The sequence below is a fragment of the Flavobacterium poyangense genome (assembly GCF_011751075.1).
In the GTDB taxonomy this organism is placed as follows: domain Bacteria; phylum Bacteroidota; class Bacteroidia; order Flavobacteriales; family Flavobacteriaceae; genus Flavobacterium; species Flavobacterium poyangense.
In genome coordinates this window covers 403,699-519,041 of record NZ_JAALLN010000002.1, presented here as the reverse complement: position 1 = coordinate 519,041, position 115,343 = coordinate 403,699, and the positions used below count along the sequence as shown (strand labels likewise).

General features: G+C 33.6%; 103 protein-coding genes and 1 tRNA gene (2 of these 104 only partly in view). 51 read left to right on the top strand and 53 right to left on the bottom strand.

The window, feature by feature from the left end; translation table 11 throughout:
• From G3A47_RS07080 to dusB, 20 genes are all read left to right on the top strand, one after another.
• On the top strand, positions 1 to 376 hold the 3' portion of the coding sequence (locus G3A47_RS07080) for a pyridoxamine 5'-phosphate oxidase family protein (protein WP_166921481.1). The gene continues 83 nt to the left of window position 1, outside the view; 376 of the gene's 459 nt are visible here — the last part of the coding sequence; the start codon falls outside the window, past its left edge; the stop codon is at positions 374 to 376.
• Between the two features lie 33 nt (positions 377 to 409).
• Complete coding sequence (locus G3A47_RS07075; protein ID WP_166921480.1) at positions 410 to 1,579, top strand: beta-ketoacyl-[acyl-carrier-protein] synthase family protein; 1,170 nt, start codon at positions 410 to 412, stop codon at positions 1,577 to 1,579.
• 168 nt (positions 1,580 to 1,747) lie between these two features.
• On the top strand, positions 1,748 to 2,365 hold the full coding sequence (locus tag G3A47_RS07070; protein ID WP_166921479.1) for a beta-ketoacyl-[acyl-carrier-protein] synthase family protein: 618 nt from the start codon (positions 1,748 to 1,750) through the stop codon (positions 2,363 to 2,365).
• A gap of 2 nt (positions 2,366 to 2,367) precedes the next feature.
• Positions 2,368 to 2,625, top strand: coding sequence for a phosphopantetheine-binding protein (locus G3A47_RS07065; RefSeq protein ID WP_166921478.1), 258 nt, complete (start codon positions 2,368 to 2,370; stop codon positions 2,623 to 2,625).
• A gap of 50 nt (positions 2,626 to 2,675) precedes the next feature.
• A complete protein-coding gene (locus tag G3A47_RS07060) occupies positions 2,676 to 3,878 on the top strand; it encodes a beta-ketoacyl-[acyl-carrier-protein] synthase family protein (protein ID WP_166921477.1) in 1,203 nt (400 codons plus the stop codon).
• Positions 3,875 to 4,939: a beta-ketoacyl synthase N-terminal-like domain-containing protein gene (locus G3A47_RS07055; RefSeq protein WP_166921476.1), complete on the top strand. Its 1,065-nt coding sequence runs from the start codon at positions 3,875 to 3,877 to the stop codon at positions 4,937 to 4,939. The genes G3A47_RS07060 and G3A47_RS07055 overlap by 4 nt, the downstream gene beginning before the upstream one ends.
• Entirely contained in the window at positions 4,936 to 5,712 is a 777-nt protein-coding gene (locus tag G3A47_RS07050) for a polysaccharide deacetylase family protein (protein WP_166921475.1), read from the top strand. Before G3A47_RS07055 ends, G3A47_RS07050 begins: the two co-directional genes overlap by 4 nt.
• Complete coding sequence (locus tag G3A47_RS07045; RefSeq protein ID WP_166921474.1) at positions 5,702 to 6,334, top strand: outer membrane lipoprotein carrier protein LolA; 633 nt, start codon at positions 5,702 to 5,704, stop codon at positions 6,332 to 6,334. The genes G3A47_RS07050 and G3A47_RS07045 overlap by 11 nt, the downstream gene beginning before the upstream one ends.
• A complete protein-coding gene (locus G3A47_RS07040) occupies positions 6,300 to 6,935 on the top strand; it encodes a hypothetical protein (RefSeq protein WP_166921473.1) in 636 nt (211 codons plus the stop codon). The genes G3A47_RS07045 and G3A47_RS07040 overlap by 35 nt, the downstream gene beginning before the upstream one ends.
• A 5-nt stretch (positions 6,936 to 6,940) precedes the next feature.
• The gene (locus G3A47_RS07035) at positions 6,941 to 7,555 is read left to right on the top strand and encodes a porin family protein (RefSeq protein WP_166921472.1); all 615 of its coding nucleotides are present in this window, start codon (positions 6,941 to 6,943) and stop codon (positions 7,553 to 7,555) included.
• Between the two features lie 25 nt (positions 7,556 to 7,580).
• Entirely contained in the window at positions 7,581 to 8,228 is a 648-nt protein-coding gene (locus G3A47_RS07030; RefSeq protein WP_166921471.1) for an outer membrane beta-barrel protein, read from the top strand.
• 6 nt (positions 8,229 to 8,234) lie between these two features.
• Positions 8,235 to 8,849, top strand: a complete 615-nt coding sequence (locus G3A47_RS07025) for an outer membrane beta-barrel protein (RefSeq protein ID WP_166921639.1) — start codon at positions 8,235 to 8,237, stop codon at positions 8,847 to 8,849.
• Positions 8,850 to 8,853: 4 nt separating this feature from the next.
• The gene (locus G3A47_RS07020; protein ID WP_166921470.1) at positions 8,854 to 9,225 is read left to right on the top strand and encodes a 3-hydroxyacyl-ACP dehydratase; all 372 of its coding nucleotides are present in this window, start codon (positions 8,854 to 8,856) and stop codon (positions 9,223 to 9,225) included.
• A gap of 2 nt (positions 9,226 to 9,227) precedes the next feature.
• The gene (locus tag G3A47_RS07015) at positions 9,228 to 9,713 is read left to right on the top strand and encodes a hypothetical protein (RefSeq protein ID WP_166921469.1); all 486 of its coding nucleotides are present in this window, start codon (positions 9,228 to 9,230) and stop codon (positions 9,711 to 9,713) included.
• Positions 9,714 to 9,731: 18 nt separating this feature from the next.
• Positions 9,732 to 10,910, top strand: coding sequence for a DUF2062 domain-containing protein (locus G3A47_RS07010; RefSeq protein ID WP_166921468.1), 1,179 nt, complete (start codon positions 9,732 to 9,734; stop codon positions 10,908 to 10,910).
• 167 nt (positions 10,911 to 11,077) lie between these two features.
• Positions 11,078 to 14,758: a 1-acyl-sn-glycerol-3-phosphate acyltransferase gene (locus G3A47_RS07005; protein ID WP_166921467.1), complete on the top strand. Its 3,681-nt coding sequence runs from the start codon at positions 11,078 to 11,080 to the stop codon at positions 14,756 to 14,758.
• Position 14,759: 1 nt separating this feature from the next.
• Positions 14,760 to 16,277, top strand: coding sequence for a phytoene desaturase family protein (locus G3A47_RS07000; RefSeq protein WP_166921466.1), 1,518 nt, complete (start codon positions 14,760 to 14,762; stop codon positions 16,275 to 16,277).
• Positions 16,278 to 16,286: 9 nt separating this feature from the next.
• On the top strand, positions 16,287 to 17,948 hold the full coding sequence (locus tag G3A47_RS06995; protein ID WP_166921465.1) for a C45 family autoproteolytic acyltransferase/hydolase: 1,662 nt from the start codon (positions 16,287 to 16,289) through the stop codon (positions 17,946 to 17,948).
• 2 nt (positions 17,949 to 17,950) lie between these two features.
• Positions 17,951 to 19,240 carry a phenylacetate--CoA ligase family protein gene (locus G3A47_RS06990; RefSeq protein ID WP_208328342.1) on the top strand — a complete coding sequence of 430 codons (1,290 nt, stop codon included), beginning with the start codon at positions 17,951 to 17,953 and terminating at the stop codon, positions 19,238 to 19,240.
• 265 nt (positions 19,241 to 19,505) lie between these two features.
• On the top strand, positions 19,506 to 20,498 hold the full coding sequence (gene dusB, locus G3A47_RS06985) for a tRNA dihydrouridine synthase DusB (protein ID WP_166921463.1): 993 nt from the start codon (positions 19,506 to 19,508) through the stop codon (positions 20,496 to 20,498).
• Between the two features lie 245 nt (positions 20,499 to 20,743).
• Here the strand turns inward: dusB and G3A47_RS06980 are convergent, their stop codons facing one another.
• The 22 genes from G3A47_RS06980 to G3A47_RS06875 form a co-directional block, all read right to left on the bottom strand.
• Positions 20,744 to 22,171 (bottom strand): MATE family efflux transporter, encoded by a 1,428-nt coding sequence (locus G3A47_RS06980; RefSeq protein ID WP_166921462.1) that lies wholly within the window; start codon positions 22,169 to 22,171, stop codon positions 20,744 to 20,746.
• A gap of 338 nt (positions 22,172 to 22,509) precedes the next feature.
• Positions 22,510 to 23,709 (bottom strand): ABC transporter permease, encoded by a 1,200-nt coding sequence (locus G3A47_RS06975; RefSeq protein WP_166921461.1) that lies wholly within the window; start codon positions 23,707 to 23,709, stop codon positions 22,510 to 22,512.
• A gap of 1 nt (position 23,710) precedes the next feature.
• On the bottom strand, positions 23,711 to 24,103 hold the full coding sequence (gene rbfA, locus G3A47_RS06970; protein ID WP_166921460.1) for a 30S ribosome-binding factor RbfA: 393 nt from the start codon (positions 24,101 to 24,103) through the stop codon (positions 23,711 to 23,713).
• Between the two features lie 294 nt (positions 24,104 to 24,397).
• Positions 24,398 to 25,651: a murein hydrolase activator EnvC family protein gene (locus tag G3A47_RS06965; protein ID WP_166921459.1), complete on the bottom strand. Its 1,254-nt coding sequence runs from the start codon at positions 25,649 to 25,651 to the stop codon at positions 24,398 to 24,400.
• 23 nt (positions 25,652 to 25,674) lie between these two features.
• Positions 25,675 to 26,454, bottom strand: a complete 780-nt coding sequence (locus G3A47_RS06960; RefSeq protein WP_166921458.1) for a DUF4292 domain-containing protein — start codon at positions 26,452 to 26,454, stop codon at positions 25,675 to 25,677.
• 6 nt (positions 26,455 to 26,460) lie between these two features.
• Entirely contained in the window at positions 26,461 to 27,810 is a 1,350-nt protein-coding gene (locus G3A47_RS06955) for a tetratricopeptide repeat protein (RefSeq protein WP_166921457.1), read from the bottom strand.
• 43 nt (positions 27,811 to 27,853) lie between these two features.
• A complete protein-coding gene (locus G3A47_RS06950) occupies positions 27,854 to 28,870 on the bottom strand; it encodes a sugar phosphate nucleotidyltransferase (protein ID WP_166921456.1) in 1,017 nt (338 codons plus the stop codon).
• Positions 28,871 to 28,959: 89 nt separating this feature from the next.
• A complete protein-coding gene (gene dut / locus G3A47_RS06945) occupies positions 28,960 to 29,394 on the bottom strand; it encodes a dUTP diphosphatase (protein ID WP_166921455.1) in 435 nt (144 codons plus the stop codon).
• Positions 29,395 to 29,439: 45 nt separating this feature from the next.
• Positions 29,440 to 30,900 (bottom strand): lipopolysaccharide biosynthesis protein, encoded by a 1,461-nt coding sequence (locus tag G3A47_RS06940; RefSeq protein ID WP_166921454.1) that lies wholly within the window; start codon positions 30,898 to 30,900, stop codon positions 29,440 to 29,442.
• Between the two features lie 93 nt (positions 30,901 to 30,993).
• A complete protein-coding gene (locus tag G3A47_RS06935) occupies positions 30,994 to 31,440 on the bottom strand; it encodes a GNAT family N-acetyltransferase (protein WP_166921453.1) in 447 nt (148 codons plus the stop codon).
• A gap of 549 nt (positions 31,441 to 31,989) precedes the next feature.
• A complete protein-coding gene (gene atpG / locus G3A47_RS06930) occupies positions 31,990 to 32,850 on the bottom strand; it encodes an ATP synthase F1 subunit gamma (protein WP_166921452.1) in 861 nt (286 codons plus the stop codon).
• Positions 32,851 to 32,939: 89 nt separating this feature from the next.
• Entirely contained in the window at positions 32,940 to 34,517 is a 1,578-nt protein-coding gene (atpA, locus tag G3A47_RS06925) for a F0F1 ATP synthase subunit alpha (protein WP_166921451.1), read from the bottom strand.
• 38 nt (positions 34,518 to 34,555) lie between these two features.
• On the bottom strand, positions 34,556 to 35,089 hold the full coding sequence (atpH, locus tag G3A47_RS06920) for an ATP synthase F1 subunit delta (protein ID WP_166921450.1): 534 nt from the start codon (positions 35,087 to 35,089) through the stop codon (positions 34,556 to 34,558).
• A 4-nt stretch (positions 35,090 to 35,093) separates the two neighbouring features.
• Positions 35,094 to 35,594: a F0F1 ATP synthase subunit B gene (locus G3A47_RS06915; RefSeq protein WP_166921449.1), complete on the bottom strand. Its 501-nt coding sequence runs from the start codon at positions 35,592 to 35,594 to the stop codon at positions 35,094 to 35,096.
• 89 nt (positions 35,595 to 35,683) lie between these two features.
• Positions 35,684 to 35,881, bottom strand: a complete 198-nt coding sequence (gene atpE, locus G3A47_RS06910) for an ATP synthase F0 subunit C (protein ID WP_008465835.1) — start codon at positions 35,879 to 35,881, stop codon at positions 35,684 to 35,686.
• A 33-nt stretch (positions 35,882 to 35,914) separates the two neighbouring features.
• Positions 35,915 to 37,090, bottom strand: a complete 1,176-nt coding sequence (atpB, locus tag G3A47_RS06905) for a F0F1 ATP synthase subunit A (RefSeq protein ID WP_166921448.1) — start codon at positions 37,088 to 37,090, stop codon at positions 35,915 to 35,917.
• 118 nt (positions 37,091 to 37,208) lie between these two features.
• Complete coding sequence (locus tag G3A47_RS06900) at positions 37,209 to 37,601, bottom strand: hypothetical protein (protein ID WP_166921447.1); 393 nt, start codon at positions 37,599 to 37,601, stop codon at positions 37,209 to 37,211.
• A 138-nt stretch (positions 37,602 to 37,739) separates the two neighbouring features.
• The gene (locus tag G3A47_RS06895) at positions 37,740 to 37,967 is read right to left on the bottom strand and encodes an AtpZ/AtpI family protein (RefSeq protein ID WP_166921446.1); all 228 of its coding nucleotides are present in this window, start codon (positions 37,965 to 37,967) and stop codon (positions 37,740 to 37,742) included.
• On the bottom strand, positions 37,933 to 38,343 hold the full coding sequence (locus G3A47_RS06890) for a bactofilin family protein (RefSeq protein WP_166921445.1): 411 nt from the start codon (positions 38,341 to 38,343) through the stop codon (positions 37,933 to 37,935). The genes G3A47_RS06895 and G3A47_RS06890 overlap by 35 nt, the downstream gene beginning before the upstream one ends.
• Positions 38,344 to 38,347: 4 nt before the next feature.
• Positions 38,348 to 40,966 (bottom strand): type IX secretion system periplasmic lipoprotein PorW/SprE, encoded by a 2,619-nt coding sequence (porW, locus tag G3A47_RS06885; RefSeq protein WP_166921444.1) that lies wholly within the window; start codon positions 40,964 to 40,966, stop codon positions 38,348 to 38,350.
• A gap of 88 nt (positions 40,967 to 41,054) precedes the next feature.
• Positions 41,055 to 41,750 (bottom strand): ABC transporter ATP-binding protein, encoded by a 696-nt coding sequence (locus G3A47_RS06880; RefSeq protein WP_166921443.1) that lies wholly within the window; start codon positions 41,748 to 41,750, stop codon positions 41,055 to 41,057.
• 124 nt (positions 41,751 to 41,874) lie between these two features.
• Complete coding sequence (locus G3A47_RS06875; protein ID WP_166921442.1) at positions 41,875 to 43,335, bottom strand: DUF5687 family protein; 1,461 nt, start codon at positions 43,333 to 43,335, stop codon at positions 41,875 to 41,877.
• Between the two features lie 128 nt (positions 43,336 to 43,463).
• Here G3A47_RS06875 and G3A47_RS06870 point away from each other — a divergent pair, with 128 nt between their 5' ends.
• Complete coding sequence (locus tag G3A47_RS06870; RefSeq protein ID WP_166921441.1) at positions 43,464 to 44,516, top strand: ferredoxin--NADP reductase; 1,053 nt, start codon at positions 43,464 to 43,466, stop codon at positions 44,514 to 44,516.
• Positions 44,517 to 44,590: 74 nt separating this feature from the next.
• Here the strand turns inward: G3A47_RS06870 and G3A47_RS06865 are convergent, their stop codons facing one another.
• Positions 44,591 to 45,601: a glycosyltransferase family 9 protein gene (locus tag G3A47_RS06865; RefSeq protein WP_166921440.1), complete on the bottom strand. Its 1,011-nt coding sequence runs from the start codon at positions 45,599 to 45,601 to the stop codon at positions 44,591 to 44,593.
• A gap of 43 nt (positions 45,602 to 45,644) precedes the next feature.
• Positions 45,645 to 46,250, bottom strand: coding sequence for a DUF4254 domain-containing protein (locus G3A47_RS06860; RefSeq protein ID WP_166921439.1), 606 nt, complete (start codon positions 46,248 to 46,250; stop codon positions 45,645 to 45,647).
• A gap of 113 nt (positions 46,251 to 46,363) precedes the next feature.
• Here G3A47_RS06860 and upp point away from each other — a divergent pair, with 113 nt between their 5' ends.
• Positions 46,364 to 47,017 carry a uracil phosphoribosyltransferase gene (gene upp / locus G3A47_RS06855; RefSeq protein ID WP_166921438.1) on the top strand — a complete coding sequence of 218 codons (654 nt, stop codon included), beginning with the start codon at positions 46,364 to 46,366 and terminating at the stop codon, positions 47,015 to 47,017.
• On the opposite strand, the gene G3A47_RS06850 is transcribed toward upp, so the two are convergent.
• Positions 47,012 to 47,941 (bottom strand): DUF6427 family protein, encoded by a 930-nt coding sequence (locus G3A47_RS06850; RefSeq protein WP_166921437.1) that lies wholly within the window; start codon positions 47,939 to 47,941, stop codon positions 47,012 to 47,014. The two genes, upp and G3A47_RS06850, sit on opposite strands and share 6 nt — an antisense overlap.
• Positions 47,942 to 48,079: 138 nt before the next feature.
• On the opposite strand from G3A47_RS06850, the gene G3A47_RS06845 reads away from it, so the two are divergent.
• A complete protein-coding gene (locus tag G3A47_RS06845) occupies positions 48,080 to 48,310 on the top strand; it encodes a DUF6341 family protein (protein WP_047774628.1) in 231 nt (76 codons plus the stop codon).
• On the opposite strand, the gene purD is transcribed toward G3A47_RS06845, so the two are convergent.
• Positions 48,302 to 49,576, bottom strand: a complete 1,275-nt coding sequence (gene purD, locus G3A47_RS06840) for a phosphoribosylamine--glycine ligase (protein WP_166921436.1) — start codon at positions 49,574 to 49,576, stop codon at positions 48,302 to 48,304. The genes G3A47_RS06845 and purD overlap by 9 nt on opposite strands.
• A 133-nt stretch (positions 49,577 to 49,709) precedes the next feature.
• Between purD and G3A47_RS06835 the strand changes: the two genes are divergently transcribed.
• The 3 genes from G3A47_RS06835 (at position 49,710) to G3A47_RS06825 (ending at position 52,173) form a co-directional block, all read left to right on the top strand.
• Entirely contained in the window at positions 49,710 to 51,020 is a 1,311-nt protein-coding gene (locus G3A47_RS06835) for a phenylacetate--CoA ligase family protein (protein ID WP_166921435.1), read from the top strand.
• Positions 51,021 to 51,055: 35 nt separating this feature from the next.
• Positions 51,056 to 51,577 carry an ORF6N domain-containing protein gene (locus G3A47_RS06830; protein WP_166921434.1) on the top strand — a complete coding sequence of 174 codons (522 nt, stop codon included), beginning with the start codon at positions 51,056 to 51,058 and terminating at the stop codon, positions 51,575 to 51,577.
• 68 nt (positions 51,578 to 51,645) lie between these two features.
• The gene (locus G3A47_RS06825; protein WP_166921433.1) at positions 51,646 to 52,173 is read left to right on the top strand and encodes an ORF6N domain-containing protein; all 528 of its coding nucleotides are present in this window, start codon (positions 51,646 to 51,648) and stop codon (positions 52,171 to 52,173) included.
• A 77-nt stretch (positions 52,174 to 52,250) separates the two neighbouring features.
• On the opposite strand, the gene G3A47_RS06820 is transcribed toward G3A47_RS06825, so the two are convergent.
• The 14 genes from G3A47_RS06820 to G3A47_RS06755 all read right to left on the bottom strand — a co-directional run bounded on the left by G3A47_RS06820 (position 52,251) and on the right by G3A47_RS06755 (position 67,748).
• Positions 52,251 to 53,018 carry a glycosyltransferase family 2 protein gene (locus tag G3A47_RS06820; protein ID WP_166921432.1) on the bottom strand — a complete coding sequence of 256 codons (768 nt, stop codon included), beginning with the start codon at positions 53,016 to 53,018 and terminating at the stop codon, positions 52,251 to 52,253.
• Positions 53,019 to 53,255: 237 nt separating this feature from the next.
• Positions 53,256 to 54,239: a UDP-glucuronic acid decarboxylase family protein gene (locus G3A47_RS06815; RefSeq protein WP_166921431.1), complete on the bottom strand. Its 984-nt coding sequence runs from the start codon at positions 54,237 to 54,239 to the stop codon at positions 53,256 to 53,258.
• A 152-nt stretch (positions 54,240 to 54,391) separates the two neighbouring features.
• Positions 54,392 to 55,342 (bottom strand): hypothetical protein, encoded by a 951-nt coding sequence (locus G3A47_RS06810; RefSeq protein WP_166921430.1) that lies wholly within the window; start codon positions 55,340 to 55,342, stop codon positions 54,392 to 54,394.
• Positions 55,343 to 55,464: 122 nt separating this feature from the next.
• Positions 55,465 to 56,589 (bottom strand): glycosyltransferase, encoded by a 1,125-nt coding sequence (locus G3A47_RS06805; protein ID WP_166921429.1) that lies wholly within the window; start codon positions 56,587 to 56,589, stop codon positions 55,465 to 55,467.
• Positions 56,576 to 57,775 carry an O-antigen ligase family protein gene (locus tag G3A47_RS06800; protein ID WP_166921428.1) on the bottom strand — a complete coding sequence of 400 codons (1,200 nt, stop codon included), beginning with the start codon at positions 57,773 to 57,775 and terminating at the stop codon, positions 56,576 to 56,578. The genes G3A47_RS06805 and G3A47_RS06800 overlap by 14 nt, the downstream gene beginning before the upstream one ends.
• Positions 57,772 to 58,563, bottom strand: coding sequence for a glycosyltransferase (locus G3A47_RS06795; protein ID WP_166921427.1), 792 nt, complete (start codon positions 58,561 to 58,563; stop codon positions 57,772 to 57,774). The genes G3A47_RS06800 and G3A47_RS06795 overlap by 4 nt, the downstream gene beginning before the upstream one ends.
• Positions 58,556 to 59,923, bottom strand: a complete 1,368-nt coding sequence (locus tag G3A47_RS06790; RefSeq protein WP_166921426.1) for an O-antigen ligase family protein — start codon at positions 59,921 to 59,923, stop codon at positions 58,556 to 58,558. Before G3A47_RS06790 ends, G3A47_RS06795 begins: the two co-directional genes overlap by 8 nt.
• A 4-nt stretch (positions 59,924 to 59,927) precedes the next feature.
• Positions 59,928 to 61,016 (bottom strand): glycosyltransferase family 2 protein, encoded by a 1,089-nt coding sequence (locus G3A47_RS06785; protein ID WP_166921425.1) that lies wholly within the window; start codon positions 61,014 to 61,016, stop codon positions 59,928 to 59,930.
• Positions 61,003 to 62,307, bottom strand: coding sequence for a flippase (locus G3A47_RS06780; RefSeq protein ID WP_166921424.1), 1,305 nt, complete (start codon positions 62,305 to 62,307; stop codon positions 61,003 to 61,005). The genes G3A47_RS06785 and G3A47_RS06780 overlap by 14 nt, the downstream gene beginning before the upstream one ends.
• Positions 62,308 to 62,372: 65 nt before the next feature.
• Complete coding sequence (locus G3A47_RS06775; protein ID WP_166921423.1) at positions 62,373 to 62,909, bottom strand: hypothetical protein; 537 nt, start codon at positions 62,907 to 62,909, stop codon at positions 62,373 to 62,375.
• 132 nt (positions 62,910 to 63,041) lie between these two features.
• Positions 63,042 to 64,022, bottom strand: coding sequence for a hypothetical protein (locus G3A47_RS06770; protein ID WP_166921422.1), 981 nt, complete (start codon positions 64,020 to 64,022; stop codon positions 63,042 to 63,044).
• A gap of 9 nt (positions 64,023 to 64,031) precedes the next feature.
• A complete protein-coding gene (locus G3A47_RS06765; protein ID WP_166921421.1) occupies positions 64,032 to 65,711 on the bottom strand; it encodes a DUF6909 family protein in 1,680 nt (559 codons plus the stop codon).
• A 40-nt stretch (positions 65,712 to 65,751) separates the two neighbouring features.
• Positions 65,752 to 67,236, bottom strand: coding sequence for a GH3 auxin-responsive promoter family protein (locus tag G3A47_RS06760; RefSeq protein WP_166921420.1), 1,485 nt, complete (start codon positions 67,234 to 67,236; stop codon positions 65,752 to 65,754).
• An 11-nt stretch (positions 67,237 to 67,247) separates the two neighbouring features.
• Positions 67,248 to 67,748 (bottom strand): peptidase, encoded by a 501-nt coding sequence (locus tag G3A47_RS06755; RefSeq protein ID WP_166921419.1) that lies wholly within the window; start codon positions 67,746 to 67,748, stop codon positions 67,248 to 67,250.
• Between the two features lie 209 nt (positions 67,749 to 67,957).
• On the opposite strand from G3A47_RS06755, the gene G3A47_RS06750 reads away from it, so the two are divergent.
• On the top strand, positions 67,958 to 68,143 hold the full coding sequence (locus G3A47_RS06750; RefSeq protein WP_166921418.1) for a Sec-independent protein translocase subunit TatA/TatB: 186 nt from the start codon (positions 67,958 to 67,960) through the stop codon (positions 68,141 to 68,143).
• Between the two features lie 132 nt (positions 68,144 to 68,275).
• Entirely contained in the window at positions 68,276 to 70,738 is a 2,463-nt protein-coding gene (locus G3A47_RS06745; RefSeq protein ID WP_166921417.1) for a T9SS type A sorting domain-containing protein, read from the top strand.
• Between the two features lie 112 nt (positions 70,739 to 70,850).
• On the opposite strand, the gene G3A47_RS06740 is transcribed toward G3A47_RS06745, so the two are convergent.
• Positions 70,851 to 72,974, bottom strand: coding sequence for a Tex family protein (locus G3A47_RS06740; protein WP_166921416.1), 2,124 nt, complete (start codon positions 72,972 to 72,974; stop codon positions 70,851 to 70,853).
• A 116-nt stretch (positions 72,975 to 73,090) separates the two neighbouring features.
• Here G3A47_RS06740 and G3A47_RS06735 point away from each other — a divergent pair, with 116 nt between their 5' ends.
• The gene (locus G3A47_RS06735; protein ID WP_166921415.1) at positions 73,091 to 73,360 is read left to right on the top strand and encodes a DUF1294 domain-containing protein; all 270 of its coding nucleotides are present in this window, start codon (positions 73,091 to 73,093) and stop codon (positions 73,358 to 73,360) included.
• Between the two features lie 316 nt (positions 73,361 to 73,676).
• Here the strand turns inward: G3A47_RS06735 and rpiB are convergent, their stop codons facing one another.
• Together rpiB and G3A47_RS06725 are read right to left on the bottom strand one after the other, a co-directional pair.
• On the bottom strand, positions 73,677 to 74,108 hold the full coding sequence (gene rpiB / locus G3A47_RS06730) for a ribose 5-phosphate isomerase B (RefSeq protein WP_166921414.1): 432 nt from the start codon (positions 74,106 to 74,108) through the stop codon (positions 73,677 to 73,679).
• A 1,035-nt stretch (positions 74,109 to 75,143) separates the two neighbouring features.
• Positions 75,144 to 75,377, bottom strand: coding sequence for a putative signal transducing protein (locus G3A47_RS06725; protein ID WP_047774592.1), 234 nt, complete (start codon positions 75,375 to 75,377; stop codon positions 75,144 to 75,146).
• 109 nt (positions 75,378 to 75,486) lie between these two features.
• On the opposite strand from G3A47_RS06725, the gene rnr reads away from it, so the two are divergent.
• From rnr to G3A47_RS06710, 3 genes are read left to right on the top strand one after another with little or no spacing between them, the layout of a single operon-like run.
• A complete protein-coding gene (rnr, locus tag G3A47_RS06720; RefSeq protein WP_166921413.1) occupies positions 75,487 to 77,667 on the top strand; it encodes a ribonuclease R in 2,181 nt (726 codons plus the stop codon).
• A 24-nt stretch (positions 77,668 to 77,691) separates the two neighbouring features.
• Positions 77,692 to 78,360, top strand: a complete 669-nt coding sequence (locus G3A47_RS06715; RefSeq protein WP_166921412.1) for a head GIN domain-containing protein — start codon at positions 77,692 to 77,694, stop codon at positions 78,358 to 78,360.
• Between the two features lie 15 nt (positions 78,361 to 78,375).
• Positions 78,376 to 79,053 (top strand): LysE family translocator, encoded by a 678-nt coding sequence (locus G3A47_RS06710; RefSeq protein ID WP_166921411.1) that lies wholly within the window; start codon positions 78,376 to 78,378, stop codon positions 79,051 to 79,053.
• A gap of 398 nt (positions 79,054 to 79,451) precedes the next feature.
• On the opposite strand, the gene G3A47_RS06705 is transcribed toward G3A47_RS06710, so the two are convergent.
• Together G3A47_RS06705 and folB are read right to left on the bottom strand one after the other, a co-directional pair.
• A tRNA-Cys gene (locus G3A47_RS06705) sits at positions 79,452 to 79,522 on the bottom strand.
• A gap of 93 nt (positions 79,523 to 79,615) precedes the next feature.
• Positions 79,616 to 79,975 carry a dihydroneopterin aldolase gene (gene folB / locus G3A47_RS06700; RefSeq protein ID WP_166921410.1) on the bottom strand — a complete coding sequence of 120 codons (360 nt, stop codon included), beginning with the start codon at positions 79,973 to 79,975 and terminating at the stop codon, positions 79,616 to 79,618.
• Between the two features lie 109 nt (positions 79,976 to 80,084).
• Here folB and G3A47_RS06695 point away from each other — a divergent pair, with 109 nt between their 5' ends.
• The 5 genes from G3A47_RS06695 (at position 80,085) to G3A47_RS06675 (ending at position 85,151) form a co-directional block, all read left to right on the top strand.
• Positions 80,085 to 82,202 carry a glutamine--tRNA ligase/YqeY domain fusion protein gene (locus G3A47_RS06695; RefSeq protein WP_166921409.1) on the top strand — a complete coding sequence of 706 codons (2,118 nt, stop codon included), beginning with the start codon at positions 80,085 to 80,087 and terminating at the stop codon, positions 82,200 to 82,202.
• Positions 82,203 to 83,515: 1,313 nt separating this feature from the next.
• Positions 83,516 to 83,995: a hypothetical protein gene (locus tag G3A47_RS06690; protein WP_166921408.1), complete on the top strand. Its 480-nt coding sequence runs from the start codon at positions 83,516 to 83,518 to the stop codon at positions 83,993 to 83,995.
• A 91-nt stretch (positions 83,996 to 84,086) separates the two neighbouring features.
• Complete coding sequence (locus G3A47_RS06685; protein WP_166921407.1) at positions 84,087 to 84,413, top strand: YtxH domain-containing protein; 327 nt, start codon at positions 84,087 to 84,089, stop codon at positions 84,411 to 84,413.
• Between the two features lie 129 nt (positions 84,414 to 84,542).
• Positions 84,543 to 84,893: a competence protein gene (locus G3A47_RS06680; protein ID WP_166921406.1), complete on the top strand. Its 351-nt coding sequence runs from the start codon at positions 84,543 to 84,545 to the stop codon at positions 84,891 to 84,893.
• Positions 84,894 to 84,896: 3 nt separating this feature from the next.
• Positions 84,897 to 85,151 carry a DUF6327 family protein gene (locus tag G3A47_RS06675; protein WP_166921405.1) on the top strand — a complete coding sequence of 85 codons (255 nt, stop codon included), beginning with the start codon at positions 84,897 to 84,899 and terminating at the stop codon, positions 85,149 to 85,151.
• 21 nt (positions 85,152 to 85,172) lie between these two features.
• Here the strand turns inward: G3A47_RS06675 and G3A47_RS06670 are convergent, their stop codons facing one another.
• Positions 85,173 to 86,153 carry an SPFH domain-containing protein gene (locus tag G3A47_RS06670; protein WP_166921404.1) on the bottom strand — a complete coding sequence of 327 codons (981 nt, stop codon included), beginning with the start codon at positions 86,151 to 86,153 and terminating at the stop codon, positions 85,173 to 85,175.
• Positions 86,154 to 86,288: 135 nt separating this feature from the next.
• Positions 86,289 to 87,794: a glutamate--tRNA ligase gene (gene gltX / locus G3A47_RS06665; protein ID WP_166921403.1), complete on the bottom strand. Its 1,506-nt coding sequence runs from the start codon at positions 87,792 to 87,794 to the stop codon at positions 86,289 to 86,291.
• Positions 87,795 to 87,957: 163 nt separating this feature from the next.
• Between gltX and G3A47_RS06660 the strand changes: the two genes are divergently transcribed.
• The 7 genes from G3A47_RS06660 (at position 87,958) to G3A47_RS06630 (ending at position 98,901) form a co-directional block, all read left to right on the top strand.
• Complete coding sequence (locus G3A47_RS06660) at positions 87,958 to 91,347, top strand: DUF4175 family protein (RefSeq protein WP_166921402.1); 3,390 nt, start codon at positions 87,958 to 87,960, stop codon at positions 91,345 to 91,347.
• On the top strand, positions 91,344 to 91,763 hold the full coding sequence (gene ybeY, locus G3A47_RS06655) for an rRNA maturation RNase YbeY (protein ID WP_166921401.1): 420 nt from the start codon (positions 91,344 to 91,346) through the stop codon (positions 91,761 to 91,763). Before G3A47_RS06660 ends, ybeY begins: the two co-directional genes overlap by 4 nt.
• 426 nt (positions 91,764 to 92,189) lie before the next feature.
• Positions 92,190 to 94,061 carry a tRNA uridine-5-carboxymethylaminomethyl(34) synthesis enzyme MnmG gene (gene mnmG, locus G3A47_RS06650; protein WP_166921400.1) on the top strand — a complete coding sequence of 624 codons (1,872 nt, stop codon included), beginning with the start codon at positions 92,190 to 92,192 and terminating at the stop codon, positions 94,059 to 94,061.
• Positions 94,062 to 94,293: 232 nt separating this feature from the next.
• Positions 94,294 to 94,758, top strand: a complete 465-nt coding sequence (locus tag G3A47_RS06645; protein ID WP_166921399.1) for a GNAT family N-acetyltransferase — start codon at positions 94,294 to 94,296, stop codon at positions 94,756 to 94,758.
• A gap of 86 nt (positions 94,759 to 94,844) precedes the next feature.
• Complete coding sequence (locus G3A47_RS06640; RefSeq protein ID WP_166921638.1) at positions 94,845 to 95,693, top strand: class I SAM-dependent methyltransferase; 849 nt, start codon at positions 94,845 to 94,847, stop codon at positions 95,691 to 95,693.
• Between the two features lie 244 nt (positions 95,694 to 95,937).
• The gene (locus G3A47_RS06635; protein ID WP_166921398.1) at positions 95,938 to 96,519 is read left to right on the top strand and encodes an OmpH/Skp family outer membrane protein; all 582 of its coding nucleotides are present in this window, start codon (positions 95,938 to 95,940) and stop codon (positions 96,517 to 96,519) included.
• A gap of 102 nt (positions 96,520 to 96,621) precedes the next feature.
• Positions 96,622 to 98,901 carry a helix-turn-helix domain-containing protein gene (locus G3A47_RS06630; RefSeq protein ID WP_166921397.1) on the top strand — a complete coding sequence of 760 codons (2,280 nt, stop codon included), beginning with the start codon at positions 96,622 to 96,624 and terminating at the stop codon, positions 98,899 to 98,901.
• A 1,859-nt stretch (positions 98,902 to 100,760) separates the two neighbouring features.
• Here the strand turns inward: G3A47_RS06630 and G3A47_RS06625 are convergent.
• Positions 100,761 to 101,735: an HU domain-containing protein gene (locus tag G3A47_RS06625; protein ID WP_166921396.1), complete on the bottom strand. Its 975-nt coding sequence runs from the start codon at positions 101,733 to 101,735 to the stop codon at positions 100,761 to 100,763.
• Between the two features lie 238 nt (positions 101,736 to 101,973).
• Between G3A47_RS06625 and dprA the strand changes: the two genes are divergently transcribed.
• Positions 101,974 to 103,074: a DNA-processing protein DprA gene (dprA, locus tag G3A47_RS06620; RefSeq protein ID WP_166921395.1), complete on the top strand. Its 1,101-nt coding sequence runs from the start codon at positions 101,974 to 101,976 to the stop codon at positions 103,072 to 103,074.
• A gap of 50 nt (positions 103,075 to 103,124) precedes the next feature.
• Here dprA and trpS read toward each other — a convergent pair whose 3' ends face one another.
• Positions 103,125 to 104,102, bottom strand: a complete 978-nt coding sequence (trpS, locus tag G3A47_RS06615) for a tryptophan--tRNA ligase (protein WP_166921394.1) — start codon at positions 104,100 to 104,102, stop codon at positions 103,125 to 103,127.
• Positions 104,103 to 104,364: 262 nt separating this feature from the next.
• On the opposite strand from trpS, the gene G3A47_RS06610 reads away from it, so the two are divergent.
• The gene (locus G3A47_RS06610) at positions 104,365 to 105,111 is read left to right on the top strand and encodes a lysophospholipid acyltransferase family protein (RefSeq protein WP_166921393.1); all 747 of its coding nucleotides are present in this window, start codon (positions 104,365 to 104,367) and stop codon (positions 105,109 to 105,111) included.
• Positions 105,112 to 105,483: 372 nt separating this feature from the next.
• On the opposite strand, the gene recA is transcribed toward G3A47_RS06610, so the two are convergent.
• From recA to G3A47_RS06590, 4 genes are all read right to left on the bottom strand, one after another.
• Positions 105,484 to 106,491 (bottom strand): recombinase RecA, encoded by a 1,008-nt coding sequence (recA, locus tag G3A47_RS06605; protein ID WP_166921392.1) that lies wholly within the window; start codon positions 106,489 to 106,491, stop codon positions 105,484 to 105,486.
• A 143-nt stretch (positions 106,492 to 106,634) separates the two neighbouring features.
• Positions 106,635 to 107,144 carry an acyl-CoA thioesterase gene (locus tag G3A47_RS06600; protein ID WP_166921391.1) on the bottom strand — a complete coding sequence of 170 codons (510 nt, stop codon included), beginning with the start codon at positions 107,142 to 107,144 and terminating at the stop codon, positions 106,635 to 106,637.
• A gap of 143 nt (positions 107,145 to 107,287) precedes the next feature.
• A complete protein-coding gene (locus tag G3A47_RS06595; RefSeq protein WP_166921390.1) occupies positions 107,288 to 107,671 on the bottom strand; it encodes a DoxX family protein in 384 nt (127 codons plus the stop codon).
• A 7-nt stretch (positions 107,672 to 107,678) separates the two neighbouring features.
• A complete protein-coding gene (locus tag G3A47_RS06590) occupies positions 107,679 to 108,827 on the bottom strand; it encodes a DNA polymerase III subunit (protein WP_166921389.1) in 1,149 nt (382 codons plus the stop codon).
• Positions 108,828 to 109,261: 434 nt separating this feature from the next.
• Between G3A47_RS06590 and G3A47_RS06585 the strand changes: the two genes are divergently transcribed.
• The 5 genes from G3A47_RS06585 to G3A47_RS06565 form a co-directional block, all read left to right on the top strand.
• Positions 109,262 to 109,714: a hypothetical protein gene (locus G3A47_RS06585; RefSeq protein WP_166921388.1), complete on the top strand. Its 453-nt coding sequence runs from the start codon at positions 109,262 to 109,264 to the stop codon at positions 109,712 to 109,714.
• Positions 109,715 to 110,088: 374 nt separating this feature from the next.
• Positions 110,089 to 111,381 (top strand): hypothetical protein, encoded by a 1,293-nt coding sequence (locus G3A47_RS06580; protein ID WP_166921387.1) that lies wholly within the window; start codon positions 110,089 to 110,091, stop codon positions 111,379 to 111,381.
• A gap of 100 nt (positions 111,382 to 111,481) precedes the next feature.
• A complete protein-coding gene (locus G3A47_RS06575; protein ID WP_243860394.1) occupies positions 111,482 to 111,901 on the top strand; it encodes a hypothetical protein in 420 nt (139 codons plus the stop codon).
• Complete coding sequence (gene sprC, locus G3A47_RS06570) at positions 111,898 to 113,367, top strand: gliding motility protein SprC (RefSeq protein ID WP_166921386.1); 1,470 nt, start codon at positions 111,898 to 111,900, stop codon at positions 113,365 to 113,367. The genes G3A47_RS06575 and sprC overlap by 4 nt, the downstream gene beginning before the upstream one ends.
• Before the next feature lies 1 nt (position 113,368).
• A protein-coding gene (locus G3A47_RS06565) for a PorP/SprF family type IX secretion system membrane protein (RefSeq protein ID WP_166921385.1) crosses the window boundary here: on the top strand, positions 113,369 to 115,343 show its start. It continues 2,672 nt past the right edge of the window; only the first 1,975 of its 4,647 coding nucleotides appear in the window; its start codon is at positions 113,369 to 113,371; its stop codon lies beyond the right edge, outside the window.

Below are 115,343 nucleotides of genomic sequence, written 5' to 3'. Positions count from 1 at the left end.
TGTGTCTCCAAAAGAAATTTTCACATTTCAGGGTAATTCGACTTTTCTAATTGCACATCTTGCGTCACCAAACAGCATTAATAATATTAAAGAAAATCCTCAGGTTTGTGTAAGTTTTATAGATGTATTTGTTCAAAAAGGATATAAATTAAAAGGGACTGCCAAAGTAATTGAAAAAGAAAATTCAGATTTTGATCACAAATTAAAACCTTTAACGGATTTGTTTTCGGATAAATTTCCAATAAAAGCAGTTATCGAAATTGAAGTAACCAAAGTAGAAACGATTACGGCACCAAGTTATTTTCTGTATTCAGAAACTACAGAAGAAAGTCAAATAGAAAGCGCTATGCGAACTTATAATGTTTCTGCCAAGTAATACTTATTATAAAAATACCCGTAAAATCATAAAATGTTAAAAGAAATATACATCACAGAAACGAATTGTATCACGCCTTTGGGTTTTGATGTCGAGTCGAATATCGACGCCATTCTTCGTGGCGATACAGGAATACAATTGCACAATGATGTTTCTTTGATGCCCAATGCATTTTATGCTTCAATTATTAATAATGAAAAGATAAATACTGCTTTTGCAAAAATCAGTTCCGAAACCCACTATTCCCGTTTAGAAAAAATGATGATTCTGGCTTTAGAACCTATTATCAAAAACTCGGGAGTTGAACTAAATTCCAAAGCAGCCTTTATCCTTTCGACCACAAAAGGAAATATTACTGCTTTAGAAAACAATACAGCAGAAAGTTTTCAAAACGCACATTTAGATGTTCTGGCAAAAAATGTTGCCACTTTTTTCGGCTTTGAAACACAACCCATTGTAGTATCGAATGCCTGTGTATCCGGAGTTTTAGCCATTTCTGTTGCCAAAAGATTAATTCAATCAGAGCTTTATGACAGTATTTTTGTCGTAGCCGGTGACGAAGTTTCTGAATTTGTTTTATCGGGCTTTAATGCTTTTCAGGCTATGAGTGATGCACCTTGTAAACCCTATTCCAAAAACAGAACCGGAGTTAGTTTAGGGGAAGCAACCGCAGCTGTTTTGGTTTCTGCAAAGGCTGAAAATGCTAAAATAAAGGTTATTGGAGACAGTTCAATAAACGATGCCAATCATATTTCCGGACCATCAAGAACGGGAGAAGGATTGTATAGAAGTATCCAAAATGCCTTAACAGAAGCGCAAATCAATCCTGATAAATTAGATTATATCTCCGCACATGGAACCGCCACTCCGTTTAACGACGAAATGGAAGCCATTGCATTGAATCGTTTAGGCTTACAAAATGTTCCCATGAACAGTTTAAAAGGTTTCTACGGACATACATTAGGTGCTTCGGGACTTTTAGAAACCGTGATTGCCATTGAATCTGCCAACCAAAATATACTTTTTGAATCGAAAGGATATGACGAATTGGGCGTAAGCGAATCGATTAATATAATTGCAAAAAATAAAAAAGCAACCGTTGATTTCTTTCTAAAAACCGCTTCAGGTTTTGGGGGATGTAATACGGCTGTGGTATTTGAAAAAACAAAACACCAATTACACGAATTGTCACGAATCAGTTAGTGTAATTTTAAACGACAAAATTAATCTGTGCTAATTTGTGCAATTAGTGTTAAACTATAAGAATGACTCAAAACACCAATTACACGAATTGTCACGAATTAATTAGTGTAATTTTAAACGACAAAATTAATCTGTGCTAATTTGTGCAATTAGTGTTAAACCATAAGAATGACTCAAAAAAACACCTACATACACGATTACTGTACGATTGAAAACAACGAAATTGTTTTAAACGGAACTACTGTTTTCAAAACAGAGCCGACCAATTTTGGTGATTTCTCTAAACAGGCATATCGCAATTTTGACATACAGTATCCCAAGTTTTTCAAAATGGATGCTTTGAGTAAATTGGCTTTTCTGGCATCTGAATTGCTTTTAAGTCCTATTATTACTACCGAAACAGAAAACAATATCGCTTTGGTTCTGGCCAATAAATCCTCGAGTTTAGACACTGATGTAAAGTATCAGGAATCTATTTCAAACAAAGATGACTACTTTCCGAGTCCGGCAGTTTTTGTTTATACCCTGCCAAATATTTGTCTGGGCGAAATAAGTATCCGTCATCAGCTGAAAAGTGAAAATTCTTTCTTTATATTTGATGCCTTTAATCCTGAATTTATGTCCAATTATTCAAACATTCTTCTTCATTCAAACAAAGCCGATTGCGTTCTTTGTGGTTGGGTTGAATATTTTAATGAAACGTACAAAGCTTTTCTTTGTACCATAAGCACACAGGAAAACACGAAATATACAAACGAAACGATCAATACCTTATACAATAAATAATTATGGAAGCACTAAAAGCAGAATTAAAAAATAAAATCATTACTACTTTAAACCTTGAGGATATCGCAGTTGAAGATATTGCAGACAACGATCCTTTGTTTGGAGACGGTTTAGGATTAGACTCGATTGACGCTCTTGAATTAATCGTGATTTTAGACAAAGACTACGGTATTAAATTAGTGGATCCAAAAGAAGGGAAATCTATTTTTCAATCTATCGAAACTATGGCTGCTTACATTCAGGCAAACCGAACAAAATAATTTGACGTTCGAATTTGAATCTGAAATCAAAAATCTAAACGCTCCAATTAATGAGTAAAGGTGTTGCAATAACAGGAATGGGAATTATCTCTTCGATTGGAAATTCAGTTGAGGAAAATTTCAATTCATTAGTAAATCAAAAATCTGCCATTACCCGTGTCGAGCATATTACAACCGTTCATGCCGAGATTAATAAGGTAGGAGAAATCAAGAAAACCAATTCGGAATTGATTGATGCGTTAAATCTCCCTGCCGATAATAACTTTTCAAGAACTGCTATGATTGGTACTTTTGCTGCCAAACAAGCTGTTGAAAATGCCGGAATTACATCGATCAACGAATTCAGAACGGGACTTATCTCGGCTACAAGCGTTGGCGGAATGGACATGACGGAGAAGCATTATTACGATTATTTCGAAAAACCCGAACTGGTAAAATACATTAGCTGTCATGATGGTGGTGATGTAGCCGATAAAATAGCAGAAGAATTAGGTTTAAAAGGAATGGTAACCACCATAAGCACTGCCTGTTCTTCGGCCGCAAACTCAATTATGCTGGGTGCAAGACTGATTAAAAGCGGCAAACTCGATCGTGTTATCGTTGGTGGATCTGATGCTTTGGCCAAATTCACCATCAACGGATTTAAGACCTTGATGATCCTATCCGACGATTACAACAAACCTTTTGACAACAATCGCAAAGGATTAAATCTAGGGGAAGCTGCCGCCTATTTGGTATTGGAATCAGACGAAATTGTAGCAAAACAAAACAAAAAAATCCTGGCCCGGGTTTCCGGTTATGGCAATGCCAATGATGCTTTTCACCAGACTGCTTCTTCAGAAAATGGAGATGGTGCTTATCTGGCAATGAAAAAAGCATTTGAAGTTTCGGGGCTGAATCCTTCTGAAATAGATTACATCAACGTACACGGAACCGCAACCCCAAACAATGATTTGTCGGAAGGAAGAGCTATACTTCGCATTTACGAAAACGAAAATGTACCTGATTTTAGTTCAACAAAACCTTTCACCGGACACACTTTGGCAGCCGCAGCGGCTATCGAAGCAGTTTATAGTGTTCTGGCCATTCAAAATGATGTGGTTTATCCGAATCTGAATTTTGAAACGCCAATGGAAGAGTTTGATCTGAAACCACATACCGCGTTAAAAAATAAAAATATAGAGCACGTTTTATCTAATTCTTTTGGTTTTGGAGGAAATTGTTCTACTCTTATATTTTCAAAAAACAAATGAAAAAAAGAACATATATAAATGGAATAAGTTGTATTTCGACTCAAAAAACATTTGATACTGTTTTTTTAGAAGAGGCGGTGTACAATCAGAATGATACTGTTCTTACCGTTGTTGCCCCTGTTTACAAAGACTTTATTTCTCCCGCTGCTGCCCGAAGAATGGCAAAAGGGGTCAAAAACGGAATTGTAGCTTCGACTCTGGCAATGAAAGATGCACAGGTTGAAAATGTCGATGCTATTATTACCGGAACAGGATTAGGCTGTATCGAGGATTCTGAAAAATTCTTAAAAAACATTCTCGATAATAACGAAGAGTTTCTAACCCCAACTTCTTTTATTCAATCTACCCATAATACCGTTGGCGCTCAGATTGCTTTAACGATACAATGCAAAGGCTACAATTTTACATATGTAAATGGAGCTGTTTCTTTTGAATCTGCTCTTTTGGATGCCAAAATGCAGTTGGAAGAAAATGAAGCCAATTCGATTTTAACCGGTGGTGTTGATGAAAATGGCGATTATACCATGTCGCTTTTCAAACTAGCGGGGCGAGTTAAACAAGAGGGCAACGAACCTTATACGCTTTTAAACCCAACGACATCCGGCGCGGTACACGGTGAAGGAGCTTGTTTTTTTGTTCTGGAAAATGAAAAAAAAGACAACACTTATGCCGAAATTCTCGATGTTGAAATTAAAAACACCATCGCAGAAAATGAAATTGAAACTGAAATTACTGCTTTTCTACAATCCAATCATCTGGAAATTTCAGATATTGATGCTGTTGTTTTAGGTTTTAACGGTGATATCAAATTTGACTCTTATTATAAAACACTGGCCGAAAATGCTTTCGCAAATACGCCACAGTTGTATTACAAACATTTGTCCGGCGAATATGATACGGCTTCGGCATTTGGTTTGTGGATGGCATCAAAAGTTTTAAAAACACAGGAGGCACCGGAAATTATAAAAGTAAATTCAGTCGAAAAATCAGCTTACAATACAATTTTATTGTACAATCAACTAAGCGGAAAAAACCATAGTTTTACGTTACTTTCAAAATGATAACGCATAAAAACATCTCGTTTTTCTTTATCACACTCTTGCTTTTACTGGTTCTTTTGAATCTTTATACAGCAGTTAGTTTCTGGTGGTTTTTGGCGATTCTTTTAATTTGGTTAGGAATTAATGCTGTTTGTTCTTTCCGAATTTCTTCTGACTATCATGTAAAAGCATATTGTAATAATCCGCTGGAAACCGCTAAAAAAATTGCGCTTACTTTTGATGACGGACCAAGTCCTTACACATTAGAAATTTTAGCGCTTCTAAAAAAACACAATGTAAAAGCAACTTTCTTCTGCATTGGAAAAAACATCGAAACCCATCCTGAAATTCTGCAACAAATTATAACCGACGGGCATTTGGTTGGAAATCATTCTTATGGTCATTCTCCTTTTTTTGATTTTTATAATGCAAAAAAAATAAGAGAAGAGATTCAAAAAACGGATGCATTGCTGGAAAAATTCACATCCGAAAAAATAAACTTTTTCAGACCTCCTTATGGTGTCACCACTCCCTCCATTCGAAGAGCACTCCAAACAACCGGGCACAAAGTGATTGGCTGGAATATTCGCTCGCTCGATGGTGGTACAAAAAACCGCGAACTTATTTACAATCGAATTATAAAACGTGTTTCTCCCGGCGGAATTGTACTTTTGCACGATACCGCACCTCACTCTGTTTTAGTATTGGAACAGTTTTTGCAATTTCTGCAACAAAATAAATATACCGTAATTTCAACGGAAGAACTTCTGAATCTTAAAGCATATGAAAGCTAAACTATATCTTTTCCTTTTACTGTTAAACATTTGCAACACTGCCTTTGCCCAGGAACAAAAAATGACGGACTCCGAAATCGTTTCTTTCAAACAAGATGTAAATGTGGTCTCAAAAAAAATCAAAACATTAACTACGGATTTTGTTCAATACAAACACCTCGATTTTTTATCGAAAGACATTGAAACGTCGGGAAAAATGAGTTTTAAAGAACCTGCTTTATTACAATGGCAATACAAAAAACCATACAATTACAGTATTGTTTTTAAAAACGGAAAAATTCTGATCAACGACGAAGGAAAGAAAAGTGCCGTAGACATTGGAAACAGCAAAATTTTTGGCCGTATCAATAAATTAATTATCGGAAGTGTGAGCGGGAATATGTTTGATGATAAAGAATTTGCTATTTCTTATTTCAAATCAAAAGGACAAAACATCGCGAAATTTATTCCGAAAGATGCCACACTAAAAAAATACATCAAACAAATCGAACTTACTTTTGACAAGGAAGAAGCAACAGTTGTACAGGTTAAACTACTGGAATCCTCTGAAGATTATACCCGAATTGTACTTAAAAATAAAGTGATCAATGCAAAAATCGACGATTCAATTTTTACTAATTAATTGCTTACTGGCGATTGTTTTAATTTCTTGTGGTTCGGTCACAAAAAATTATACTCCTAAAAAATCAGACAAGACGTCTTATCAGGCTCCCTATTTTTCAGACTCAAAAACAGATTACGTTTACAAAACCAATATCACGGTTTATGGAAATGAACTTAGCGGAATTTTTATTGCCAAAAAAATAAACGATACGACACATCGCGTTGTTTTTACAACAGAATTTGGCAACAAACTATTGGATTTCGAAATTTCTGAAACCGATTTTAAAGTCAATTCTATTGTTTCAGAATTAGACCGTAAAATCCTGATCAATACTTTGAGAGACGATTTCAGATTACTACTCAAAAAAGAATATCTGATTCAGGAGCAATTTGAAAACGAATCAGATAATATTTACAAATCGGCAGATGGAAAACGATTTAATTATTTGTTTCTGTCTAAAAAGGACCAAAAACTGGAGAAAGTCATCCACGCCTCTAAAACAAAAGAAAAAATAACACTGACATTTAGTTCAGAAAACAATATTTTTGCTGAAAAAATTCAGATTATTCATCAGAATATTAAATTAAAAATCGAGTTAAATTACTTTAAATCAGAATAAAAAAAATGAAAAAAATTACGATTATCGCCCTATTGTTATTTATCACAGCCATCACATCACAAGCACAGGTAAAAGTTAGTCCGGGACTTCGTGGCGGTTTAAATCTTGCCACATTGACTAATATTAGCGATTCAAGCTTAAAATCTGATTTCTATGTCGGTGGATTGGTAGCCATAAAATTCAATAAATTTTTTACTCTTCAGCCGGAACTAACATACTCCAGACAAGGTTCTGAAGGCCGTTATTTCACCTATCAAAACCCATTAGGAACACCTGTCAAATACGAACTAAATTATCTTTCGCTTGGTGCTGTTGCCAAATTTCATTTTAACGGAGGTGGTTTTCATATCTTAGCCGGTCCTTCTGCAGATTTCAAAACAAGCGATAATTTCGAAAAATATGGTTTTGATCCTATTGACCTTGATCTTTCTATCGTTGGAGGAGTAGGATACACACTACCAAACGGACTAACTTTTGAAGCCAGAATAAAACAAGGTATAGTTGATATCTACGGTTATGATAACTTTGACTATGACAACAATGATAACTACCGTTATGATGATGCGATCTTAAATCAGGTTTTCCAGATTGGTGTTAGCTACACTTTTAAAATGAAATAAAAATAAATAGAACAGACAAAACCTAATGAATACCAAAAACCTAATAATTGCAATAGCCGTTTTTTTTACAGCTCTAAACCTACAAGCCCAAGTAACTTTCAGACCCGGGGTACATGCCGGACTAAACATTTCACAATTCACAAATTCGGATATGGGAAACAAAACCGATTTTTATATTGGAGCATTTGGAGCTTTAAAACTTTCCAAATTTTACACCTTACAACCGGAATTGACCTACTCCAGACAGGGTGCTAAGGGAAGTAACATTCCAATGGGAACGACCAGCATTTATAATCCGTCAACAAATAGTTACAGTTCAGTTTATACTATGGCCAGTGCAGATATCTCTTTGCAATATCTTTCTGCCATTACCATTAATAAATTCAATTTCACAGAAAATTTTTATGCCTTGGCTGGGCCATTCTTTGATATACTTATAGCTGATGACATTAAGGCTGATCCTAAAAACAGAGAAAGAAATTTCCGTAAAGGGGATGATATTGATTTAGGAATTGTTGGAGGTCTTGGATACAGTTTAAAGAACGGAATTTCCTTTGAAGGGAGAATTAAAAAAGGTCTTACCACTTCTTATACTAATGATTACGATTATCATACCGATGCGAACAATTTAGTATTTCAATTGGGAGCAACGTATACCTTTGGAAAAAAATAAAAAATGATGCGTCTAAAAAAAATAGTATCCCTCTTGTTTGTTTGTTTTGCACTAGTTCAAACACAAGCTCAGGTTAATTTTAAAACAGGTTTCAGGACAGGATTGAATCTTTCGACAATCTCTGAAATGCATGCCGATTACAGAACTGACTTTTATGCCGGTGCTTTCACAGAAATTAATCTAACGAAACGTTATGCGCTTCAACCGGAAATTACTTATAGCAGACAAGGTTCTGATAATGTTGCCCGAAATTATTTTGATGAAGTTACTAAGACCAATAAAATTGAACGCAGAGATCTAAAACTTGATTATTTATCGTTAAGTTTAATCAATAAGTTTACTTTTGGTCCCGGTATCCAGATTCAATTTGGTCCCTCATTAGATATTTTGCTGGACGATAATCTGGCGGTCAGAAAAACAAGAAATGATTTGGCTTTTATAACGGGTGTTGCTTATCGTTTGCCTTCTGGTCTGACATTTGAAGCCCGATTTAAAAAAGGTTTCTTAGATATATTAGACAGCGATTATTATACCAACAACTCCAACAATTATTATTGGCTTGGAGAATACAATACAAATGTCAATTTTCAGTTAGGTATTTCTTATGCAATCGGAAAATAAAAATATGGTTTTAAAAGATTTTTACACAATACTTTCGGAGGAAAAAATATCCGATTCGAAATACACTTTCACGATTTTGGTCAATGAAAAACACGAAATTTTCAAAGGCCATTTTCCGGGAAATCCCATTATGCCCGGTGTTTGCATGATTCAGATGATCAAAGAACTTACAGAATCAATCACTAAAAGTACTTTGATGATTCAAACGCTTGCCAATGTAAAATTCATGGCGCTTATCAACCCTGAAGCGACTCCTGAATTGCGTTTGGAACTGGATATTGCAACTACCGAAGATGATTTGGTTAAAGTAAAGAATACTACTTATTTTAATGATACTGTAGCTTTAAAACTAAGCAACACTTACAAAAAAATATAACTATGAAACTTTTACTCTCCTTATTTTTGTGGTTTAGTTTTATCGGTAATCCGGATTTGGCAGCTATCCGTAAACTTTATCCTGACGTTAATAAATCAGAAGCTAATGCTAAAAGTTTTGTAGAAAAGTTATCCGGTGTTTCAAACAATGATGACAAAATCTTAGTAGCCTACAAAGCTGCTGCAATCCTTTTGGATTCTAAATTTGAAAAAAAACTAAAAGAAAAAATGAATCGTTTTAAGGAAGGGGCAAAATTATTGGAATCAACTATTGCAAGTGAACCGAACAATATTGAAATCCGGATGATTCGATTGAGTATTCAGGAAAATGTACCGGGAATTACGGGTTACAAAAAAAACATCAAAGAGGACAAAAAATATATTACCACTCATTACAGCGAACAAAATACAGCTTTAAAAGAATACCTAAAAGATTTTGTTTTACAATCTAAAAGTTTCTCCGACAAAGAGAAGCAATTTGTAAAGTAAACAAAGAAAAATCTCCCCATGAAACCTACGTCAATACAACAAGATAACATTAATTCAACACATTTTTGTGTTCTTGTTCCCACGTACAACAACCACAAAACATTAAGAAAAGTCTTAGATTCCGTGCTGGATTTTACTCCAAATATCATCATAATCAACGACGGCTCTACCGATACAACCGCTGAAATATTAAAAGACTATTCGCAGTTAACTCAAATTCACCACGCCAAAAATTCAGGAAAAGGAATGGCTTTGAGGAATGGTTTCAAAAAAGCCATTGAAATGAATTTTGAATATGCCATCACAATCGATTCAGATGGTCAGCATTTTGCTACTGATATTCCTAATTTTCTTGCTGAAATTGAAAAAGCCCCTAATTCTTTATTGATTGGGAGCCGAAATATGACACAGGAAAATGTGCCTAAAAAAAGCAGTTTTGGTAATAAATTTTCTAATTTTTGGTTTTGGTTTGAAACCGGAATTAAACTTGACGATACCCAATCCGGTTTCCGACTGTATCCGTTACAACTAATCCCGAAGAAATACTATACAAATAAATTTGAATTTGAAATTGAAGTTATTGTTCGCTCTGCCTGGAAAGGAATTGCAGTAAAAAATATCCCAATCCAAATTTTATATGATCCTGCGGAGAGAGTTTCTCATTTTCGTCCTTTCAAAGATTTTACACGGATCAGTATTTTAAATACAGTTTTGGTTGTCAATGCCCTTTTGTATATTAAACCACGGGACTTCGTTCGAAAAGCAAAAAAAAAAGGTTTTAAAAGGTTCCTTCTAGAAGATATTTTAGAAAGCAGTGATTCTAATTTTAAAAAAGCAGCTGCCATTGCATTGGGTATTTTCATCGGAATTTCGCCTTTCTGGGGATTTCAAACCGTATTGCTTTTGTTCTTTGCCACGCTTTTCAAACTAAACAAAGTCATTGCTTATCTGTCATCCAATGTGAGTTTCCCTCCTTTTATTCCGTTTATAATTTACGGCTCTTTAAAAATGGGAAGCTATTTTGTGTCTGCAGATGCGCCATTGGTTTTAGATAGTTCAGTAACGTTTGATGATATTCAGAAAAACGCAACACAATATATCGTTGGAAGTCTTATTTTAGCAACCGTTTCAGCACTGTCAGTGGGTCTTATCAGTTATGTACTTTTGACCGTTTTCAGTTCCAAAAACAAAAATTAAATCGCATTTTGCCACAGATTAAAGGATTAAAAAGATTTTTTTTGCCACTAATTGCACGAATTAGCACGAATTGATTTGTGTCAATACGTGAAATTAGTGTTAATCAATTCTGGATTTGAAATCAATCTAATCGTTTTAATCTGTGGCAAAAAAACAAACTAATAATTATGCATCACTATTTCTACGCCATTCACTTATTTGTAAACCGAAGAAAAAAACTCTCGGTTGTATTGGCAATTGCGATGCTTATTGTGTTTGGCTTTTTTGCTTCTCAGATCAAATTTGAAGAGGACATTACCAAAATTATCCCCACTAACGACAAAGCAGATGTTACGGCAAAAGTGCTTAAACAACTTAATTTTGCCGATAAAATTACCGTCATTTTCAAACTCGAAAAAAACGGAACCGAAGAAGATTTAACAGAAATGGCGACTGCTTTTTCTGACAGTGTTGCGGTATCGTGTAAACCTTATGTAACCGGAATTCAGGGAAAAATCGACGAAGAAAACATTCAGGAAACTATCGATTTTGTTTACCACAACCTGCCCCTTTTTCTCGATACTAAAGATTATACCGCAATTCAGAACAAACTTCAAAAAGACAGTATTGCGTCGACCGTTCAGGGCAATTATAAATCGATCATTTCGCCTTCAGGATTTGTTACCAAAGATTTTATTTTGCAGGACCCTTTGGGAATTTCTTTTATTGCTTTAAAAAAATTACAGCAACTAAATGTAGGTGACGATTTTACGCTCAACAATGGTTTTGTAATGACCAAAGACAAAAAGAAATTATTACTCTTTATTACCTCAAATCTTCCGTCGAGTGAAACCGAAAAGAATACGATTTTTGCTGCTAAACTTAAATCCATTCAGGATCATCTGAATCAGAAATTTAAAACCAAAACTACTATCAGTTATTTTGGTTCGGCTTTAATTGCGGTTGCCAATGCCAAACAAATCAAAGGTGATATTATACTCACGACAACTATTGCAATGGTCACCTTAATGTTGATCCTGATTTTGTTTTACCGAAAAATACTCATTCCGTTAATCATTTTTCTGCCGACTGTTTTTGGTGGTCTGTTTGCAGTCGCTTTTTTGTATTTTATAAAAGATCAGATCTCCGCCATCTCACTCGGAATTGGTTCTATTTTATTGGGAATCACAATTGATTATTCGATTCATATTCTCACACATTACAAACACAACAGCGATGTAAAAACATTATACAAAGACATTACGATGCCGGTCATCATGAGCAGTTCAACAACCGCTGTTGCCTTTCTGTGTCTGCTTTTTGTAAAATCTGATGCCTTAAATGATCTGGGAATCTTTGCAGCCGTGATTGTAATGGCTTCTGCTTTTTTCTCGCTTTTAATTGTTCCGCATTTGTACAAACCAAAAGAGACTAATTTAGAGCATAAAAAAAATGTGATCGATAAAATGGCGCATTTCTCTTTTCACAATAATAAATTCCTAATCGGGTTTTGTGTTCTAATTACTATTATTTGCTGCTTTACTTATAATGATGTAGGCTTCAATAATGATCTGTCACAATTGAATTTTGTTCCAAAAGAAATAAAAGCCGCCGAAAAAGATCTTGAAGAAAGTACCAGCCTGACCTCAAAAACAATTTATGTTGCCTCGTACGGGAAAAATATGGAGGAAGTGCTGCAAAACAACAGTCGCTTTTTTGCTCACTTAGCGAAAGAAAAGCAACAACAGAAAATATTAAACTTCAGTTCCGTTGGTGGTATTATGCTTTCACATTCAGCACAAAAACAAAAAATAGACCAATGGAATTCATTTTGGGATACTCAGAAAAAACAACTTCTACAATCCCAATTAGTTTCAGAAGGCTCCAAATTAGGTTTTAAACCAAACACTTACGCGACATTTTTTGAGCATCTGGATTACAATTTCAAACCCATTTCGGCAGCAGATTACCTAAAAATTCAGGCATTGCAATTGCATGAATTTATAACAGAAAAAAATGGTTTTTACACCATTTCAACCTTGGTAAAAGTTGCTCCCGAACAACGCGATCCTTTTATAAAATCAGCCGAGACGCAAAATGACCTGATTGCAATAGACCGTCAGCAGATGAATGAGACATTCTTTAGCACCTTAAAGACTGATTTTAATTCGTTGATTAATTATTCATTTGTAGCTGTAATTCTGATTTTATTTTTCTTTTTCAGAAGAATCGAATTGGTGATTGTTAGCTGTATTCCGATTGTGTTAACCGGAATTGTTACTGCCGGGATTATGGGCGTTTTTGGCATTCAGCTCAACATTTTCAGTATGATTGTCTGTACCCTGATTTTTGGTCATGGAGTTGATTTCAGTATTTTTATGACAAGTGCACTTCAGAAAGAATATACAACCGGAAAAAACGAAATTGCCATTTACAGAACTTCCATTATTCTGGCTGTCATCACTACTATTTTAGGAATTGGCGCGATGATCTTTGCCCGACATCCTGCTCTTAGATCTATTTCGTCGATCTCACTAATTGGGGTTTTTGCAGCTCTGATCATCACCTTTATATTCTATCCGATTCTGTTCAAACTGTTTTTGTCGAATCGACCAAAAAAAGGAAATGCTCCCTTTGAACTGCGTACTTTTATTCATGGTGTTTTGTCATTTGCCTATTACGGACTTGGTGGGCTTTTAATGTCACTTTTCAGTTTAATCATTATGCCGATTATTCCGTTGAATGAAAAAACGAAAATGAAAGGCTTTCGATATGCGATTTCAAAATTTATGAAATCGGTATTGTACACCAATCCTTATATCCACAAAAAAGTCATCAACAACTTTAATGAAAACTTTGAAAAACCGGCCATCATCATTGCAAACCATTCTTCTTTTCTTGATATTTTGTTGGTGGGTATGCTCAGTCCAAAAATTATATTTTTAGTAAATGACTGGGTTTACAATTCTCCTATTTTTGGTGCCACCGTCAGAAAAGCTGGCTTCTACCCCGTTTCTGAAGGGCTCGAAGGCGGTGTGGAACACTTACGCCAAAAAGTAAACGAAGGTTATTCGTTAATGATTTTCCCCGAAGGAACACGTTCCGAAAGCAATCAGATCAAACGTTTTCATAAAGGTGCTTTTTATCTGGCGGAAGAATTTAATTTAGATATCCTTCCCGTTTTGATTCACGGAGCTTCAGAAGCCATTCCGAAAGGAGATTTTGTCATTCACGATACTACCCTAACTGTTTCTGTTTTAGAAAGAATTACGCCTGAAAATCTTTCGTTTGGTAAAAATTACACCGAAAGAACCAAACAAATCGGGGCTTATTTTAAAGAAGAGTTTACTAAAATTCGTCACGAATTAGAAGGCCCGAAATATTTTAAAAAGATGCTTTTGCACAGTTATGATTATAAAGAAATTGAAATCGTAAACAGCGTAAAAAGAGACCTGAAAACAAATTTAAAAACCTATCACAGCCTGAACCAACAGCTGTCGATGAAGGCCAAAATATTACATTTATCAAACGATTATGGACAATTGGACGTTTTATTGACGTTACAAGAGCCACAACGAAAAATATACTCATACAATAAAGACGAAGAAAAATTGGCTGTCGCAAAAACCAATTACATCGTTTCAAAAAGAAAAATTACGTATCCTGAGAATTTTGATTCCGCTTTAAAGAATCAATACGATACCGTTTTAATTTCTGACGAAAACTATAAAAATGATCTTGAGAAAATCGTTGCTGTAACTTCTACCGTTATTTTAGTCGCGGCTTCAGGATTAAAAGACACTTTGATTAACTTTGGCTTTAATTCTGTTTTAGACAAAGACTCCATAATTGTATTAAAGAAAAACTAAGATGAAAGAGCATTACGATGTAGTAATTGTAGGAAGCGGTTTGGGCGGTTTGGTCTCGTCTATAATTCTGGCAAAAGAAGGCTATAGCGTTTGTGTACTAGAAAAAAACAATCAATACGGTGGAAATCTGCAAACTTTTGTGCGCGATAAAACCATATTTGACACCGGAATTCACTATATCGGAGGTCTGAGTGAAGGACAAAATCTGTATAAATATTTTAAGTATCTCGGGATCATTGACCATTTGAAATTAAAAAAAATGGACGAAAATGGTTTTGATATCATCTCTTTTGAGGACGATCAAAACGAATATCCGCATGCCCAGGGCTATGATAATTTTGTAAAACAATTAGAGCATTTTTTCCCTGAAGAAAAAACAAATATCGAAAAGTATTGCCATAAGCTAAGGTCAATCTGCGATTCGTTCCCACTATATAATCTGGAATCGGAAGGCAAATATGACAATGCCATTTTAGAATTAAATGCCAAAGAAACCATAGACGAATTTACACAAAACGAAAAGCTAAGAGCTGTTCTAAGTGGTTCTAATTTTCTCTACGCCGGAATTGCAGACAAGTCCCCTTTTTATGTTCATGCGCTATCGGTAAACTCTTATATCCAGAGCTCCTGGCGTTGCATTAATGGCGGAAGTCAGATTACAAAGCAGTTATTAAAACAACTGAAAAAACACGGAGGAGAATTTTACAAACACAAAGAAGCCATTCATTTTCCTGTTGAAAACAACAAAGTAACTTCTGTGCAAATGAAAGACGGAACTCAGGTTTCGGGTACCTATTTTATTTCGAACATTGAGCCGAAAACTACTCTCAAAATGGTGGGAGAAGAAAATTTCAGGAAATCATTTTACAGCAGAATTCAAAGTCTTGAAGGTGTAATTTCGGCCTTCAGTCTTTATATTGTTTTTAAACCAAAAACGTTCAAATACATCAACCATAATTATTATCACTTCAAGAACAGTCAGGAAGTCTGGACTGCTCATGAATACGATGAAAGTTCCTGGCCGAAAGCCTATATGGCCTCTATGAATGCATCAAAAAAGGAAGAAGAATGGGCAGACGGGATGACCTTTATTACCTACATGAAATACGATGATGTTTCGCAATGGGCAGATACATATAATACTATCGTCCACCAAAACAATCGCGGGGAAAGTTATGACGAATTTAAAGCACGAAAAGCTGCCACTTTTTTAGATGAAATCGAAAAGAAATTTGTCGGAATCAAAGCTTGTATCCAATCGATACATACTTCTACCCCTCTTTCTTACCGGGATTATATTGGCGGTGACAGGGGCAATATGTACGGTTACGTCAAAGATGCGAGCAACCCGATGAAAACCCTCATTGCCTCAAAAACAAAATTAGACAATCTGTATCTCACCGGACAAAGCATCAATATGCATGGTGTTTTGGGCGTAACAATCGGAGCGGTTGTAACCTGCTCTGAAATTTTGGGGAAAGAATATCTGGTTTCCAAAATCAATCAAGAATCTGAATAAGTAAGCATTATGAAAAGCAGAATTGTACTTCTTTTCTTTATGAGTTTTTTAGGGTTACTAACTTCTTGTGGTATCTCAAAATCCAAACACCATTTACCGGATGTCGCTAATTATAATGCGGTAAAACCAATAGTGACAAAACAATCGGACAGCGTTTTTGTTTCCGGTAAAAATTCGTTTTTAAAAAACAAACAAGGTCTTTGGGAATTGTATGTCGAAGGAGATCCGCTTGAGATCGGACTCACCACAGGCGCCTTGACAGATTCTCTTTTAAAAAAACAAGAACAGATTTTTTTCTCTCGAATCGAGAATATTGTTCCTTCTAAATTTCAGCAGAATTTACTACGGAATTTTCTAAAATGGTACAACAGAAAATTGTATCTCCATGTTCCCAATGAATATCAGGCTGAAATTTATGGCATTTCGCAATATGCTTCGCATACTTTTGACAATCTCGCACCACAGTACCAACGTCATTTGTATCTTCATGGAGCACATGATATTGGACATGCCTTACAAGATTTAGCCTTAGTAGGTTGTTCTTCTTTTGCCGCCTGGAATGAAAAATCAGAGGACGGGAATTTGATTCTCGGACGCAATTTTGATTTTTATGTCAATGATGCTTTCGCAGAAAATAAAATTGTAGCCTTTATTAATCCAAAAGAAGGATATCCTTTTATGATGTTAACCTGGCCCGGAATGATTGGGGCTGTTTCAGGAATGAATAAAGAAGGGGTAACCGTAACCATAAATGCCGGAAAATCGAAAATTCCTTTGAGTGCCAAAACACCAATTTCTATACTAACAAGAGAAATTCTGCAACACGCACAAAACACAACCGAAGCAATTACTATTGCTAAAAAAAGGAAAGTATTTGTTTCAGAATCCATAATGGTTGGAAGTGCGCAGGATAACAAAGCCATTTTAATTGAAGTCTCGCCTGAAAAAATAGATGTTTACGATGTTCCAAACAGCAGTCAGTTAATCTGTTCCAATCATTTTCAAAGTACCGCTTTTAAAAACGACAGACGAAATCAATTTCAAATTGCCAACAGTCATTCGGAATATCGTTTTGAAAGAATACAGGAACTTCTTACCAAAAACCCAAAAATCAATCCTCAAATTGCATCTGAAATCCTCAGAAACAAAGAAGGTTTACAAAATGTTACTTTAGGTTATGGAAACGAAAAAGCGCTAAATCAGTTGATGGCGCATCATGGAATTATTTTCAAACCAAAAGAAAAAACAGTCTGGGTTTCAGCAAATCCGTATCAACTGGGTGAGTTTGTCTGTTACAATTTAGATTCTGTTTTTAAAGAAAGAAAAACAAATCCGGTTCTTTCATTTGAAGAAGAAAAGCACAACATCGCCAAAGATCCTTTCTTAGAAACAACGGCCTTCGAAAACTATAAAAAATTTAAAACGGAGGATCATAAAATAGATGTATACCTAAAAAATAAAACAAAAATTCCTTTTGATTTTATTCAGCAGTATCAATCTTTAAACCCGGATTATTGGGTTGTGTATTATAAAGCAGGGTTGTATTTTTACCAAAAGAAATACTTCAGACTTGCCAAAGAAAACTTTGAAAAAGCATTGACCAAAGAAATCACAACGGTTCCTCAGAAACAAGCCATTGAAAAATATTTAAAAAAACTCAAAAGAAAATGAACATGATTCCAGCAATAGAAAAGGATTCTTTAGAACAAATTAAATTTTTTCAGGAACAAAAATTAGCCGAACTTTTAGCTTATATCAGTCAACACTCTCCTTTTTACAAAAGACTTTTTGCAGAACAAAATATAGACCTCTCCAAAATAAAAACACTTGAAGATTTACAGCATTTACCGGTAACAACAAAAGAGGATTTACAACAATACAATGATGATTTTTTATGTGTTCCACAACATAAAATCATCGATTATGCCTCGACTTCAGGGACTTTAGGTGATCCTGTAACTTTTGGTTTAACCGATTCCGACCTGGACCGACTGGCTTATAATGAGGCCATCTCGTTTGCCTGTGCCGGAATAGCAGAAGGCGATGTGGTGCAGCTTATGACCACAATTGACCGTAAATTTATGGCCGGTTTAGCTTATTTTTTAGGATTGCGAAAACTAAAAGTAGGTGTTATTCGTGTAGGAGCGGGAATCCCGGAATTACAATGGGATTCTATTTTAAAATACAAACCTTCGTACTTAATAACGGTTCCTTCTTTTTTATTGAAGCTAATTGAATATGCCGAAATTCACGGAATAGATTATAATAATTCCAGCATCAAAGGTGCTATTTGCATTGGAGAATCCTTAAGAAATCAGGATTTTTCAATGAATACATTATCCAAAAAAATAACGGAACAATGGAATATTCAGTTGTTTTCGACTTATGCTTCTACCGAAATGAGTACCGCTTTTACAGAATGTGAACACGGAATCGGAGGGCATCATCATCCCGAACTGATTATTACAGAAGTTTTAGATGAAAATAATAACCCCGTAAAAAATGGTGAAGCCGGAGAATTAACCTTTACCACTTTAGGTATTGAGGCTATGCCATTACTGCGTTTTAAAACCGGAGATATTGTACAGCTTCATGATGAACCTTGTGCGTGCGGCAGAAACACCTTTCGCGTTGGTCCGGTAATTGGCCGTAAAAAACAAATGATCAAATATAAAGGTACGACGCTTTACCCACCGGCAATGAATGATGTGTTAAGCGACTTTGACAACATAGAAAATCATATTATCGAGATTTCTACAAACGATCTCGGAACAGATGAAATCCTTATAAAAATCGCCGTAAAAAATCAAACTCCAGAATTTTTACAAGAAATAAAAGACCACTTCAGAGCCAAACTAAGAGTGACACCAAAGATTGAATTCGCCTCAAAAGAGGTTTTAAATCCGCTCGTTTTTAACCCAATGAGCAGAAAACCGATTCGCTTTTTTGATTACAGAGTTTAATTAAAAAAGGCGCAAAGGCTCAGAGGGACAAAGGTTCAAAGTTTTTATTTCGTTTTTTAAAACATATAAGTGATGTAAGTTCATATAATTGGGGCGTTTTTTCTTCGTGAACTTATATCACTTATATGGTGAAATCAGGCTTTGAACCTCAGAACCTTTATAAATCAAAGTCTTAGAAACCTTTGTCCCTTTGGACCTTTGCAGCTTTGAACCTCAAATAACACCAATTCAAAGAAAAGTTGTAATTTTGCAAAAAATATTGAAGATGGTCAAGATTGGCAACATAGAATTACCCGAATTTCCTTTATTACTCGCACCGATGGAAGATGTGAGCGATCCACCGTTTCGCAGATTGTGCAAAACGCATGGCGCTGACTTAATGTATTCTGAATTTATTTCGTCGGAAGGATTGATTCGTGATGCTATCAAAAGTAGAATGAAGTTGGATATTTTTGATTACGAACGTCCGGTTGGAATTCAGATATTTGGTGGTGATGAAGAAGCAATGGCACTTTCGTCTAAAATTGTTTCTACTGTAAAACCGGATTTAGTGGATATCAATTTTGGATGTCCTGTAAAAAAAGTGGTTTGTAAAGGTGCCGGTGCCGGAGTTTTAAAAGATGTTGACCTGATGGTGCGTTTAACCAAAGCGGTTATTCGCAGTACCGATTTACCGGTAACCGTAAAAACACGATTAGGCTGGGATGATAGCTCTATTAATATTGATGAAGTTGCAGAAAGACTTCAGGATATTGGTGTACAGGCGTTGACCATTCATGCCAGAACACGTGCGCAGATGTACAAAGGTCATGCCGACTGGTCGCACATCGCCCGTGTAAAAAACAACCCGAGAATTACCATGCCTATTTTCGGAAACGGAGATATTGACAGTCCTGAAAAAGCCTTAAAATATAAAAACGAATACGGTATTGACGGGATCATGATTGGTCGTGCTGCCATTGGCTATCCGTGGATTTTTAACGAAATCAAACATTATTTTAATACTGGTGAGCGCTTACCTGCTCCAACGGTTGGTGATCGCGTTGAAGCCGCCAGAAATCACCTGCAATGGTCTATGGACTGGAAAGGCGAGCGTCTGGGAATTGTAGAAATGCGTCGTCATTATACCAATTATTTCAAAGGAATTCACTCTTTTAAAGAATACAAACAAAAATTGGTTACTACCGATGAACCTGAAAATCTTTTCGCTATTATGAAAGAAATCGAACAGGTTTATGCTGAATATCAGTTTGTTTAATTGCAATACAAATAATGTAAGTTTTATTTGAATTGCCTCCAGTTTTAACTGGAGATTATTAAGTAAAGCACAGAGGCTTTAGCCGAACTCTTTAAAGATTCGGCTAAAGCCTCTTTATTATTAATCAATTCTCCATCTCCAGTTAAAACTGGAGGCAATTGATATAAACCATTCAAAAAAAGATCTTACAATTTTCAAGTAATATGTATAAAAACCTTCAAATCTGAAGACTTCATTTTTTCATATTACACCTGAACGCGTTTCCACTTTCCTCTTTTGTAAAAGAAAATACCGGCGAGTGTAATAGCCGTTTCTGCAACCGGAATTGCAATGAAAACGCCTGTTGGTCCCATATTAAAATGTTTTGCTAAAACATAAGCCAACGGAATCTGAAATAACCAGAAACCAACAAAATTAATCCCTGTAGGTGTCCAGGTATCTCCCGCTCCGTTAAACGTATTGATTAAAACCATCCCGATTCCGTAAAAAACAAATCCGATACTCATAATTTGTAAAGCCTCAACAGCTATCATTTTTACCACTTCATCGTTTGTGAAAAATGAAATAATATACTCTCCGAAACACATGGTAAGTATCGTAATGCTTATCATAAATACAACATTGTATTTTGCTGTGGTATAAACTGATTTTTCAGCACGGTCAATTTGTTTGGCTCCTAAATTCTGACCCACCAAAGTGGCCGCGGCATTACTCAGTCCCCAAGCCGGAAGAATAAAAAACATCATTATTCTAAGTGCCGTCTGATAACCTGCCGATCCATGATCACCTCCGGTGGTAGCCACCAATTGCGCCAGAAAAATCCAACTGCAGGAAGCAATAACAAACTGCAATACACCCGGCGCCGCAATTTTAAGTAATGCATTGATCTGTTTGAAATCCGGAATTAAGTATGAAAGTTTCGTTTTTAAAACCCCATTTCCATAGAACAAATGATAAATCTGATACAAGACCCCAAAACTTCTTCCTAAAGTTGTGGCAATTGCTGCACCAACCAAACCAAATGCAGGAATTGTTCCGAAACCATTAATTAATATCGGACATAAAATAATATTACAGATATTGGCGATCCAAAGACTTTTCATTGCAATTGCCGCATTTCCTGCACCGCGAAAAATTCCGTTAATCAGGAATAAAAGGGTAATGCATAAACTTGAGCCAATCATAATCTGGGTATATCTAAAACCATGTTCGGCCGCCTCTATGGAAGCTCCCATAAAAAGAAGAATGTCTTTCGCATAGATAATTCCATAAATGCTCATAAAAACACTTAGCACAAATGCAATTGCAATGGCCTGCATACCCGCTTTTGCAGCTGCGACAGGATCTTTTTCCCCTATACGTCTTGCTACAACAGCCGTTGCAGCCATACTTAAGCCAATGTCAATAGAATATATAATGGTTAAAACCGACTCGGTTAATCCAACGGTTTGAATTGCAAAACTACTGTGCTCCAGATGTCCGACAAAATACAAATCGACCAATGCAAAAACAGATTCCATCATCATTTCCAGAACCATTGGAATGGCTAGTAGAATGACTGCTTTTTTAATGCTTCCGGCGGTATAATCAAAAGACTCGTCTCCTTTGATCGCTAATTTTAGGGTGGTGAAAATTTTAGAAAATAAATTCTTTTTTATAGTTGTTTCTGTCATGATATATTAAGATAAATGTAAAAACTGGCCCGAACGCAAAAGTCCGGACAGAAGAAAAAAACGTAAGTATCCTAATTATTCTAAAAAATAAAAATAGGATTAGGCAGAAACAATCATATGCTTGAATTTTTAAGAGGATAAATATAGGAATTATAAATTAGAAAAAAAATCCTTATAATCAGTGTCTTTTTGTGCCACAAATTTCACTAATTTCCACGAATTGATTTGAAATCAAATGTTAAATAATAATTATAATTCGTGAGAATTCATGCCATTAGTGGCTAACTTTTTGCCGTGAATTGATCTGAACCCGATTGTTGAATAGTATGAAGAAAGTACTAATCTAATAGTCTTTTGCTCACGCGGCTACTGGCAATTAAAGACGCTACAAAACCAAGAGAGATGATGGTTGCCATCACGATAAGTACATTTTCTACCGTAAAAACAACAGGATATGCCAAAGTTGGTGTAATCATAATCAGCTCATATTGTTGTTGCAGCACCACAAGAATAATCCCCAGAACAAGACCTACAACACCTCCAAAAACACTTAATAAAGTTCCCTGAAGCAAAAAAATCTTCCTCAGATGATTGATTTCCGTGCCCAGATTAAAAAGGGTTTTCAGGTTTCCTTTTTTGTCAAGGATCATCATAATCAAAGCTCCGATCAGATTAAAAAGCGCTACAATAATCACCAGCGTAAAAATCAGATAAACGGCAATATTTTCGGTGTTGAGCATTTTATACAAAGACTCATTGAGCTGTGCCCTGTTTTTTAAGGTAACCTTATTTTTAAAAATCGTTTCTAATTTAAGGTTAATCGCCTTTTCGTCGGCATTTTCCTTTAGATTAAATTCAACTCCCGAAATCTGATTCGGTTTATACATTAATAATTCCTGTGCCAAACCTAAATCGGTAAACACGTATTTAGAATCCAAATCTTCGCTAATGGAATAAATTCCGACCGGCAGAACGTCTGTTTTATTAAAGGCTTCTTCGGGGTTTTCAAAAGCGCCTTTTCCCGGTTTTGGAGCGAATATTTGCAATGGATTTTCAAAATCTAATATGCCCATCGAAAAATCTCTCGCAATTCCGTAACCAATCACAACCTGATACGTATCCGGTTTGAGCCATTGGCCATTAAAAAGTTTTTTTCTGATGTCGTTTACCACTACATAATTACTGTCGACTCCTTTTATGTAAGTCACTTGTTGTTTGTCTTTAAACAAAAACAAAACCCGTTCTTCAATAATTTTTGTATACGAAACAACTCCGTTAATTTGTTTGATTTGTTTTTCCTGATCGGGAGTAATCAAAAATGATTTTCCGTAGGTACTGGTCATTTTTAAATCAGGATCAATTTCATTGGTAAACGAAAGACTAAATACTTTTAGTCCGCTAAAAACGGATAATACCACAAACAAAGCCATTGTACCAACAATAATCCCCATGCTGGCAATATAATTGATAATATTGATAGCATTGTTTTTACTTCTGCTAAAAATGTAGCGTTTGGCTATGTAAAATGGGAAATTCAATTTATGATTTTCTTCTTTTTTCTAAAAGATCACGATTTTCAATTGGGTTCTCTCTGTTAGATAAGGCATTGTCAATTTTCTCAATATAATCTAAAGAGTCATCGATAAAGAATACCAAATTTGGTACACGACGCAATTGCAAACGTACTCTTTGTGATAAATCGTGTTTGATTAAAGTGGTATTCGATTTTATAGCCTCTAAAGTTTCTTTGGCTTTCTCCTGAGGAAAAATGCTTAAATATACGGTTGCCACCGATAGATCTGAAGTAACACTTACTTTGGATACTGAAATTACTAAATTGTTAATTCCGTTTTTTCGCACTTCACCTTGCAAAATATCAACCAAATCTTTTTGGATGACACCGCCTATTTTTTTCTGTCTATTTGTTTCCATACTGCAAAAATACTATTTTAAATTTCAATCAATGGCATTTCAAATAAACAATAGGCTGATTTTTGCATTCTGTTTTATTTTAAACCTTAACATGATTGTTGAATAGCTGTATAAATCAGAAAAAAACTTTTAATTAGTGGAATCTGTGGCTCTTTTTTTATTCTAAATTTTTGCGTGATTTCTCCGCACGTCGAAAGGACAAACTAATTCAATTCAAAACTTTTAAATCATCTGCTTGCTTTCTATATTTACTTAAAAAAGTTCATAAAAAAAGGGAGCTGAGCTCCCTTTTTCCTATCTATTTTGCAACCAGCCTTCCGGATTGTTGTTTGACGTATTTTGAAGAATCAAAAACTTAATGATTGTTTTTCCGGTATCCCCGCTTGTTCTTACTTTTCCAATACTTTGCTTGATATTGACTTTATCTCCTTTATTTACAAATACCTGACTTAAATTCTGATATACTGTAAAATAATCTCCATGCTGAATCATAACGGCTCTGTTAATTGGAGATAAAACCATAATACTCGCCACTTCTCCGGCAAATACGGCACGAGCATTTGCTCCTTGTTCTGTCGTAATTTCCACTCCTGAGTTGTGCACCGTTAATGATGGGTAAAGTGGGTGTGGCTGATCTCCGTAACCCAGAGAAATAAATCCTTTTTCTACCGGCCATGGCAATTTTCCTCTATTGGCTTTGAAATCGGCAGCTAAAATTTTCCCTTCCGGCGTCAATGCAATTTTAGAAGAAGAAACTGCTGTATTGGATGGCGCAGATCCCGGATTCTCTTTTGCTCTTTCTAATGCAGCTTTTCTGTTAGCCTCAGCAATCGCTTCACGAATCAGACGATCAATTTGTCTGTCTATTCTTTTTGCTTCCTGCTGTTTGCTTTTTGTATCTGCAATGATTTTATTTTTATCCTTTTTGATTGAGTTTACAAGCTTTTGTTGCTCCTTTTTCTCTATCTCTAAAGCGGAACGTTCTTTCTGGTTTTCTGCAATAATTTTTTTCTTGTCTTCTCTCTGACCGTTTAGTTTTCTGTTGAAACCCTCTAACTCGGCCGTTTTAGATTGAATTTCCAGACCTTGGTTTTTTCTGAAATTTGTATATTGTTTTAGATACTGCGCTCTTTTATAAGCCTGTAAAAAACTTTCTGAAGATAAAATAAACATAGCCCTGCTCTGTTCTGAACGGCTTTTATACGATTTAAGAATCATCTTGGCATAATCTTCTTTTAGAATCGTCAATTCTTTTTTGAGTTTATTAACCTTAACCTGGTTAATATACATATCGTTACTCAAAAGTCTCTCTTGCCTTGCCGTAGTATTGATCAGTTTCTCTTTGAGTTTGATTTTGTTCGCCTGAATTAAAAAAACATTTACCGCTGATTTTTCTTTTTTCTTAACGGATTGCAACATCTTTTCATTATCTCTGATTTCCTGTTGGATCTGAGCTTTACGTTGTTCCAGTTTTTCTTGTTGCGAATCTTGCGCCCACATCATTGTTGTGGCACATATAAAAATTAGACTTAGGAGAAATTTCGGCATGTTTCTTTTTTATTTTTGCAAATTTACTTAATTACAACCTTTTTATAGCCACTTGGCACGCTATAAGGAAAAGAAAGTTGTTCGTTGAATGAAATATTGTTGTAGTTTAAATTAATATCAGTTTTTCCTTTCGGCTGAATTGCATTAATCTCGATTGCTGTCGGCAGTATTCCCTGATCAAAAACTTTAGCATCAGAATATTTAATCTCTAACAGTCTGTTTTCAGAGGGTTGTGAGATTTGTTCTTTTTGCAACAAATATTTTTCCGGTTCCAAAAAGAACGCTTTTTTGATGTTTGTTTCTTTTAGATCTTCTAAACGAAAGAGGTTATCTACAATGGTTTGTGTATAATCTCCTTTTCTCAAATCCTCCAAAGCCTCGCCAACCAACAGGTTTTGTACTTTACCGTAATTCAATTCAGTCCCCAACCATTTGCTCAGACTTGTAAAATCGCCTTCATAATAGGTACTGTTTATTTTTTCATAATAACTTACCGATGTTGGAGTTATCAATGCTTTTGCCATGGTGATTCCCAGAAAACGAACACTTATTAAAATCTGTTTGTCTTTTTCGATTTTAATCTCAGCTGACACATTTTGACTTTGTTTTTCATCAACATACCTCGCACTTGCTTTTATGTAAACTGTTGAAAAATCTAATTTATTATCGTAATGTTTTTCAATTGCTCTTTTGTCTTTTTTTGCCTCAACAACTTCTGTTTTATTGTTTTGTACCGCAACGGCTTTAGATTTACAGGAAATCATAAAAACGGACATCAATAGTATTGCTATATACTTTTTCATTTCATTTTACTTTTTTTTCTTCAATAACTCATTAGCCTTCAAAAAGTATTCCTCTTTTTTCTTGGCATCACCCAACCCATTATAAGCCTCTCCTAACTGAATATTAAAATTTGATTCCAGTTTTACATCATCAACTACATAATCAAGTCCCATTTCTAAAACGGTTTTTGCATTTTTAAATTGCTTCAACTGATTGTTTCCCAAACCGGCATAATAATAAAATTGCGGTTGACTTGGATACACTTCAATCATATACATCGCCCTTTTTGTCATAGGCTCAAATTGCTTTGCTTGTGTATAAACGTCCAGCAAAAGTAAATTGGTCTCGCGATCGGTATCTGAATTTGATTTTAAATCTTTCTCATAATACTTAATCGCATTTTCAAATTGATTTTTACTGTGATAAAATTTCCCGATTTCTTTTGCTACATCAACTTCTTTATCATTGTCAAAATAAGAAATCGCTTTCTCCAAATCGGCAGCGTACTGTGGGTTTTTATTCACATAAATCAAAAATTCATTTAAGGTACGATGTTTTATTTTGGAATCAATTTTTGAACTTGATAAAATGACATTCATCGACTTAATTGCTTTATCAGCCTGATTGGCATCTAAATATCCTTTAAACAAACTTACCTGAGCCCATTCTGAAGTCGGAATTTCTTTTGCCAGTTGCCTGGCAACGTCTAAAGCTTTGTCTGTTTCTCCTCCTTTCGAATATAGAAAAATCAGGTTTACATAATTGGATTCTTCTTTTGGATTCTTTTTAATCTGATCGATCAGATTGCCAACCTCCGCATTTTGATATTTCCCCTGAGACAAAATCTGGCTTTTATAAATTTCACGATCTGATGATTTTCCAAACTTATCATTCATTTCGTTAATCGCAACCAATGCTTTATCGTACTGATTGGTTATCATATACAGTGAAATCAAATCGTCTTTGTACTCTTCATCAAATAAAATGATTCTTTGAATGGTTTCAATTGCCAGATTATAATTTTTGGTTTCAAAACTTACATCATAAATCCCGAGCCAAAACCATTTGTTTTTTGGATCCAGCTGCGTTGCTTTTTCAAAAGATTCCTGCGCATTTTTATAGTCTTTTAAAGCCAGGTAATTTTTCCCCAATTCAAAATAAGCTACTGCATCATTGGGTTTTAATTTAACACATTTCTGCAACGAAGCTATCGCTTTATCATAATTTTCAATTCCTTTTTGCTTTAATGATTCGTAAAAAGAGTCCAGATACTCGTCTGTTGCCATAGCGATATCTTCCGGTTCTGTCTGAGCCATAACCGATATATTGTTACCCAATAAAACAACAAACAAAATTACTAAAACTCCTTTTTTCATCCTTTTTATAATTTCATTCTCAAGCAAAAAAGCTATTATTAACCTATTCCAAAACCGAATAATCACCAATACTGATGCTGGTAAACTTACCATCATAGCTAACGTGATTTCCGATCATCGCATTGTCTAAATTAGCATTTTTTATTTGAGAAAACGTTTGTATCAAACTATTTTTAATGGTACTGTCAATTACATGACATCCTTTTCCTAACGAAACGTTTGGTCCTACGGTGGCGTTTTTCAACACTACATTTTCACCGATATAACAAGGAGGTATAATGGTTGCATTATCTAATTCTACACCAAAGTCTACTAAATGTTCGCCATCATTGTGCAAAAATCCAAGCATTCTGGTATTGGTTTCAACGGTTACATCTTTGTTACCACAGTCCATCCACTCATCGACACTTCCGGTTTTAAAAACTTTACCGTTAGCCATCATGGCTTTAATTCCGTCATTAATCTGATATTCTCCTCCGTTTTGAATATTGTTGTCTAAAACATTCTGAAGTTCTTTTTTCAAATCGCCAACTTCCTTGAAGTAGTAAATTCCGATAACGGCTAAATCACTTACAAACTCTTTTGGTTTTTCAACCAATTCGATAATTTCGTTATTCGGGTTTAATTTTACAACTCCAAAAGCTTCCGGTTCTTCTACTTGTTTTACCCAGATTACCGCATCAGCCGCCGGATCTAATTCGAAATCGGCTCTGATTAAAGTATCCGCGTACGCAATCACTGCCGGTCCGGATAACGATTCTTTCGCACACATAATCGCATGACCGGTACCCAAAGGTAAATCCTGACGGTAAATAGACGCTTTGGCTCCTAAACTTCCTGCCAGCTCTTCCAGACTTGCTACAAGATCGTCTCCAAAAAAAGCAGGATCTCCAAGTATAAAAGCGACTTCATCGATTGGTTCTTTTAATATTTCAGCAATGTCTTCCACCAAACGATGAACGATTGATTTTCCGGCAACCGGAATTAATGGTTTAGGAACAGTTAAAGTATGTGGTCTAAGTCTTGATCCGCGACCCGCCATTGGAACAATTATTTTCATTTGTTTTTTTATTTTTTATGGGAAGATTTAAAATCTTCAATTGGTTTGGTTTGTTGTAAAGTTTGTAAAAGTAAAATGGAGACTGAAAACTATTTCACCCCCGTGCTTCCAAAACCGCCTTCGCCTCTGGAGGTTTCAGAAAGTTCTTCTACTTCTACCCATTCTGCTCTTTCATGTTTTGCAACAATCAGCTGTGCAATTCTTTCACCGTTTTCGATTACGAAAACTTCATTTGATAAATTTACTAAAATTACACCTATTTCTCCTCTATAATCGGCATCTACAGTACCCGGAGAATTTAAAACTGTAATTCCTTTTTTTGCTGCGAGACCACTTCTTGGTCTTACCTGTGCTTCGTATCCGATTGGTAATTCAATAAAAAGTCCTGTTTTTACAATCGTTCTTTCTAATGGTTTTAACGCGATTGATTCTGTTAAATTAGCACGCAAATCCATTCCTGCAGATGCAATTGTTTCATAGTTTGGTAAATCGTGCTGTGATTTATTTATAATTTGTATTTTCATTTTTATATTAAATTCTAAAAAAACAAAATTGAATGTGACCCAATCTTATTTTCTATTCATAATTCCTTTGATAGTCTCCTTTTCATTGTGATAAACAAAATAAATAAAGAGTAAAAGTAACGGGATCCCAACGTAATATTTCTCTCTGAATCCGTAAAAAGAAATAGCAGAAAAAGCGATTGAAATTCCCAAATAAGCCCCAATTTTCTTCATATCGTAAGGAATCGGGTAATATCTGTTTCCTAAAACATACGATATTAACATCATACTTCCGTAAGCTGAAATAGTAGCGATAGCCGATCCGTAATAACTGTATACCGGGATCAGCAGGTAATTTAAAATCAACGTTACAATAGCACCAATAATAGAGATATATGCGCCGATTTTGGTTTGATCGGTCAGTTTATACCAAACCGATAAATTGTTGTAAATTCCTAAAAAGAAATTAGCAAGTATAATTAAGGGAACAACCTTCATGGCTTCCCAATAGGATTTATTGTCCAATAAAAGGAATTTCAGAAAATCTGCAAAAACAATTACGCCCAATAAAATTAAGGAACCAAAAATAACGAAGTACTTGGTGATAACTGCATAGGTTTGCGGTGCGTTGGCATTTTTGGCGTGGCTAAAAAAGAAAGGCTCAATACCAAGTCTAAAAGCAGTTGCAAACAAAACCATAAACAACCCTAACTTGTAACAGGCAGAATAAGCTCCAACTTCGGACTTTGCCAAATTTTCAGGCAGCAAATAACCCAATAAGATTTTATCAAAATGTTCGTTAACTGCAAAGGCAAGTCCGGCAACCAAAATAGGCAAACCGTATTTCATCATTTTTTTCCAAAGAACGGGATCGAACTTTCGTCCAAGTGAAAGATAATTTGGAGATAATACAACGAAAGTTGCTAAACTCGCCAACAAGTTGGCGATGAAAATATACGCAATCTGGAAATTCTCAAGATATAAATTATCCCAAACCGAATTAGGATTTGCAACCGCAAGTTTTGGCAAGTATATTAAAAAGAAAAAGTTTAACACCATGTTTATGACCACGTTTCCAATTTTTATTGCCGCATAAACCATAGGTCTCTGATTGGCTCTAAGCTTAGAAAAAGGTACTAAGACCAGTGCATCCAAAACTAAAATCCAAACCGAATACGTAATATACTGCGAGTCGACTTCTGCCCAGTTTGCCAGTGTGTTTCTAAAAATCAGTGCGGCAAACAAAAACCCGATTGAAGACCAGAATATGGATATGGTGGCAGTAGCAATAACATTCTTTTTATCGTCTTCTGCACTATAAAATCTAAAAAACGCCGTTTCCATTCCATAAGAAAGCACTACGTTAAAAAACACCATCCAGGATAAAACGATAGAAACTTCCCCATATTCTGCTGTTGGTAAAATACCGGTATACAAACGCACTAATAAAAAACTTAGCATTCTCGGCAACACCGTAGCTAGTCCATAAATAGCCGTTTGTTTAAATAGATTTTTATATAATCCCAAAATATACGTGTAATAAAGTTCGTAAAACAAAAATAACCAATTCTTTCGTTTATTATTGTTTTTGTTGATTCAATAAAAAAACGCGGCTATAATTTATTGTGTTAATTTTTTCTCATCCAAAATTTTAACAAAATGAAAACCCTTTGGACCATAACCCTGATTGTAATAAAAACGATGCGCTGCAAAATTCCCTGTAAAAGCATCCAAAACAATACTGCTACAGTCAGAATCTAAAGCCTTTTGTTCTATATAATCGGTCAATAATTTCCCTATTCCTTTAGAACGCTGTCCGGGATCGACCACAAAATTATCTATTTCGAGATATTTACCGGTCCATAATTTAGTTGCTGACCAGCAACCTGTAATTCCTACACATTTTTCTTCTTCAAATACGCCTATTTGAATGTAATTACGCGGCACCATCTCAGACAGATAGGCTTCATATTTTTCTACGGATAAATTCGGATAAAGAAATCGCATGGTTTCAATCTGAGCTATCATTTCCGGAATTGTGGTGAGTTCTTTTATTTGTAGTTTCATTGGTATAAAAATAGATGTCAAAAATACTTAATTTTTTTTCATTGCCCGTTACATAATTCACAGCCAAAACTGCGAAATATATAAATAAAAGCTAAAAATTGTGTAATTCTTTTTAGCGCCTCTTTTCTAAATTTGCTCAACAGGGATTGATAACAGCTGATCTGTAACCCTAAAAAAACAAAGCACTGGGACTAATAAAGCTAGTTTGTTCCCATAAAAGACAAAGCACTGCGGATTTTAAGGTTTCTGCAACTCCTTGTATAAAATGGTACTGATTCTTGTTTTTTGAATAAAATGAGAATCACCATTTTATAACTATCTAAAAGCAACTCTCGGAACTTAACGAAATTGGCGGCAAAAAAAATTTGCTACGAATTGCACGAATTTGCACGAATTATTTTTTACGATGTAATTCTTTTAATCTGTGGCAAAAAAAGCTGTCACCGATTACGCAGATTTAAAGGATTTTTTTTCTAATTTAAAAAAAACTATATAAAAAAAGAGCAGACAATAGTAAAACTGTCTGCTCTTTTTATTGGTCTTAATAAATTATCCGTTCAATGCTTCTGCTCCACCAACGATCTCTAAGATTTCATTAGTAATGGCAGCCTGACGTGCTTTATTATAAGTCAATTTCAATTGGTTTCTCAATTCAGTTGCGTTGTCAGTTGCTTTGTGCATTGCTGTCATACGCGCTCCATGTTCTGAAGCAAATGAATCACGAATTCCTTTATACAATTGTGTTTTTAATGATTTTGGAATCAAAGTTAACACGATTTCTTCTTTTGAAGGCTCAAAAATATAATCTCCAGTTGAAACCGGTACATCAGATTTTATTGGAGCTAACGGTAAAAATTGCTCAACCTGAACGATTTGAGTCGCGGCATTTTTAAATTGATTGTATATCAATTCGATTCTGTCGTACTCTCCGGATAGGAATTTTTCAGTCAGGTTATCTGCTATTGCAGCAACATTATCAAAAGTTAAGTTATCAAAAATAGCATTATGATGACCGTGAACTTTATGCGATTTCACTAAAACATCATTTCCTTTTTTACCGATAGGAAAAACATCAACTTGTTTTCCTTCGTAAAACTGAGTACGATTTTTAACTTCTTTAATAATGTTCGTATTAAAAGCTCCACATAGACCTCTGTTAGAAGTTACAGCAACAAGTAATACTTTTTTTACTTCACGTTGTGTTGTATAATCTCCTCCAACTTCACCGTCAAGTGTTGCAGAAAGATTTTGTAACAACTCCGTTAATTTCTCGGCATAAGGGCGCATTGCAGTGATTGCATCTTGTGCTTTCTTAAGCTTTGCAGCAGAAACCATTTTCATAGCCGATGTAATTTGCATCGTCGATGAAACGGAAGTAATTCTATTACGGATTTCCTTTAAATTTGCCATTTGTTATAAAATGTATATTGTAAAAATTGTATAATGTATACTGCAAATGTTTTGAACATTATACAGTATACAACATACAATATACTTTATTAGTTATATTTTGCTGAAATTTCTTTTGCTGCTTTTTCGATAACATCAGTAATGTTGTCATCTAACTTACCAGCTTTCAAAGCAGAAAGAGTATCTTTATGCTTGCTGTTTAAATAAGCTAAGAAATCAGCTTCGAATTCTTTAACTTTATTTACAGGAACGTTTCTTAATAAGTTTTTAGAACCAGCGTAAATAATAGCTACTTGATTTTCTACTGTATAAGGATCATTCAAACCTTGTTTCAAGATTTCAACGTTTCTTTTTCCTTTTTCGATTACGTTTAAAGTAACAGAATCTAAGTCAGAACCAAATTTAGCAAAAGCTTCTAATTCACGGAATTGAGCCTGATCTAATTTTAAAGTTCCGGAAACTTTCTTCATAGATTTAATTTGTGCATTACCTCCAACACGAGATACTGAGATACCTACGTTGATCGCAGGACGAACTCCAGAGTTGAACAAATCTCCATCAAGGAAAATCTGACCGTCTGTAATCGAAATTACGTTTGTTGGGATATAAGCAGAAACGTCACCAGCCTGAGTTTCGATAATTGGTAAAGCAGTTAATGAACCACCACCTTTTACGATAGACTTGATAGAATCCGGTAAATCGTTCATGTTTTTAGCAATTCCATCATCTGCAATTACTTTACAAGCACGCTCTAATAAACGAGAGTGTAAGTAGAAAACGTCTCCAGGATATGCCTCACGTCCCGGTGGTCTTCTTAATAAAAGAGAAACCTCACGGTAAGCAACAGCTTGTTTAGATAAATCATCATAAACAATTAAAGCCGGACGACCTGAATCTCTAAAATACTCTCCAATTGCAGCACCTGCGAAAGGAGCATAAACTTGCATTGGAGCTGGGTCAGAAGCATTAGCTGCTACAATAACAGTATATGCCATTGCACCTTTTTCTTCTAACATTTTAGCAATTCCTGCTACAGTTGAAGCTTTTTGTCCAATTGCAACATATATACAGAATACAGGTTTTCCTGCATCGTAAAATTCTTTTTGATTTAAGATTGTATCGATACAAACAGTTGATTTACCTGTTTGACGGTCACCGATTACAAGCTCACGTTGTCCACGACCAACCGGGATCATAGCATCTACTGCCTTAATACCTGTTTGTAATGGCTCGGTAACTGGCTGACGAAAGATAACTCCAGGAGCTTTTCTTTCTAACGGCATTTCGTATAAGTCTCCACCGATTGGTCCTTTTCCGTCAATTGGAAAACCAAGAGTGTTTACTACACGTCCTACCATTTGCTCACCTACTTTAAGAGAAGCAATACGTTGTGTTCTTTTTGCAGTAGATCCTTCTTTGATTCCTGTAGATGGTCCTAAAAGTACCACACCAACATTGTCTTCTTCAAGGTTCAATACGATACCTTCCATACCGTTATCAAATTCTACTAACTCACCGTATTGTACATTAGATAGCCCGTAAACACGAGCAATACCATCTCCAACTTGAAGTACTGTTCCTACTTCCTCTAGCGTAGCACCAGATTCAAAACCTTCTACTTGCTTTCTTAATATTGCTGAAATTTCAGCAGGTTTGATTTCCGCCATCTTAATTTATAATTTAGACACTTTTATGTGTAATAAAACTAATTACTTAACTCTCTTTTTAATACTTGTAATCTGTTTGCAACAGAAGCATTGTATTGTTGATCTCCTATTCTTAAAATAAATCCTCCAATGATAGATGGATCTACTGTATTTTCAATTGTTATTTTTTTATCTGATAAAGTCACCACTTTTGCCAAAACTTTAGCTTCTAATGCGGCGTCCATAGGAACTGCTGTTGTAACTCTTGCTACTTCAACACCATTACTTTCGTCAAATAATTTTTTGTATTCTAAAGCAATCGCTTCAAGAATTTCAAATCTTTTGTTTTCAAATAATAAATGAAACAACCCTTTGGTCACCCCATTTACATCTGCAAAAACTTCTAAAAGAGCACTTTCTTTAACTTCAACTTTTGTAGTTGGGTTTTGAATAAAGGTACTCAATTCTAAATTACTCTCAATTGCAGAAGCAATTGACTTCATATCGCTATTAACCGCTTCGGCAACACCTTTAGAATTTGCTAAGTCCAGAATTGCTTTTGCATAACGAATTGCTGCTCTTGTACTTGCCATAATCTTAGTTTAGCTTTACGTCACCTAACATTTTCTCTACTAATTTAGTTTGAGCTTCTTTGTTAGATAATTCTTCTTTCAATAATTTTTCAGCAATGCTTAATGATAAAGTTGAAACCTGAGATTTCAATTCAGCCATAGCAGCATTTTTTTCACTTTCGATAGCCGCTTTAGCTTGCTCAATCATTTTTTGACCTGCTTCTTGTGCTTCGTTTTTAGAATCAGCAATCATTTTCTCTTTCATTTCACGAGCTTCTTTAAGCATCGCGTCACGCTCTGCACGAGCTTCATTCAAAATTCTTTGATTATCCGCTTGTAAATTTTCCATTTCTTTCTTTGCATTTTCAGCAGAAAGTAATGCGTTTTTAATTCCTTCTTCTCTTGCTGTAATAGATTCCATAATTGGTTTCCATGCAAATTTTACTAAAAGAATGATTAAAACTAACAAGATTAAAGCTTGCCAAAAGAATAAACCGAATGAAAAATCGTTAATTAACTTATCCATTTTATAACTATATTAAATATTTAATTTCCTTTTTTAAAAGTAACAACACCTTTAACCAACCGTTAAAGATGTTGTTATTTCTTTCTTTATTATTTTCCTAAGATTAAAGCAGCAAATGCTAAACCTTCTAATAAAGCCGCGATAATAATCATCGCAGTTTGAATTTTACCAGCAGCTTCTGGTTGACGAGCAATCGCGTCCATAGCAGATCCACCGATTTTACCTAAACCTAAACCTGCACCGATTACTACTAAACCTGCACCTACTAAAGTTGGAATTGTTCCCATAAGTATTTATATATATAAAATTAAACTTCTAAATTAAATAATAACATTTTCATCATGGTGACCATGATCATGGTCATGATCCTGAACTGCCATACCAATAAACAATGATGATAACATTGTAAAAATAAAGGCCTGTAAAAATGCAACTAAAACTTCGATTACCGAAATAAATAATGTTAACCCTAATGAGATTGGCAAATCTGCAGCTAAATTTTTACCTACAAAGATCATTGCGATCAAACTCATAATTACTACGTGACCTGCAGTAATATTTGCATACAAACGAATTAATAATGCAAATGGTTTTGTTAATGTTCCTAAGATTTCAATTGGAGCTAAAATAATTTTCATTGGAACTGGTACTCCCGGCATCCAGAAAATGTGTCCCCAGTAATCTTTGTTAGCACTAAATTGTGTAATTAAGAATGTAAATAATGCTAAACAAACTGTGATGGCAATATTTCCGGTAACGTTAATTCCAAGTGGTGTCATACCTAATAAGTTTAACAACCATACAAAGAAAAATACAGTTAACAGGTATCCCATATATTTTCTATATTTTTTCTCACCAATATTCGGAACTGCAATTTCATCTCTGATGAAAATAATTAGCGGTTCTAATACTCTACCAAATCCAGTTGGGATTGGTCCTTTTTTATATGATTTTGCTAATCCAGTAAACATTAAAAATAATAGGACTGCAACAAAAAGCATCGACACAACATTTTTTGTAATAGAAAAGTCTAATGGCTTTTCGTTTTCAGGATGTCCATGGTCATTAAAAGTAATTGTTCCCGCAGCATCTGTTTTGTAAATTTTACCGTGAACTAATTTGTAGAAGTTTCCATCAACTTCTGCTACTGCTTCACCGTGGTGTAATTTTGAAGAAGAGAAAATTTTCAATCCTCCGTCAATAAGAATTACAGGTAATGGAAAACCATACTGTTTATTTTCTTTTTCATCTGAAAAGAAAACAAAATCGTGTGAGTCTTGTAAGTGATGCTCAATAAAAGCGTCCACTTTTGCTTTTGGATCAAGAGCTGCATGCTCACCTTCCGAAGGTGCGTTATGTGAAATTACTTTTTCTTCATGAGCTGACTCAGCCTGTACATGCGTTGAGTCATTCTCTGAATTTGCAAAACTCATTACTGGAGAACAAGCTACTAAAGCTGCAAGAATAAAATTGAGCGGTTTGTTTGAAATCACCATATCTGTTAAAAATCTTATTTTTTACGTTTCTAAAATTTGGTGCAAAGGTACATTTTTTATTAATATTCAAAAGGATATGAAAAATTATTTTTGAGCATTCTTTTACGGAATCCCAGTTTTAACGCTTTTCATTTAATAATCGGACAGTTAAAAGCGTCTGAAATAACAAAAATAAAATAAATGTTACAAAAAAACTGATTTTTTCTACCATCACCTCTTCGCTTTTATTTTCTAAAATTGGCCTTAAAATTAAATATCCCAATAACATTTGCGTAAAGGTTCCAAACAGGAAAGTCATTCCGATAATTTCGAAATTCTTTTTCTTTACTACTAATAATACAAAGTATAATAATGCTGACAGTCCAAAAAAGATCAAATACAAGAATTCTATCGTATAATAAAAGTTTTGAGCTTTGATTTCTAAAACCAAAAAAAACGCTTTATGCAACACATAAGCTGCTAAAGCAAAAAAGAATAGATATAAAATAGGTTTGTAATTTTTTAAAAGCATATGAAATAATTTTCTGCAAAGATGCAATATTTATTTAAAGCTTTATAAAAAGGTTCTAAGATGCAGAGGTGCAAAATAAATAAACCTAACCGTTTTTAAAAAAATGGTTAGGTTTATTCTGTAAACGTCATGGCAAAATTACTTTGTTTTATTGATTTCGTTAACCTGACGAATGACATTGTATAGGGCTATTCCAACCCCAACCATTACAAAGATGGTATTGAAATATACTTTAGGACTCGGATAATTTTCGTCCAGCCATGTACCAAAATAGGAAAATAAAAAGATAATAATTCCCATTTGAACAGGAATGTTAATAAGTGGCAACCACTTATTCCTTCTGTTTTTGTTCGGCTCCTTTTCCATCTTTTAGTTTTACTTCATTTGTAGGGGTCAACATGCTGCAGGTTGCTGTAAAATCGGCACCAGGCTCTATAGAAAGTTTTCCAACGGCAACTTCTCCGTGAATTTGTGCTGTCGCTTTTATATTAAGGACTTCCAGAACCTTTATTTTTCCCTGAAACTCTCCTTCAATATCAGCGTTATTACAAACGATTTCACCTTTTACAACTCCGGAAACGCCGATTACCAATTTTCCTTGTGAGGTAAAGTTACCTATCAATTCACCATCTAATCTAAAATCGGCTTTAGAAACGATGTCGCCAATAATGGATGTGCCTTCTACTATTCTATTGGTTTTTCCTAAAAGCTCTGTTCCGTTTTTTTTTACTTTATCAAACATTAGATTATGGGGTTTTGGGGGCTACGTAAGCTTCAATATTTTTTTTAATTTGTACTATCTTATAATTCTCACTCGAAATAATGATTGACTTATTTGAGATTTTGTATTTTTTATCGTCTCTAAAAACACCGGCAAGGTCATTGGCATATGCTTCTGACTTTATACCATGAATAACCACAAAACTTTGGGTTTTAGTGTACTTATCAATAGAGGTTCTAAGTTTTAAGAAATTTTCTATGTCTAAAAACTTATGAATTGCTTCTTCCACTTTTTTTCCGGTCTTACTATCATCGCTGGCAATCGGATAGATAATTTTCCAATTCTGACCATCAATAGCAGTAAACTCAAGTTTCTCTAAGTTTGGTACTTGTTTTTCTAAAATTTCACGGGCGTTTTTCCCTTCTACACTATTCGGATAATTGTCAGCAACATTTTCCAGACCTTTTTTATAGGCAGCCAGACCGTTTACTTTTCCTAATGTATTTGCTTTCAGCAATTCATACTTAGAAACAATTTCATCGCCTGCATACTGATTAATCAGATTATCGATATTGTCCAGCACCGTATCAAATTGTTGTTCCTGAAATAATTTATACCATTTTTGATATTCTTTCTCCGGTAATGCCAAATCATCGTTATTGGTATGATTTAAGATTTGTGCATACCTCGAATCCGGATAGTTCGCTGTAATTTTCGATTTTATCTCCTGGGCTTTCTTTGGATCTGTAATTTCGTAAATCTTGTACAAATTGTACATGGCAGGTAAAATCAGTTTCTCTTCCGGATTATTTTTCAATAATTGCTCCAGCTTTCCACTTGCCAAATAGTATTCTTTAAACTTTTCTTTATAAATAAGCCCTAACTGGTAATAAGCAAAATTGCGTTCTTTTCCAATACTGTCCATAGCAGCCTCAGTAGCGGGAAGTTGTTTTTCATAAAATGCAGTGGTATATTTTTCGATAACAATAGTATCTTTTATAGCATTTAAAGAATCCCGACTCATTTCTGCGGCTTCTTTTAATATCGCATCATCATTTGCCGCTTTTGCCGAAGCCATTCTCCAGTAACCTCCTAAAATCCTATTGCCCCAGGCTTTTTTAAATTGCAACTTACCGTAAGCAACCGTTGTTGGGTTATAAAAATAAAAGGTACTTGTAGCCTCATTGTCAGACGGCGGATTAAATTTTCCTATTCCGGGAGGAACAGCGCCGGGTTGCGATTGAGGATTAACAGCTGTTGGCTCACTGTCTGCTTTTGAATTACGCTCTACATTAGCCAGTTTTTCTTTTTCTTTCTCTTCAAGAATACGTTTGGCTTCGTCTTTCTTTTTGAGCTCGGCAATGTAATCTTCAAAGTAATTTTTTCGGTCTGCAACCGGCATACCATATACCCTGATAATACTGTCATTGCGTTTTGCAATGGCCTCGTATTTTATAACATTGTCTAAGTTTTTCCTGTTTTTTTCTATAAAAGCAAACTCCCTGCTTTTCGGATCTAATTTTACCAATGTACTGTCGTAATATTTTGCAGCCATTGTATAATCTGTATTTTTAAAATACATATTCCCAATATTCCTATAGGTAGAGGCAATCAGATAAGAATCTTTGGATTTTCTGCCCAGCGATTTATTATAGAATTTGAGTGCATTTTCCTGTTCTTTCCTTTTATCAAAAAAGACACCCATTTCAAAAAACAGTACATCATAATATGGTCTGTTCTCACGATCTTCAACTAACTTATTGTAGGTTTCTAAAAAAATGGTATCGTTACCCGTTTCATAATCATACAGTTGTGCTTTTTTTGCATAAGCATGCATCATGTATTTCCGATCGGCTTTTCGATTCATATCAATAACCCCGTCGTAAAAATAGATCGCACTGTCTTTTTTTCCGTCTTCCTGATACAACTGCCCTAGAATAAAACGGTATCGGGCTTTGTCTTCGTTTATTCGGCTAAACTCTTCGGCAATTTTAAGTTTGGTAATGGCACTGTCTCTCTTTTCTAAATTTAGAAAAGCTTCTGCCAGTAAAGCATTGGCATCTGAAAAAGTTTGCTTACTCAAATCTGTATTTTTCAATAACAGATTAATGTTTTTCACAACAATCGCATCATTTCCCAAACGCATATTGGTTTTCTCACGCCAGACTTTTGCAGTATAGATATTACTACTGTTGGGATATTTGTATAAAATATAATTGAATGCTTCTAAAGCCGGAATAAAACGCTGATCGTAGTATCTGGCTTTTCCTAACATCAGATAAGCCTCATCTATTTGAGAATTCTTTTCGCGTCCGCCAATGTTCATGGAGTGTTTCTGGATGGCTTTTGTAGCTTTCGTTTCAGCTTTCTCGAAGTCCGCATTTTTAGCTTTATTATCATCGGCGAAATTCTCATCAACCTGCATTTTTTCTATAGGCAACATTTTCCAGAAATTATCCTGATTATTGCCCTGAATCGATTGTAATCCTTTCTCTAAACCTATCCCTCCATTGTACAAAATATTGTATTTTGTGCTTAAGGCGTGGGAATTTCGAGACAAAAAAGTGTTGTTTTTGGTAGAACAGGCTATCAAAAGAAAGAAAAACACCAGAAAAAAGCTATATTTAAGAGTATTCTTTTTCAATAGAAAAGAGTTTAAATCATTTAACTTCTAAAAACGATTTTTAGTATAATGACTTGTAAAAATACGCTTCTTTTTGTAATATAGAAATTTATACCGCAAAAAACGATTCCAATTCTTGTAAGGTTTCTTTTGAAGTTTGAATATCTTTAACAATTTCGCCTTTATTGAGTGCTACAATTCGATCACAAACTTCTACCGTATGTTGTAAATCATGACTGGAAACCAATACCGTTACGTTGGCATCTTCTGCTAATTCTTTGATGATTTTTTTTAATCGGCTTACGGTTGTAGGATCTAAATTGGCAAAAGGCTCATCGAGAACAATCACTTCAGGATTACCGATAAGAGTAGCAATTATACCAACTTTCTTCTGATTCCCTTTAGATAAATCGCGCAGGTATTTTTTATTTTTTAAGATTTCTCCATTAAAAAACTCCTCATGTTTTGCTAACAATGCATCAACATCTGCTTTATTCTGGTGACGTAAATCTCCGATAAAATAAAAATACTCTTCAGGGGTTAAATACCCGATCAGAAAACTTTCGTCGAGAAAAGAACCGGTAAACGATTTCCAATTCTCACTTGTGTTTACCTGAATATCACTGTTCTTAATATTTCCTGTAGAAGGCTGAATCAAATCTAACAGCAAACTGAAAAAAGTTGTTTTTCCGGCTCCGTTATTCCCAACCAATCCGAAACTTTGTCCTTTTGGAATTTCAAGATGCTCAATATTTAAAACTGTTGTCCCATTGTATTTTTTTGAAAGCTGACTTACTTGTATCATGGTAATTGGTTATTTTAAATTTTAGATTGTTGATTTTAGATTTAAAAAATGGGTGTGCTTTGCATCCTTTTTTTATAAATGAAATCTATTTTTTCGTGTTAGGTACGATTGGGTTGGTAATACTTTAATTCTTTTCTTTATAAGCACTTATCACGCTGTATTTTTCTGTTTTGTATCTTTTTTCGATTAACGAAAAGACTTTATTTCTAAAAATAAAACCTAAAAATCCGGCACCTGCAACCAATCCTAGTCCGAGTATTTTATCTCCTAAATAAAGACCGATACCATAGAGCCCCACCGGCAATACGATTTTTGGCAAAGCCAATAACATTGCGCTAATATTGAAAGCTTTTTTATCACTAAAAGCGCCTCCTGCATTACTCAAATCAATTGGTGTTTTGTTAAAAGCGCCCCCAAAAAGTACCAGGTGAGAGTTAACACCAATGTTATAAATCGCTCCTACTACGATAAGTAAGTATACTTCCCATCCGTAAAAAAGGTAAAAAGAAGCCAAAATTGTCGTAACAGAAGTAGCAATAACAATCAGCCACCATTTTGAAGTAATATAACTGCGATAGGGAATATTTTGCGTCATCATCAATTGATAATACGAACTGTCCCAGCTGGGTACAAATTGTCCGAAAACAAATAAAAAACCACCCGAAACAAATATTCCCGCAAAAATATGCATCACTTCCGGTTGCTTAGAATTTCCAAAAAAGATCAAACCGTAAAATAAAAAGAGAACACTCATTACGATCGTTGTTTTTGACCTCTTATTTCTCTTAATCAATTTAATATCATTTTTAAGAAATGTTCCCAAAGTCCCAAACTGATTCAGCCATAAAAGATTTTCTGTGGTGGCAATGTCTTCTTTTTTAGAAAGTCCGGCATCTAAATATAAATTGTTTTTAAAATACTTAAATGTAAATCCGTACAAACCAACTAAAATCAAAACCGGAATTAAAACAATTCCTTTTATGCTATAAAACCCTTGAAAAAAGGAGGTTGTAAAAATGGTAATGTCAAATATCTTATAATATTGCGCTGTTCCTAAAGCCAAAATTATTGCCACAAAAACAACAAATAATTTGTCGATATTACTCAAAATGATATTCAGAAAATTATTTATATATACTAACGAAAGAATAGCCAGATGCCAACAAATCACACCTATAATATCATAGCCTTCAATAACTAATACGATCGAAAAAGGCAGAAAGAAAAGAGCATGTGCCCAATTAAAAAAAGACAAAACTGTTTTGCCTAACGAAAAATGAACAATGGTTGGTTTCTTAAAAGGCAAAACCAGTAATGGTTTTATATTAAGTACAGGAATAGCCTGCATCAACAATCGAATCACTAAGTCGGATAAAAAGTAATAAATTAGAAATCTGTTAACCGTTACTAATGGCTCGAGATTCATTTTTTTTAACACATAAAAAGCTCCGACACCCAATCCGACAAAAACAATTGAAAAATAGATCATCAAAAAACCGATCAGAATTTTCAAGGCCAAATTAGAACCGAATGAAGCCGATCGGATAAAGGCTTTCCATTCGAGGTAAATAAACTTTTTAATCATGGTTGTTTGGTTTTCAGTTTTGTAGTAAGAGATCAAATGTAAGTAAACGTTACAAAAAAAGTTAAAAAAAATAATTTCGTTACCATCAATTAGCCGTTGTTTGCTACTTTTGCAGAAAATATCAAATCATGCCTTCATTCTTAAAACTCATAATTAAAGAGGTTAAACGTGAAACTGTCGATGCGGTTTCTGTCCTTTTTAATGTTCCCGAAGAACTAAAACCGGACTATAAGTTTATTGCCGGACAATATATAAATCTAAAACTAACTCTTGATAATCAAGAAATTAGACGTGCTTATTCTATTTGCTCAGGACCAGAAAGCGGCGAGCTGAGAATTGCAGTAAAAGCGGTTAAAAATGGTTTGTTTTCGCAATTTGCAAACACCAAATTAAAAGCCGGAGATGTGCTTGAAGTAGGTCATCCTGAAGGAAAATTTACCTTTGAACCGGATGCTGAAAGACAAAGAAACTACGCTGCTTTTGTAGCGGGAAGCGGAATTACACCTGTTCTTTCTATTATAAAATCAGTTTTAAAAAGTGAACCAAAAAGCTCATTTGTATTGGTTTACGGAAACAAAACACCTGAAGAAACGATCTTTCACCAGGAATTACACGATTTGCAATTGCAATATGTAGGGCGTTTATTCGTGCATTATGTATTTAGCCAGGCAAAAGCAGAGAATGCTTTATTTGGCAGAATTGACAAATCAGCTGTGAATTTTGTATTGAATAACAAACACAAAGAACTACAATTTGACAAATTCTACTTGTGTGGTCCTGAAGAAATGATCAATACCGTTTCGGGTATTCTAAAAGAGAAAAACATAAAAGAATCTGCTATTAAGTTTGAACTTTTTACTTCTTCTACTAAAGAAAATCAAATCAATACATCGCTGGAAGGTCACTCAAAAATTACAGTTTTGGTTGATGATGAAGAAGTTTCTTTTGAAATGTCTCAAAAACAAACTATTCTTGATGCAGCATTAAAACAGGGAATTGATGCTCCTTATTCCTGCCAGGGCGGAATTTGCAGCAGCTGTTTAGCACGTATCACAACAGGATCAGCAGAAATGACTAAAAATTCTATTTTAACAGACAAAGAAATCGCTTCCGGTTTGGTTTTAACCTGCCAGGCGCATCCGACATCGGAAACTATTTATGTAGATTTTGATGATGTTTAAAAAATGAAATTCTAATAAAAAAAATCCAAATTCCAGCCTTATAATTGGAATTTGGATTTTTTTTTATTGGATTTTTATCCTACTAAGCTTTGGATTTTTTTTGCCACTTTCTTTGGAGAAATGGTTCTCATCGCATCTTCATAACCTTCTACTATTTTATTTCCATAAACAGAAGTTGGTAAATTGGGATACAGATTTCGGTCTGAAACCAACGCATCATCAAGGCTTTGATTAAACGGTAAAAATCCCGCATACGGATGGGTAGCTCCCCAAAGTGTTACCACTTTTACGCCCAGCATCGCAGCAATATGTGCATTTCCGGAATCCATAGAAAGCATTACATCAAGATTGCTGATTATTTTTAGCTCTTGTTGAAATTTAATTTTACCGGCTACATTGATTACATTTTTAAAAGGCTTTGAAAGTGATTCTAAAATTTCGATTTCTTTCTTTCCTCCTCCAAAAAGCAGAATAGTTTGTTCTTTATTATCGGCCAGTTTTGCGATCACTTCTTCCATGAAATCCAAAGGATACACCTTAGAATCATATTGGGCAAAAGGCGCAATTCCGATTAGTTTTTGATAACTTTCTCCAATTACATCTGTGATTTCAGCACTCAGTACCGCTTTCTTCGGAAATTCAGGATTCGATAAATCAACGGGAAAACCTAATTTTTCAAACACCTCAGCATGCCTCTCAAACATCGATGGCAGTGGTGCAAAAATTTTATTTTCGACACGTGTCAATTCCTTTTTCCCTTCACGTCCTTTGTTAACTGTGGCTCTTATTTTCCCACTTAAAGCAAAAAGTAAACTCACAATTTTAGATCTTAGAACATTGTGTAAATCTGCAAAAGCATCAATTTTGAGTTTTTTTACGTCTTTAAACAATCTCAGAAGCCCAGGAAAACCTTTGTGGCGTTCTTTTTCATCAAAAGCAAAAAAATCCAGATTGGGAATCCCTTCAAAAAAAGGCTTAAAAAACGGGCGTGAAATCACCGTAATTTTTACAGTCGGATACTGTTTTACAAAAGCGCGTAAAACAGGAACCGTCATGGCAACATCTCCCATTGCAGAGAGTCGCATGACGGCTATATGTTGAATAGTCTTAGACAATTTTGCTGTCAAACTATTTTTTGTTCTGATATAAAACAGGATTTAAATCATCATCGTTGTACATTTTCATTTGTTTGTACACTTTCATGAATTTATCTCCATTTTCGATATCTGTCAGCAAATCTTCAATTGCTGTAGATAAATCACTTCTTTGCTCTAAAAGAACATTCAATTTTTCCTGACATTTATCTCTGTGCTCTTGTGAAGCCTCTGCCCGAGTAGCTTCTTCATGCATATGATAAATTTTTAATGCCAAAATAGACAATCTGTCAAATGCCCAAGCCGGACTTTCAGAGTTGATTTTTGCACCGTCTTTTACTTTTACATCACTGTATTTTTGCAAAAAGTAACTGTCGATGTACTCCACCATATCTGTACGTTCCTGGTTAGAAGCATCAATTCTTCTTTTTAAAGTTAAAGCTGCTACGGGATCAATTTGCGGATCACGAATAATATCTTCAAAATGCCATTGAACAGTGTCAATCCAGTTTTTTAAATACAATAAATGTTCAAATTTATCTTTTGGAAACGGATTGTTTATAGGTTGATCAACATTATCAAACTGATGATAATCTTTGATACTTTGTTCGAAAACCGAATATGCTAATTTTGAAAACATGTCTTTATTTTTTAGAGAGACAAAGATACTTTTTATACTTTTATAGTCCGAAAAAAACCTTTACTTTTTCGTCATAAATAAAGGATACATCCTAACAATTCTAAAAATTCATTATGAAAATTCATTATATATCGGAAGATAACAGTGTGCTGAACCATTTTTTAGGTCAAATTCGAAATGTAGACGTTCAGAACGACAGCATGCGTTTCCGAAGAAACATAGAGCGAATTGGCGAAATTATGGCCTACGAACTAAGCAAAACTTTGTCCTATAAAAGTGTCGAAATTCAGACGCCACTTGGGATTAAAAAAACAACCGAAATAAGTGAAGATTTGGTTTTATGCTCTATTTTGCGGGCCGGATTACCCCTACACAATGGGTTTTTAAATTATTTTGATCATGCGGAAAACAGTTTTGTTTCGGCTTGCAGACATCATCCGAATAATGATGATGCCTTTGAAATTTTAGTTGAATATCAAGCCCTTTCAAACATCAATAATAAAACCGTTCTGCTTCTTGATCCCATGTTGGCCACGGGGCAATCTATAGTTGCGGTTCATGAAAAATTAGTTCAGAATGCAACTCCAAACGAAATTCATATTATGGTTGTGATTGCTGCTCCTGAAGGTATAGCGTATCTCGAAAAGAATCTTCCGGACAATTGCCACCTATGGGTTGCTTCTTTAGATGAAAAATTAAATGAGAAAAATTACATTATCCCGGGTCTTGGTGATGCGGGTGATCTTGCTTATGGGAGTAAACTATAATTGTGATAAAAACAAAAATAAACTACACGCAATAAGTACATAAAAGACAATTTCGTTATTTAATTTTTGCTGTATATACTCTACGTGTCCTGAGGCCATAATAGTCAATGGTGCAATACTGAACAACAGTAAATCATTGCTTTTATTTGGTGAAACAATAAAAACAATAACCGCTATAAAAAAACAGGCTACTACTTTTTTGTATGACGAATGCACAATTTGTGGCCTGTTTGAAAAGGTTGTTAACATTGAAAAAACAAAAAATAAAGCTACAGCCGTATATATTGAAAGCGCTGCGTTTTCGTAATTGTTCTTAAAATAATCTATACTGAAATCCACTACAGCACGTTTTTCAAAAAATTGAATGGCATCAATATGAAAAATCAAAGAGATCAATAAAAAAATCACACTAACAGCAAAAAGCGCTATAAAAGGCAGTACCCAGTTTCTGTAATCGTTTGAAACGTGGAAAATAATCGATATAAAAACCAAGATCAGGAAAAGAATACACCAAAATTGAAATAAAGAAGCTATTAAAATCCAAAAAGCAGCATCAAATATTTTTTCTTTTGAAGCCTTCAGAGACTGCAGGGAGATTAACCTTCGAAGAGCTAACAGAATAAAAAAGTTCGCATAGATTACATTCGAATCATTAAATATTGTAGGGAAAAACAATAAGAACAATAAGTAAAAAAATATCGAATAACCGTTGTCTTTACTGAGTCCGTTCTTCTTTACTATAAAATTAATCAGGAAAAAAGAAGCAAAAATAAAGCACAAAAGACTTACTTTTTGGAACGCCAAAAATGGAGAACTGATCCATGAAGGTTCCTGAATTTGAAAAAGAAAAAAGAAAACCAGTATTAAAATTACGACCAATGAATAATTTAATGGCGTAGATTTTTTAAAAACACTTGTTATCATAAGGATATTTTATACTTTTGTGACTGTAAATATAATACTTGTTTAAAAGGAAAACCAACAAGTTGAAAAAGATTCGATCAATTGAATTTTAGCTTCAATGCGTTACAAAACAATAAATAACATATAATTTTATAAATTATGACAGCTTTTTTTGAAGGAATACAATACTTATTTGTTAACATTTTATTTGCTCCACTTGACTTTTTACGTCGTTTAGAGCTAATTACTTGGTTTGGTGCAAACACAATTAACTGGATCTTCATGATTATTTGTTCTGCAGCAATCGTATATTGGATTAAACAATTACGTATTTTTGATGCTGCAGGAACAGAAAATCAAGATACTACGGCTCACTCTTTCTTAAAGTAAGTCGAAGCCGATATCTTTTCTAAAATACATCTTATCAAAATTTAGTTTATCTATGTTTTGGTAAGATTTTTTTATGGCTTGTTGGAAATCATCTCCATAAGAAGTAATCGTCAATACACGACCTCCGTTACTTAAAACAGCTCCGTCTTCTAATTTTGTTCCCGCGTGGAAAACAATAGAATCTGTAATATTTTCCAGACCGGTAATTACTTTTCCTTTCTCAAAATCTTCCGGATATCCTCCTGAAACCACCATAATTGTTGTGGCACTTCTCGGATCAACCTTCAAATCAAAACTATCCAATTCCTGATTGGCTACAGACAAGAACAATTCAACTAAATCAGATTCTAGTCTTGGTACTACCACTTCCGTTTCAGGATCACCCATTCTTACGTTGTATTCAATAACGATTGGTTCGTTTTTCACATTGATTAAACCAATAAATACAAATCCTTTGTATTCGATTCCATCTTTCTGAAAACCTTCAATTGTCGGTTTTACGATGCGTGTTTCAATTTTTTCCATCAAAACGGCATCTACATAAGGAACCGGAGAAACTGCTCCCATTCCGCCTGTATTCAATCCTGTATCTCCTTCTCCAATTCGTTTGTAATCTTTAGCTGTTGGTAAAATTTTATAACTTTTACCGTCAGTCAGAACAAAACAACTTAATTCGATTCCGTCTAAAAATTCTTCGATAACAACTTTTGAACTCGCTGCACCAAATTTCTGATGAACCAGCATGTTTCTCAATTCAGTTTTTGCTTCTTCCAGATCCTGAATAATCAAAACTCCTTTTCCGGCCGCTAAACCGTCTGCTTTTAAAACATAAGGAGGTTGTAATGTTTCTAAAAAATCACATCCTTTTTCAACTGTTTCAGCCGTAAAGCTGTCGTACGCTGCAGTCGGAATGTTGTGTTTCATTAAGAACTCTTTAGCGAATTCTTTACTTCCTTCTAATTGAGCTCCTAATTTAGATGGCCCGATAACCGGAATATGTTTTAAACTTTCGTCATTTTTGAAATAATCGTAAATCCCTCTTACCAATGGATCTTCAGGCCCAACGACTACCATACTCACTTTTTCCTGTAATACAAATGCTTTTATCGCATCAAAATCGGTTGGAGACATTGCAACATTTGTGGCAATACCAGCAGTTCCGGCATTTCCGGGTGCAACAAAAAGTTTTTCGCAAAGCGGACTCTGGATCATTTTCCATGCAAATGCATGCTCTCTTCCGCCTGATCCCAATAGTAAAATTGTCATGTGTTGTTGTATTTAGTTGTGGTGCAAAAATAATTGCTTTTGAACGTAAAAAATAATTAAATCTTAAAAAGTTGTTGATTGCTCGCTGTTAGTAAATGGATAATATTATTTTTGAAGAAAATTTAGTCTTCTAATGATTTCTCTTTTTGACTTTTCCCTTCAATTAAATGGTTTTCCGATAAAGAAAGCAAAAGCTGATTTAGATGCCATTAGCCGTCTTTCTGAGAAAGAATTTTTAGTATTTCTTGAAAAACAAAAAAACGAAATTGTTGATTTTCATTTGCAAAATAATCCTTTTTATAACGAATTAGTTGGAACTAAAATTGCCCAAAAATGGGAGGATTTACCTGTTTTGAACAAGCAAAATTTGCAAAAACCACTGCAAGAGAGACTTTCTAAAGGGTACACCTTAAAAAATGTATATCGCAACAAAACATCCGGATCCAGCGGAACGCCCTTTGTTTTTGCAAAAGATAAATATTCTCATGCCTTAACCTGGGCTTCAAACAGTATGCGTTTTGGCTGGTTCGGAATCGATTTTAATCATTCGTATCAGGCCCGGTTTTATGGTATTCCGATGGATTTTGTTGGCTACCGAAAAGAACGCTTTAAAGATTATTTAGGCAACCGTTTCCGATTTCCTGTTTTTGACTTATCTGATGAAGTTTTGGAGAAATTCCTGAAGAAATTCAGAACAAAAAAATTCGATTACCTCAACGGTTATACCAGTTCTATTGTTTTGTTTGCTAAATTTTTAGAGAAAAAAAATAGTGTTTTAAAAGACATTTGCCCAACGCTTAAAGCTTGTTTTGTTACTTCGGAAATGCTTTTTGAATCGGATAAAAAACTCTTAGAAAAACAATTCGGAATTCCGATTATCAATGAATATGGAGCTTCAGAATTGGATTTAATTGCTTTTGAAAACCCAAAAGGTGAATGGCAGGTAAACTCAGAAACACTTTTTGTTGAAATTTTGGATGAAAATAATCAGGTTTTACCGTACGGAAAAGAAGGTCGAATCGTGATTACTTCTTTGTTCAACAAAGCAAATCCGTTTATCCGATACGATATTGGCGACATCGGAATTTTGGACGAAAAAAGCACCCTTCAAAAACCAATTCTAAAAAAACTCATTGGACGAACCAATGATGTCGCGCTCTTGCCAAGTGGGAAAAAGGCACCCGGATTGACGTTTTACTATGTTACCAAAAGCATAATTGAAGACGATGGAAATGTAAAAGAGTTTATCATCAAACAAACACAGTTAGATACTTTTGAAATTGAATATATAAGTGATTATGAATTAGATGCTAATCAAATTCAAAAAATAGAAGAAGCAATTGCCCTGTATTTGGAACCTAATTTAAATTTTAGTTTCGTCCGAAAAACGGTTTTAGAAAGAACCAATAGAGGGAAACTAAAACAATTTAAATCTTATTTATAAATAAAATCTTACATTTGTTTTTCAATTAAAAACTTATGGACGATCTCTCTTTACTTTCGGAAGAAACCATTTCTAACAAAATATACTTTATCCGTGGTCAAAAAGTGATGCTTGACAGTGATCTGGCACTACTTTACGGAGTCGAAACTAAAGTATTAAAACAAGCTGTCAAAAGAAATCGATCGCGGTTTCCTGAAGATTTTATGTTTGAACTTACTAAACCTGAATATGATTTTTCAAGGTCACAAATTGTGACCTTGAAAAGCGGTCGCGGATCGAATTTAAAATACCTCCCTTATGCTTTTACTGAACATGGTGTCATGATGCTGTCGAGTGTGTTAAAAAGTGATAAAGCAATTCAGACTAATATCCAAATCATGCGTATTTTCACGAAAGTTAAACAAATGCTATGGGATACAACAGAAATTAAAGTTGATATTCTCCAAATTCAAAAAAAATTGGAAAATCACGATAAAAATATTGAATTAGTATTCTGCTATCTGGATGAGCTAAATGATAAAAAAGAGGAAAGAGTGAAAATTGGATATAAAAAGTGATAATTGCCAAGACGATTTAAATTGCATACAATAGAAACAAAATTTTATTATTCAGTAAATTACTATTTATGTCTGATTTACCTTTACTTTCGGAAGAAACCATTTCTAACAAAATATACTTTATTCGTGGTCAAAAAGTGATGCTTGATCGCGATTTGGCAATATTGTATGGTGTTGAAACTAAAAGATTAAAAGAGCAGGTTAAAAGAAATATGGAGCGCTTCCCAGAAGACTTTATGTTTGAGTTTACAAAAACAGAATTTGAGAATTGGAGGTCGCAAATTGCGACCTCCAATTCTGATAAGATGGGACTAAGACATGTACCAATGGCATTTACTGAACATGGCATCCTAATGTTATCAAGCGTTCTAAAAAGCGATAAAGCAATACAAACCAATATCCAAATCATGCATATTTTCACGAAAGTGAGACAAATGCTCTTAGACACAACTGAAATAAAAATCGATATTCTTCAGATTCAGAAGAAGTTAGAAAATCATGATAAAAACATAGAATTGGTCTTTTCTTATCTGGATGAACTAACAGAGAAAAAAGAAACAGATAGTGAAAGAGTAACAATTGGCTATAAAAAATAAATTCTTTAAGGTCGTAAATTGCGACCTTAAAGAATTATTCAGATTGGAGGTCACAATTTGTGACCTCCAATACCATCTTATTTATTCTTTATATAATGTGGTTTTATAACCAATTGTGTAAACAAAAACCGAATCATTAGTATAACGGAAAATACAAGATTATAACCATGAAATTCTCTGTAAACACCAAAATTGTGTTTGATTAATCTAAATTTTGAAGACGAAATAGAATCTTTTCTGATTCTGTAAAAAGCCAACGATTCCGGAACCGGTTTGGTTGTTTTGATTTGTTTTAAAATTGTAAGCCACAATCGCCAGTCTTGCCTTTTTTGAGAATTTGACAGACTGATTTTTCCAAAATAATCAACATCATAGATTGCGGTTAAATTGCCCACATAGTTGCAAAAAAACAATTGATTGTAACTCAGATTTAATGGGGCTTCTACTCTTCTGTTTAAATCATTACTGTCTTCGTCTATACAATCATAAAATGAAAATGTAAAAGGCAAATTGTTTGCTTTTAAAAATCGAATTTGTTTTTCCAGCTTCTCCGGAAACCATAGATCATCGGCATCAAGATAGGCAATGTACTTTCCTGTAGCTTTTTCTAAGGCCGTATTTCTTGCAAAACCATTCCCTGAATTTTCGGTTAATTTAAACAGCTTTATTCTACTGTCTTTTTGAGCAAATTCCTCAATAATAACAACAGTTTGATCTGTTGAAGCATCATCAACCAAAATTGCCTCCCAGTTTGAGTAACTTTGATTCTGAACTGATTCTAAAGTTGCTCTGATGAACTTTTCAGTATTATAAGTAGGTATTATAACAGATACTAATTCACTCATTTGACGATGACTACTTTCGGAATTTATTTTTAGTTTAAAAAATAATAGAGGTAAGCTCCTAAGATACTAAGTCGCTAAGATTCTAAATTTTATTACTAAACATGCAGATTTGTAATAATTTAGCAATCCGAAACCTTAGAAACTCAGAATCTTAGTGCCTTTATAACTTTATCCCTTAAAACCTTTTCTATTTCAGAATATAGGTTCAATTAAAAAACTCGGGCTATATGGAAATTATTATTTTATATAACTGGAGAAATCTTTGTGTTCTTCTTTTGAAAGTTCTTCCTTAGAAAGGGATCTGAAATAATCATACGTAATTTTCATACCTTCCGAACGGTTTACCTTCGCTTCCCAACCCAACAGTTCTTTCGCTTTTGTAGTGTCTGGCTGGCGTTGTAACGGATCATTTATCGGTAACGGGTGGTATACTACCTTTTGATTGGTTCCTGTTAATTTAATGATTTCTTCTGCAAAATCTTTAATTGTGATTTCATCCGGGTTTCCAATATTTACAGGATACACATAATCCGAATGCAATAATCTGAAAATACCTTCTACCTGATCATCGACATAACAAAACGAACGTGTTTGCATTCCATCGCCAAAAATCGTCAAATCTTCACCGCGAAGTGCCTGTCCGATAAACGCAGGAATTACACGACCGTCATTGAGGCGCATTCTTGGTCCATAAGTATTAAAGATACGTACGATTCTGGTCTCTACACCATGAAAAGTATGATAAGCCATAGTAATCGATTCCTGAAAACGCTTGGCTTCGTCATAAACACCACGCGGACCAATTGTATTTACGTTTCCGTAATATTCTTCTGTTTGTGGGTGCACCAATGGATCTCCATACACTTCTGAAGTGGATGCAATCAGAATTCTGGCTTTTTTTACACGTGCCAAACCTAACAAATTATGTGTTCCCAAAGAACCCACTTTTAAGGTCTGAATCGGAATTTTTAAATAATCAATCGGACTTGCCGGCGAGGCAAAATGCAGTATATAATCTAAATCACCCGGAATATGAACAAATTTGGTAATATCGTGATGGTAAAATTCGAACTGTTCTAATTTGAATAAATGCTCAATATTTTTAAGATCTCCCGTAATCAGATTATCCATTCCAATAACATAATAGCCTTCTTTGATGAATCTGTCGCACAAATGCGATCCTAAAAATCCTGCTGCCCCGGTGATAAGTATTCTTTTCATAGTAATTATTTATACTTGGCAAATGTAACTTATTTGAAAAATATAGAAACTATTCTAAAAAAAAACTGTCTAAATTAATTTTAGACAGTTTTTTAAATTTTACCAGAGTTTTAATTATGATGGTCTCATCTAATGTAAAAAAAAACAACTAGTTATTTTACTTTTAACTTTGCTTCTAATACTTCTATCTTTTTATTTTGCTCAATAACATAAAGTGTTAATTCTTCTATCTTTTGCAGCAAGACATTACTCATTTCTCCCAATTGCAATCCTTTATCTTTGATTTCCTGCGCTGAAGGTACATTTGGTAAATGATTATTCTCTTTAGTATATTTTTCTACCTCGGCTAATGTTGGCATCACATAATCAGATTTCAATTCAGATTTACCGGTATAGTATTTCTGAAAAACATAATCTGCAGGAACTGATAAATCAACCCTAACTTCTTCTGCATGAATCTTGCCTTTTACTGTTAATTTTTCATCCGGATTAATTGAACCTATGCCGACATTACCGTTAGCAACAATTGCTAAACGAGCCACTTGCATTAGATCACTTTTCGAGGATATTTGTTTTGTATTATAAATATCAGCCGATGTTGTTGTTACGTCATTAATACTAAAAATTGGAAAAGACCCAAATGAGGTATTGGTTATACTAAACCTTTTGGCCCACAATGCTGAATTATGTAACAATATCCCATTGTCAAAATTATCATTCCCTGAACGCAAATGCAATATTGATAATGGCTTAACAATATCACTAAGCATATTTACACCTAGTCTAAAATCAGTGAGTCTAAGCGTTGAAAGTCCTTGATTATTTGCAAAATCAAATCCCCCTAATGGATTTGAAGTATCAACACTATTTGAATTGACAAATTTTAAAACTTGCCCCGTTCCTACTTGTTGCCTTGAGATATAAGATCCATCCCAATCCCAATATATTTTATTATTTGAACTTATTTTTATATTACCTTTTACCTCTAATTTTTCTGTTGGTGTATTAGTCCCGATACCTGCGTTACCTGTAGTTGGAAATATATTTTGACCAAAAGAAATTGCAGCAACTAATAGAGTTACAGCAACAAATAATTGTTTCATAATTTAAGATTTTACGTGTTATTTTATCTTAATTCCAACAAATCTAACAAAAAAATCATCAAACGCATTTCATAAGTCCAACTTCTTTACTGTTATTTAAAGAACTACTATATTCGAGGCGTTTATTTTATTTGTTCTCTATAAATAAATTCTAAATCATGTATTTCTTTCAAAATATTATGATTCATCTCAAATCTTATTTTAGCATTTTTTGAAAATTCAATATATGTATTTTCATCATTTAAAAGTTTAATAATCCTTTGGGCGAAAACAACTGTATCATCATCCTCAACCACATATCCGTTAAAATCGTTTTTAATCAAATCCCTGTTTCCATCACAATTAGAAACCACACAAGGTATCGATAACGCTAAGCTTTCAATAATAGCGTAAGGCAACCCTTCATACCTCGCAGTAGATAAATATAACTTAGATTGACTAACTATATTTAAAACATCTTCACGAGAAGTCCAATTTAAGAGCGTCACATTGTTTATTAAATCCAGTTTTGAAACTAATTTTTGAACTTCTTCTAACTGATCTGCATGATATCCAACCCCCACTAACACAAGATGCATCTGTAGTGTTTTATTTACTTCATGCAAAACACGTATTAGTTCTTCTATATTTTTTTGATAACATGGCCTCCCAACTGTACAAAAATAATCCTCTGGCCATGTTCTTGGTATCGAAAGCTCTAAAATATTTTCGATTGGTTCAATCGCATTACTGAAAAGCAATGTTTTTGTTTCAGAAAAACCAACTTCTTCAATAGCTCTGTTTAATTCGGATTCAGAAGATGCTAGTAAAATCGTATTCCCTTTTGAAAGTATCTTTTCAACAATTAAAAAAAAAGCTTTTTTTATCTTGTTATTTGTACTTAAGTAAGAAAATGCCTGAGGCGTATGAAGTACTTTTATCCCTGTTAAAAATCCAACAACTCGCCCTATAACCCCTCCTTTTGTACTATGAGAATGTATAATATCGGGGCTTTCTTTTCGAACTATCTTCAGCGCTTTTATAATTGCGAGAAAATCATTCTTTATTGATATTGGTCTATAGATCGGAATTTTATAATCAACAACCCTTTTTTTACTTTTATCTCTAAATTCTTCATTTGTTTCTTTGTCTCCATGAATCACAAAACATTCGAAAGCTGACGCATCCAGATTTTGTATTATTTGCCGTAACGAAACATCTACACCTCCTACTGAATGAAGAATATGTGCAACTTTAATTTTTTTCATTACTTCCTTTTTTTGCGGGAATTAAAATTAAAATAAATATCCCAAACAAATAACATCCAAACTGTCTATAAAAAATATTTTCTACCAAAAAAAATAACATAAACGAAATAGCAATTGCTAATGAAAAAAAATCCCTTTTTACTTCGTAAAACAATTTTATAAAAAAACTTATAAATAGTCCCAGTCCTAAGATACCTCCAATTAAATAAAAATCTATAAATTGATTATGTGAATTAAATTTTTCTGATAAGAAATACTCTTTTTTTGACTGATTTTCTATTGTACGGGCATAACATTCTAAAAAATTATTGTCAATTATTTCATAACCTTTAAATCCCGTTATAAGATTAAAATCCTTTTTTTCAGACATATCACTCGCACAATTCCAAATCACAATTCTAGGTTCATAATCTGAAGCAACTTGTATCGATTCTTCAATACTACTCTTTACAAAAAATCTCTCTGAAATGTTCTTATTCATATAAATAATCAAACCAAACAAAAGGATAATAGCTGTACTAAATAAAACTTTTTTATACCATTTCACTTTATAGTAAAAAAGAAAATAAACTCCTGAAATACAAAATATCGTAATAATGGAAATTCTGGCAGATATTAAAATAATAAACAAAATCAATATAATTGAGTTTATTATATATAAACAACGGTGTTTAACTAAGAAAAAAGCCTTTTCTATCGATAATAAAAAGCCTAATACTGAAACAAAGCCCATATACGGACGCTCTAAAATTAATAGCTTATTAACCTCATCTGTATTAGCAAATGGCAAAGTATGATTTTTATAAAAAAATAATCCAATTAAAAAAAGAGAACTTAAAATACATGCATTTATGCCCAAAAGAACAAATAGCTTAAAGCTTTTAATATTCCTGATTTTTTGTAATAAAAGTGATAGCCAAAATGACAAAAAAATACCTTTATACACTTTCAAGTCATATCCTATCGCACCATAAATAAGCGATTTAAAAAAAAGTAATGCCAATAACCCAAATAAGATAATCCCTGAAGATATAGTAATTTTATACTCCTTCAAATTAAAATTCGTAAAAAACGAAACCGATAAAAGAATCAAAATAATATTAGGCACCGCTTTTGAGAAAAAAAGCGTCAAAATCATTATATAAGAGAGATACTCAAAAATATTCTGCTTAATTAAGTTTTTCATCTTTTCATTTTCTTTATAAACAAAATAAAATAGTAAGGAAGATACAAGAGCATATAATTTCTAATAAGTCCATAAATTGGATAAAAACCGAAATAAAAATTTTCTTTTATAATTACTATTCTGCTTTTAACTTGCTGCCTTCTCCTCTTTAATGAAATTCCATTTCCATTTATTTCTATTTGCGTTAAATACTCTTCAATATTAGCCATTTTAAAAGTCTTTGAAATCATAAAGAAAAAAGCATAGTCTTCTGCAGATTTATAGTTTAATGGATAAAACCCGACTTTTTTTAAAATTTCAACAGAAAACAGGATCGCAGGATGAATCAGCATTGAATTAAAAAACATTTTATTTTTTATATCCTGGTCCTTTAATGGTAACCTAATTGAATATAGAAAAACATCGTTCTCATCAACTGCTAATACATTTGATCCAACAATTTTTATATCCTCATGCTCCTTCAAAAATTTCTCCTGAGTGCCAAATCTTTTTCCAAGGCAAACATCCCCGCAATCTAGTCTGGCAATATATTTATATCCCTTCTGAATTATAATTTTTAATCCTGTATTTAATGCTGTTTCAATTCCTTTATTACTTTTCAGATACTCAAATGTTATGCTCCCTTTTGCATTAAAATTAGTACGAACATCATCTTCATTAAATTTATTTATACTTCCATCATCGACAATTAACACATCAAGTTCTTCATCCTTATCAATAGATTTTAATGATTTCAGCAATCCTTCATTATTATTATAATAAGGTATCAAAAGCACTACACTATTCATTTTTTACTACTTTTAGTTTATATCTTAATTGAATTAAAATAGCAAGACTTAACCAAGCCACATACATTCTAAAAGTATCAATCTGAAACCAATTTATATACAATCCGATTAAAGTAACTAAAACAATAATTGCAAGTATTTTCCCTTCGTCTTGAGTCTTTCTCATTATGCTTAAAGTCTCCTTTAAAGAAAAATAAAGAAGTGTAATAAATAAGATGAATCCAACAAGTCCAGTTTCTGCTAATAATCTAGTGTACAAGTTATATCCTGGAGGGAATGTTTTATCTTTTTTATTTTTGTAGAAAAGCTTAAATTCATAATTTCCTCTGGTAGCCCAACCTGGATAATGTTTTCTGTTATGATATGCTTGTTGACCAAATCCCACCCCAATAATTGGGTTTTCTTTAAAAACCTCTATTGCAGCATACTGCATTCCAAATCTCGATTGGTTGGAAACACTTTTCGTCAAATTATTTCTAAAATCCAACGAATCTAACTTTGTTGTGATCGACTTAATTACTTTTTCTCCATTTAAAGCCAATAAAATAGAAAATACAATACTAAACCCGAAGAAAAATCTTTTTATATAAATTTTAAATCGATTATCACGGTATAGAAAAATTGAAAAAATAAATGCCTGAAAGAAAACAACTATAAGTCCCGTTCTTGAACCTGAAAAATACGTTAAAACCAGTACTGTAATTGCTGGCAAAAATTTGATACTTCTATTACTTGTCAAAATGTAACTAAACATCCAACCGGCAGTACTAATCAAATAAATAGCTAAAAATGGTGGTTCATATGCAATAGATGAAATTCTTCCTGTTTGAATACTTACTTCTAAAAAAGGAAAATAATCAAATAAACTTAAAACCGGATATAAAAATCCGAAGCCAAAAATAGAAATTAATGTTTCGAATAAGCCATATACAGATGCTATAATTAAAGAATACAAAAATACCTTTCTTATTCTAAACAGTATTTCCTTCAATTCCATTTTTACTAAAACATTAATATATAACATAAAGAAAAACAAACTCGATATTATCAACGAAAAATACTGCCTGACAAACCTATTTATCCCACTGGTGTGTTTAAAATAATTAGACACTACTGTATTTGCATTTAAAAGCGTTGTGATTATACACCAAACTAAAAACAATATTACAAACTGAAAAAGTATATTATTATATGGTATTACAATTTTTTTAGAATTGAATGTGTCCACAATTAAAGTCGCAAACGCAGCAAATAAAAAAATAAAACCAGATTCACTTTTAAATTCACCTAACAACGGAATTCCTTCATATTCATTAAAAGGAAAGAAGAAAAGACCTAAAAAAAACAATAATGTATACAATTTCCTAAGCAAAATTTCTCGTTTTTTTTATTTTAAGATTATTTAAATTTCGAAGAATTTCTGAAACTTTTGGATAGTAGGCTAATTTAATTACAAAAATTAGCAAATACAAACCTATTAAAGATTTGCTTTTTATAATTTTCAATACTAGTACTTCAAACGTACCTTGCCCTTTTAAAATGTCATCACCGTATTTCATTGCTAACATACAAACTTCCGAATCAAAAGTCATAGATTTTATTTTCTTAATTTTATAAGCAAATGAAATTTTTACCGTACCATATTTAAATACCAAATAAAAAACTTTCTGAATAAAACGAATTGCCTTTAGTTTTTCAAACTCTTTATCATCAATAATTAAATTAAATCTTGTTTTATAATCAAAATGAAATTTTTGTCTGGCTATCTCAAAATAGTCTATTTTAAAAATATTCTTAGATACCCCATCAAAAACTTCTCTATAAAAATAACCGGAATAATCTACAAAAAGTACATTAGATGCCGTATTAAATATATTTAAATTAAACATCTGATCTTCTTCATATTCATTCGGAAAAATAATATTATGAGCGGTAATAAGCTCTTTTTTATAAATTTTATTCCAGACTGCAAACAGGTCTTCTCTTTCTAATAGATTTGAAATAATATTATTTTGAATAAACCTTTGATCATATATTATGTTGACCGGAAATACTGCGTCTTTAAAAATATATTTATTGTCTCTTCCTAAAAAATAACTCGAAACAACTATATCTGTATCAAATTCAGATGCCTTCTTATACAACTCTTCAAACATATCTTGGGATACAAAATCATCTGAATCGACAAAACCTATATACTTTCCAGTAGCATTCGCAATCCCCGCATTTCTTGCAGCACTTCTCCCGGCGTTATCCTGATTAATAATTTTTATTCTTTTATCATCCTTTTGAAAATCTTCTATGATCTGACGACTATTGTCTGATGAACCATCATTGATAAAAATAAATTCACATTCTTTTAATGTTTGATTCATCATTGATTTAACACAATCTACCAAAAAAACTTCTGCATTATAAACAGGAATAATGACGCTAACTTTAATTTGTGCCATACCTTTTTTCTTCTAATATAATTTTTTTTGTTTCCTTATTTGCATAAAACCACATTCCTAAAACAATAAAAATCTGAGTAATAGTAAGAGAAATAGCAGTTCCCAATTCTTTATAAAAATAGGTCATTATTAAATTGATACTAATATTTAAAATCGCTGCCCACATAATTATGAGAAAGTATAAATTATCTTTCCCTAAGTTTAATAAAATTTGTTTTCCAAACATTGTGTCCAAAAAAGAGGCTAGTGGAATAATAAGCAATATTTTAAATAAAATAACACTAGAATACATATCCCTACCATAAATAAATAGTATAATTTCTTTAGAAAAAAAGAAGCAAAAAAAGAAGATCATCAAAAAAACTATTCCTCCGATTAGTGCTAACTTATTAATTTTCTTGATCGCTTGTAATTTACTTTGAGCCATTTGCAAAGAAAAATAGGGAAAAATAGCATTAGAAACAGGCGTTTGTAAATTACCTATTGCACGAATCAATTTTTCAGATGCTGAAAAAAAACCAACTGCCTGATTTCCTGCAATAATACCTAAAATTAAGGTATTCGTATTTGTAAATAAAGAGATTTTTAACTCTGATAAAAAAACATATTTCCCTCTATTGAGTTGTTCTTTTATAGATTTAAAAGATTGTATCTTAAATTTAATATCAAAATCTTTTCGAATATAAAACAAAGAAAAAATCCCTGCGAAAATAACCCCTAATGCATTAAAAACAGGAACAAGATAATAATCTGATTTTTCTTTTACAAAAATAAAAAGGGCGATAGTAAAGATAACTTTTGATATGAGACTCAAATAAGTAATGTATTTCATTTTTTGAATTCCCTGAAAATACCAACCCGGAAAAATTGCCTGCCCAAGAACTGAACCAAATGAAAACACATAAATTATCCAATACATTCTAAAAACTTCAAATGTAAAAACAATTCCCATCATTATAACAAAACTCAATAGTAGCAGAAATAATTTTGCTGACATGATTTGGTTAAAAATTTCACTTTGTTTTTCAGGATTATTAATTACCAACGAAATATCTCTGGTTCCTGTGGCATTAAATCCATAATCTGTAACAATTTGAAAATACGTTATAAAAGCAAATGAAAAAGACAATAATCCGAAATATTCAACTTTCAGAACATGCATTAAATAAGGAATTGTAACTAGCGGTAAAATTAAATTTAAACCTTGTAATACAGAAAGGTAAGCAAAATTTAAAGCTAAAACTTTGTGTTTTTTATATTGTAGAAATATATCAGAAAGTTTTAATTTCAAAATTTAGATTTTTTTAAAAAAGGCTATACAAAAAATTGTATAGCCTTAGAAATTATATATAGAACTTACATTTTTACCCCTCTAACCTTTTCTAATTCAGGATAAATTGATGCTTTTACTAAAAAAAACGGATCATACTTTTCCCCATTATTAATAAATGTTGCAATCCCTGTAGCTTCGTCAAATTTTATATACTCATTAGGAGTAAAATATTTTAATAAATCTTTTTGATCTATTTTAAAACTTCTACCTTCGAAACTTAATGTTATGGAGTTTATTTTAATTGGTTCCTGATCCTTTTTTGAACTAATATCGATACGAATATCATTTGGCAAAATTCCTTCAGGAATACTAAATACTACTGTCTGTGACTCCTCTTTTCCTTTTATTCCATAATAAACCGTATTTTTCTCATCAAAATAAGAAATCGAAGGATCTTTATAGAAAAGTATTAGTTCGTCATCTTTTTTGATGTCTAGATCTACAATTACATCAAATGTATTTGCTTTTACCTCTTCAACTGGTTTCTCTTTCTCTGCATTTTTACAGGAAATTAAAGAAACTATCATTAATAAACTTAAAAGAATTGATTTTGTTTTCATTTGTACTTTTTGGGCAAAAATATATTTTTTTTAGTATTTAACTCTAAAAACATCTATCTAATTGATATTTGTTAAACTTTAAATAACAAACATACCTTTCTCTATTAAAAATCTCATTTCCATCAAAATAAATTAAGCACTTTTCAACTTTTGCTTTCTATAAAAAGAGATAAAAAATCTGAAGAATATAAACAGAAAAATAAATAATACTGGTAACAATAGTTTTAAATCCCCTTTAATAAATTTAACGGATTCTACATTTATTGTAACGCTACTTTCTTTAATAATTTTATCAAAATTAATTAATTCTACTCTATGATTTCCTTGTTCAGCTATTAACTCATCTTTCGTTTTAATAATATCATTAAGCTGGGTATTCTCATTATAATATAATAATTTATTATTTTTATGAACCCCGCTAGTTGCATTAGAAAAGTTACTTAAAACACCGTCAATCTGTTTAATGATAGTGTCATTCTGTCCCATCTTTAGCTGAACATTTTTATATACTTCTTTCTGTATTTTATTATAATAATCTGATTTATTAAAATATTCTAAAAGCGGTTTTATTAACTGTTCTCCAGATGTTCTTTCTTTTGTTGATAAAATAATTCTCTGATAAGTATAGTTTTTACTCGTTATGTTTTCTTCCAGAACTTTATTAATATCACCATCTTCAGCCATCAATTTAATTAATTCAAAATTTTCCGGTTTATTTTTAATGAAATTATATACATCTGCTATAGGTTTAATTTCTATAGCTTTCAGATTTTTAGGTTGTAGAATTCCAACAGTATTTTTTAAGAATAGAGTATCATTCTCTTTAATTTTAGAATTAATTAAACTAATTTTAGAATACAAGTAATCTGTACTTCCGAAATTCGGTGCAACAATGATTTGATGCTCATAGCTTTTTTGAGTTTTATCAACCAACATTCCTATACCAAAACCTACAATAATTAATAACAAAACAACAATCCAGTTTCTGATAAAAAACTGGATGCTATTAAAAATGGAAGTTTGAACTGATTCAAAAAAATTACCAATCTTTTTAGAAATCTGTACTAAATCAATTTCCTGATCTTCCTGACTTTGAGGTACTTTGGTACTCATTTATAAGTTCTATTTTATGTTGAAAATTTGCTCTAAAATCTTGATCGTAATCAAATATGTAGGTTTTACACCGGTGGTACCAAGACCTCCTGAAGCCAATGTGCTTCCGGTTTCCAGCGGATTATCTGAAGCATAATAAGCATATCTTACTTTGATATCATGCGGTACACTCTTTCTGATTTTTGATGCCGATTGTATGGCTTTTTGATAATAAGAGCCTTCCATTTCAAGACCAATTACGCCCCAAGTCGACTCGTGGAAGAACTTTAACAAGTCTCTGTTCTGTAATGATGTTCCTAAAACGGTTACCATAGCACCCTCAAAAACCGCAATATCATTTCCTTCAAACATGGCTCCTGTTAACTCATTTTCAAAGAAATAATTATCGGCTGTACCTTCATTTATATGGGCTGTCGGGATCATGATGTCTCCTTTTCCTCCTTCTAAAATTCCGGCTTTACCCATTATCGATACCGATTTTACTTCTAATAAAGTATCTTTTTTAAATGGTTTTAAAAGTTCATCGATGGTTTCATATGCCTGTTCTCCAAAAGCATAATCCATTACAATGATAACCGGTTTTTCTTCCTCCAGTTTTGCTTTTGGAAAGGCTGTTTTTGCCCAGTCAATTTTAGCTGTATCAAAAATCTGAACATCAATATTGGTTCCTGACGTATCCAGTAATGAAATCATTCCGTTTTTCAAAGCCAGCTCTTCAACAACTTTTCTTGTTTCTTTAGCACCCGATTTGCTTAACTCTTCATAAATAAAGAAATCAGATTTGTCTTTAAATTTTGTTTTCAACAACGGAGTGGCAAAAATAGAATTCATTACACTGTGCATGTTTGCACTAATAACATGAATTGGACGCTTCAAAAGATTATTGGCTTTTAAAACTTCCTTGATGTTTGTTGCCCAGATTTCTCCATGAATGTGGTGCCCTAAACGCTCTCTTAAAACCGGACTGAATGTAATGGTTCGTTTGTTATTGTCAATTACTTCTTCGATCGCTAATTTTCCTAACCAATAGATAACATGCAGAAAACGATCCGGAGCTTCATCTGAACCAAAAGCATCGTAAATATCCAAAACTTCCTCAAAAGTTCGGCCTAAAATATTCGCTACATGTGAGATCGCTTTTTCTTTTTCTATTAAAGTTAATTTTTTGGTCTGCATTACAGCCTGCTCCAGTTTCATCCAATCACGTGAAACTTCACCTCCATCATCCAGTAAAACTCTATTTTTTATTTTATGAGATTCAATAAAAATAAACGTCAAATGCGTTAGTATATCGTAAATATCAGAACGTCCACGCGTGATTTCAACATTCATTTGCTCCTCGTCAATTCGATAACAATTTCTTCTTCTTTTTGGAGGAACAATTGCTTGAAAATGGGACTTAGAATACCCTTCGTCTGAGGTTAAATTAATAAATCGGCATTGCTCAATTCCAATTGGAAGGCGCTCTATCACATACAAAAGTCCATTTAATTCTACTTTCTCCTCGGCGATATTTCCATAAATTTCCGGACGTAATGCCAATAAGGATTCGCGTAAACTGTCACCTGAAACTCCCATTGGTTTATAAAAACCACGGTTGAACAAATGACGCATTGTAATGTACATTTTTTCTATCGCAGCTGATGATTCCTGCGCTCTGGATCTTGAAATATGTTTTGTCTCTTTCATTTTTTCTAATTTTCAAACTTATAAAGAATAAGTTGCATTTTTATTTTAAATTATCCGCTATATCCCTATTATTTGATAATCGTGGAATTTTATTTTGTCCGCCCAATTTTCCCTGTGATTTCATATAGTCCTGAAATCCGTTTTTAGCCACTTTAGTTACCACCACTTTTCTTAAAACATTGCCGACAATCAAATCATCGTAATAAATATTTTGCTTACGCATCGCATTATCAATCTTTTCTTCAAAAACCTCCATGTTTTCAGGCTCTGTTTCAAACTCTACCAACCATTCGTGATAAGGCAATCCGCTTGAAGGTGTAATTTGTGGTGCAACCGTAAATTCGTTAATTACAATTTTAGTCTCTACTGTGGCTTCTTTCATTGCATTTTCTACTTCATTGGCAATAACATGTTCTCCAAAAGCAGAAATATAATGTTTGATTCGGCCTGAAACTATAACACGATGCGGGAACAAGGTAGTAAACTGAACCGTATCTCCAATATTATAGCCCCAAAGTCCTGCATTTGTTGATATAATTAAAGCATAATTTACGCCCAATTCAACTTCACCAATGGTAAGCCTTTTTGGATTTTCTGTAAAAAATTCATCTGCTTTTATAAACTCATAAAAAATTCCTGAATTCAACAACAAAAGCATTCCTTTTGCTTTTTGAGAGTCCTGATAGGCAAAAAAACCTTCAGAAGCCGGAAACAACTCAATACTGTCTACTTTTCTGCCAATCATATTTTCGAATTTGGCCCGATAAGGTTCGTAATTAACCCCTCCGTAAATAAACAAATTAAAATTTTTGAATAATTCCCCTATTTTCTTTCCACCGCTCTTCTCCTGCAAACGCTCAAAATACATTTGTACCCAGGACGGAATTCCCGAAATAATGGTCATATCCTGTTCGATTGTTTCTTCAACAATGGCATTTACTTTTGTATCCCAATCTTCAATACAATTGGTTTCCCAGGATGGCATGCGGTTCTTTTGCAAATACTTCGGTACAAAATGTGCTACAATTCCCGAGAGTCTTCCAAATTTAATTCCGTATTTCTCTGTTAAAATAGGACTTCCTTGCAGAAAAATCATTTTCCCGTCAACAAAATCAGCCTTTCCACTCTCGTAGATATAATGCAAAATGGCATTTCGGGAAGCTTCAATATGATAAGGCAATGATTCTTTGGTCAGCGGAATATATTTCGCACCGGATGTTGTTCCGGAAGTTTTTGCAAAATAAATTGGCTTTCCTTTCCATAATATGTCTTTTTCACCCTCTCTAACCTTATCAATATAAGTTTTTAAGTCTTCATAATCCCGAACAGGAACCCATTTCTTAAAATCATCAACCGTTTTTATTTTATCAAAATGATGATCTACACCAAACTGAGTCTCTTTAGCAGTACGAATTAATTGCTTAAAAACCTCTTGCTGGGTTTCGACCGGTTTATTGGCCCAGGCAAGTGTTTGATAGTATATTTTTCTGGCAAATAATTTTGCCGCTACAGATTTAATAGACATCCTTTATGATATTATTTCTTCTCTTTTTTATTTTTATCCCCAGTTTTTCCGTTTGACTCCTTCTCAGCTTTATTTACTTCTTCTCTTAATTTAAGCTCTTCTTCTGTAACTTTCATATTAACTTCGGCTGCTTCATCAGTTTCTGCGAGAATGGAATCTTTATTAAATTTTGCATACTCCAGCTCCCCTCTCAAAACTTTCTGAACCCCTTTTAAATACGCTTCATTTTTCTTTAAAGCCCTCTCTAAAGAATCTGACTTTATAGCTAACTCCATAGCATTCCGCTTCAATTCAGAAGAAGAATATCCCGGAATAAACTCGCGCAAAGGAGTAAATGCAATGATGAAAGTAGTAATTAAAATCAAAAAAATACCGCCTAAGGAAAAAACAACAAAAACATTCATCAAGGTCAGTTTCAATGAAAACTGCTCTTCAAAAGTATCTTCATTCAAAATAACTAACCGGTTTTTGATGAATAATTTTTTTCTGAAATTGAATTTCTTCCTGGTCATTATTGTTATTTATTGCGAGCAAATATAAGAATTAATCATCTTGCTGATACCTGCCAAGATTAAGGGAATGTGCTGAAATTACTATTTTATGGAATATTTAACGCCTGTTAAGATAAAAAATTACAAACAAAATCATTTTCCGTATGCTAATTCTATATACCTTTGCCAAAAATTAGATACAAATTTGCTTCGGCATTAAATATACAATCATGGGAAGATTAGGTCTTACAGAAATCCTCGTAATAGTAGGTATTGTGATATTACTTTTTGGAGGTAAAAAAATTCCGGAATTAATGAAAGGTTTAGGAAGTGGAATTAAGGAATTTAAAAACGCTGCCAAAGACGATCAATCTGCTCCTGCTGCCAAAAAAGAAGAGGAAGAGACAAAAAAATAGTTTTTTTAAACGTATTAAAAATCCCAAGCTACACTGTAGTCTTGGGATTTTTTATTTCCCATTTTTCTATCCGTTGCCTTTTTTAAATGTAGTTTTTACAAGTAAATCTATATATTTGATAAAAACTATTATATGAAAAAACCTTTACTCTTTTTAATTTTATTTTTACAATCCTTAATAACAGCTGCACAAAATCCTGCAGATGTAGAACAGACTTTTGGTCCCTATCCCGGATTTAACCACATCGTTAGTAAGATTGTTACTCAGGCTGACGGGAAAATATTGGTTGGCGGAAACTTTACTACCTATCTTGGAAATCCTGAAAATTATCTGGTTCGATTAAATAAAGACGGAAGTAAGGATACTTCTTTTAATATCGGTACCGGATTTAATAGAAGTGTTAGTGCAATTGTTGTTTTACCTGATGGTAAAATACTAATTGGAGGAAGTTTTACAACGTATAATGGTGCTGTTCAAAACAGAATTATTCGTCTGAATTCCGACGGAAGTAAAGATGCAACTTTTAATATAGGTACCGGATTTGATAACTCCATTCAAGCTATCGCCTTGCAGCCTGATGGTAAAATACTTGTGAGTGGTTATTTTTCAAAATACCAGAACAGTTATCAAAATCGATTAATACGTTTAAATCCGGATGGTACAAAAGATCCTTCCTTAATAGCCTATCAAAGTGGAAGTATTTTAGCAATAGTCGTACAACCTGATGGAAAAATAATTTTAGGCGGCGGTTTCAGAACTTTTGCAGATGAATCTCAAAATCTGTTAATTCGTTTAAATCCAAACGGAACGAGAGACACCACTTTTGATGTTGGAAGCGGATTTGAAAAAGATCCTTCAGCATCTTTTGGTTCTGTAAATACTGTAGTACTTCAGCCGGATGGAAAAATACTGGTTGGCGGTGATTTCAGATACTATAAAAAAGAACTTAATGAATATATCATTCGTTTAAATACAGATGGAAGTAAAGATGCCACTTTTAATACTGAAAACAGAATTGGTTCTTTTAGCTATGTTCAATGCATCCTTACGCAACCGGATGGAAAAATAGTGGTTGGTGGAAGCTTTACTGAGTTTAGGAGACAGAATGACCCGCAAAATCGTTTAGTCCGTTTTAATGCCAACGGAACAAAAGACGAAACTTTTAAAATTGGAACCGGTTTTAATGATCTTGTTGAAACAATAGCTTTACAAAATGACGGACAATTGCTCATTGGAGGAGTATTTACTACTTATCAGGATCTTATACAAAATCGTTTGGTACAATTAAACCCTAATGGAAGCAAAGACATTTTATTTAATGAAACAAATGGTTTTAGCCACGTCGTAAATGCAATTGCCGTACAAAATGACGGAAAAATACTTGCCGGTGGTGAATTCACTACCTATAATGGAGCTTCACAAAACAAACTAATCCGTTTCAATTCTGATGGAAGCAAAGACGAAACTTTTGATATAGGTACCGGCTTTACTCATGCTGTTAGCTCCATAACGATGCAAGCAAATCAGAAAATACTGGTAGCCGGAGATTTTCTTTATTTTGATGGAAGTAGAAGGGATCATTTAATTCGACTTGAAAGTGGCGGATATCAGGATAGCTCTTTTAAAGTAAGTGCTGTTATTCAGCGAAATAGTTTAATAGTAGTACAACCTGACCAGAAAATTTTGGTTGCCAAAGATTTTAGTATACCTTATCAACAACCACAACAAAAAGGTTTGATTCGCTTAAATTCTGATGGAAGTACTGACACTTCTTTTATTCTTCCATCACAATTTGGAACCGGTATTATTTATGCATTAGCAGTACAAAACGATGGAAAAATAGTTGTCGGCGGTTATTTTACAACGAAAATTGGAGCCGCTCAAAATTATTTAATTCGTTTAAATTCTGATGGAAGTACTGACACTTCTTTTAATGTGGGAATTGGATTTGATAATACTGTAGATTCTGTCCTTATTCAATCAGACGGAAAAATACTTATAGGAGGTAGTTTTACTAAATATCAGGAAATACCTGTAAAATCTTTTATTCGTTTAAATTCTGACGGAAGTATTGATCCTACTTTCGCTCTTGATCGTAAAGTTTCCAATGCTAACCCAATCCTGCAAAAAGATGGAAAAATAATATTAGGTCTGAATCGTTATAATTCTGATGGAACTATAGATAACTCTTTCCAAATTGGAACTAAAGAATTTAATGGGTACATTAGAGCTGTAGCATTACAACCTAATGGACAGGTGCTTGTAGGAGGTGAGTTTACTAAATATAAAGATATTAGCGGTTCTGCCTATTTAGTTCGTCTAAAAGGAACCGAACTTTCTTTATCTAATGATGAATTCACTCAGAAAAATAATTTATTCTCCTTGTGGCCAAACCCGACAAAAAATGTATTAAATATAAACTCTTTAAACGAAACCAATTATTCTGTAAAAATTTATAATATACTGGGCAAATTACTTTACACCAAAGAAAATGTAAATGCACCAATTGATGTAAGTTCTTTTACTTCCGGTTTATATTTGATAAAAATAAAAGCAGGAAATGGTGAAATATCTCAAAAATTTATAAAAATATAAGTACTTCAATTAAAAACCAAAAACTCCCAAATTACAGTTGTAGTTTGGGAGTTTTTATATAATTCCATTGGTTTGAAACTTGGAATTTGGAATTTAAAAATTGGATTTTTCTCTAAAGTATCATTGTCAACTGAATTCTCTTCCTGTCTTCATCAACCTCAGTAACCTTAACATCAACATGCTGATGTAGTTTAACCACTTCGTTTACATCGCTTACAAATCCCGCTTTTAATTGTGAAATGTGAACTAGTCCGCTTTCTTTGATTCCGATATCAACAAAACAACCAAAATTGGTAATGTTATTCACAATTCCCGGTAGAATCATTCCGGTTCTCAAATCTTTGATCGATTTTACATTCGCATCAAACTCAAAAACCTTTGCTGACTTTCTAGGGTCTAATCCGGGCTTTTCAAGCTCTTTTATGATGTCTTTTAGTGTTAGTAAACCTATTTCAGGTGTAATATAGTTTTCGGCCTTAATTAAGGCTGTTTTCTCTTTGTTGGCAATTAAGTCATTTACCGATAGTTTTAAATCTTTTGCCATTTTCTCTACCACCGGATAAGCTTCCGGATGCACCGCAGAATTATCTAACGGATTCTTTGCATTCGAAATTCTAATAAATGCTGCGCCCTGCTGATATGCTTTCTCGCCTAAGCGAGGCACTTTTTTTAGTTGTTTTCGATCCTCAAAAGGCCCATTTTCAGAACGATACTGAACGATATTTTCGGCCAACTTCTCTCCTATTCCACTCACATAACTCAATAAATGTTTACTCGCCGTGTTAATATTAATCCCCACCGAGTTCACGCAACGAATTACCGTATTATCTAATTCTTCTTTTAACTTCGTTTGGTCAACATCATGTTGATATTGTCCTACTCCAATTGCTTTTGGATCAATTTTTACCAATTCAGCCAAAGGATCTGAAAGACGTCGCCCGATAGAAACAGAACCACGAACGGTAACATCATAATTTGGGAATTCTTCACGAGCAATTTTTGATGCCGAATAAACTGAAGCACCAGCCTCAGAAACAATAAAAACCTGTAACGGTTTGTCAAACGCGATTTTTTTAATAAAAAACTCTGTTTCTCTTGAAGCCGTTCCATTCCCGATGGATATTGCATCAATTTGATATGCATTTACCATCGAACGGATTTTTTTTATCGCCATAGTTTCTTCATTCTGAGGAGCATGTGGGTAAATAGTTTCATTGTACAACAAATCCCCTTTTTCATCCAGACATACTACTTTACAACCGCTTCTAAACCCTGGATCTATGGCCAAAATTCTTTTTTCACCCAAAGGCGGTGCCAATAACAACTGTCCTAAATTATTAGCAAAAACCTGAATCGAATTAGCATCGGCTTTGGCTTTGGCTTCCTGCAAAGTTTCATTTCCGATTGCAGGATTCAGTAAACGTTTATAACTATCTTCAATCGCTAATTGCAAATGTGCCGTAGTGCTGTTTTGTTTTTTAATGACGATTTCGTCTATTACATCATAAGCCTCATCAAGATCCACTTCGACTTTCATTTTTACAAAACCCTCGTTTTCTGCACGAAGCATTGCTAATAATCTATGTGAAGGTGCTTTTGTTAATAACTCATCCCATTCAAAATACTGACTGAATTTTTGCGCATTTTCATCATCTTTTTTCGTTTTTACAACCTTTGTTACAATCGTTGCTTTTCGCTGATATAACCTTCTGAGTTGTTTACGAACATAAATATTTTCGTTAATCCATTCTGCAATAATATCACGTGCCCCTTGCATCGCCGCTTCCTCATTAATAACATTATCATTAAGATATTGCGTCGAAATAAAATCAACATCAACATCATTTTGCGACATTATAATTTTTGCCAACGGCTCTAAGCCGAATTCACGGGCCACATCGGCTTTTGTTTTTTTCTTCTTTTTAAAAGGCAGATAAAAATCTTCTATTTCCTGTAAATCAAAACTTTGCTCAATTTTTTGTTTCAATTCAGGCGTAAGCGCTTTCTGTTCTTCAATAGATTTTAAAACCGCCTCTTTACGTTTTACAAGTGTATCATACTCTTTCTGAAGCTTCGCAATCTGCTCAATCACTACTTCATCAAGATTTCCTGTTGTATCTTTTCGGTAACGCGATATAAACGGAATCGTACAATCTTCCTCTAATAATTTTACCGTGTTTTGAATGTTAATCGCTGCTGTTTGAACAGACTTGGCAATAAATTGAATATTAGTCATACTTTAATGAAATAATTTCTTAATTATAAAATGAAATCGTCTATAACCCAAAACCACGGTCACAAATTGATCATTCACTTGGCTAAAATAATATCTTTGTTTTTAATTTTAGTCTCATGAAAGTTTTATTAGTATATTTTTTAATTGTAAATAGTCTCACCTTTTTCTTCGCGGGTTATGATAAATATCTGGCAGTCAAAAACAAACGCAGAATTCCGGAAAATACACTTTTTACAATGGCCTTAATTGGTGGCTCAATCGGATTATTATTAGCGATGGTATTATTTAGACATAAAACGAGTAAAACCTCTTTTATTGTAAAATTTTTGATAATTATTTTAATTCAAATCCTATTCGTTCTCCTAAAAATAACGAACAAAATCTAGTTATTAACAATGTTCATAACTCAAAAAAACAGCTTTAAATACCCTGATTTTTAACCTATTAAATAATATCTCAACTAACCAATAAAATCTAAATAATTACTTTTGTTAATTACCTCAAAAGTAGCTTCTGGGTATGCTTTTGATTAAAAATACACTCAGAAACAAATAAAAAACGTTAATTCCGTCAGTCCATTGACGGAATTTACATTAATTCAGTCAGTCAATTGACGGAATTTACAAAAAATAACAAACCCGACAGGTTCTAAAACCTGTCGGGTTTAATCGATATATTTTTTTACATCTTACTTTTTACATCTTACTGACAAGCAATCTTATTCACTCTATTCTGGTGTCTTCCTCCTTCAAATGAAGTAGTTAAAAACGTTTCAACAATTTCTACTGCCTGAGCAATAGAGGTAAAACGTGCCGGAATGCTAACAATATTAGCATCATTATGTAAACGTGTTAAATAAGCAATTTCTTTGGTCCAGCATAAACCGGCTCTCACTTTCGGGTGTTTATTAACAGTCATTGCAATTCCGTTACCACTTCCACAGATTACAATTCCGAAATCTGCTTTTCCTTCATATACATCATTGGCGACTGGATGCCCAAAATCAGGATAATCTACAGAATCCTCAGAATCAGTTCCGTAATTTGTTACTTCATACCCTTTTGCCTGTAACATGTTAACAATTGCTTTTTTATACTCCGGTCCTGCGTGATCGTTACCTATTGAAATTTTCATTTTAAATACTATTAAGTTGTGTACTGCAAATTTAGCCAAAGAATCCTGTACCACAGTACTATTTAAAATAAATGTTTGCCGCGAATTGCACGAATTTCCACTAATTAAAATTTTACATGCTGAAAATTTTCTTTTTAAAAACTAAACCACTCTCTACTTTCCAAACGGAGATTTGTTTTAGTTCCATCAATAAAATAGTAAGCTATTAATTCAAACTTATTAACATTATCAAGGTATTTGATTAATTTTCAAACTTTTAATTCTTAATACAAAACCAATGAAAAGAAAAAATTCGTGCAATTCGCGGCAAAAAAACTACTTATTCACTCACAAACTTTATACTTTCTCTACTAAATTTTAAAATATTGCAGCTTATTAACTTTTTAAAAAACTTTACACACATTTCGGTAAAAGAAAGTAAAAATATAACTCTCCCATTATCAAATCGTTAACGTTATTAACAATTTTAATATCTCTATAAGAAGCTGATTATCAATTAAGAATAAACACTTTTTTTGTTAAAATTTTAGAGTGTTAATACCAAAACCTAATTCATTGATATTCAGTTAACTTTAAATTAACATTATTTGTTAATAACTAAAGATAGAAAATTAGAAGTTTTTTTTGGTTGTGTCAAAAAAATACCTAATCCAAAACCGGAATGAAATAACCTAATAAAGTTTCATGAATTTTTAGAAAAGTTATCAATATCAAAAATATCATTTTCAACAGAAATCAGTTTATCAAGTTATTTACAAAATCAATTCATTTTAGGTTGTCAACCGTTGTTAATTAAAATTCAAAAAGTCTTAAAAATTAATCCTTTAACAAAATATAAGTATGTTAATAACTCCAGATAAGTAAGCAAAACTTCATTTCAATGCTTTTTAAAATAAAATTATTCCACATATTAACACACTATAATAACAACCAAAATTTTTAAAATTTTTAAAATTCTTTTTTGTTGTATTTAATATATGTTGACAACTTTGAAAGTTTAAAAAGAAAAAAATTGAAATTGAACTGTAGATTGGTTCAGACGATTTTCAAAGGATTGTTGAGATTGTCCAGAATTTCCTGAACTTGTTCGAAATCGTTGGGATGAACTTTGAGTTTGATTCCACCGAGCGCTGCAGAGTAAAAGGGAACCACAGATAAAGTGATTTCGTTTTCAAAAAAATAAGGAATTCCTTCTTGTTCTAATAAGTGTTTGAGAATTACCGTTTCGTGTTCGAAATTGAATATGGCAATCGTTTTAAAGGTTTCCATAAAAGGTCTTTTTGTAAAGATACGAAAGTTATATTTTTAATAATTCTATTTGTTAAAATCTGTTATCTGATATCTTATTCGTAATTTTAAACCTTATAAGAAAAGATATATGAGTAAGAAAATTAGAAAGCCGATAAAAAATGAGAAAGATTTCTCCGGAAAAATACTAAAAATTTTATCGCAAAGCCCTAATAAAGCATTTAATTACAAACAGATAGGAGCAAAGTTAGAACTTGACGATACCAAAAGCAGAAATCAGATTATAAAAGATTTAAAGATTTTGGCTGCTTCAAAAAAAATAATAGAATCAGAACCAGGTAAGTATTTAATCAAAGCAATCAGTCAGGATTACTACGAAGGAACAATTGATATGACAAGCCGTAAGACAGCTTATTTCATTTGTCCTGATTTTGCAGAAGATGTTTTTATTCCAACGAATAATTTGAATCGTGCTCTGGATAAAGACAAAGTTAAAGTATACGTTTACAACCGAAGAAAAGGAAAAAGACCTGAAGGTGAGGTGATTGAAGTTATAGAAAGAGATAAAACCGATTTTGTCGGAGTTATTGACATTCAGGCTAATTTCGCCTTTGTTGCTACAGCAAATCCTAAAATGTATACGGATATTTTTATTCCCAAAGATAAAATTGGCGAAGCTGAAAATGGTGATGTTGTTTTGGTTACGATCGAAGATTGGCCAAAAAGAGCAGATAGTCCGTTTGGTTCTGTTGTTCGTGTTTTAGGAAAACCGGGAGAACATAATACAGAGATTCATGCTATTTTAGCAGAATACGGCTTACCGGCAGATTTTCCGGTAGAGGTAGAGGTGTATGCACAAAAGATAGACACTACCATTCAGGAAGCTGAAATTGCAAAACGTCGTGATATGCGTGATACACTTACGTTTACGATAGATCCAAAAGATGCAAAAGATTTTGATGATGCCTTGTCTTTTAAAAAGTTAGAGAATGGAAATTATGAAATCGGAATCCATATTGCCGATGTTTCCTATTATCTCGAAGAAGGAACTATTTTAGATGATGAAGCGTATCAACGTGCTACTTCTGTTTATTTAGTAGACAGAGTAGTGCCAATGCTTCCGGAAGTTTTGTCTAATTTTGCCTGTTCGTTACGACCGAATGAAGAAAAATATACATTCTCTGCTGTTTTTGAAATTTCAGAAAATGCACAAGTTATGAACCAATGGTTTGGTAGAACTGTAATTTATTCTGATCAGCGATTTGCCTACGAAGAAGCGCAGTATATCATTGAAACAAAAGATCATACTATCCCGGTTGATATTTCAATTACCGGAAGTTCTTATTTAGTTTCGGATGAAATTGTTCAGGCTACTTTAAAATTAGATGAATTAGCGAAGATTTTAAGAAGAAAAAGAATGGCAAATGGCGCTATTTCTTTTGATAAAGTGGAAGTCAAATTTAATTTAGATGAAGAAGGGGAACCGGAAGGAGTTTATTTTAAAGTGTCAAAAGATGCCAATCATCTGATCGAAGAATTCATGCTTTTAGCCAACCGAAAAGTAGCAGAATACATTGGAAAACAAAAGAAAACATTTGTTTACAGAATTCACGATGAGCCAAATGAAGATAAATTAATTGCGATGCAATCTGTTATTGCGAAGTTTGGTTATAAAATTGACTTTAGAAACAAAGGAGATATTTCAAAATCTCTGAACGCTCTGATGGAAGAAGTAAATGGTAAAAAAGAGCAGAATTTAATTGATACTCTTGCCATTAGAAGTATGAGTAAAGCCAAATATTCGACTGATAATATTGGTCATTACGGTCTGGCTTTTGATTATTACAGCCATTTTACTTCACCAATTCGTCGTTATCCCGACGTTATGGTGCATCGTTTATTGCAGTATTATTTAGATAATGGAAAATCTGTAGACGAAGAAGTGTATGAAACAAAATGTTTGCATTGTTCCAATATGGAAAATTTAGCAACTAATGCTGAACGTGATAGTATTAAATACATGCAGGTAAAATACATGCAGGATCACCAGGACGAAGAATTTTTGGGTGTTATTTCGGGTGTTACAGAATGGGGAATTTATGTCGAAATCGTTTCAAACAAATGTGAAGGAATGGTACGAATTCGCGAAATAAAAGACGATTATTATACTTTTGATGAAAAACAGTATGCCTTAGTTGGTGCGACATCAGACAGTATTTTACAATTAGGAGATGAAATTTACGTTAAAGTAAAAAATGCAGATTTGGTTAAAAAACAATTAGATTTTCATTTTTTGCGAAGAGCAGAATAGTGGTTTAATTTAAAAAGTAGAAACATGAAAAAATGGATTATAGGTGTTGCAATACTGTTTGCACAATTGTCTTTTGGACAGGTAACCAAAGAATTAGGAGATTTTGATTCTGTAAAAGTTTTTGATAAACTGACAGTAAAATTAGTAGCGTCCTCTGAGAATAAAATTGTAATAAAAGGGACACGTGAAGCAGAAGTAGAAGTTGTTAACAAAAAAGGATTATTAAAATTAAGAATGCCTTTTCCAAAGTTGTTATCCGGTAATGATTTGGATATTACATTGTATTATAAACATCTTGAACTTATAGATGTTAATGAAGGAGCAGTTGTAAATGGTAAAGATGTTATAAAAGCAACTTCTTTTAAAGTTAGTGCTCAGGAAGGCGGAAAAATCAATGTAGAATTAAATGTTGATAAACTAAATGTAAGTTCAGTTTCAGGGGGTGAAATCACTTTATCTGGTAAAGCTGCTAATCAAGATGCAAGTTTAGGTGCAGGAGGATATCTTCTGGCTAGTAAATTAAATACCTCTCAAACGAAAGTAAGCGTTTCTGCGGGAGGAAAAGCAGATGTGAATGCTTCGACCCTTGTAGATGCAAAAGTAAGCGCAGGAGGCTCTATTTACATTTATGGAAAACCAAAGCAAATTAATCAGAAAACGGTTTTCGGAGGAAAAATTGAAGAAGTAAAGTAAATTAATTGTATTTGAATGATAAATGATATTTTAGCCGGACTGCCGTGGGGACTTTTTCTGAGCTTTATGATAGGTCCGGTATTTTTTATATTACTGGAAACCAGTATTACAAAAGGATTCAGAGCCGCAATAGTCTTTGATTTTGGAGTAGTATTAGGTGATATTTTTTTTATAGCCATTGCCTATTTAGGGAGTTATCGACTCATTCAGAGCTTAAAAGATAAACCCGCACTTTTTATTTTTGGTGGAATTATTATGTTGGCCTATGGTATTATTTCTTTTGTAAAATTAAAGAAAGAAGAAAAAATCAACGACGAAGAAATTGATCGTGATATTATAAAAAGAAACTATGCCAGTTTGTTTGTAAAAGGCTTTTTGTTGAATGTTATTAACATTGGTGTTCTTGGTTTTTGGTTAGCCGTTATTATTTCTGTTGGTCCAAAATTACAAATGCAGACTCCCAGAATGATGACTTTTTTTACTTCGGTTATCATAACTTATTTAGCTGTAGATTGTATTAAAATATTGTTAGCTAAACAATTAAAGTCTAAAATGACACCTATTAATATCTTAAAAATTAAAAAAATTATTAGTGTAGTTTTAATGGTTTTCGGGGTAGTTTTAATAGTGCAAGGTTGGTTCCCTAAAGAAAAAGAAATGGTAAAAAATGCTTTTGAAAAGATTGAAAAATAAATAGACTGTCATTTATATAAAAATAGTAAACCTCTCAATTTGAGAGGTTTTTTTATGCTTTATACTTGTAGACAACACCTGACAGGTTTTTAAAACCTGTCAGGTTTAAATAATGTTAATAAGTACAGAATAATAAAAAAAGGAAAGAAAACTTAAATGAATTTATGCATCAATTTTGACGAAGGAGAAATTACGCCCGTTTCTTTGTCATTCCGAAGAATTAGGAATCATATCCATTTCGTTGTCATTCCGAAGAAGGAGGAGTCACAGTAGTATTTCGACAAAGATTGGCGACATTCTGCACGGAGTTTCAGGTGTGATTCCTCCTTCTTCGGAATGACAAGATTGCGAAAAAATTAGACATAAAAAAAACCTTCAAATTGCTTTGAAGGTTTTTGAGGCATCGTCCGGATTCGAACCGGAGTAGGAGCTTTTGCAGAGCCCAGCCTAGCCGCTCGGCCACGACGCCGTACTTGAACGGATGGCAAAAGTAACTAAAATCTTTAAATTTCAAAAGTTTAAAGTGAAGAATTTTAAAAAAATACTTCTTTTCTAAAAAGGATTACTTTCTGGTTTCCGTCATTTTTATGGTAACCGTCTCAACATCACCACCAATAGGAGGATTTACTTTAGAAACCCAAACCGTAGTTTTTTCTATTGATTTTATCTCTTCCAGGACACGAAGTACGATTCTTTTGGCTACATGCTCTAATAAATGCGAACGAATGGCCATTTCTTCGGTTACAATTTTGTTCAAATGTACATAATCTACCGTGTCAGCTAAGTGATCTGTAGTTGCTGATTTTTGTAAATTAGCTTTAATTTTTAGGTCTACTGTGTAATCAGATCCAATTTTTCCTTCTTCAATTAAACAACCATGGTACGAAAAAGTACGGATGTTTTTTAATTTTATAACTCCCATTTTATTGTATTATTTCAAGTTTTAAGTTTCAGGTTTACTGCGACTAAAACAACTTTAAACCTGAAACCTGAAACCTTTTTTTTATCTTTGCTAAAATTACTATAAAATAATGGCATCAGAAGAGAAATCACTCAATTTTATTGAACAAATCATAGAAGAAGATCTGAAATCAGGTCTGTCAAATAACAAACTTCATTTTCGTTTTCCACCCGAACCAAACGGTTATTTACACATTGGACATGCAAGTTCTATTGCATTAAATTTTGGTTTAGGACTTGATTATCAGTCACCTGTTAACTTACGTTTTGATGACACTAATCCGGAAAAAGAAGAGCAGGAATTTGTTGATGCAATTAAAAAAGACGTAGAATGGTTAGGATATACCTGGTCAGAAGAACGTTATGCTTCAGATTATTTTCAACAATTGTATGATTGGGCTGTTTTATTAATTAAAAATAATAAAGCCTATGTTGACAGTCAGTCTTCTGAAGATATGGCCATTCAAAAAGGAACTCCTTCTACTGAAGGTGTTGATAGTCCGTATAGAAACCGTTCTGTTGAAGAAAATTTAGATTTATTTGAGAGAATGAAAAACGGCGAATTTGAAGCCGGAACACATATTCTTCGTGCAAAAATAGATATGAAATCTACTAATATGTTGATGCGTGATCCTATTATGTACAGGATTTTGCACAAACATCATCATAGAACAGGTGATACCTGGAAAATCTATCCAATGTACGATTGGGCACATGGACAAAGTGATTATTTAGAACAGATTTCACACTCGTTTTGTACACTTGAATTTTTGCCACACCGTGAATTGTATGATTGGTTTTTAGATCAGATTTTAGATGGTACTAAATTGCGTCCGAAGCAAAGAGAATTTGCCAGACGTAATCTTTCACATACTGTTGTAAGTAAAAGAAAATTACAACAATTAGTTAAAGAACAACATGTTAACGGTTGGGATGATCCGAGAATGTCTACTATTTCAGGATTAAGAAGAAGAGGATATACCGCTGCTTCTTTGCGTAATTTTGCTAATACAATTGGTATTGCAAAACGTGATAATTTGATTAATGTATCAGTTTTAGAGTTTTGCATTCGCGAAGATCTGAACAAAATTGCACCTCGTGTAATGGCTGTTTTAGATCCTGTGAAATTAGTTATTACAAATTATCCGGAAGGAAAAGAAGAATGGTTAGAAGCCGAAAACAATCAGGAAGATGAGAGTGCCGGTTTTAGAAAAGTACCTTTTTCACGTGAATTGTTTATAGAAAGAGAAGACTTTTTAGAAGAGGCTCCGGCTAAATATTTCCGTTTGACTTTAGGAAAAGAAGTACGTCTTAAAAATGCCTATATAATTAAAGGTGAAAGTGTTATAAAAGATGTAGCAGGTAATATTACAGAGATTCATGTAACCTACGATACCGATAGTTTGAGCGGAAGTGGAACAGAAGCAAGCCAGAGAAAAGTGTCAGGAACCTTACATTGGGTTTCTATTGCTCATGCTGTTGAAGCAGAAGTTCGTATGTACGATCGTTTGTTTACAGATGAAGCTCCGGATGGTTATAAAGACAAAAACTTCTTAGATTTTGTCAATCCAAATTCATTGGAAATCGTTACAGGTTATGTAGAACCGAGTTTGGCGACAGCACAAAATGAAGATAAATTTCAGTTTCAACGTTTAGGTTATTTTACTGTTGATAAAGATTCAACTGCTTCAAAATTAGTATTTAACAAAACAGTTGGACTAAAAGATGCCTGGGAAGAAAAAGGTAAAAAAGAAGAAAACAGTATTAATAATTCTTTAAAAGATATTAATAAATACTTTAAAGTTGAGACTAAAGCAGAACGTCTTGCAATTGAAAATGCAATAGGGGAGAGCATCGCAACTATTTCCAGTTTTTCTTTATTGCAAAATTCTGTAAAGAAAAATACCAATAATAATAAGAGTTCTTTGTTATTTGCTCAGTTTATTTTGAAATATTCAAGTTTAAAGTCTTCTGATTTTGAGGATGAAGAAATCAAAAAATTATATACAATGTCTTTAAGAAGTGAATCGACTTATGTTCGATCAAAAGCACTTTTGAATTTAAGAGATCTGGAAAATGAAACGTTCAGAAATCATTTTGAAGAGGACATTTTGAAATTAAATACTAATCCTCCAAAAAATGCTTCTGAGAGAGAAATTGAAATTCTCGGAGAAATGGTAAAGAAATAGTATCAATATTATTTATTAAAAGCGCTTATTAAAGCGCTTTTTTTTTATTATTTAGTTTTTCTATTGAAATTTAATAATTAATAATTTTTCAATATTAAAAATAGCTTTCATAAATTGATTTTAAAGTGTTTTTTAGTTTATTCCGACTCCTAAGTTGTCTTTTAAAAAATCATTGAATAAGTGGCTTTATTTTAATTTTAAGGTCAGTTTTGTTATACTTTTTTGGTTATCAACATTAGATTGTTTATAAAGTGGAGAATTCTATCTCTTTTTTTGACTTTTGCTCTATTTTTTAGTAGCAAAATGTAGTTGGATTCGTTTTTCAGAAGAAACATAAGTTTTAATTATCAAAATAAAGTTTTTATTAAATTTTGTATATCATTTAGTATAATTATTAATTTTATTATTTTAATAAATATTTTTTATTAAAATTGACTTCTATAAATTAATTTTAAGGTATTATTTTATTTCTTCTGACTAATAAATCCTTTTCTAATAAATCCTTCAAATAAGAGCTTTATTTAAATTTTACTCTAATTTTAGATTGTTTTTGAGCTTAGAAGTGCCAAATTGCTTATAAAGTTAAGAACTGACTCGATCTTGGAAATTTTAGGTAATAAAAGTAAAATTAGTTCGAAAATGTTTTTTTAGCGAATGTATCAGTTTTGATTATAGATATTAGTATTATTTGTGTTTTTGTTTATTATTGTATAAAACTATTATAAATTTATATTTAATAATTTTAGATGATTAAAATTAACCTCCATAAATTAATTTTAAGACCTTTTTTAATTTCTTCTAATTCATTTATCATCTTTTGAAAAATCATTAATTGAGAAGCTTTATTTTGATTTTGATCTTTTTTAGCTTCATTTTTTTGATTTATTACTATAAAATTATTTGGAAAGTTGAAAATACAGTTGGTTTTCTAATTCTTGATCAATTTGTTAATTTTGATGAAGAAAAAATGGCTGGAATATGCAGTTTAATATTGTATCAATTTTAATGATTTTAAAATTAATTATAGTAGTTTTTAATGATTATTGTTAAAAATTATTGATTTTTTAATTTTAATAATTGTTTTTGATTAAAAGAGGCCTTCATAATTCTATTGTAAGCTGCTTTCTGTTTTCTTTTATGTTAGTAGTTGAATTTTAAATTATTGTTGATTTAAGGGCTTTATTTAAGTTTTTTTCTTCCTTTTTCTTAGTTTAACGGGTTATTAACATACAATTGTTTATAAAGTTGGTATTTTTACGATTGTACTAAAGGTTAGTAATTATTTTTAGTTTTTAATTTTAAATCTGATATTTATGAAAATAGTATATTTTACAGTAGCGTTATTGTTTGCTAACATAGCAATTTCTCAGACACATCAAATTACAAAACACAATGGTGAACAATTGAATGTTAATTTCATCAAAAATGAAAATGATTTAATTTATTATTCTTTGAACGGAAGTACTGAAGAAATGAAAATTAGCAAGTTTGCTGTTTCACAAGTTACAAACAAACAAACCAGTCAAACTCAAAAAATTTCTGATCGAGTAATAGTTGATTCAAAATCAGATTACAAATTGGTTCAGGTTTTACCACAGGAAAAAACAGTAGGTTTAAAAAAGGCAGCAAACTTTTCCGGAGTTTCGGTTAAGACAAAAGGGGAGCAGCCAAGTGCTCAACAAAAACAAACCGCAATGTTGATAAAAACTAAATCAGCGTTAAAAGGTTATCCGTTTGTAAGTATTGTGGAAAAAGGTAATGGAAAATATGAAGCTGTTGCTTACGTATATTAATTGCTTTGTTACATTTTTGTAAATTTCTTTTAATCAGTAAATTATAGCTTAAAAAAGAAGTATCTTTATTAATCATTTAAATATAAATAGTATGTCTAATAAATCAAATACCATCGCTGCAATTGTAGCCGGTGCAGCAGTAGGAGCCGCAATAGGAATTTTATTTGCTCCGGATAAAGGATCTAAAACACGAGCAAAACTTAAAGAGGGTTTAGATGATGCAGCACATAATTTGAAAGATTCATTGGAAGCAAGTTCTGAAGTGTTGCGTGAAAAGTTCACACATGCAAAAAAGAATCTTGACGGAACATATGAAGATTTACTTTCAAATATGAGTTACAAAACAGAAGAAGTAATTTCATTTTTAGAATCTAAACTTGCAGATTTGAAAGCGCAAAACGCAAAGCTTCAAAAGTAAATTTCTAAGTCAGGCACAAAACGAATTTTTTAATAGATTGCATTTCAAGTTTATTGGGTTACTTTTAATAAGTAAATTGCAATTTTAAAAGTGCGTTTTGTGCTTTATTATTTAACTAAAAATCGAATTATGGCTTTTGAAGAATTAAAAGAACATACCGAAAATATGCAGGATCAGGCTAAAGAATATTTAGAGAGTCACTTGGCATACTATAAACTTTGGGGTTTTAAAGTAGCAATGAAATCTACAACGCTAATTTTTAAGTTTACTTTAATTTTGCTTTGCGTGGGTATGGTTTTGTTGTTTGGTTCTGTGGCGCTTGCTTTTGCTTTTAGTGCAATGTTCGGAAGTTATACTTTAGGATTTTTAATAGTGGGAGGGATGTATTTGGTAGCAACAATTTTGCTTTTCTTTATTAAAGATAAGTTTGTTGAAGGACCAATTTTGGAGAAATTTTCAGAAATCTTTTTTAACGATTAATTTATGGAAACAAAAAAATACGCTTCGTATGCCGAAATCGAACGAGATTTAGAGATATTGAAACTCGAAAAAGAGATAAATTACCAGAAGTTAGTTTTGAGTTTTCAGAAATCAAAAGAAAGTATTACCCCTCAAAATATAGTAAACGGATTTTTCTCATCTTACAAAGAGTATTTTTCGAACTCTTATGTAACTATTTTGCAATCTATTTTACCCTATATAATTGGGTGGTTTATCAATAAAAAAAGAGGCAATTAAGCCTCTTTTTTGTTTTTGTAATTATTTTTCTTCCGAATTTATGTCATCTTCGTAACCTGATTGCGGTTGAATAGGTTTAGATTTTTCAATTTTTTTATTGGTTTTTTTCATCATTTCACCTACTTGATTAGAAGCGGTAAAAGAGGCTACCATATTATTCAACATATCACTTCCGGCTTGTGGAGAATTTGGAAGAAGTATTAAATTAGAATTAGCATCAGCACCAATGGCTTGCAAAGTATCATAATGTTGTGTAACAACAATTAAGGCAGAAGCTTCTTGAGAATTAATTCCAACATTGTTCAAAACTTCAACACTTTCTACTAGACCTCTTGCAATTTCACGACGCTGATCTGCAATACCTTGTCCTTGTAAACGCTTACTTTCAGCTTCGGCTTTTGCTTTGGCAACGATTCTGATTCTTGAACTTTCTGCCTCAAATTCAGCTGCAGTTTTCTCTCTGTCAGCAGCATTAATTCTGTTCATTGCATTTTTTACCTGGATATCCGGATCAATATCAGTTACCAAAGTATTGATAATGTCATATCCATAAGTAGCCATTGCTTCGTTTAACTCACGTTTTACTGCAACAGCAATATCGTCTTTTCTTTCAAAAACATCATCCAATTTTAGTTTCGGAACTTCAGCACGTACAACATCAAACACATAAGAAGTTATTTGATCATGTGGATATTCCAGTTTATAAAAAGCTTCGTATACTTTTTCCTGGATAACTTTAAACTGAACCGAAACCTTCATTTTGATAAAAACATTGTCTTTGGTTTTGGTTTCGATGATAACATCTAACTGTTGAATTTTAAGATTTACGCGTCCGGCTAATCTGTCAACGATCGGGATTTTCAACTGTAATCCTGAATTTCTCACGCTCAAAAATTTTCCAAATCTTTCTATAACTACTGAAGATTGTTGTTTCACAGTAAAAAAGGAAGACATTAAAATAAAGAACGCAAATACTAAAATGATAATAAATGGTGTGTACATAGGGATACTGATTTAATTTTATGGTGCGTTAAATTACGAAAATTCCTCGGATTTATTTTTTTACAATACTAAAAAAACGCTAAGAACATTTTTAAGCGATGTTTCTTAGCGTTTATTTTTGATCCAAAGTTAGTTTTATAGAGAACTTATTGCTTTCTGAATTCTCGAAATCGTTTCTTCTTTTCCAATGATTTCAACAATGTCAAATAGGTGAGGACCTTTTAAAGCTCCAACCAAACTTAGCCTGAAAGGTTGCATCACTTTACCCATTCCGATTTCGTTTTTTGTTAACCAATCTTTGACGATTGTTTCGATAGTAACGGAAGTAAAATCTTCAATATTTTCTAAAACAGAGATCAATTCCTGCATCAAAGCTGGTGTTTCTTCCTTCCAGTTTTTGCTTGCTTTCTCATCGTAAGAAGTTGGGGCTTGAAAAAAGAAGTCAGTCAGATCCCAAAATTCAGAAACAAAATGAGCACGTTCTTTTATTAAAGATACAATGCGAGTTGTCAGTTCGAGCGAAGGAGAGAACCCTTTTTCTTCTAAAATAGGAGTAAAGGCTTTCGCTAAATCAGCATTATTTTGTTTGATTAAATACTGATGATTGAACCATTTATTTTTCTCAGGATCAAATTTTGCTCCCGATTTATGAACTCTGTTTAAGTCAAAAGCGGCTACAAGTTCTTCTAATGAAAATAATTCTTTATCTGTTCCGTCATTCCATCCCAACAAGGCAAGGAAATTTAGAACGGCTTCCGGGAAAAATCCATTCTCTCTGTAACCGGAAGAAATACCATCTTCAGTTTTCCATTCTAGTGGAAACACAGGAAATCCTAATTTATCACCATCTCTTTTTGATAATTTTCCGTTACCAACTGGTTTTAAAATCAGAGGTAGATGAGCAAATTCCGGGGCATCCCATCCAAATGCTCGGTATAATAAAACGTGAAGTGGCATAGAAGGCAACCATTCTTCACCACGAATTACATGGGAAGTTTCCATCAAATGATCATCAACAATGTTGGCCAAATGATAGGTAGGCATTCCGTCACTTTTGAATAAAACTTTATCATCAAGAAGATTCGTTTCAAACTTAACATCTCCACGAATGATGTCCTTTAAGTGTAAAGTTTCATCAACCGGAGTCTTAAAACGGATTACATAATGTTCGCCATTTGCAATTCTTTTTGAAACTTCGTCAGCAGAAATTACCAGTGATGTTTCTAATTTTTCACGATTGTGATGGTTGTAAATAAATGTTTTTCCATCTGCTTCATGTTCTTTTCTCAAAGCATCAAGTGCTTCCGGAGTATCAAAAGCATAATAAGCCCAACCCGAATTGATCAATTGATCTGCATATTCCTGGTACAATGCTTTACGATCACTTTGTCTGTACGGACCAAATTTTTCATTTTTCCCAACGGTTTCTTCTGGAGCAATTCCCAACCATTCTAGTGCTTCCATTATATAAGCTTCGGCACCGGGAACAAAACGAGTCTGATCGGTATCTTCAATTCTTAGATAAAAAACGCCATTGTTTTTTTTGGCAAATAAATAATTAAATAGGGCAGTACGAACACCACCAATATGTAATGGCCCTGTTGGACTTGGTGCAAAACGCACCCGAACTTGCTTTGACATTTGTTTGAAATTTTGATGCAAAGATACGATATTAGTTAAATCCCAAATTTTTAAAATTCCAAATTCCAAGACAGTAAGAGTATTGGAATTTGGAATTTCTTTTTTTGGAATTTAAATCACTATAATTCGTACTTTTATAGGTTATAAATAAAACAGATTCATTTTGAAAACAACGTCTGCCATATATCTAAAGCTCGAAGCCTTTATTAAAAAGTATTATACCAATGAACTTATAAAAGGAATTCTTCTTTTTACCGGTTTTGGTCTTTTGTATTTTTTAATTACACTTTTTATTGAGTATTTCCTTTGGTTAAAACCAGTGGGACGAACACTTTTGTTTTGGCTTTTTATCGGAGTAGAAGTTTTCCTTTTGTTTCGTTTTATTTTATTTCCGGTTTTTAAGTTATTCAAACTTCAAAAAGGAATAGATTACAATCAGGCTTCTGCTATTATTGGAAATCATTTTACAGAAGTAAGTGATAAACTAACCAACTTTTTACAATTATCTGCTTCTGAAAATTCGGTCGAAAGTTCAGAATTAATATTGGCTTCTATAGAGCAAAAAGCAAATTCATTGCAACCGATTCCATTTGGAAATGCCATTAATTTTAGTTCAAATAAAAAATATTTGCCATTGGCATTGATTCCAATTTTGCTTTTTGCTGTGTTTTATATTTCAGGGAACAGTACTATTATTTCTCAAAGTTTAAATAGGGTTGTTCATTTTAATGCTACTTTTTTACCACCGGCTCCTTTCAAATTTGTGGTGCTAAATCAGAATTTGCAAACAGAACAGAACAAAGATTTTGTTGTGAAAATGGAATCTGTTGGAAAGATTGTTCCCGAGAATGTGATGATTCATATTGGCGATGAAAGCTATTTTATGGAATCTTCCCAACCGGGAAAATTTGAATTTAAGATTGAGAAACCAGTAGAGAATGTAACTTTTTCTTTTGAAGGGAATACTGTTTCGTCTGAGGAATATGAATTGAAAGTGATCACAGTTCCATCCATTGCTAATTTTGAAATGGTATTAAACTTCCCATCGTACTTAAAGAAAAAGTCAGAAACGATTCAAGGAACCGGAAATGCTATCGTACCGGAAGGTACTTTAGTAACATGGAGGATGAACACTCAGGCTACGGAAGAGATCGTTTGGAAAGACGAAAAATCAGTTTTTAAGTTCAATAAAGCCGAAAATCTGTTTAAATTGAGTAAAAATATAGGTCAAAATACAGAATATCAAATTCTTACCTCCAATAATAAGGTTAAAAACTACGAAAAACTGGATTATCAACTGTCTGTTATCAAAGATCAGCATCCAACGATCAATGTTGCTCCGGCACCGGATAGTTTGAAGTTAGATAAGAATTATGTTTTAGGAAGATTGGGTGATGACTATGGTTTATCAAAACTACAGATTGTTTATTACGAACGCAACAAACCACAGACTGCCAAACGTGGAACCATTCCCGTAAAGCAAGCTGTTTTTGATCAGTTCGTTTTTTCTTTTCCTAGTAATCTGGCTGTAGAAGAAGGAGTATCCTATGAATACTATTTTGAGATTTTTGACAATGACGCTCCTCATAATTTCAAAAGCACAAAGTCTTCTGTTTTTTCAGATAGAGTGGCTACAACAGATGAAGTTCATGATTTAGAATTGCAGCAGCAAAATCAGAATATTAATAGTTTAGAAAAATCTTTAAAGAATCAAAACAAGCAATTTTCTGAAATGGATAAGATTCAGAATGCAGGTAAAGAGAAAGATAATTTAGAGTTCAAAGACCAGCAAAAGATAAATGAGTTTCTCAAACGTCAGAAGCAGCAGGATGAATTGATGAAGCAATTTGCGGAAAAGATGAACAAGAATTTGGATAAATTCAAAGAAGATAAAAAGGATAAAACGGCTGAAGATTTGCAAAAGCGTTTAGAAAATGCAGATAAGGATTTAGAGAAAAATCAAAAGTTATTAGACGAACTGAAGAACTTAAACGATAAATTAAATAACGAAGAGTTGTTTGATAAAATGGAAAAGTTCAAACAGATCAGTAAAAACCAATCCAGAAATTTAGAACAACTGGTTGAATTAACAAAACGTTTTTATGTTTCAAAGAAAGCAGAACAAGTTGCAGATAAATTAGACAAGCTTTCTGAGAAGCAAGAACAGCTTTCGAATAAAGAAAAAGAAAATACTGCTGATAAACAAGAAGAGATTAATAAGGCATTTGATAAAATTCAAGAAGATTTAAAGAATTTAAAAGAGGAGAATAAATCATTAAAATCTCCTTTAGATATTCCTTCGGATGCTTCAAAAGAAAAAGATTTGAAAGACGATTTGAATAAAGCTTCTGATGAATTGAATAAAAAGAGTACTGCTGGTGCTAAACCAAAACAGAAAAGTGCGGCTAAGAAAATGAAAAGTTTAGCACAGGATATGAAGTCCGGAATGGAAGGAGAAGAGAAAGATCAGATGGAAGAAGATGTGGCAATGCTTCGTCAGATTCTGGATAATCTTTTAGCATATTCTTTATCTCAGGAAGATGTGATGAAACAATTTAGATCGATGAAGTTGGGATCTTCTATTTATACGAAGAACATTAAAGTACAGCAAAATCTAAAACAACAGTTCAAACATGTTGATGATAGTTTGTTTGCTTTGTCTTTAAGAAATCCGAAAGTAGCTGAAGATGTAACTAAAGAAATTGGAAATGTACAATACAACATTGATAAAGCTATTGAATCTTTGACAGATGTTCAGGTTCCAAAAGGAGTTTCGCACCAACAGTATGCTGTTTCTTCTGCCAATAAATTAGCAGATTTTTTAAGTGATTTATTAAACAACATGCAGATGTCTATGTCAAAACCGGGAAGTGGAAAGCCAAAACCAGGTGATGGACAAGGAATGCAGTTACCGGATATTATTCAAAAGCAAAAAGGATTGGGGGAGAAAATGAAAGAAGGAATGAAGCCGGGGAATCAACCGGGACAAAAACCGGGTGAAGGTAAAGACGGAAAATCGGGTCAGGGACAAAGCGGACAAGGTAAGGATGGACAAGGAAAAGATGGTAAAAGCGGGAATGGTGGAAGCAAAGGAAATCAAAATGGTAAAGGAGAAAAGGATGGAAAAGAAGGAGAAGATGGTGAAGGAGATGCTGAAGCCATAATGGAAATTTATAAAGAACAGGTTAAACTTCGTGAAGCCTTGCAAAAAGAATTGGCTAAACAAGGATTAGATTCTCAAGGGAGATCTGTTATTGAGCAGATGAAACAATCTGAAAAGCAACTTTTGAACAAAGGTTTTAAAAATGAAAACTTGCAGAGAATATTAAATATTCAACAAGAATTACTAAAATTAAACAATGCAGTGCAGCAACAAGGACAAGATACCAAGCGCCAATCTGAAACAAATAAAGCCGAATTTACAAATAGAACTAATGCGCTGCCAAGCTCGTTATTGGATTATTTAAACAGTGTGGAGATTTTAAATAGACAATCACTACCTTTGCGCTCGAATTTTAATCAAAAGGTTCAAGAATATTTTAATACAAAATGATCAATTTTAATTACGAAACAGAATTTAATTTAGACAACGAAGAAGCCTTTACTGATTGGTTGAGTGCTGTAATTGTTTCTGAAAACAAAAATGAGGGAGAGATAAATTACATTTTTTGTGACGATGAATATCTTCATAAGATAAATGTTGAGTATCTGGATCACGACACACTAACAGATATTATCAGTTTTGATTACACCGTTGGTAACGAATTAAACGGAGATATTTTTGTTTCTGTTGAAAGAGTAGCAGATAATGCTAAAGATTTTAATGTTTCTTTTGAAGAAGAATTGAAGCGTGTTTTAGCTCATGGTATCTTACATTACTGTGGATACAAAGATAAGTCGGATGCAGATGCCGAATTAATGCGCTCGAAAGAAGACGAAAAAATTGCCATGTTCCACGTGGAACTATAACTTAAACATCTTTTTTAAGTTTAAAATTTGGTGTTCCACGTGAAACATATCGCTGATGTTTCCATATATTTTGAGAGTGTTCCACGTGAAAGATGTATAGAATTTACGAAGCAAAATATAAAACGTTCCACGTGGAACGTTTGTTTTTTGATTTTTGAGATCGATTTGGTTCCACGTGGAACAGTATATATTGTGATTTTTTTGTAAGTAATGAGTTGCGAAAAGTAAAGTTTTGAACTTGAAATTCGGAACGTGAAACTTGAAAAATGAGATATAAAGAATGAAGCTTTAAGCGTGTAGAAGAGATTTTGGGATTTAGATTTTCTTTTTTTGGAATTTAAAAAATTGCGTTCCACGTGGAACAAATGAATATAAAGTTAATTCTGGGTGCCACCTTAAAGGGTTTCCGGAGAATAATAAAGCAAAATGTTTTTAGAAGAATACGATGTTATTGTGGTTGGTGCAGGCCATGCTGGTTCCGAGGCCGCGGCAGCGGCCGCAAATTTGGGATCAAAAACGCTATTGGTTACAATGAGTTTGCAGAACATTGCACAGATGTCTTGCAACCCTGCGATGGGTGGAATTGCAAAAGGACAGATTGTTCGTGAGATCGATGCGCTCGGAGGATACTCCGGAATTGTTTCGGATCGGACGGCAATTCAATTTAAAATGTTGAACAAATCAAAAGGACCTGCAATGTGGTCGCCAAGAGTTCAAAGTGATCGTATGCGTTTTGCCGAGGAATGGAGAATGATGTTGGAGGGAACTCCAAATCTGGATTTCTACCAGGAGATGGTGAAAGGTTTGATTATTGAGAATGGAAGAATCAAAGGAGTGAAAACTTCGCTTGGAATTGAGATTCGTGCGAAGTCTGTGGTTTTGACAAATGGGACTTTTTTGAATGGTTTGATTCATATTGGGGACAAACAGTTTGGTGGAGGAAGAGCGGGTGAAAGTGCTGCATTCGGAATTACAGAAGATTTGGTTCAGGTAGGATTTGAAGCAGGAAGAATGAAGACAGGAACGCCACCAAGAGTTGATGGACGTTCTTTGGATTATTCTAAAATGAATGAAGAGAAAGGTGACGCGAAACCGGATAAGTTTTCGTATTCAGATGTGACAGCACCATTGGTTCATCAGAGATCGTGTTACATGACGTACACGTCATTGGATGTTCATGATATTTTGAGATCTGGTTTTGATCGTTCACCAATGTTCAACGGTCGTATAAAAAGTATCGGCCCGAGATACTGTCCTTCGATAGAAGATAAGATTAATCGTTTTGCTGATAAGGAGCGTCATCAATTATTTGTGGAACCGGAAGGGTGGAATACTTGTGAGGTTTATGTGAATGGATTTTCGACTTCGCTTCCGGAAGATATTCAGTTTAAAGCATTGCGTTCTGTGGCCGGTTTTGAGAACGTGAAATTTTTCCGTCCAGGTTACGCGATCGAGTATGATTATTTCCCGCCAACGCAATTGAAACATACTTTGGAAACAAAGTTGGTTGAAGGGTTGTATTTTGCAGGACAAATAAATGGAACAACCGGATATGAAGAAGCAGCTTCGCAAGGATTGATGGCCGGAATTAATGCGCATTTAAAAGTGCACGAAAAAGCGCCATTGATTTTGAAACGCGATGAAGCTTATATCGGAGTTCTGATTGATGACCTCATTACGAAAGGTACAGAGGAACCGTATCGTATGTTTACATCGAGAGCAGAGTATAGAACATTGTTGCGTCAGGACAATGCTGATTTTAGATTGACACCAATGTCACACGAAATTGGTCTGGCTTCTGAAAAGCGTTTGCGCAGAATGGAACACAAATTAAACGAGTCAGAAAAGATGGTTGCCTTTTTCAAAGAAACAAGTGTTTCGGTTGGAGAGGCAAATCCTATTTTGGAATCTAAAGAAACGGCATTGATTACGCAAGGTGATAAAATGTTTAAAGTTTTCTCCCGTCCGCAAATTGATTTGGAAGATATCATGAAATTTGAGAAAGTGAAAGAATATGTTGCAGAACATAATCTGGATCAGGAAATTTTAGAGCAAGCCGAAATTCAGGTGAAGTATTCGGGCTACATCGAAAAAGAACGAAATAATGCGGACAAATTGACAAGACTGGAAGAGGTGAAAATCCCTGAAAATTTTGATTACAACAAAATTAAATCCATGTCGATTGAAGCAAAACAAAAGTTAAGCAAAATCCGTCCGGTAACTATTTCTCAAGCATCAAGAATCAGCGGAGTTTCTCCGAGTGATATTTCGGTGTTATTGATTTATATGGGTAGATAAGAGGAGAGGGGATTTCAGATTTTAGATTTTAGATTTTAGATTTTAGATTGTGGAATTTGGAATTTGGAATTTGGAATTTGGAATTTGGAATTTCAGAGTTGGATTTTTTTATCCCATGTCGATTTAATCTGAAATCTAAAATCTAAAATCAACAATCTAAAATTAAAAAAAGTGTTCCACGTGAAACTATTTTGTAAAGAAATGTATCTAAGTATTTTTTTGTTGTTTGCAGATGAAGATAATTAAGAAAGAAGTTTTATCATTGCAGGATAAGGAAACAGTGTTGCAACTTTGGAATAATGAATATCCGTTGAAATTAAATTATCAAACAATGGATGATTTTGATTCGTATTTGAACGCATTAGTTGAAAAGAATCATTATTTGTTGATTGATGATGTGAACAACATCAGTGGTTGGGCTTTTACTTTTTTAAGAGAAGGAGAAGATTGGTTTGCCATAATTTTGGATAACGATTTTCAAGGTAGTGGAAACGGCTCGTTTTTGATGAATGAATTAAAAAAGAATAAAAGAAGTTTGAATGGTTGGGTGATCGATCATGAAACTGATCTAAAGCGTAACAAAGAAAAATATAGATCTCCGATGTCGTTTTATATCAAAAACGGATTTGAGGTGATAAAAGGAAAAAGATTTGAAAGCGAAAAAATGTCCGCTGTCAAAATAAATTGGAAATATTAAAAGAGTAAATAGAACAAGCCCTAAAAGTGAATTTTTCATTTTTAGGGTTTGCTGTAGAATTAAATCAAAACACCAATATTTATAAAATGAACGTTTTAAATAAAAAACACTTTCTTACTGTAAAAGACCATTCAGTTTCTAAAGAAATTTTTGAATTGTATTATGATGAAAACCTGGACATGTTGATTACATCTCCGCAACCGGATTTAGAAAATTTAGGAAAGTATTACGAAAGTGAAGATTATATTTCGCACACAGACAACAAACGTTCGTTATTTGAAAAGGCTTATCATTTTGTGAAAAATATAGCTTTAAAGAATAAGTTGAATTTGATTAATACGGAGCAATCTCAAAAAGGCAGGATTTTAGACATTGGTGCCGGAACGGGTGATTTTTTGCTAACTGCAAAAAATGACGGTTGGGAAACGATTGGAGTAGAACCGAGTCCAAGAGCTAAAGAAATTGCAATAAAAAAAGGAATTTCATTTGTCGATGAAATTAGCATTCTTGAAAATAATTCTTTTGATGTGATTACCATGTGGCATGTTTTAGAACACGTTCCAAATTTGGAGTTGCAAATTCAGGAATTGAAACGTTTATTAAAACCAACTGGAACTTTAATTGTTGCGGTTCCAAATTTTAAATCGTATGACGCGAAACATTATGATGCGTTTTGGGCAGCATATGATGTGCCAATTCATTTTTGGCATTTTTCTAAAAAAGCGATTCAATCTCTTTTTGAAAAAGTCGATATGAAATTGGAAAAGGTACTTCCGATGAAATTTGATTCTTTTTATGTGAGCTTATTATCCGAAAAGTACAAAACCGGAAAAATGAATTATATCAGCGCTTTTTTGGTAGGTTTGAAGTCAAATCTAAAAGCCAGACGTACGATGGAATATTCTTCGCACATTTACGTGCTAAAAAACACTTAAAACTCATTTTAAGCGTGTTTTAGCGATACTTTTAGGTAAAAAGGACTCTGAATATGTCTTTTTTTAGAAAATTGCTTAAAAACAAGCTATAGAATCCATTATTAATAACAGTAAATTATACATAACTTAAGTCCGATAACAAAAATTGATACAAGAAAAAAAGAGCATTTTTTAAACTTTATGTTGATGCTATTTATTTTTTTATATTTTTGTCTTCAACATTAAAAAAATAGAAATTAAAGAAATGAAAAAAGCATTAGTAATTATCGCGGTTTCAATTTTAGTTGTTTCATGTGGTAAAACAGCAGAAGTTAAAGAAGTAAAAACGGCTTACGTTGATACCTCGGTTTTAATGAAAGAGTACACTGAAGCAAAAGATCTTGAAGCAAAATACAAATCTCAAGCAGAAGAAAAGGGAAGACAACTACAAGCTGAAATTACTCGTTTTAAACAAGACGCTGCTAATTTTCAAAGTCAGGCACAAGCAAACGGACAAGCATGGGCACAACAAAGAGGTGCTGAATTGCAAAAAAGAGAGCAACAATTGGGTTATGCTCAACAAGCTTTATCTCAGCAATTGCAACAAGAAAGTGGTGTAGAAATGGATTCTTTGGTAAGTGGAGTGAAAAAATTCATCAAAGAATACGGTAAGAAAAACGGTTATTCTTACATCTATGGTACTGGTGATGCGGCAACAGTTTTGTATGCTGAAGACAAATATGATATTACAAAAGCAATCGTTAAAGAGTTGAACGACAAGTACAAATCTGCACCAAAAACAGACGCAAAAGCCCCTGCAAAAGAAGGAGCGGAAGCTAAAAAATAATACACAAAACGAACTAAATGTTGGAAACCTAAATCTATTTGGATTTAGGTTTTTTTCTTTTATAAAAAATACAATACTTTTAGTTTTTCAATAGAAGCCATAATGCAAAACGTCTCAGAAGCAGCTGCTTATACTTTACAATTTATCAATCAAACACAGAAGTCGATTTTCCTTACAGGTAAAGCCGGAACGGGTAAAACGACACTTTTGCGGGAAATTATTGCCACAACTCACAAGAATACCGTGGTAGTTGCACCAACCGGAATTGCGGCTTTAAATGCCGGTGGTGTGACCATTCATTCGATGTTTCAACTGCCTTTTGCCACTTTTATTCCTTCTTTTGAAGCCAATCCGCAGTTTACGGAAACGGTTAAATTTGAGACTAAAGAGACCTTGCGCAGGCATTTTAAAATGAATAATGTAAAGCGTAGTGTAATCAGAAACATGGAGTTACTGATCATAGATGAAGTAAGTATGTTGCGTGCCGATGTGCTTGATGCCATTGACTTTATGATGCAGACTGTGCGCAGAAATTCGTATGCTTTTGGTGGGGTTCAGGTACTTTTTATTGGTGATTTATTGCAATTACCGCCTGTAATTCGTGATGAAGAATGGCGAACTTTACGCAATTATTACAAGGGAAAATTCTTCTTTCATTCGCATGTACTGCAGCAAAATCCACCCTTGTATATTGAATTATCTAAGATTTACCGACAGACAGATGATGCTTTTATTTCGGTATTGAATAACCTTCGCAACAATCAGATTTCACCTGCTGATGTGGAGTTTTTAAACGAATATGTGCAGCCCGATTTTGATTTGAAGAGTAATCCGGGATATGTCACTTTGACGACACATAATGCCAAAGCAGATTCGATTAACGAGCAGGCAATAAATGATTTAGCAGGTAATGAATATTCCTTTTTGCCGTCTGTTGTAAGTGATTTTCCTGAAAAAATCTTCCCGGTTGAAGAGAATCTAAAGCTCAAAGTAGGTGCACAGGTGATGTTTGTTAAAAATGATTTGTCTTTTGAAAAGCGTTATTTTAATGGGAAAATGGGGGTTATCAAATCCCTTTCGCCGGAAGAGATCTTTGTGCATTTCCCCGAAGAAAATAAAACGATTGAAGTTGAAAAGTACGAATGGAAAAACATCCGTTACAAAGTAAACGAGCTCACCAAAGAGATCGAAGAGGAAATTTTGGGCACATTTGCGCATTACCCGATCAAATTGGCCTGGGCTATTACCGTGCATAAAAGCCAGGGATTGACTTTTGACAAAGCAGCGCTTGATGTATCGCAAGTTTTTCTTCCCGGGCAGGCCTATGTAGCATTATCGCGTTTAAGGTCCTTAAAAGGGCTTATTTTGCTTTCTCCGATGCGAATGAATGGTATTTCTAACGATCAGGATGTGATGGATTATGCTTTGAACAAAGCCACCGAAGAAATTTTGGAGAAATCCTTGCACTTTGAAACGAAGAATTTTATCCACAACTATCTGATTAACAGTTTTAATTGGTCTGATTTGGCGCAAGAATGGCGCAATCATCGCTTTAGTTACAACGAAAATGCAGCTACTTCGGAAAAAGCGAAACATGCCATTTGGGCGCACAAGCGGTTAGAAACAATAGAACAGCTTGTAGATCCTGCACAAAAGTTTATTCAGCAGTTGAATAAAATTTTTAGTAAAGAAACGGTCGATTTGTATTTTGTTCAGGAAAGAGTAGTGGCTGCTTACGATTACTTTTTCGGCCCAATGGACAAATTGGTTACGGATATTTTACATAAAATGGCTGAAATTCAGAAGTTTAAAAAAGTGAAAGAATTTTACGAAGAGCTGACTTTTCTGGATGATTTGCAAACAAAAGCTGTTTTGCGTCTTATGAAAGCCAAATTATTGATTGAAATTGTGGTAGCCGGAGAAACAATTTGCAAAGAAAAATTGAGCTCTTCTGCTATTAAAAACTTCAAAGTAAATAAGCTGGAAAAGATCAGGGAAGAGTTTAAAATGGCCAATACCGACATCTTTAAAACCGATGAACCGGTTATCCGTTATACCTCAAAAAAACTGGATAAAAATGAACCCAAAGCAGTTAAAAAAACTACGATTGAAGAAACTCATGAGCTGTGGATAGAGAAGAATTCTATTCAGGATATTGCCCGAATTAGGAAGCTAACGGTACAGACAATCGAAATGCATTTCGTCAAATTAATTCAGGCTAAAAAAGTGGAAATTTCAGAGGTTTTGCCTTATGATAAAATACTGGCTTTGAGAGAAGCTTTTCAGTTTTATCAGGAAGAATCACTTAATCCATTGAAGGAAAAATACGGTGATGAGTTTACATGGGATGAGCTTAAAATGTTTAAAGCGAGTATCAATTAAAAAATTCCTTTTTTAAATTCCAAATTCCAATAATTTGGGGTGAATGAGTTACGGTTCTTTTAGTTAGTTGATGTTTCACGTGGAACATTTGGAATAACTAATAAGATTTCGGTGCAATTGGCTTTAAAAACATGTGTGGACTACTTGTTTTTATATTTGTTTCGCTTTATTTTTGGCTATATTTGTTATTTAATTGTTTGATTTATAATGTTTTATATAATTTATTTGCACATAATGACTTCTTGAGTAAATAGGAACAATAGATGAAATTGAAATGACAAATTAGGATTAAACTAAGATTGCGAATTTAGGGAACTATAACTTTGCGAAACCGATTTGTTTTTCAGATTAGATAGCGTAATCTAGACTGTTGAATTTTAGATTTGTAAAGAAAGGAATTGGGAAAGATGTGACGTTTCTAATGTAGCCTTCGACTTCGCTCAGGTTGACATTTTAATTTAAATGGAAACATAAAGTGATGTTAGATAATAGCATAATTTTAAATGTATTAGGTTGTTAGATTTACTTTTAATGTTTGTAGCTAGTGCTTTTCGTTGCGATTATAGCTCTGAAGAAGATACTTTCCCGGATTAGTTTGATTTTTCGAAAAAAAAGCGGCGCCTTCGGCATTATTTACTTGTAAAACGTAAATAATCGTTTACTTAGAAATAGAATGGTAGTTTAGTTTAAAACCAACGGCAGAATGGTATTTTTTAGCCGCTGTTGCTTATTTTTTTAATTAAACAACTTAGGCTTCGTTCGAAACCAAAATAACGCCTTAAATCTTGTATTTTGATTTTTCAATAGAAATTGTTTAAAAACTTGTAGGACTTTCTTAAAATATAGTTTTCACGTGGAACGAGGGGGGAATTTTAGATTGTTGATTGTTGATTGTTGATTGTTGATTGTTGATTGTTGATTGTTGATTGTTGATTGTTGATTGTGCCGATTTTAAAACTTGCAAAATCATTTCAAATCACTTTTTTTACTTCATTTCTGGATCATTTGAGGGTTGTCAACCTGAGCGAAGTCGAAGGTGGCTTTATGGACAAAGTGATTGTAAGTACAAGACTTTTATGAGATAAAATTTTGGTATTGAAACTTGCGTTGTTTTTCGCAAAATGTTTCTATGTGTCAGGATTGATTAAAATTGCGTGAATTTAGGGAATCATATTTTTTTTGAAATTGTTTTGTTTGGCAGGATTAGGGCAGTGATAAATTGTGAATTTGTGATTGGCTAAGGAAGTAGGGGACAAAGTTCTAAAGTTTCTTACGTTGCCTTCGATTTCGCTCAGGTTGAAATTTTTATTTAAATGGAAGTGTAAAAGTTGTAGCAGGTCATCGAATTAGAATTTAATTTTTTGCCTTTTTTGGGGTTTGGCAGTTTAGATTTTGACTTTGGTTGATCGTTTTGAATTGTTAACTGTAAATGCTTGAAGTTTAAAGTTTTTCTTAGTTCTATGACTTGGAAAAAAGTTCGTTTCCCAGTTTAGTGTGATTTTTCAAAAAAAATCGGCGCCTTCGGCGTTATTGGTAGATGTAAAGCAGGGATTCTTTTTTTTGATAGGATTTGAATTGGTTCCGGTATAGTAATTAAACCAAATTAAGTGCTTTTTAGGCTTTTTAGCTTGTTTTTATAGAAAAACGAGGCACTAGTACTAAAACTCAAAAAAGAATTGTTTAAAATGAGGTATTTCATTTTAGCATAATATTGTTAAAATGGAATTAAGTTCAAAGAACGTTTCCACGTGAAACGCTGTAGGTTCGGTAAATTTTGTAAAAACTTGTGATTGTATAAAAAAAATCCCCTTTTCATTTGTAGAAAAGAGGACTTAGTTAAGTAAGTGGCAATTGAAAAATTATAAAGCTTCGACTAAAATCCAGGCATCCGGATTTTCTCCTTTTTTAATTTCATTTTGTGCTTTTTGTGCTTCGCTCATAGTAGCATAACTTCCGTATAAAACTGGAAATAAACCATGTTTGTTTTCACCAAGCATTCTGGCTTTATAACCATCTTTGACCAATTGATTATAGGCTTTTCTGGCATTTTGCTCGCTTCTGAAAGCACCTGCCATGATATGGTACGGCATTGTTTTTATTTCTACTTCTTCTTTTTCGGTTTTAGCAGAATCTACAGAAAGTGTAACAGCCGGCATTGGGCTTTGTATAAAAAAGGTCGCTTCCTGAATCTTGTTTTGTACTTTTTTCTGAACGGCAGTTTCAACAATAAGAGTCTCATTTGCAATTTGATTCTGGTACAAAGGATATCCGATACTTCCGGTAATTCCTAAACCTAAAACAAAAATAGCAGCATATCTCAAGTAAGGTCTTGAAGTTCTTATCTGGTCATCATTGTCGTATAAAGTGACAGTTTCTCTTTCTTCAATTTTTTCGAGTTTTTTCTCGAACAGTTCTCTTTTAACTATCGGAGAAACAAAGGGACTTAACCCAAAAGAAGTGGAAAGATAATTGGTCTGATCATTAGGAGTAAACACCATATTTTGGTCAGCGTTTAGACGAATGTCACCAATATTTTTAAAATTCAGTACGCCATGTTCATCTAGTATCTTTTTCCAATTTAAAACCTCATGTGTTATAGCGCTTACAGCAAAACCGTAAGAAGTATTTTCTGTCTGAGCAATATGATTGGCCAGTAATCCGTCATTGTTTTTTAAAAGACTATTGAATGCGATTGTTTTCTTTGGTGGAGAAAACGAATTGGTGCTTTCATTAAGTCTTGCGGAATGAGTTTCGGTTAGAAATGCTCCAAATCCTGGAACCGTTACACACTGATAACGATACAATAACTGCGATATGTAAGTTTCGATTTTCATAGTAACAAAGTTAAGTAATGAATATAGTTATCAAAATTTTATTCACAATTGTTATTAACAATTAGGTTTATTTTATATACAATTCGTTTTCAGATCATTAAATGTTTTTGATCCGTTTCGATACAAGCATAAAGTTGATTAATTCTATTTTTTATTAAGAAATTACTTTATTTTATAGATATTTGCTGCTTCGAATTCGATTTTTAGTTAAGTCTATTTTACATAATATTTTATTGAAATGTCAGATCAGGAATTATTTTACTTGTTGGCCTTACTCAAAGTAGAGGGAGTGGGAGATATTATAGCTAAAAAGGTGTTGCTGCACTGCGGTAGTGCAGAGTCATTTTTTAAAACAAAAGCCAACCAGCTTGCCGCCATTGATGGTATTGGCCCAGTTTTATTGAAAAATAGGAACGATAAGACTATTTTTGACAAGGCGAATGCTGAATTAGAATTTATAAAAGCAAACGCTGTCAAAGTTTCTTTTTTTCAGGAAGAAAAGTATCCGGATCGATTGAAACATTGTTTTGATTCTCCGGTATTGATTTTTTCTGCGGGTAATATTGATTTAAAAGACAAAAAGATAATCAGTATTGTCGGAACGCGAAAGATCACCTCATACGGTACAGAATTCTGTAGAGCTCTTATAGAAGATTTAGCACCGCTGGATCCTGTAATCGTGAGTGGCTTGGCCTATGGAGTTGATATTGTGGCACATCAGCTGGCTATGGATTATGAATTGCAGACCGTTGGAGTTTTAGCCCACGGATTAAATCAAGTGTATCCTAAATCTCATAAAAAGTATATGGCAAGGATGGAAGAAAACGGTGGTTTTATTACCGAATTCTGGAGTTCATCAAGTCCTGATAGGGAGAATTTTGTACGCAGAAATCGCATTGTAGCCGGAATCTCAGAAGCAACTATTGTTATAGAATCTGCAGATCGTGGTGGTTCGCTTATTACAGCCAATTTCGCAAATGATTATAACCGTGATGTTTTTGCTGTTCCGGGTCGTACTACAGATGTTTATAGCAAAGGCTGTAACGATCTAATTAAAACTCAAAAGGCAAACATGCTTACAAGTGCTGCCGATTTGGTTTATATGCTAAATTGGGATATCGAAAATCAAACAAAATCTGTTCAGAAACAGTTGTTTGTGGATTTAGAAGACGATGAACAAAATGTATATGATTTTCTGTTGAAAAATGGTAAAGAAATGCTTGATATTATTGCACTTCGTTGTGATTTGCCAATTTATAAAATCTCAGGAATCCTTTTAAATATGGAACTTAAGGGGGTAATTAGACCACTGCCGGGAAAATTGTTTGAAGCGATTTAAAATACAAACCGGACAGGTTATAAAAATCTGTCCGATTAAAAAAAGGTTAATTATAAGGCTTCAAAGCCTAGTTTTACTCTAGTGCGGTGTAGAACTTCATTGGCGATTACCGCTGCTTTGTCGGCTCCTTTTTTCAGCAATGCTTCCACTTCGTTAAGATTGTTGATATAGTAACTGTATTTTTCTCTTTCTGTCTTGAATTTTTCTGTGATTAATTCAAATAAAGCTTGTTTGGCATGACCGTAACCGTAATTTCCGCCTAAATAATTGGCTCTCATTTCGGCAAGTTGGTTTTCGTTTGCCAGCAAGGAATAGATGGCAAAAGCATTACAAGTATCTGGATTTTTCGGGTCCTCTAGAGGTGTACTATCTGTTTCGATACTCATTACCTGTTTGCGTAAAGTTTTGTCATCGACGAATATGTTGATTATATTATTGGCAGATTTACTCATTTTTCCTCCATTAGTTCCGGGAATCAACATACTGTCTTCTCGAATGATAGCTTCAGGAAGTACAAAGGTCTCTCCCATTTGGTGATTAAAACGAGAAGCTACATCACGAGTAATTTCAATATGTTGTGACTGATCTTTTCCTACAGGAACAAACTGTGCGTCGTACAATAAAATATCGGCAGCCATTAACATCGGGTAAGTAAAAAGTCCAGCGTTTACATCGTCTAAACGACCCGCCTTATCTTTGAAAGAATGTGCCAATGTCAGACGTTGGAAAGGAAAAAAACAGCTTAAATACCAAGTCAGTTCAGTTGTTTGAGTTACATCAGACTGTCTGTAAAAAGTAACTTTGTCGGGATTTAAACCACAGGCCAACCAAGCGGCTGCGGTACTGTAGGTGTTTTCTCTTAATGTTTTACCATCTTTTATTTGTGTAATTGAATGCAAATCAGCAATAAAAAAGAAAGATTCGTTTGCCGGATTGTTAGATAATTCAATTGCAGGAATAATTGCTCCCAGTAAGTTGCCTAAATGTGGTGTTCCTGTACTCTGAACACCGGTAAGTATTTTTGTCATTCTCGTTTTTTCTTAATCGCGAAGATTACTTTGTTTAAGCGCAAAATTCGCAAGATTTATTGTTGTTTTTGACCGCAAAGTTCACAGGATTTTTTAACCGCAAAGCTCGCAATGTTCATTATTTGTTTTGACCCTAAAGATCGTAAAGTTTACTAATTGTTTAAAACGCAAAGTTCGCAAAGTTTTTTACAACGGCTACAAAGTTTTTGCGAAAATAAATTCTTTTATAATAAATCCTCTTCGATTTATTACTTTTGAAACCATGAAAGTAATAAAAATTGTTTTTTGGGTCTTTTGGCGCATTTGGTTTTATATCTTAATGGCCATTCCAATATTGATTATGTTGCCATTTTTACTGGCTTCTATTATAACCGAAAAGGGTTATCCGTATTTTTTTAAAATGGCCCGAATATGGGCGAAATTCATCCTTTATGGAATGGGATTTTATTATAAAATTAAACGGGAAGAAAAGCTTATAAAAGGTAAAAGTTATATGATTGTTGCCAATCATACTTCAATGACAGACATTATGTTAATGCTGGCAATTATTAAAAATCCGTTTGTTTTTGTTGGTAAAAAAGAGCTTGTAAAGATCCCGTTGTTTGGTTTCTTCTACAAAAGAACCTGCATTTTGGTCGACAGAAATTCATCGAAGAGTAAAAATGATGTTTTCAAACGAGCTCAAAATCGTCTAAATCAAGGATTAAGTATCTGCATTTTTCCTGAAGGCGGGGTGCCGGATGACGAATCGATTTTGCTTGATGAGTTTAAAGATGGTGCATTCAGATTGGCGATAGACCATCAGATTCCAATTGTTCCGATTGTTTTTGCTGATAATAAGGAGCGATTTTCGTACACTTTTTTGAGCGGAAGTCCTGGTAGAATGAGAGGTAAAATATTACCGTTTATAGAAACAAAAGGACTTACTGGTGAAAACAGAAAAGAGCTTAGAGATCAGGTAAGAAATTTGATTTACAATCAATTACTGGAATTTAAGAAAGGAGAATAAAAGTAAAAAAGCATTAAAATATTAAACCCGGCATGGAGTATGAGACCTGCCGGGTTTTCTTTTGAATTTAAAACCCCTTTTATATTCAAAATCTTATCTAAAATATTTTTATCCAAACTGAAAAGCATTACTTTTTTACAACCTTTTCGATTACTTTACGATTTTTACTTCGCACTTTTTATCCAGGTTTTTAGAGTACTAATGCTTGAAAATTAGTCTTTTGACTTATCAAGAGACAACATTACATTTATATAGATGATAAAAAAGGAAAAGGGTTGCGTAAAGAATTTATTTTTTTTCGATTTTTTTTAAAAAATAAACCCGACAGGGTTTTTGAATCTGTCGGGTCCGGATAAAAAGAGTATATTATAATTAAGCGTTAGCTAAATCTTTTATGTATGCTTTAATTTTAGCCTCTAATTCATCAGCCAATTCCGGATTATCTTTAATTAAAGATTTTACAGCATCACGTCCCTGACCTAATTTTGTGTCGCCATAGCTGAACCATGATCCTGCTTTTTTAACGATCTCAAATTCAACGGCTAAATCTAAAATTTCTCCGGTTTTTGAAACCCCTTCGCCATACATTATGTCAAATTCGGCAGTTTTAAAAGGTGGAGCTACTTTGTTTTTAATGATTTTTACTTTGGTTCTGTTTCCGATTACGTTCTCTCCGTCTTTAATTTGTGACGAACGACGAATGTCAATACGCACAGAAGCGTAGAATTTTAAGGCGTTACCACCCGTTGTTGTTTCCGGATTTCCAAACATCACACCAATTTTCTCTCTCAACTGGTTGATGAAGAAAACAGTACAGTTTGTTTTGCTGATCGTACCTGTTAATTTTCTTAATGCCTGCGACATTAAACGAGCGTGAAGACCCATTTTAGAATCTCCCATTTCTCCTTCAATTTCACTTTTTGGAGTCAAGGCTGCAACCGAGTCAATTACCACAATATCAATTGCTCCCGAACGAATCAGGTTTTCTGCAATTTCTAAAGCTTGCTCTCCATTGTCCGGTTGAGAAATAATTAAATTTTCGATGTCTACACCCAGTTTTTCAGCATAATTTCTGTCGAAAGCATGCTCAGCATCGATAAAAGCAGCAATTCCACCAGCTTTTTGAGCTTCAGCAATAGCGTGTAAGGTTAATGTGGTCTTACCAGACGATTCTGGTCCGTATATTTCAATAATTCTTCCTTTTGGGTAACCATTTACCCCAAGAGCTAAATCAACACCAAGAGAGCCCGAAGAAATGGTTTCTACCTCTACAATGGCTTTGTCGCCCATTTTCATTACGGTTCCTTTTCCGTATGTTTTATCAAGTTTGTCAAGCGTAAGTTGTAGCGCTTTTAATTTGGCATCTTTGTCTGAACTCATCTTTTCTTTCGTCTAAATTGTTATAATTTTTTCCTTTTCAAAGCCAATCAGAAACGCAAATAACGTTCTGATTTAGATTTGTATGGGCTTGTAATTTTGTAAAAATACTTCTTTTTTTCGAAGTTACAATGTTGTTTTTATTGCTATAAAAACAAGGCTTTTAGTTCGGTTGCTTCCTCGGGTTTTATTTTTCCGGCAAGCAATAAACTCAACTGTTTACGGCGTAAAGCAGCATCGTAACGTTGTTTTTCAAGTTCGGTTTCAGGTTCGATAGCCGGAACTTCTACCGGTCTTCCGGTATCGTCTACAGCAACAAAGGTATAAATGGCTTCATTAGCTTTTGTTCTGTTTCCTGATTCGCGATCTTCAACCCAAACGTCTATAAAAACTTCCATTGAACTTTTGAACGAACGGGATACTTTTGCTTCAACAGTAACAACACTGCCTAAAGAAATTGCTCTGTTGAAAGCAACGTGATTTACAGAAGCCGTAACGACAATTCGGCGTGAATGTCTTCGTGCTGCAATACTTGCTGCGCGATCCATTCGGGCTAAAAGTTCACCACCAAAAAGGTTATTCAAGGGATTTGTTTCGCTTGGCAAAACTAAATCGGTTAAAATAGTCAGAGATTCTGCAGGATGTTTTGATTTCATTTTTTTAATGTAAAAAATTATTTTTTGTCATGTTTTTACCACGTTTTTTCAATTTTTTTCCGCTTTTAATTTCCGGAAATAATAAAGTCTGTGGTTTGTTTTTTGCCTGTTCTCAGACATTATGTAAAATAGAACAAGTCGGATTAATTTAACCAGTAAACCGCCATAACAGCTGGAATAAAATAGATAACAATGGTTCTTGCTCCATCATAATCTTTCGCTAATCGTTGACCGAAAAGCATCATTAACAAGGAAATACAAGAAAAAATAGCACCGTATAAACCAAATTCACGGCCGCTGTCTGTTAACAATTGTATGACACCAACGACACATAAAATTCCCGAAATTAATTCTAAAATCAAAAGGTGAAGTAAGGCGAGTGGAACTTGATTTTTTAAGATTGTTTTAGAAAAATGTTCCTTTAACCAGGAGACATTATCTTTCCAGTAGAAAATTTTTTCGTAGCCGGATTGCAAAAAGGTTAAGGCCAAAAAAACCAACAGTAAAATTGTGGCAGTATTGTTCATTAGCAAGTTATTTTTTATGAATTAAACGTGTGAGTTTTATAGATAAATCTGTTAAAATTATTTTTGCATTTCCATTACGTTCAATATGATACATCGCATCCGAAAGTTCTTTGAAAATGTCATGTATGTTGTTTCCGTTTACAAATGGAGCAAAATTTTCGAGTTTGAATTTATCCACTTTTGGCTCGATATAAACCAGACTTGGAGTCTGATAATTCAGTAAAAGAGCCTGACGGAACATTTCAATGCAATATTGAATAAATTTCTTCTGACTTTCTCGTCCAAGGGCGGCTATTTCTTCGCTCCAGGAAATTAAGTCCTGAATGGCAGCGGCATTACCTTTGGCTCTGAAGGCAGCACGAACCCAATTGACAAACCACTGTTCAAAAGGATATTCCGAGTCATCTTCTTTGAGTAAAGAAAGCGCCTTGTTAAAATTTCCCTGCGCCTGATGTGCAATTTTAAAAGCTAAATTAGAATCGACATTTTCTTGAGAAACGAGCGCTTCGGCAATCACTTTTTCAGGCAATCCGTTAAAATGAATAACCTGACAACGAGACCGTATGGTTTGAATTATATCCTCTTCATTTTCAGAAATCAATATAAAAATGGTTCTGTCGGAAGGCTCCTCTAAAAGTTTTAACAGTTTATTTGAGGCAGCGATATTCATTTTATCGGCCATCCAGATAATCATAATTTTGTAACCGCCTTCGTACGACTTTAAGGCTAGTGATTTTAAAACTTCCTGTGCGTCTTCGACTCTTATTTCACCCTGTTTGTTTTGAACACCCAAAATTTTATACCAGTCGAATAAACCTCCGTAAGGCATTTCTTGTATAAAGGAACGCCAATCCTGAATAAAATCTAAACTTTTGGGTTTCGTTTTTACATCTTCGGTGGTGACTGTGGGATAAATAAAATGGAGATCGGGATGTGAAATGTTTTGGAATTTTAGATTACAGGAATCATTTCCATTTGAGTTTTCATCACCGGTATTGTTACATAAAATGTATTGCGCATAGGCAATAGCAGTTGATAAAGTACCACTTCCTTCCGGCCCGACAAACAATTGTGCGTGCGGAATTCTTCCGGAAGATGCACTTTTTATCAAGTGACTTTTGATGTAATCTTGACCTAAAATTTGAGAAAATTGCATGTAGCAAAGATAGCAGAAAATGATATAGTCAAAAATTTTCGGAATTAAAGATTAATGATGTTTCTGTTTTTTATTTAAGTGGGTAGTGTTTTGTTAAAATGTTTACATTTTTTTGCTCATCTTTTGTTAGCACTGGGGTGATTTGATGAGATATTAAGAGTTTTTTGTTAATAGTTTTTCGAAGATTATTGAAAAGGTATCTTTTTTTTACTTACAATAATGCGTAAAGAATTTAAATAGATAATCAAATTCCTACAAATTTATATTTTAACAAAATTAACAAAAAACTCGGCAAAAGGCATATTTTCTCGACATACAGCAGTTTACGGATGGAATTCGAAGCTTTAATTTTCAAAAAAGAAAACATTAAAGTTGCGATTTAACATAATTTATATATTTTTGTTTTCATCAACAACCAATTTTAATAAGAATCTATGAAAGGGAAAATTATTTTTTTAAGTTTATTTTGTTTAATGACAACTGGAGCAGTTTCTGCCCAGGCTAAGAATGCTCCTAGAAGTATAATCAGTACAACAGCGCTTATTCGTAAGTATCACGATCAAAAAGAATTGAGTGGTATGCAAAAAGGTGAACTTTTGGAACTGTATATCGAGCGTATTAAAGTATTAGTTAAAACTCTCCCTTACATTGCATTGGTGACTAAGCCAGGTGTTACGATGGCAGACTTAGGTATTCCGGACGATAGTGAGCACAAAAAAGTGTTGGATTCTCAGGCAACTGGAACAGCTACATTTTTGGACACTACAGTTGAATTCCAAAGAAAAATGATGCCGTATTCTGACAAAGGAAATCTAATTGCAGCTATTTTATTTTACGAAAGCACATTAAAATCTTTACATGAGTTCAATGAATTGAACGAAATGTAGTATTTTAAAATTTCTGAAATCTTTAATTTAAAGTCTTTACTTGTTAAATTGCTGATATTCTGGCTATTATAAATTAAAACAACTCGGTTGTAAGTTTGTATAAGGCAAATATTAATTTTTTAAGTCTCTTTGCAAAGAGAAATGAGGAGTTTTAGTACTGTAAAACAGTTTACTTTTAGTCTTTATCTGAGCCAGAGATAAAACAATGTAAAACTTTTAGTAATTGAAGTTTTCATAAAATTTTCAAAGTAGAAGTATAAATAACAACTCGTTCTCGAAGAATCCTGACCACAATCAGATAATTCGAGATGAGTTTTTATCATATTTACGCATACGCATACCCAAATTTATTATTAACGTAATACCCCCTTATCATGAAAAAAATTACTCAAATCATCTGCATCCTTTTGACAGTAACCAGTATGAGTGCTCAACAAGAGAAAGGAATTATGGGCTACAACAATTGGTTGAATAACTGGACCGAATTTAAGCCTAACAAAGTTGACTATGGAGAACCAAATCAAATTTTAGCAGGAAATATCTCTGTTAATACAAAATTGATGAAGAGGAATATCTATGTTTTGCAAGGAAACGTTTATGTTACTAACAATGCAGTTTTGACAATTGAACCTGGTACGTTAATCATTGGTGATTTCGAAACTAAAGGAACATTGGTAGTTACAAAAGGAGCATCAATTATCGCAGACGGTTTAGAAACAGATCCTATTGTATTTACTTCAAACCGTAGCCAGAAAAAAGCTGGTGATTGGGGAGGACTTGTAATTCTTGGTGATTCTCCAATTAATAAGTTTGGAAACGCCGGTTCTTACAACCTTGATCTTGATCCAACTCTTACTACTTACGGTGGTGATAATGTGGCTAGTAATTCAGGAATTTTAAGATTTGTTAGAATCGAATTTGCCGGTAAAAAAGTAAAAGGATTAGATTCTTTCAATGGATTAACTGTTGCTGGTGCCGGAAATAAAACGATAATTGAAAATGTAATGGTTAGCTACTCAGGAGGTAATTCATTTGCTTTCTATGGTGGAGATATAAACGCTACTAAATTGGTTTCTTATAAATCAATTAATGATGATTTTAAATTCACACAAGGAGTTCAATGTCGTTTATACAATTCATTAGCAATCAGATCTTCTTATTTGTCTAGTACTAAAGACGGATCTCGTTGTATGGAAGTAAGAACTTACGACAAGAAAAGCGAAACAGATTTTACTAAAAAACCTACTTTAGTTGTTGCTTCAAACATTACAATGCTTAACGATAGTGAAAATATTAAAGCGGATATCCAGTCTGGTTTAGTAAAAGAAGCTATTTATGTGGCAGAAACTGCATCACTTGAAATGAAACGTAGCGTTATCTCCGGATTTAATCCTGCTGTATTATTAGACAGTAAAACAGAGATTAATGATGCCAATCTTAAAAAAATCAGATTTGAAGAAATGTATTTTAACCTTTGTAACGGAAATATCTTTACAGAATACAATTCTAACAATGAAGATTTAGAAAGCTGGTATGGAAATAGCGTGTTTTTTAACGTGTATTCACAAAGTGATAACAAAGAGACATTTATTGACATCTTTAACCCAAAGAAACCTGATTTTAGACTACAATTAGGAAAGATTACAGCTTCTAGCGGAAACAGATAGATAAGACATAGATTTTTATTTCAGAGCGTAAATTTTATTAATTAAGTCCCCAGACACAATTTATGTATTCGTCTTAAATCGGACTCAAATAAAGATCATAATGATGACCCCAACAATAAAAAAATATTTTACTTGTATAATATTTTTGGCTTTGCCTATGACGTTAAGTCTATATGCACAAAGTACTATAGAAGAACCTACTTTTTCCGTACTGAATAAATGTAAAAAGACAGCGTCAATGCTTGACCAAAACATAGATATAGCTGAGCGACGTATCAGCCAATTAGATACTGATTCTAATCAGTTTATAGAAGGGCTATCCATCCCCAAGGATAGCCTTACTACAACTGGTCAGAACAATCTGATTACTTCTAAATGCGAAGAAAATTCATCAATAGCTGCTACTTATTCGGTTCTTGCAAAAGATATTATTGAGAATTACAGATATGACTTTTCAGAATCATTTATAAACATTTTGTTTTTTGAAGATATAGATTTAGCCAGAACACGCACTATATGATTCAAAAAACTACTCTGATTATTACCAAATTCTTTCTTTTATTTGGCATGTTGTTCTATGCCAAATCGGGCTTGTATGCCCAAACGAAAGTTGTAAACCCACAAATCCTGTCTTTTGATAGGATTTGTGCAGGTACGGTACACAATGAATACAATGCAACTTTTACGTATAGTGGATTTCCGGCAGGGACAGAGTTTACGGTGGAATTATCTACCGATAATTTTGTAACCGTAATTCCTGCAAATACAATTTTGCCTATACTGAATGATGCGCCTAATCAGAAAACAATAAAATTTGCGGTTCCTTCTACTCTTAAGGGATCTGATACTTATAGTCTTCGAGTTTCAACTGCCGGTTTTTCAAGCGGTAAATTTACTTCATTTGATCATAAAACGGCTTTTCCAATTTATTTTAAAGCGCATGACAATCAGTATACGATAAATGATTTTAAAGGAACAGCTACTTTTTGTTCCGGAGGAAGTTATTTATTAACGATTGATGCTGATCGAGCAGATCCGGCAAATGATTCTCCATTGAAGTATAATTTTTTAACCTATAACTGGTATAAAGATAATGGTGTTTCTGTGCCTCCAACTTTAGTTGCAGCGGCAACTGGTCCTAGTTACAGTGTGACTGCAGAGGGGGTTTATTATGTAGAAACGAATTACGGAACTTGTAGCTCTGAATCGTACTCCAATCGTGTAACGGTTTCTTCATCAGGTTCGGGTTCTGCAGTGACAGTAACCTCAAGTTTAGGAAATCCATTTTGCGCCAGCGGAGCAGGTACAGTTTTGACTGCTACCTCCGGAAACAGTTATGTATGGAGTAAAGATGGTAAAGTACTGGCAGGACAGACAGCTCGTTTTATTAATGCAAACGAAAGCGGAGTTTATTCTGTTGCAGTAGATTTTGGTGGTTGTGTGGCTAACGGAAGTATCAATTTAAAAAGCAATAGTTTTGACGCAAGTATTGATGTTGCTGATGTCTATAAACTGAAAGAAGGTGAAACATTAAAAGTTTCTATAACCTCAGATGCTACGAATCCAACTTACGAATGGTACCTAAACAATAATCTTATCGCTGGTGCAACCACAGATACCTATCAGATAGCGGTAAGAGGTAATTACAGAGCAAAGATCTCTCAATCTTCGGGCTGTATCTCTTCTAAAGAATTTGCATTTAGAATTACTTCTGATTTAGATCCAAAAACGGAACTTATTTCGAATATTGTGAAACTAGGGGGGAATTCTCCTTACTGGAATATTCCGGATATATACAAAACGCCCAATACAAAAATTACAATTTTGAGTTCAAACGGAGAAGTGATGTTTGATGATGTCGGAAGTAATTACGATCCTGAACTCAATTCGTTTATAAAAGATTTTAAAAATGTTAATCCTGTATATTACTACGTCATTAAATCAGACACCGGTGAGAAAAAAGGATCAATAACTGTGATAAAATAATATGAAGAAAATTTTACTATTCATAACGTTATTTTACGGTTTTTCAAATAGACTCTATTCACAAGATGCAGCTGCTCCTGAGAATGGAGTTGTTTCGTTTTCGTTACCGATAAGAAATTCTTTAAAGTTTAACAGATACTTAATCAACCCGGCATTTAGTTTTGTACGTGAGCAAAATGCTTACATAAGTTTTTATAATAAAAGACAATGGACTCAGTTCGAGAACGCGCCGAATACCTATTTGTTTGGTTATTCGGGACGTTTTAGAGAGAATGAAGCTTTTGCTTTTGGACTTTTTCAACAAAATTATGGCTTAATGACGGTATTTGGCGGAGTTGGAAACTTTGCGCACAATATCGTTTTGCAAGAAGACAGTAACCTGACTTTTGGTTTAAACGCCGGCGTATATCAAAGCGGTTTAAACAAAGGAAAGATTGTTTCGGATGATCCGGATGTTTTAAACGGAGATTATCCTTCAAATACGCTGCTTACGATAAATCCGGGTATTAATTACGGTACTGCATTTCTTGATTTTGGAGTGTCTGTAAATAATTTAATTCTGTACAATTTTGGTTCAGGAGTGGTAAAAGAAGATCCAGAAAGAGCGATCGAATTACATGCTATGTATACGGGTTATATAGATGCTTATGGTTTTTTTGACAGAAGTAAATTTTCGGGACTTATAAAAACAGAAGTTAAACAAGATAAAACGGTTATTTCGGGACTTGCTATGGTTGCCATTCCAAAAGGAGTTTGGGCACAGGCGGGTTATAATTCGTTATATGGAGTTTCAGCGGGTCTTGGTGTTAATATTTCACCGAGCATTGCTATTGAATACAATTATGAAAGAGGAATGGGTAATCTTTCTAATTTAGGAGGTTCCCATGAATTTGCTATTGCCTATAAATTTAAGAACAGAAACTATTATTATGGTGATGATGAAGAAGGCTCTTTAATTGATCCTTCAAAATCTAAACCGGTAATAGCTAAAAAGACTACAGCTTCTACAGCTCCGGTAACAAGAGTGAGCGGTGCTGAAAAAGCAAAGTTAGCTGCTGAGGCTAAGGCTAAAGCAGATGCAGAGGCACAACAAGCAAGACTTGCTGCAGCCGAAAAAGTTCGTGCAGATGCAGAAGCTGCTGCAAAAGCGAGATTAGCAGCAGATACTAAAGCCAAAGCCGATGCTGAGGCCTTAAAAATAAGATTAGCGGCAGATGCTAAAGCGAAAGCTGATGCAGAAGCTGCTGCAAGAGCAAAAACAGCTGTGGCCAGAACTACAGCTAAGCCGGCTGCACCTCAAAAAACAGCCGCACAATTAGCGGCAGATAAATCGAGAGCCGATGCCGAAGCTGTTGCAAAAGCAAGATTAGCTGCTGCCAAAGCCAAAGCCGATGCGGAAGGAGCAGCGAAAGCAAAAACGACTACACCAGCTGTACCTCAAAAAACAGCCGCACAATTAGCTGCAGATAAGGCTAAAGCCGATGCCGAAGCTGCTGCGAAAGCAAGATTAGCAGCAGATACTAAAGCAAAAGCAGATGCAGAAGCTTTAAGAATTAAATTAGCAGCCGATGCTAAAGCTAAAGCAGACGCAGCGGAAGCTAAACGTAAAGCCGATGCTAAAGCGAAAGCAGAAGCAGCAGATTTACAGTCCATCTTAGCGGCTGATGCTAAAGCAAAAGCAGATTCTGATGCCCTTCAGGCCAGACTAGCAGCAGAAGCCAAAGCGAAAGCTGCAGCAGCTGCAAAAACAAAGGCTAGTATAGATGCTGCAAACAAAGCAAAACTGGCAGCTGATGCCAAAGCAAAAGCAGCAGAAGAGGCAGCTTTAAAAGAAAAATTAGCAGCAGAAGCAAAAATTAAAGCCGATGCAGAAGCGAGACAAGCAAGACTTGCAGCAGATGCCAAAGCCAAAGCCGATGCAGAAGCGTTGAAAATAAAATTAGCTGCTGATGCTAAGGCTAAAGCCGATGCGGAAG

Excerpts from the sequence above, each read along its gene's own strand:
- G3A47_RS07075 (WP_166921480.1), top strand. The coding sequence starts at position 410 with ATGTTAAAAGAAATATACATCACAGAAACGAATTGTATCACGCCTTTG.
- G3A47_RS07070 (WP_166921479.1), top strand. The coding sequence starts at position 1,748 with ATGACTCAAAAAAACACCTACATACACGATTACTGTACGATTGAAAAC.
- G3A47_RS07065 (WP_166921478.1), top strand. The coding sequence starts at position 2,368 with ATGGAAGCACTAAAAGCAGAATTAAAAAATAAAATCATTACTACTTTA.
- G3A47_RS07060 (WP_166921477.1), top strand. The coding sequence starts at position 2,676 with ATGAGTAAAGGTGTTGCAATAACAGGAATGGGAATTATCTCTTCGATT.
- G3A47_RS07055 (WP_166921476.1), top strand. The coding sequence starts at position 3,875 with ATGAAAAAAAGAACATATATAAATGGAATAAGTTGTATTTCGACTCAA.
- G3A47_RS07050 (WP_166921475.1), top strand. The coding sequence starts at position 4,936 with ATGATAACGCATAAAAACATCTCGTTTTTCTTTATCACACTCTTGCTT.
- G3A47_RS07045 (WP_166921474.1), top strand. The coding sequence starts at position 5,702 with ATGAAAGCTAAACTATATCTTTTCCTTTTACTGTTAAACATTTGCAAC.
- G3A47_RS07040 (WP_166921473.1), top strand. The coding sequence starts at position 6,300 with ATGCAAAAATCGACGATTCAATTTTTACTAATTAATTGCTTACTGGCG.
- G3A47_RS07035 (WP_166921472.1), top strand. The coding sequence starts at position 6,941 with ATGAAAAAAATTACGATTATCGCCCTATTGTTATTTATCACAGCCATC.
- G3A47_RS07030 (WP_166921471.1), top strand. The coding sequence starts at position 7,581 with ATGAATACCAAAAACCTAATAATTGCAATAGCCGTTTTTTTTACAGCT.
- G3A47_RS07025 (WP_166921639.1), top strand. The coding sequence starts at position 8,235 with ATGCGTCTAAAAAAAATAGTATCCCTCTTGTTTGTTTGTTTTGCACTA.
- G3A47_RS07020 (WP_166921470.1), top strand. The coding sequence starts at position 8,854 with ATGGTTTTAAAAGATTTTTACACAATACTTTCGGAGGAAAAAATATCC.
- G3A47_RS07015 (WP_166921469.1), top strand. The coding sequence starts at position 9,228 with ATGAAACTTTTACTCTCCTTATTTTTGTGGTTTAGTTTTATCGGTAAT.
- G3A47_RS07010 (WP_166921468.1), top strand. The coding sequence starts at position 9,732 with ATGAAACCTACGTCAATACAACAAGATAACATTAATTCAACACATTTT.
- G3A47_RS07005 (WP_166921467.1), top strand. The coding sequence starts at position 11,078 with ATGCATCACTATTTCTACGCCATTCACTTATTTGTAAACCGAAGAAAA.
- G3A47_RS07000 (WP_166921466.1), top strand. The coding sequence starts at position 14,760 with ATGAAAGAGCATTACGATGTAGTAATTGTAGGAAGCGGTTTGGGCGGT.
- G3A47_RS06995 (WP_166921465.1), top strand. The coding sequence starts at position 16,287 with ATGAAAAGCAGAATTGTACTTCTTTTCTTTATGAGTTTTTTAGGGTTA.
- G3A47_RS06990 (WP_208328342.1), top strand. The coding sequence starts at position 17,951 with ATGATTCCAGCAATAGAAAAGGATTCTTTAGAACAAATTAAATTTTTT.
- dusB (WP_166921463.1), top strand. The coding sequence starts at position 19,506 with ATGGTCAAGATTGGCAACATAGAATTACCCGAATTTCCTTTATTACTC.
- G3A47_RS06980 (WP_166921462.1), bottom strand. The coding sequence starts at position 22,171 with ATGACAGAAACAACTATAAAAAAGAATTTATTTTCTAAAATTTTCACC.
- rbfA (WP_166921460.1), bottom strand. The coding sequence starts at position 24,103 with ATGGAAACAAATAGACAGAAAAAAATAGGCGGTGTCATCCAAAAAGAT.
- G3A47_RS06965 (WP_166921459.1), bottom strand. The coding sequence starts at position 25,651 with ATGCCGAAATTTCTCCTAAGTCTAATTTTTATATGTGCCACAACAATG.
- G3A47_RS06960 (WP_166921458.1), bottom strand. The coding sequence starts at position 26,454 with ATGAAAAAGTATATAGCAATACTATTGATGTCCGTTTTTATGATTTCC.
- G3A47_RS06955 (WP_166921457.1), bottom strand. The coding sequence starts at position 27,810 with ATGAAAAAAGGAGTTTTAGTAATTTTGTTTGTTGTTTTATTGGGTAAC.
- G3A47_RS06950 (WP_166921456.1), bottom strand. The coding sequence starts at position 28,870 with ATGAAAATAATTGTTCCAATGGCGGGTCGCGGATCAAGACTTAGACCA.
- dut (WP_166921455.1), bottom strand. The coding sequence starts at position 29,394 with ATGAAAATACAAATTATAAATAAATCACAGCACGATTTACCAAACTAT.
- G3A47_RS06935 (WP_166921453.1), bottom strand. The coding sequence starts at position 31,440 with ATGAAACTACAAATAAAAGAACTCACCACAATTCCGGAAATGATAGCT.
- atpG (WP_166921452.1), bottom strand. The coding sequence starts at position 32,850 with ATGGCAAATTTAAAGGAAATCCGTAATAGAATTACTTCCGTTTCATCG.
- atpA (WP_166921451.1), bottom strand. The coding sequence starts at position 34,517 with ATGGCGGAAATCAAACCTGCTGAAATTTCAGCAATATTAAGAAAGCAA.
- atpH (WP_166921450.1), bottom strand. The coding sequence starts at position 35,089 with ATGGCAAGTACAAGAGCAGCAATTCGTTATGCAAAAGCAATTCTGGAC.
- G3A47_RS06915 (WP_166921449.1), bottom strand. The coding sequence starts at position 35,594 with ATGGATAAGTTAATTAACGATTTTTCATTCGGTTTATTCTTTTGGCAA.
- atpE (WP_008465835.1), bottom strand. The coding sequence starts at position 35,881 with ATGGGAACAATTCCAACTTTAGTAGGTGCAGGTTTAGTAGTAATCGGT.
- atpB (WP_166921448.1), bottom strand. The coding sequence starts at position 37,090 with ATGGTGATTTCAAACAAACCGCTCAATTTTATTCTTGCAGCTTTAGTA.
- G3A47_RS06900 (WP_166921447.1), bottom strand. The coding sequence starts at position 37,601 with ATGCTTTTAAAAAATTACAAACCTATTTTATATCTATTCTTTTTTGCT.
- G3A47_RS06895 (WP_166921446.1), bottom strand. The coding sequence starts at position 37,967 with ATGGAAAAGGAGCCGAACAAAAACAGAAGGAATAAGTGGTTGCCACTT.
- G3A47_RS06890 (WP_166921445.1), bottom strand. The coding sequence starts at position 38,343 with ATGTTTGATAAAGTAAAAAAAAACGGAACAGAGCTTTTAGGAAAAACC.
- G3A47_RS06880 (WP_166921443.1), bottom strand. The coding sequence starts at position 41,750 with ATGATACAAGTAAGTCAGCTTTCAAAAAAATACAATGGGACAACAGTT.
- G3A47_RS06875 (WP_166921442.1), bottom strand. The coding sequence starts at position 43,335 with ATGATTAAAAAGTTTATTTACCTCGAATGGAAAGCCTTTATCCGATCG.
- G3A47_RS06870 (WP_166921441.1), top strand. The coding sequence starts at position 43,464 with ATGCCTTCATTCTTAAAACTCATAATTAAAGAGGTTAAACGTGAAACT.
- G3A47_RS06865 (WP_166921440.1), bottom strand. The coding sequence starts at position 45,601 with ATGCGACTCTCTGCAATGGGAGATGTTGCCATGACGGTTCCTGTTTTA.
- G3A47_RS06860 (WP_166921439.1), bottom strand. The coding sequence starts at position 46,250 with ATGTTTTCAAAATTAGCATATTCGGTTTTCGAACAAAGTATCAAAGAT.
- upp (WP_166921438.1), top strand. The coding sequence starts at position 46,364 with ATGAAAATTCATTATATATCGGAAGATAACAGTGTGCTGAACCATTTT.
- G3A47_RS06850 (WP_166921437.1), bottom strand. The coding sequence starts at position 47,941 with ATGATAACAAGTGTTTTTAAAAAATCTACGCCATTAAATTATTCATTG.
- G3A47_RS06845 (WP_047774628.1), top strand. The coding sequence starts at position 48,080 with ATGACAGCTTTTTTTGAAGGAATACAATACTTATTTGTTAACATTTTA.
- purD (WP_166921436.1), bottom strand. The coding sequence starts at position 49,576 with ATGACAATTTTACTATTGGGATCAGGCGGAAGAGAGCATGCATTTGCA.
- G3A47_RS06835 (WP_166921435.1), top strand. The coding sequence starts at position 49,710 with ATGATTTCTCTTTTTGACTTTTCCCTTCAATTAAATGGTTTTCCGATA.
- G3A47_RS06830 (WP_166921434.1), top strand. The coding sequence starts at position 51,056 with ATGGACGATCTCTCTTTACTTTCGGAAGAAACCATTTCTAACAAAATA.
- G3A47_RS06825 (WP_166921433.1), top strand. The coding sequence starts at position 51,646 with ATGTCTGATTTACCTTTACTTTCGGAAGAAACCATTTCTAACAAAATA.
- G3A47_RS06820 (WP_166921432.1), bottom strand. The coding sequence starts at position 53,018 with ATGAGTGAATTAGTATCTGTTATAATACCTACTTATAATACTGAAAAG.
- G3A47_RS06815 (WP_166921431.1), bottom strand. The coding sequence starts at position 54,239 with ATGAAAAGAATACTTATCACCGGGGCAGCAGGATTTTTAGGATCGCAT.
- G3A47_RS06810 (WP_166921430.1), bottom strand. The coding sequence starts at position 55,342 with ATGAAACAATTATTTGTTGCTGTAACTCTATTAGTTGCTGCAATTTCT.
- G3A47_RS06805 (WP_166921429.1), bottom strand. The coding sequence starts at position 56,589 with ATGAAAAAAATTAAAGTTGCACATATTCTTCATTCAGTAGGAGGTGTA.
- G3A47_RS06800 (WP_166921428.1), bottom strand. The coding sequence starts at position 57,775 with ATGAAAAACTTAATTAAGCAGAATATTTTTGAGTATCTCTCTTATATA.
- G3A47_RS06795 (WP_166921427.1), bottom strand. The coding sequence starts at position 58,563 with ATGAATAGTGTAGTGCTTTTGATACCTTATTATAATAATAATGAAGGA.
- G3A47_RS06785 (WP_166921425.1), bottom strand. The coding sequence starts at position 61,016 with ATGGCACAAATTAAAGTTAGCGTCATTATTCCTGTTTATAATGCAGAA.
- G3A47_RS06775 (WP_166921423.1), bottom strand. The coding sequence starts at position 62,909 with ATGAAAACAAAATCAATTCTTTTAAGTTTATTAATGATAGTTTCTTTA.
- G3A47_RS06770 (WP_166921422.1), bottom strand. The coding sequence starts at position 64,022 with ATGAGTACCAAAGTACCTCAAAGTCAGGAAGATCAGGAAATTGATTTA.
- G3A47_RS06765 (WP_166921421.1), bottom strand. The coding sequence starts at position 65,711 with ATGAAAGAGACAAAACATATTTCAAGATCCAGAGCGCAGGAATCATCA.
- G3A47_RS06760 (WP_166921420.1), bottom strand. The coding sequence starts at position 67,236 with ATGTCTATTAAATCTGTAGCGGCAAAATTATTTGCCAGAAAAATATAC.
- G3A47_RS06755 (WP_166921419.1), bottom strand. The coding sequence starts at position 67,748 with ATGACCAGGAAGAAATTCAATTTCAGAAAAAAATTATTCATCAAAAAC.
- G3A47_RS06750 (WP_166921418.1), top strand. The coding sequence starts at position 67,958 with ATGGGAAGATTAGGTCTTACAGAAATCCTCGTAATAGTAGGTATTGTG.
- G3A47_RS06745 (WP_166921417.1), top strand. The coding sequence starts at position 68,276 with ATGAAAAAACCTTTACTCTTTTTAATTTTATTTTTACAATCCTTAATA.
- G3A47_RS06740 (WP_166921416.1), bottom strand. The coding sequence starts at position 72,974 with ATGACTAATATTCAATTTATTGCCAAGTCTGTTCAAACAGCAGCGATT.
- G3A47_RS06735 (WP_166921415.1), top strand. The coding sequence starts at position 73,091 with ATGAAAGTTTTATTAGTATATTTTTTAATTGTAAATAGTCTCACCTTT.
- rpiB (WP_166921414.1), bottom strand. The coding sequence starts at position 74,108 with ATGAAAATTTCAATAGGTAACGATCACGCAGGACCGGAGTATAAAAAA.
- G3A47_RS06725 (WP_047774592.1), bottom strand. The coding sequence starts at position 75,377 with ATGGAAACCTTTAAAACGATTGCCATATTCAATTTCGAACACGAAACG.
- rnr (WP_166921413.1), top strand. The coding sequence starts at position 75,487 with ATGAGTAAGAAAATTAGAAAGCCGATAAAAAATGAGAAAGATTTCTCC.
- G3A47_RS06715 (WP_166921412.1), top strand. The coding sequence starts at position 77,692 with ATGAAAAAATGGATTATAGGTGTTGCAATACTGTTTGCACAATTGTCT.
- G3A47_RS06710 (WP_166921411.1), top strand. The coding sequence starts at position 78,376 with ATGATAAATGATATTTTAGCCGGACTGCCGTGGGGACTTTTTCTGAGC.
- folB (WP_166921410.1), bottom strand. The coding sequence starts at position 79,975 with ATGGGAGTTATAAAATTAAAAAACATCCGTACTTTTTCGTACCATGGT.
- G3A47_RS06695 (WP_166921409.1), top strand. The coding sequence starts at position 80,085 with ATGGCATCAGAAGAGAAATCACTCAATTTTATTGAACAAATCATAGAA.
- G3A47_RS06690 (WP_166921408.1), top strand. The coding sequence starts at position 83,516 with ATGAAAATAGTATATTTTACAGTAGCGTTATTGTTTGCTAACATAGCA.
- G3A47_RS06685 (WP_166921407.1), top strand. The coding sequence starts at position 84,087 with ATGTCTAATAAATCAAATACCATCGCTGCAATTGTAGCCGGTGCAGCA.
- G3A47_RS06680 (WP_166921406.1), top strand. The coding sequence starts at position 84,543 with ATGGCTTTTGAAGAATTAAAAGAACATACCGAAAATATGCAGGATCAG.
- G3A47_RS06675 (WP_166921405.1), top strand. The coding sequence starts at position 84,897 with ATGGAAACAAAAAAATACGCTTCGTATGCCGAAATCGAACGAGATTTA.
- G3A47_RS06670 (WP_166921404.1), bottom strand. The coding sequence starts at position 86,153 with ATGTACACACCATTTATTATCATTTTAGTATTTGCGTTCTTTATTTTA.
- gltX (WP_166921403.1), bottom strand. The coding sequence starts at position 87,794 with ATGTCAAAGCAAGTTCGGGTGCGTTTTGCACCAAGTCCAACAGGGCCA.
- ybeY (WP_166921401.1), top strand. The coding sequence starts at position 91,344 with ATGATCAATTTTAATTACGAAACAGAATTTAATTTAGACAACGAAGAA.
- mnmG (WP_166921400.1), top strand. The coding sequence starts at position 92,190 with ATGTTTTTAGAAGAATACGATGTTATTGTGGTTGGTGCAGGCCATGCT.
- G3A47_RS06645 (WP_166921399.1), top strand. The coding sequence starts at position 94,294 with ATGAAGATAATTAAGAAAGAAGTTTTATCATTGCAGGATAAGGAAACA.
- G3A47_RS06640 (WP_166921638.1), top strand. The coding sequence starts at position 94,845 with ATGAACGTTTTAAATAAAAAACACTTTCTTACTGTAAAAGACCATTCA.
- G3A47_RS06635 (WP_166921398.1), top strand. The coding sequence starts at position 95,938 with ATGAAAAAAGCATTAGTAATTATCGCGGTTTCAATTTTAGTTGTTTCA.
- G3A47_RS06630 (WP_166921397.1), top strand. The coding sequence starts at position 96,622 with ATGCAAAACGTCTCAGAAGCAGCTGCTTATACTTTACAATTTATCAAT.
- G3A47_RS06625 (WP_166921396.1), bottom strand. The coding sequence starts at position 101,735 with ATGAAAATCGAAACTTACATATCGCAGTTATTGTATCGTTATCAGTGT.
- dprA (WP_166921395.1), top strand. The coding sequence starts at position 101,974 with ATGTCAGATCAGGAATTATTTTACTTGTTGGCCTTACTCAAAGTAGAG.
- trpS (WP_166921394.1), bottom strand. The coding sequence starts at position 104,102 with ATGACAAAAATACTTACCGGTGTTCAGAGTACAGGAACACCACATTTA.
- G3A47_RS06610 (WP_166921393.1), top strand. The coding sequence starts at position 104,365 with ATGAAAGTAATAAAAATTGTTTTTTGGGTCTTTTGGCGCATTTGGTTT.
- recA (WP_166921392.1), bottom strand. The coding sequence starts at position 106,491 with ATGAGTTCAGACAAAGATGCCAAATTAAAAGCGCTACAACTTACGCTT.
- G3A47_RS06600 (WP_166921391.1), bottom strand. The coding sequence starts at position 107,144 with ATGAAATCAAAACATCCTGCAGAATCTCTGACTATTTTAACCGATTTA.
- G3A47_RS06595 (WP_166921390.1), bottom strand. The coding sequence starts at position 107,671 with ATGAACAATACTGCCACAATTTTACTGTTGGTTTTTTTGGCCTTAACC.
- G3A47_RS06590 (WP_166921389.1), bottom strand. The coding sequence starts at position 108,827 with ATGCAATTTTCTCAAATTTTAGGTCAAGATTACATCAAAAGTCACTTG.
- G3A47_RS06585 (WP_166921388.1), top strand. The coding sequence starts at position 109,262 with ATGAAAGGGAAAATTATTTTTTTAAGTTTATTTTGTTTAATGACAACT.
- G3A47_RS06580 (WP_166921387.1), top strand. The coding sequence starts at position 110,089 with ATGAAAAAAATTACTCAAATCATCTGCATCCTTTTGACAGTAACCAGT.
- G3A47_RS06575 (WP_243860394.1), top strand. The coding sequence starts at position 111,482 with ATGATGACCCCAACAATAAAAAAATATTTTACTTGTATAATATTTTTG.
- sprC (WP_166921386.1), top strand. The coding sequence starts at position 111,898 with ATGATTCAAAAAACTACTCTGATTATTACCAAATTCTTTCTTTTATTT.